The following is a 95,504-nucleotide window of genomic DNA, read 5'->3' as shown; positions in this document are numbered from 1 at the left end:
GCGTGATCCCGCACGGCGGCGGGCTCGTGGGTGACCTGAACTGCGACGGGCAGGTGGGCTTTGGCGACATCAATCCGTTCGTGCTGGCGCTCACCAACCCGGCTGCGTACGCGGGGCAGTTCCCGAGCTGCAACATCATGAACGGCGACATCAACGGCGACGGGTCGGTCGGCTTCAGCGACATCAACCCGTTCGTGAACCTGCTGACAGCACCGTAGCCGGAGTGCTGACCTGAAACGCACCGAGGCACGGGCAGGCAACGCTTGTCCGTGCCTCGTGCGTTTGTGCGGACGGGAAACGGCGCGTCACGTCAGCCGCAGGCGCACCTCACACCGGCCGGTTTCCGGCAACGGTTTGACCGTGAAGCCGAGGCGCGTGGTCAGATTCAGCATCGCCTGGTTGTCCGCGAGGACCTCACCGACGATCTCCTGCGTGCCGCGGCTCTTGCAGTAGCGGATCATTTTCTGCATAAGGGCGCTGCCGAGCCCGGAGCGCTTCAAGTCCGAGCGTACCATGACCGCGAAATCGGCCTTGGTGTTGTCGGGGTTGCCCACGGTGCGAACGACCGCCAGCGTCTCGTCCTCGCCGGACGCGTTCGGCGCAATGGCGATGAACGCCATCTCGCGGTCGTAGTCGATCTGGGTCAGCCGGGCCATCTCGCTCGGCGGCACATCGCGTGTCACGCCGAGGAAACGAAAGCGCAAGTCGTCCGGCGTAATGCGCGCGATGAACTCCCGGTGCGCCGGTGCGTCCTCGGGACGGATCGGGCGTACGAAGACCTCGCGTCCCGAAGGCAGCCGGATGGTCTCCTCCAGCTCGCGCGGATACGGGCGGATTGCGAGTCGTTTGGCGCCAGCCGCCCCGGCAGTTCCGGCGGGCGCGATGCGCACGCGGGCGTCCAGGGCGAGCACGCCTGCGCTGTCCGCGAAGAGCGGGTTAATGTCGAGTTCGACGATTTCGGGGCGGTCGACGATCAACTGCGAGATCTGGATGAGGGTCATGCAGATCGCGTCGAGGTCGGCGGGCTTGCGGTCGCGGTAGCCCTTGAGGAGACGGTAGACGCGGGTGCGCGCGATCATGTGCCGCGCGAGGCTCATGTTCATCGGCGGCAGGGCGGTGGCGCTGTCGGCGATCACTTCGACGGCGGTGCCGCCGCGTCCGAACAGGATGACAGGCCCAAAGATCGGATCGGTGCTCACGCCGATGATCAACTCCAGGGCGTGCGGCCGCTGCGCCATCTTCTGAACCGTGAAGCCGCTCAGCCGCGCGTCCGGGAAGCGCTTGTTGATACGCGTCTGCATGGTCACTGCGGCGGTCCACACGTCGTCGGACGCGTCGAGCGCCAGTGCGACGCCGCCCACATCCGATTTGTGGGTGATATCCGGCGAGAGGATCTTCAGCGCCACCGGGAAGCCCATCTGCTCGGCCATCTGCGCGGCCTCGAAGGGGGTCGCGGCCACGCGCGTCTCGACGACCGGAATGCCGTATGCCGCCAGTAGCTGTTTGGCCTCCGGCTCGGTGAGCAGGTCGCGGTCCTCGGCGAGCGCGGTCTCGATCACGGCGCGGGCGGCGCCGGGTGTGGGTGTGAAGTCGGTGGGCGCCGATGGGGGCGTCTGGGTCAGAATCTCCTGATTTCGCCGGTAGCGGACCATGTGCATGAAGGCCCGGACCGCGCTCTCGGGGGTGTCGTAGGTGGGGATGCCGGACTGCGCGAAGATCTGGCGGGCGCGGCCGGCGGCCTCGCCCCCCAGCCAACTGGTCAGAATGGGCAGCCGGGCATCGCGGACGATGTCGACGATTCCGCGGGCGGCGTCCTCGGGCGGGGCGACCGCGCTGGGGGCGTTCATCACGAGGATGGTGTCGATGCCCGGGTCATCGAGCAGAATGCGCAGCGACTGGGCGTAGACGCGCGCGTCGGCGTCGCCCACCATGTCCACGGGATTGCCCTGGGACCACGTGCCGGGCAGCAGGGCGTGCAATTTCCGCATGGTCTCGTCGGAGAATTCCGCGAGCTGCCCGCCATCGGCGATCAGGGCGTCCGTGGCGATGACGCCCGGGCCGCCGCCGTTGGTGAGAATCGCCAGGCGTTCGCCCCTGAGAGGGCGGGCGCGGGCGAGCGTTTCGACCGCGTCGAACAGCTCGTCGAGGGTGAACACACGCAGAATACCGGCACGCCGCAGCGCGGCATCGTAGACGTTGTCGGCGCCGGCCAGGGCGCCGGTGTGCGAGGCCGCGGCGCGGGCGCCTTCAGCGTAGCGGCCGGCCTTGATCGCCAGCACCGGCTTGTTGCGTGACGCGGCGCGGGCGGCCGACATGAACTTGCGGGCCTCGTCGGCGCCGATCGATTCCATGTAGAGCAGGATGGCAGTCGTCTCGGGAGTGCTGCCGAGGTAGTCGAGCACGTCGGAAAAGTCGACGTCGGCACTATTGCCGAGCGAAACGAAATGTGAGAAGCCGATGCCGCGTGCGCGGGCCCAGTCGAGCGTCGCCGTGCAAAACCCGCCGGACTGCGACACGAAGCCGATCGACCCCGTCTGGATTTCGGTGTGCGCGAACGTGGCGTTCAACCCCAGCTTGGGCACGAGCAGGCCCACGCAGTTGGGGCCGAGGATGCGCAGCAGGAAGGGCTGTGCGGCGGCGAGCATCGCGTCCTGCACCGTGCGACCGTCGGGCATCCGCACGTTGGAGAGGCCGGCGGTGATGACGATGGCGGCCCGCGTGCCGCGCTCGCCGAGTTCATGAATCAGACCGGGCACGGTGGCGGGTGGCGTGCAGATGACCCCCAGGTCGGGCGCGACCGGCAAATGGGCGACGTCCGGATACGTGAGCACGCCGGCCACCGCGGGGTACTTCGGATTCACCGGCATGATCGGGCCGTTGAAGCCGGCCTTCAGCAGGTTTCGCATCACGACGCCGCCGATGCTCAGCGGGCTGTTCGATGCCCCGATAACGGCGACGGAGGTCGGCTTGAACAACGAATCCAGGTTGCGGACGCTCATCGGTGCTCTCCGTTGCGAGCCCGGTAGTGTAGCGGGATGGCCCACAGATTCCACACGGCCCGGCGCGTGGAATCGCCTGGTCGCCGGCGCTGGGTTCCCCCGGGCGCTGGCAGCGGCCGGCGCTGGTCCGGCCGCGCTCTGCGCGTTTAAGCCCGCGCGAGGTGACGCAGGGGGAGTTCCGTGTTATCAGACGCGCCCGAGCGTCCAGAATGGTGTTCGGTGGCGGAAACGGGCAGCGAGTGCCGTTCGGCAATATCCGATGAATAGGGATGCCCGTCGCAGTGTTTGCGCTGGACCCGCGCACGCGCGGCGGGGTCGCGGCCGTGCCGTGCCGCGTCGTCTGGAAGTGCTGATGACGTTGCGCAAGAAGACGCTCGCGGCGATTGGCGTGACCCTGGTCGTCCTGGTTGCGCTCCTGGAAACGACTGCGCGACAGATCCTGCGGCGCAGTTTCGGGCACCTTGAGACCGAGAGCGTGCAGCGCGACGTGCAGCGCGCCGTCAACGCCCTTCAGAACGTTATCGCCGGACTGAACAGCAAGGCGGGTGACTGGTCCAACTGGGACGACACGTACGAGGCGGTTGAGACCGGCGATCCGGCCTACGAGGCGTCCAATCTCACGGCGACAGCGTTTGTCGACCTGCAAGTCCACCTGATTGTGATCGTCAACACGCGCGGGGAGCTCGTCTACGGCAAGTTCTACGACTTCCGCAGCGGCGCACCGCGCGCGCCGGCTGCCATTTTCCAGCAACAGGTTCCACCGGGCGACGAACTGCTCCAGCCGATGCACACGGGTGAGGGCATTGCGGGTATCCGCATGCTGCCCGAGGGTCCGCTGATGTTCGCGGCGCGGCCGATTCTGACCAGCGCGGGCACGGGCCCGCCGCGCGGGACTCTGATCATGGGCCGCTTTCTGGATGAAGCTGAGTGCACGCGGCTCTCCGCGATGACCGAGTTGACCTTGACGTTACAGGCGCCGGACGCGGCCGAGCTGCCCGCGGACATGCGGCGCGCGGCAGCGGCTCTGGGCCCGGGTCAGGCAGTCGTGGTGCAGCCGCTGAGTGACGAGGCGGTGGCCGGCTACACGCTGGTGCGAGATTTGCAGGGGCGACCGGCGCTCGTGCTGCGCGCCCAGACGAACCGCGGGATTCACCGGCATGGGCAGCTCAGCACGCGCGCCCTGCTCGGTGCCGTGGTCGTGGCGGGGCTGGTCTTCGGGGCGCTGACGCTCGTGCTGGTCGAGCGCCTGGTGCTGGCGCGCGTCGCAGGCCTGAGCGCCGCTGTGCAGGCGATCGCGGCGGTGGGGGACTTCTCGGCGCGCGTCGCCGCGCCGGGTGCCGACGAGCTGGCCAGCCTGGCGGGCACCGTTAATGGGCTGCTGGCCGCGGCGCAGGAATCCGAGCGGGCCTTGTGTGAAAGCCAGCGTCACATCACGACCCTGATGAGCAACCTGCCGGGCATGGCGTACCGTTGCCGCAACGCGCCCGACTGGCCGATGGAGTTCGTGAGTGAAGGCAGCCGTGAACTGACCGGCTATCACCCGGCCCAACTGACGGGGCAGGGCGGTAGGCCGTTCGGCGAGCTGATTCACCCGGACGATCGCGAGCACGTATGGCGGGAAGTGCAGGCGGCGCTCGCGCAGGGCCGGTCATTCCGGATCACCTACCGGATCATCGCGGGCAGCGGCGAGGAGAAGTGGGTTTGGGAACAGGGGCGGGGCGTGCACGCGCCGACGGGGGCGCTGCTGGCGCTCGAAGGTTTCATCGTCGACGTCACCGACACGAAACGGCTGGAGGAGGCGGTCCGCGCGGCGAACGAGTACAACCGCAGCCTCATCGAGGCCAGCCTCGACCCGCTGTTCATCATCAACCGCGATGGCAACATCACCGACATCAACGCCGCGGCACAGGCCGCGACCGGACGGCCGCGCGCGGAGCTCCTCGGGACGGCGTTCGCCCGGCTGGCCAGCGACGCGGCGCAGGCGCGGCGGGCCTACGAACAGGCGTTCGAGCGCGGGGCGGCCTGGGATTTTCCGCTCGAGCTGCGGCATGCGGACGGCGGCCTCACGCCCGTGCTGTGCAATGCCTCGGTCTACCGCGACTTCGCGGGCAACGTCGTCGGGGTGTGCCTCGCGGCCCGGGACATCACCGAGCGCCGCCGGGCGGAGTGCGAATGGGAGCGTGCGAACGCCGCGGCCGCGGCCGCGAACCGCGCGAAGAGCGAGTTCCTGGCCAACATGAGCCACGAGATTCGCACGCCGATGTCCGCCATCCTGGGGTACATCGAGCTCGTGGCGGACGGTTGCGAGAAGCGCTGCGACTTCGGGCGGTCCCCGCTGGGGCAGTACGTCGACACGATCAACCGCAACGCCCGCTATCTGCTCCAACTACTTAATGACATCCTCGATCTGTCCCGCATCGAGGCCGGCAAGATGCAGCTCGAGATCGTGCCCTGTGCGCTGCTCGAGCTGCTGGCCGACGTCGAGACGCTCATGCAGGTGCGGGCGACCGCCAAGAACCTGACGCTGCGGTTCACCGGCGACGGCCTGCTGCCTGAGGTCATCGCGACCGACCCGACGCGCCTCCGGCAGGTCCTGGTCAACCTCGTGGGAAACGCGATCAAGTTCACCGAGCGCGGTTCGGTCACGGTCGTGGCCCGCTTGGTCGAGGCGCCGCCGGACGGTTCCACAACCACCGCGGGCACCCCGCCGGCGCAGGGCTGTGCGGCTGGGCCGCGGCTCCACCTGGCGGTCCAGGATACGGGCATCGGCATCGGCCCCGAGCAATTGGCGCGGCTCTTTGAGCCGTTCTCACAGGCCGACAGCTCGATCAATCGCAAGTACGGCGGCAGTGGCCTGGGCCTCTCGATCAGTCGCCGGCTGACGGAAATGCTGGGCGGGGAACTGACGGTCGAGAGCCAGCCGGGCGTGGGCAGTACGTTCCACGTCACGATTCCCGTGGGGCCGCTGGAGAGCGTGTCGCTCGTGGAGTACCGGCGCGCGGCGCCGGCGGCAATACGTACCTCGCAGCCCGCCGTGCCGCGCCTGCGCGGGCGCGTGCTGCTGGTCGAGGACGGCCCCGACAACCAGCGCCTCCTCGCCACCCTGCTCACGCGCGCGGGCGCCGAGGTGACCACGGCCGAGAACGGCGCGCTGGCGATCGAGGCCGTCCAACGGGCCATTGCCAGCGGCCAACCGTTCGGCGTGATTCTCATGGACATGCAGATGCCGGTGCTGGATGGGTACCGGGCGACGCAGCGTTTGCGGCAGCAGGGCTACCGCGGGCCAATCGTGGCCCTGACAGCGCACGCGATGGCGTCGGATCGCGAGAAGTGCCTGGCGGCCGGGTGCGATGACTACATGACGAAGCCGATCGAGCGCGAACGGCTGTTGCTGCTCGTCGCGCGCTACCTGGGGACCGGGGAGCAGACCACCTCTGCCATGCCAACCGCGCCCGCCGCGAGCCCGGCGGTGACGCCTGATCCGCCGATTGATTCCGCCGCGCTGACGGCCCGCGTGCAGGGTTGCGTGGGCGAGTTGCGGACGGCGCTGCTGGCGCTGCAGTGCTGCCTCGCGGATGATGAGCAGCTCACGCTGGAGGCGCTGGCCCGGCACCTGGTGCACCCTGCGCCCAGAGTGGACGGTGGCCCCGGCGACCAGGACGACGCGGCGAGCGGTGGCACGTCGGACGCGCGCGTTGCGGTCGAGCGGGCGGAGCAGGCCCTGCGCGAACTGACGGCGCTGTGTGGCCGCGGCCGGTTCCCGATGCCGCCTTGACCGCGTGGGTCTGGTTCGGTTGTCACGGCCGGGCGGGAACGGTACCTTGCCGCGCATTCGCGTCCGTGACGTGACTTGGGCGGACGGCATGAACGACTACGCCGAACTGGAGCAGCTCGTACGGCTGGGGCACGTGTGCATCAGCATCCACACGTTTGAGGAGGACTACGCGCTCGGCGTGCTGCGCGAGCTCAGCCTGCAAATGAACCGGCCGCTGTGGCTGTGGTCGGTCAGCGGCGGCGTGCAGGACGGCTTGCTGAGCAGCAGCGTGCCGATTCCCGCGACGGAGACGCCGATCGCCGGATTGACCCACTTTGCGCATCTGGCGCCGCACCCCCTGTGTGTCACGCTCGATCTGGCCAGCCACCTGCGCGACGATCGGACGCTGCGCGTACTGCGGAACCTGCTGCACCGCCTGCGGAGCACCGGCGGTCAACTCGTGCTGATCGATTATCAGGAAGAGCTGCCGGCGGTGATTGCCAGCTACGCAACCCGTTACCACCTGTCGCTGCCGGACGAGCAGGAGCTGGAGCAGCTCGTCATCGACACTCTGCGGCAGGCGAATCGTGAGCGGCCGATCGAGATCGATATCGCGCGCAGCGGGCTGCGCACGATCATCCGCAACCTGCGCGGCCTGACGCGCCGGCAGGCGGCCCGCATCATCGCCGACACGATCGCGGACGATCGCCGGTTCGACGAGCACGACATCAACGCCGTCGTGGCGGCGAAACGGCGGGTGCTGCAGCAGGGCGGGCTGCTGGAGTACATCGAGACGCCGGTCAGCCTGGTGGAAATCGGCGGTTTGCGGAGGCTGAAGCGCTGGCTGGAACAGCGGCAGAATGCACTGACCGATCAGGCGGCGCGGTTCGGACTGACGCAGCCGCGCGGCGTGCTGATGCTCGGTGTCCAGGGGGCGGGCAAGAGCCTGTGCGCGAAGGCGATCGCAACGGCCTGGCAGCAGCCGTTGCTGCGGATGGACGTCGGCGCGTTGTACGATCGCTACGTCGGCGAATCCGAGCGCCGGCTGCGCGAGGCGCTGCAACAGGCCGAACGCATGGCGCCGCTGATCCTGTGGATCGACGAGATCGAAAAGGCCTTTGCCTCGGCGGCCAGCCGGAGTACGGATGGCGGCCTGTCGCAACGCATGTTCGGCAGCCTGCTGACCTGGATGCAGGAGCACCCGGCGCCGGTGTTCATCGTGGCGACGGCGAACGACATCGACGCGCTGCCGCCGGAGCTGCTGCGCAAGGGGCGGTTCGACGAGATCTTCTTCGTGGACCTGCCCGACCCGGAAGTGCGCCGCGAGATTCTGGCGATTCATCTGCGCAAGCGGCAGCGCGATCCGGCGGCGTTTGACCTGGATGCGCTGGCGGACGCGGCGGACGGCTTCAGCGGGGCCGAGCTGGAGCAGGCGGTCGTCGCCGCGCTGCACGACGCGTATGCTTCGAAGACCGACCTCGCGACCGTGCATCTGCGGCGGGCGCTGGCCGCATCGCCGCCGCTGTCGGTGACGATGGCCGAACGGGTCGCCGCGCTCCGCGCCTGGGCCCACGCGCGCTGTGTCCCCGCCGACTGAACCGGCAAGATGGTCTCAGGTCCTGACGCCTTTTCAGAGGTGTCACAGCAGCAGCAGGCTGATCGCCATCACGGCCATGCCCGCCATGACGCCGTAGATCACCTGGTGCGGCTTGCCGTACTCCCGGGCCGTGGGCAACAACTCGTCCAGCGAGATGAACACCATGATCCCGGCCACGCCCGCAAACAGGAACCCCATCATCTGCGGGCCCATGAAGGCGATCAGGAATACGTAGCCGAGCAGGGCCCCGGCCGGTTCCGCCAGGCCGGACAACAGCGAGTATCCGAGCGCCTTCCGCCGGCTGCCCGTGGCGTAGAAGATCGGCACGGAGACCGCGATGCCCTCCGGGATGTTATGAATCGCGACCGCCACCGTGATGGACAGGGCGATGCGCGGCTCCTGCAGCGCTGCCGCGAAGGTGGCCAGCCCCTCCGGGAAGTTGTGGATCATGATCGCCGCAGCCGACAGCAGCCCCATCCGCATCAGCTTCTGCCGCTTGACCTCCTGCGTCATCTCTTCGACGCGCCGGGGTTCATGCGGGTTCTCGAATGATGGAACCAGCCGGTCGATCGCCGCGATCACGAGCATGCCGGCGAAGAACCCGCCGACCGTCGCCCAACCGGAGGCGCTCTCGCCGAAATCGGTTGACAGAGCCGCGCGGGCCTTGGCGAGGATCTCGACAAACGACACGTAGACCATGACGCCGCCGGAGAACCCCAGCGACCACGACAGGAAGCTGGCGTGACTGCGGCGGGTGAAGAACGCGAGGGCGCTGCCCACGCCCGTGCACAGCCCCGCGAAGGTGGTCAGGCCGAAGGCACGCAACAGGTCGGCCGTCTCGTAGGCCATCGCGACCGCGTCTCCTGCATACGCCCTGGCGCGCCGCGCCGGCGCTGGGCGCCATGCTACTCTGAGTTGCTAATCAATGCGAAGGGGCACGGCAACGGGGGCGGACGGTCCCCAGCGAAGCGGTCGGCTGCCTTGCGGCCCTTCGAGCGTGGCGGGTTGAAGGAGGTTCCTGACACGGCCTCCCGTGTTCACGTCGCCAGCGCGAGCAGGAGCAGGCGCATCTGCCCAAGAATGCGTTCGTCCACGCAACGCAGCGTCCGCCAGGCGCCGGCCGGCGGCGCGGGAGCCCGCGCCTCGTGGCGGAACACCAGCAGCCCGTCCGGGGCCAGGCTCGGCGCCAGACGCTCCAGCAAATCCAGGATCGTCAGCGGGTCAGTCGCGTCCCGGTACGGCGGATCGACGAATACCAGCCCGAAGCCCCCTGCACACTGCGGCGGCCGCATCGTCCACGCATTATCGGTCAACACGGTGCACGCCCCGTCCGCGCCGAGCCGGGCGATGTTCTGTCGCAGATAGCGCAGCGCCCGGCGATCCTGCTCGACGAACGTGCACGCCGCCGCGCCGCGGGACAGCGCCTCCAGACCCAGGCTGCCGGTGCCCGCAAACACGTCCAGCACCACGAAGCCCGGTAAACAGCCCGGCAGCGCGAAGCGGTGCCCCAGCACGTTGAACAGCGTTTCCTTCGCCCGGTCGGTGATCGGACGCGTGCTCTGCCCCGGCGGTGCGTCCAGGGTACGTCCGCGAAATCGCCCCGCGATGACCCGCACGATGCATGTCTCCCGGTCGTTCGGCGCTTGCTCGACCGCATCGCGAACGGCGCGGCCCACGCTGATGGAGCCCCGCGGACCGGTCGATACGCCTACTACGATGATACGCGATCTCCGCACGATCCTCGACGGGTGGAACTTCGAGCCGGGCAAGATCTCGGTGCGCAAGATCATCGGGCGCGATGGCCGCGAGAAGATCCAGACTCGCATTGACCTCGGCGTCCTGCAGCTCGAGTGCACCGGGCGGCCGGATGGCCAGGAGCCTCACGGTTGCGAGTCACTGCTGGAGTACTTCGAGCAGCAGCGGCAGGAGCACATCGACGTATCCGGCGACGACCAGGACTTCGTGCTTTCGCCGGAGGACTGCCGGGCCCTGCGCCACGAAGCCTATCTCTACTACCAGCGCTACCTCTCGCTGTTCGTGCTGGAGGAGTTCGACGGCGTCGAGCGCGATACCGCCCGCAACCTGCAGGTCATGGACCTGTGCGAGCGGTATGCCGCCGCGGAGCGCGACCGCATCATGCTGCGGCCCCAGCGGGCGTACGTCCTGATGATGAACACGCGCGCCCGCGCGCAACTGGCCGCGGCCCGGGGGCGCCACGCCCTGGCGCTGCGGCTGGTCGATGAGGGTATCGCGGCCATCGGTCGCCTCTGCCGGCGCGACGAGGACGAGGAGTACTGCGCCCGCGAGATCGACACGCTGCGCGTCCTGCGCGGCGAGATCCTGAGCCAGATGCCCGCCGCCGCCCCGGCGCGTTTGCAGGCCGAACTCGAGCAGGCCCTGGCTGTCGAGGACTACGAGCGGGCCGCGGCGCTGCGCGATCAGCTTGCCTCGGCCATGCCCGACCCCGATTGAGCCACGCCCTTCACCGTCGCACCACGTCGCAGAAAGGCATCACCATTGACGCCGTACGCCCGCCGGGCTACGGTGACATGTTCAGCGGTCACCGGCCAGGGGCCGCGTGTGAGAGTTCCGCGAGTGACGACGATGATGGTAAGATTCGCAGTGATGCTCGGCATCGGTTGGGGTGCGGTGGGGCTGCTGTGCTCGTGCAGCGAATCGCAGGAACCTCCCATCGGACGGGAGCGCACGCTGGGCGGCGTGAAGGAGGGCGCCCCGCTGCCCAAGAGCGTGGCGGACCCCGGCATTCTCCAGGATCCGGCCAACTACCAGCCCGCGAAGGTGCCCGGTGCCCCGGTGGCCCCGGTCACGGCGGAGCGCGGGGCGACTGAGGATGCTGGGAGCGGGCCCGAGGACGAGGTGCGGGCGGTCGTGACCCGTGTCGCCGAGGCGTTCAGCAAGGGCGATATCGATGTTGTCCTGCGGGCGTTCGATGCGGAGCAACTCGGACCGCTCGCGGAGCGGAGCGAACTGCTGGCCGCGACGCTCGAGAAGATGGCGCTGCTCGAGCGACTGCTGGGCGAGAAACTGAAGGTCGAGGAGGGTGAGGCGCAGGCGGTGATCCAGGGGCTGACCGCGGGCATGCTGCCCGCGCTCCAGATTGACGTGCTCGACGCGGAGCATGTCAGCGTGACCCCGAACCTGACCGCCGTGTTGTTCGGCCACGTGAAGGCAACGCCGGCGCTGCAGATGGTCCGCGCGGACGGCGAGTGGAAAATCCAGCTCGATGCGCCGCTGACCGAAGAAGACGTCACGCAAATCGTGGCGTACCACGAGCAGTTGCAGACGTCGCTCGATCAGGTTGTCGACTGGGCGGAGAAGGCTGAGACGATCGACTTCGCCGAGCTCCAGACCATGCTGACCAGAGTCATGACCGGCCAGCCGCTCGACGAGAGCCGCGGCCCCGATGCCGAGGCCAAGACGGGAGAGCAGACCGAGGAGCCGCGGCCGAGTCCGCGCGGTCGCGGCCGGGGCCGGCGGACGCCCTGAACGCAACTCGTCGCCCATTTGGGGCCACAGGTGTGCTGTGTCGCAACTGGCTCGCGAGGAAATTGAGCGTCTGACCGCTGCGGTGCGCACGCATGATCACCTGCGGCGGATCGTGGACGAGATTGAGCGTCTGCACCGCGTGGTCTTTCACGACAACGCGCGGGCCGACTGGGGCTTGGTACGTCGCTCCGCCGAGCAGATCCTGATCGCCGAGCTGGTCGGCCGCTACCAGGGCCAACCCGACGGAGTCTTCTTCGCCTTGCGCGCCCTCGAAGACAGCGGCCGGACCTGGGATGCCGCGCTCGCGGAACTCGCGGCCGCCATGCATTCCTACTACACCACCCCGCTGGGCATGGTCCTGCGGCAGGACATGTTCGGCGACGACGCGGTGTTCATTACGCCGGACGCGTACGAGTGGGCGGCTGCATTGCGGTCCCAGCGCGGGAGCGGGAAGAAGAAGCCATGACAACCGCGAATACGCCAGCACGCCGGAAGGTGTCGGAACTACAGGCCGGCGAGCGCGTCGCGGACCAGGTCTTCCGCGTGGCGCAGAAGGACTTGCGCACGACGACCAACGGCAGCCTGTACATCCACGTCGTCATTGCGGACGGCAGTGGCCAGATGCCGGCGCGCATGTGGCAGGCTTCGCAGGAGATCTTCGATTCGATCCCCGAGGGCGGGTTGCTGCACTTTCGCGGCCGCGTGGAGAACTACCGGGGCAATCGCCAGTTTATCATCGATGGTCTGCGAGGCGTCGAGGCGGGCAGCTTCGATCCGGCCGAGTTCCTGCCGACCACGAAACACGACGTGGACGCGCTCTGGAACCAGGTCAAGGATCTGCTCCGCCAGGTGCAGAACCGCGACCTGCTTGCGCTCTTGGGCAAGTTCGTCAATGACACCGAGTTCGTGGCCGCGTTCAAGCGCTGCCCGGCGGCGGTCCAGATGCACCACGCCTACGTCGGCGGGTTGGTGGAGCACACACGCAACCTGCTGCGGCTGGCGGAGGCGATCTGCCCGCTGTATCCGCAGGTCAGCCGCGACCTGGTCCTGACGGCCATCTTCCTGCACGACGCGGGCAAGACGCGCGAGCTCGCTTACAGCACGAACTTCGAATACACGAACGAGGGGCAGCTCGTCGGGCACATCGTGCAGTGCGTGCTCTGGATTCACGACAAGTGCCGTGAACTCGAACGCGAAACCCAACGGCGATTCCCCGCTGCCGTGGAGATGGCGCTCAAGCACGTCATCCTGGCCCACCACGGCAAGTATGAGTTCGGCAGCCCGCGCCTGCCGGCAACCGCCGAAGCGCTCATGGTCCATTATCTCGACAATCTGGATGCGAAGCTGGCGATGGTGTCGGAGGCCATCGCGGGCGACACGGACGCCAGCAGCGACTGGACGACCTACGTGCGAGCGCTGGAATCGCGAGTCTTCAAGCCGAACGTGATGGCGACGCCGGAGACCGGTCGGGCCGAAAAGCCGTAACAGGGGAAGCTCGCGGCCCCGGTGGAGTCTGTAACCAATTGACATGAATCGAGTTGCGTCACCTGTCGAGACTTGTATGCACGCGCTTGCATCGTGATATTTTTATGATATCTTATACATAGCAAAGTGGTCGCGCTGCTTGAAAGGAGTTGCGGATGACTACGGAATTCGAGCGTCGGACAACGAGCGGCTGGGTGGTCCTGCCCATCTTGATCGCACTGCTCCTCGCGGTGATTGGGGCATTCATCCGGCTGGTGTACGTCGTCGCCCACACGCCACGGGGCGAGGTGCCGGTGGCGGAGATCTGTGGGATCGTCGCCTGCGGGCTGGCATTTGCGATCCTGATGGTGTTGATGGCCGGGTTCTTCACCCTGCAGCCGAACGAGGCCGCCGTGATCCTGCTGTTCGGTGCATATAAGGGCACGGTCCGAATGTCCGGTTTTCACTGGGCGAACCCGTTCTTCCGCAAGATCAAGCTGTCGCTGCGGACGCGGAACTTCAACACGGACACGCTGAAGGTGAACGACCAGCGCGGCAATCCGACCGAGATCGCGGCTGTCGTGGTGTGGCGCGTCCAGGAGACGGCCCAGGCGACCTTCGATGTCGACGACTACCGCGATTACGTGCACATCCAGAGCGAGTCGGCGCTGCGGCACCTGGCGAGCCGTTACCCGTACGACACGACGGCGGACCACGAATTGTCCCTGCGCGGCAGCATGGACGAAGTCTCGCACGGGTTGCAGCAGGAGCTGCAGGAGCGGCTGATCAAGGCGGGCGTGATCGTGGAGGAGGCACGGCTCAGCCATCTCGCCTACGCCCCGGAGATTGCGGGCGCGATGCTCCGCCGCCAGCAGGCCGAGGCGATCGTCGCCGCCCGGCTGCGGATTGTCGAAGGGGCGGTGGGCATGGTGGAGACGGCGCTCGAGCGGCTCCACGAAAAGAAGACAGTCGAGCTGGACGACGAGCGCAAGGCGGCGATGGTCAGCAACCTGCTGGTCGTGTTGTGTGGCGAGCAGGCGGCGCAACCGGTCGTGAACGCCGGGACCCTTTATTCCTGAACGGTGCGTCAGCGGCTGCCCGGAGATCGGCCGTGGCGCGGCTGGTCTCCGGCTGACGGCCGCCCCTGGCCGAATCGAACGTCATGGCGGACACGAAGAAGGCCATCCTGTTACGCATTCCCGCGGACTTGTCGGACGCGCTGCAGCGCTGGGCGCGCGACGAGCTGCGCAGTGTCAACGCCCAGATCGAGTATTTGCTGCGCGAGGCGGTGCGCAAGCGGGGTGTGGGGCGCAACAACGCGCCGCCGGCTGAAGTGCACGACGACCCCCGTCCTTAACGGCGGTGGTCGCATAACTCTCCCGCGGCTTCTCCCCGGGCGGGAGGTCGGTGTTGCGGCACGAATTTAGTCGTCTTTCTTGATCTGGGTCGACAGGTAGAACTGCAGGCTCAGCTGCTTGACCTGATCAAGCTGTTCTTCCAGCCAATCGATGTGGTCATCTTCGTCGCGGGCAATCTGCTCCAGCAGGTTGCGGGTCGGCGCGTCCTTCACCTGGTCGGCCAGCCTGATGGCTTCGTTGTACATCTCCAGCGCGCCGTGCTCAGCCATGAGGTCGTTCGCGAACTGCTTGGCCACGTCGGCTCCGATGCGAATCTTGTTTAGCTTGCTGACGACGGGCGTGCCTTCGAAGAAGAGGATCCGCTTGATCAGCATCTCAGCGTGCTTCATCTCCTGGATCGCGCGTTTCTCGATCTGGCGGTGCAGCCGCTCGTACCCCCAGCCATCGCACATCTCGGAGTGCACCATGTACTGGTTAATGGCGGTCAACTCGTCAGCCAGTAGATCATTCAGCTTCTTCAGCAGTTTCGCGTCGCCCTTCATTACGCACGTCCTCCAGATTCCACGGCATCACCGCCGGTTGGCCGGCGCAGTCCAATGCGCGGCAGCTGGCGGACGCACATTATGGGGGCGAGCGCGGGATTCAACAACAACCGTGCCTACCGGCCACGGGGGCTATGCCCGCCGCTGCGGCTCGTGCCGCGGACGGCGCTGTGGCCGCTGCTGCGACTCGGCCCGCTGCGGCTGCCCGAGCTGACCGAGTGACGCGGCGCGGACGGCGCTGGACGCACGTGGGCGCTCGGACGCTGACTGGCGGAGGGGCGTGGACTGACCGTCGACCGCTGGCTCGGCGTGCCGGCCGAACGCGACCCTGTGGCCTGCGGGGCGATCGCCGGATTGCTCCGCTGCGGTCGGGATCCCGAGCCGGGCAGGGACCTCACGCCCGGGACGGTCGGCGGCTTCCGGCCGGGGACGGTCGGCGGCTTGAAGTTCGGCGTAACGGCGGGCTTGTGACCCGGCGTACGTGCATCGCGTCCCAGGCGGTTGTCGGGCACGCCATAGCGCGGCGTGATGCCCGAGCGCGGCGCGGGGTGCCGGTCGTTCGAGTTGTCGCGCCAGCCGGGCCGCGAGTAATGGCGGTCGCGATCGTCGTGCCGGTCAATGCGCGGCGGGCACGGCCGGTATCCATACCGGTACGGGTAACGATAGCGCGGCCAGCAGTCATAGTGGCGACGCGGCAGGATGTAGAGACTGGTTCCGAACGAGTAACGGTACGTGTCGTACGTCGGTCCCCAGTACCAGCCCGTGTCGATGTACGTCTCCGGGTAGACGTTGTACGTGGGTGTCACGACCTCGTAGGCAGGTTCCTCGTAGACCACGCTCGGCGCCGGCGTCAGCGCGATGGGGCTGCTGCTTTCAGGCGGCACGGTGGGCGCGACTTGCGCCGGCTGGTCTGCCGGTGCGGCCTCGGGCCGCTCGAAGTACTCCTTGGCGGCGCGGTATTCCTGGGAGAATGCGTCTTCGTTGGCGAAGTCGCGGCGGAGGTTGCGCAGCGACTGGTGCACATCCGGGTCGAGGCGGCCCGGTTCGCCCTTTGTGTCGTACCATGCCATCAGTTGTCCGGCGATGCGCTGCACGAAGGGTTCGCGCGGCGCCAGGTGCGCGGCGGTCGCGATGTCCGCCAACGCGCCGTAGTAATCCTCGCTCCCGGCCCGACCGACGGCGCGCACACCCCACGCCAGTCCGTCACTGGGATCGCGCTGCACGACTTCATCGGCTTGGGCAGCGCAGAGGTCCGGAGCGCCGAGGGCGACCATGACATGCACGAAGGTCTGGGTCAGCTCAAAGCTGTCCGGCACCGCGGCCCGACCCCGGGCGTAGGCCTCGATGGCTGCGGAGGGCGACGTGGCCCGCACCAGCGCATCGAGATGCGGCGCGATCTCCGCCGGCGCCTCGTAGTCCTGGAGGACTGTCTCGTCCTCCAGTTGAGCCAGCTCCTGGCCGGCCGCCGGCCGGGGGGCGCCCAAGAACCAGGGGACCGCCGCCAGCAGGGCCAGCGGGGCAAGGCGTGCGGGTTTCATGATTCGATCTCCACAGAGCGACACGCCCGAGTAATGCATTATACCGTCTCCCAGTTGGACCAGTATTTCGGGCGCTGGTTGGCGCGGCGAGAGTAATATTCGGGTTCTGCGCACGGTGGCGCGTGCCGGCAGAGTGCGATAATCGAGTCTCAGTTATGCGTACGCGGGTGTGACGGTCGGCGCGGCAAGGCGCAGCGCGGGGCCATAACGCCATGCGATTGATGCAGTTACGGATTTGACCGTGGGCGCGTCAGGCCAAGGGCTGCGCGATCATCTGCTCGAGGTACGGGCGGTACGTCGGGCCGCCATTGATCGTGCAGAACGGGTACATCCCGTCCGGCGTGCTGTAGAGGATGACGCAGCGCTTGATCCGCTCGGTGTCGTAGTTGTACCGGTCCATGAAGTGCATGCCCGCGGCCATCAGCGTGCGGTAGGTCTTCCGGCCTGCTGCGCCGCGGCCCACGGCCTTGTTCGTCAGCCCGCGCAGCGCATGCATGAATGTGAACGGCGTGACGCGAAAGTCGCGCTCCGTCCAGCGGTAGCTGCCCAGGAACGTCAGGACGAGGTCCAGCTTGTCCTTCCAGTTCGCCAGGGCCGTCGGGCGCTGCTGCTCGATCCGCGCCGCCAGCTCGTTGAACCCGTGCATCAGCCGCGCCATGTCGAATAGCTTCGGCACGGGAATCGCCTGCCGGTCGGGCGTGACGAAGAAATACGTGCCGAACGCGCAATCGCTGTGGCAGCTTGGCCGGATCTTCGGCTTGCCGTCGAGCGTCTGCATGACCCGTGCGAGCGGCGTCATGAAGTTCAGCGGGAAGAAGTCGCGTGCCACATCGGCGCCGCTGCACGCCGCCAGGTCGTGCGCCAGGTCGCCCAGCGTATAGCGCTTCTGCGCGAGTTCGGCGTGGCTGATTCGCCCGGTGAACGCGACCGGCTGGTAGGAGATGGCGCTGACCACGTCCGCGTGCTCGACGGCGAACCGGAAGATCGGCGCCACCTGGTCGTCGTTGACCGTTTTGACGATCGTGGGTACGAGGCAGATTTTCATGCCCGTCTGGCGGCAGTTCTCGACCGCGCGAAGCTTCTTCTCCAGCAGCGGCGCCCCGCGTAACCGCGTGTACTGCTCGTCGTCCAGCCCGTCGAACTGCATGTAGAGCGTGTGCAGGCCGGCTTCGGCGGCGCGGGCCGCGAACTCGGGATCGGCGATGCGCAGTCCGTTCGTCGCGATCTGCACGTGCGAGAAGCCCATCTCGCACGCAGTCCGCACGATCCGGTGAAAGTCGGGGTGCAGCGTCGGCTCGCCGCCGGTGAATTGAATCGCGGTCGCCGGGTACGGATGCTGGTTGCGGAGCGCGCGCAGGTATTCGACGACCATCTCGTACGTCGGCTCGGCCAGGTAGCCCGCCTGATTGGCGCTGGCGAAGCACACCGGGCAGGTGAGGTTGCAGCGGTTGGTCAGGTCGATCTGGGCCAGGCACGAGGCGCTGTGATGCTGGTTGCACAGCCCGCAATCGGTCGGGCACGCGCTGGCGCCTTCGACTTGCGGTTCGTATACGCCGCGCTCATCCTGGTACCCCGCCCGCGTGCCCTTGAGGTACAGCGCGACGTCGCTGTTGACCTTGTCGCGGAAGTAGCCATGCTCCGGGCAGGTCTTCTCGATCCAGACTGCGTTGTCGTGGATGAAGTACCGCCCCAGGATCAGACACGCGCATTCCGGGCAGAGCGTCTCGACGGTCTTCGGCAGTTCCGTGATGATCGGGTGGATCGGCGCGCCGGAGTGCGTCCGCTGTGGCTGGCGGGCGTGCCGCGGACCGCGCGGATGTCGGACGAACAGCACATCGTGGTGTCGCTCACGACGCGGACCGCATTCCGCACAGGTGGTGGAGAGGTAGATCGAGTCGTCGCCGGCGTCGTACACCAGCTCACCCGGGACGGTCTGGCCGCACCCGCCACATTGCCACTGGCCGGCCCACGGCAGCCCGGCGCGACCCTTTTGCACGGGCGCGTACCGGCGCATCGCGACCTTGAAGCACTCCAGGGCCGTACGCGCGCCGTCGGCACGGACCGCCGTGCGGTGGATCGTATCGAACGGCCGGTGCAGTTGTCCGGAGCGTTGTGCGCTCCCGTCCGTGCGAGGCGCGTCGATGGGCGGCACACCCACGAATGGGCACAGCGTTCCGTCCTGCGGCGGTGCTTCGGGCGTCGCCGCGGTCGGAGTCGTGCCGGGGGTCGTGGTTGACGCGTTCAGCTCTGAGTGCCGCATCGTGGACTCCGTCTAACGTAGACACGCGGCCGCCGGGTCCGTTGGGCGCCGGCGACCGTGGTCACGCGAAGTACGCGGGGTAGACGCGCGGTCGCCGCTTGCGGCGTTGGTACGCGCGGGCCAGGTCGAGAAAGATCTCCAGGTCACGGTCGATGTGTCCGCCGACCTTGTCGAAATACAGTGAGCGGATCGGGATCTCGTCGTGCTCGGCGCTGACCGCCGGGTACACGGCTTCGCTGACGATGCCGTTCATACAGGTGAACGGGCTGATGTCGATGATGCCATCGGCGCCCTTGTTGTACAAGTAGACGGCCTTGCCGACGCTGAGGGTCATTTCGCCCAGGGCACCGGTGCCCGGCAGGTAGGGCTCCGAGCCGGCGAGGACCTCACGGATGTCGTGCGGCTCCTCGTAGCCTTTGAAGTCATCGTGGACCGGGGCGAGCAGCGTGTGCTCATACTGATGTTGCACGTGCGATTTCAACTTCAGCCGCAGGTATTCGGCGGTGAGCCGGCCGTGGTCGCGGGCGGAGTCGGTCTCGCGGGCCCAGTTCGTGTACCAGACCCATTCCGAGATGTCGGACAGCCAGCATTCGCCGCCCAGCTTTTCGATCCGGCGGACGGCGTCGTCGTTGCTGAACGTGTTCAGGCGGCAGTAGATCTCGCCCACGACGCCGACCAGCGGGCGACCTTTGACATAGCGCGCGGGGATGGCACGAAAGCGGTCGCGCACGCGCACCACGTTCTGGGTGAGCTCCGCCACGCGCTCGTTCGAGCTCAGCCCCGGCCGGGCGAGCGTGGCGCCGAATTCGTCGATCGAGCGCTCGAAAGCGGCGTCGGTCTCGCCGGCGTGGATTTCGTACGGGCGCGTCTTCAGCAGAAACCGCGTCGCCAGGTCGCCGAGCACGATCGCGAACCACGCGGTGCGCATCAGCTCGCCGGCGTGTTCGCCGATGCCGTCGTAGCCGTCCGCGCTGCTGGGCGAGACGACGAGCGCCGCGCCGAAGCCCTGCTCGGCGAGCACCTGCCGCAGGTAGGGGGCGTACTGCCCGAAGCGGCAGGGGCCCGGCGCCCGCGGCATGAAAAACGCCAGTCGAGCTGGATCGGCCCCCGGCTCACGGCAGAGCTTGAGAAAGTCGCCCAGGGTGATCTTGTGGGGCAGGCATTCCTCACCACTGCTGAACTGACCGCCCAGCTCGAGCGTTTCGCTGTCGGATTCGGGGGTGGCGTGGGCGTCGATGCCGACGGAGCGAAAGGCGGCCGCCATCAGCCGCGCACTGGCGTACGCCATCCGGGGGATGTAGAGGGTGCGCCCGGCAAGACCTGGTCGGCGGGTTTGCTCTGAGACGTTCGCCACCATCGGAGTATTCCCTTGCTGTCCAAGTACGCCTCGCAGCGCGTCATCATGCCGGCGTCATTGGAGTGACCGTCGAATTGCAGTGTCAGGAAAGGCTTGCCCTCCGCGGCCGGGCGGACGAAGCCCTTCAGGAACGAATCGGGCCCGCACTTGAAGTTCGTCACGTAGATCATGTGCAGGTTCGGATGGGCCGCGACGAGCTTGCCCGCGGCCAGGATGCGCCGGCCGTAGGACCAGTACATATTGTCGCAGATGTCGCGCGAGTCGATCTCCGCCACCGGCAGGGCATCGACCGGCAGGATGTTCACGCCATACTGGTCCCGCAGCTTGCGCGCCACGGAAAGGCTCACGCCGGCGTCGTGCATGTTGTAGGGCCGGCCGACGAGGACCATGCCGGCGTCGCCGGTGGCGGTCAGCGCCGCGAGGGCGTCGCGACCGGCCGCCAGGTACGCGTCGCGGAACTGTTGCTGGGCCTCCAGGCCCGCCTGCAGCGCCCGGCGCGCCACGCTGGCCCGGACGCCGAGCTCGCGCGCCGCGCGGATCAGCGCCCGGCGCACGGCGGACGGCCCATCCTGGAAACTCACGGTCGGGCACAGGATGCGACCGCGCCACGCCCGGAACCGCGGTGCCTGGCGGATCACGAACGGCAGCGTCTGCCCCCACGGGCACACGTAGCTCTCCAGCCCCGGCTGCCGCGGCTCCATGCTGATCAGGTTCGGCAGCCAAATGTAATCCACGCCGGTTTCGATCAGCTCGGCCACGTGCCCGTGGGCGACGATGATTGGAAAACAGGGCTCCGCGACCGCCGCGTCGAGGCCGTGCCGCACGATCTGGCGGTTCGTAGGGGACGAGATCTGCACCTTGAAGCCGCACGCGCGGAAGAAGCGTCGCCACAGCGGCAGCAGGTCCCAGGCGTACATGGCCATCGGGATGCCGATCGTCGTGGTCGCGCCCGCCGGATCGCCGGTGTCGTCCGCGCAGAGCAGCTCGTGGCGCAGCGCGACGAGGTCGGGGATGGTCGGCTTGCGCTCGGTCTTGACCTGTTTGCGGAAGCGGTCCGAGCACTTGTCGCCCCAGAACGTTTTCTCGCCCTCGACGTTGAATTCCTGGATGGAGCACTGGTTGCCGCAGCCGTGGCAGGTGAACTCGCGCAGCGTGTAGTCCACCTGCGTCATGTCGTAGCCGCGGAAACGCGTGCGGGTGCCGGTCGCCGCGATCTTGTCGCGCGCCAACAGCGCGGCGCCGATCGCCCCCAGTACGGCGTTGTGCGGCGGGACGATGATCTCGCGCTTGCAGATGATGCTGAACGCGGCGGCGACCGCGTCGTTGTACGCCGTCCCGCCCTGGAAGAAGATGCAGTCGCCGATCGGCCGCCCGCGCACCACGCGGTTGATGTAGTTGTGCGCGATCGAGTAGGCAAGCCCGGCGATGACGTCCGCGCGGTCCGCGCCGCGCTGCATGTACGTGTTCACGTCGCGTTCCATGAACACCGTGCAGCGCTCGCCGAGCTTGATCGGCCGGCGCGAACTGAGCGCCAGCGCCGAGAACTCGTTCTTGATCGAGACGCCGAGCTCCTCGGCCCGTTCCTCCAGGAAGCTCCCCGTGCCGGCGGCGCAGGCCTCGTTCATCGTGAAGTCGACGACGATCGACTCGGACTCGAGCGCCGGCCCGCGCGCGGGGTCGGCGGCCGCGGATTCCGGCTCCGCCTGCAGGCTGATGTACTTGCTGTCCTGTCCGCCGATCTCGAAAATCGTATCCGGACGCCGGCCGAGCAAGCGGTCGCCGACGAAGGTCGCACCGGTCTTGTGGCACGTGATTTCGTCAGTGATGCTGTCGGCGCCCACCAGCTCCCCGACCAGTTCCCGCCCGCTGCCGGTCGAGCCGACGCCGCAGACGCGCACACCCCAGCCGACGGCTTCTTCCATCTCGCGCAGGCAGCGCGTCACGACTTCGATTGGCCGCCCGTCGGTGCGCGTGAAGATCGAGTGAATCACGTCGCCGTGGCTGTCGATCAGCACGAGCTTCGTGCCCACGGAGCCGATGTCCAGGCCCAGGTAGGCATCCACCTGCGTGCCGCGCTCCGGAAAGCGGTAGGGCTTCACCTGGTCGCGCAGCAGGGTGACGCGCTCCAGCGTCAGCGGCGGCATGCGTGGAAATGCCTGGTCGTCGCGTTCCGCTGCCATGCTCAGCCGGGCGAGCTGGGCGCGTGCGTCGCGCTGTTCGCCGGCCATGTCCGTGCCCGCCAGCGCCGCCCCGATCGCCGGCAGCGATTCGGCCGCCGCCGGCACCAAGAGCTGCTCCTCGTTCAGCTCAAAGACCTCGCGTAGCGCCCGCACTACCGCGCTGTTGGCCGATACGCCGCCCAGCAAGGCCACGGGCGGCACCGGCGTGCGCCCCTTGACCACCGCCGCCTTGAAGTTGGTCGCCACCGCGTTGCACAGCCCCCGCAGCACCTCGGCCGGTGAGAAGCCCTTCTGCTGCGCGTGGATCATGTCGCTCTTGGCAAACACGCTGCAGCGGCCGGCAATTTGCGCCGCCCGTTCGGCCTGCGCCACGATCCGGCCGATGTCCTCGACCGCGTACTTGAGCCGCTTGGCCTGCTGGTCCAGGAAGGCCCCCGTGCCGGCCGCGCAGTCGCCGTTGGTGCTGTAGTCCAGAATCCCCAGTGCCCCGCTCGCGGGGTCGGGCTCGACCCGCAGATAGCGGCTCGACTCGCCGCCGATCTCGAAGACCGTCCGGATGTTCGGATGCAGCAGATTCATGGCACGGGCGCAGGCCTGGAACTCGTTGCACGTTCGCGCCTGGAGGGCCTCCGCGGCCAACGCGGCACCTGAGCCCGTCAGCGTCAGGCAGCTCACCTGCTCCGCCGGCACGCACCGCAGGATCGCCGCCAGCAGCTCCCGCGCGGCCTCCAGCGGCTGCCCGCGCGTCCGGCGGTGACCGGCCACCAGCACGGCGTGGTCGCTGGTGTCCGGGATCGGCAGGCTGCGCAGCAACGCCGCGGCTTCGGGGGCGTCCAGGATTTCGGCGCTGCGTCCCTTCGGCAGAACCAGCGCGGCCTTCACGCTGACCGCTCCCACGTCGATGCCGAGGTAAATGCTCATCTCCAGTCTTCCTGCCTGCCGCGCCGCGCGGCGACCCGATCACGTTCCACTGGTCTCAAACGGGGCGCGACCTGCGCAGCAGCCCCGATCGACCGTCCCCGCGTCCGGACGATCACCCCGTCGGCCCGCTGAAATAGGTAACCGTCCGAGCCCCCGCGCGTCAAGCTTTTCCCGGACGCTGCGACCACGCAGGTCCTCCGCCGCGTCGGAGCCTCGACCGCCCCGCCGGCCGCACCGTCCATCGGCCTTTGCCGTGCCAGCCCCGCTGATTCGGCTGCCAACCGATCCCCGTCGGGAGATCTGGCCCGCCGTGGCCTTATTTGCCGGACCCCACCCGAACGCGTCCGCTAAGGCGCCGCACGCGGCGGCGCATGGCTGATTCGAGTGGAAGCGGAGCCGGAATCATGGGTCAAGCCGTCCCCGGTTCCGGACGACTCCACTTTCGGGCGCGGTCCGGCGGTCAGGACCCGCGTGGGAAGGTTGGTAGCGTTCAATGGGTAAGCAATCTGTCGTTTGGGTCCTTGCTGGAGCCGCGGACCGTGCTGGTCCGCTGAACGCGCGGCTGCGCCAGCGCGGCCTGACGCCGGAGTGTCTCGACACCGCCGACGGGCGCATCGCCGGCGACACGCCCATCGCGGCGGACGTCGCGGTCGTGGTCCTGGGGCCGCAGATGCCGGCCGCGCAGGGCGCAGCGGTCGCGCAGGCTCTCCGGCGGCTCGTCGGCGGGCAGGTGCCGACGGTTGTCTGGGGGGCGGAGAAGGAGCTGCAGCGCGCGGGCGGTCCGCTGGTGGAGTGGGTCGCGCCTGAGGCCGGGCTGGATGAGATCGCCGGCAAGGTCGATACGCTGGCGCACTACGTTCCGTTGATGAAGGGCATGGAACGCGAGCTGGTCCACCTCCATCGCCTGGGCGAGCAGCTCAATCGTTACTTTGCCGAGATCGACCAGGAAATGCGGCTGGCCGGCCGTCTGCAGCGCGACCTCCTGCCGCGCGAGCTGCCGACCGTGTCGGTGATGGGCTTCGGGGCGTTCTTCCGGCCCGCGAGCTGGATCAGCGGCGACATGTACGACGCCTTCCGGATCGATGAGCACCACCTGGGGATGTTCGTGGCCGATGCGATGGGGCACGGCGTCGCCGCGGGACTGGTGACCATGTTCCTGCGGCAGGCGCTGATCTCCAAGCGGGTTCACGGCGACTCGTACACGATTGTCGAGCCGGCCGAGGCCCTGGACGCCCTGCACCAGTGCCTGCTCCGCCAGAAGCTGCCCAACTCGCAGTTCGTGACGGCCGCCTATGGCGTGGTGGACGCGGGGCGGAGTGCCTTGCATCTGGCGCGGGCCGGACACCCGTACCCGATTCACATCCGCGCCGACGGCTCGATCGGCGAAGTGCGTTCGGCGGGCACCCTGCTCGGTCTGGCGGATATTCCCGCCGAGTTCGAGCAAGTATGTGTGCCGCTCGCGCCCGGCGACAAGGTGGTCTTCTATTCCGACGGTCTCGAGGACGCCATCCTCGTCCCGGGTGGTCCGGACGACGAGCGGGCGGCGTTCACCGCCCAGTTTCGGCGCTGGGCGCGGCTCCGCGCGCCCGATTTCGTTGACGCCGTCGGGGAGTACCTCGACTGCCGCGAAGGCTCGCTGCATCCGGCGGACGACGCCACGCTGCTCGTGCTCGATGTGGGCGCGCCGGGCAGCTTACCCGCCTAACACGGCGTCGAGGATCCGGTCGCAGCCATCGCGCACCGGATCGGCCACCGGCAAGCCCAATTCACGTTCAAGCGCGGACACTCCGGCGCGGGCCGCCGCGTCCGTCTGCCCCACCGAGTTCACGGCCAGTGCGACGACGCGCGCGGGGTGCAGCAGTCCGGCGGTCTGCTCGTAGACGTCGATCAGGCGACGCATGGCCGGCAAGGGGCCATTGGGCGGGGCCTTGTAGTGCGTGCGGCCGAGCTGATGCACCAGCACAAGCGCGTCGGGGCAGGCACCGTGCAGCAGCGCCAACGTCACCGCCGAGTAGCCCGGATGCGCGACGCTGCCCTGGCCCTCGACGAAGCAGATGTCAGCATCGGCGGCGTCGAGCACAAGCTGCTCGACCGCGCCGGCGGTGAAGTCGGCGACACAGGCATCCACGGAGATGCCGCGGCCGGCGATCATGATGCCCGTCTGCCCGGTCGCCAAAAATCGGGCGTCGGCGCCGCGCCGCCGGGCGGCGGCGGTCAGCTCCAGCGCCGCGACCATCTTGCCTACGTTGCAGTCGGTCCCGACGGTGAGGACGCGCCGGCAGCGCGTGTGCAGCGCCTGCGCGCTTGCCACCACGCGGTCGGCCGGCGGCCGGCGCAGGTCCAGTAGCCGCGCGCCGCGCCGGGCCGCCAGGCTGACCAGCTCCGGGTCATCGCTCAGAAAGCCGTGCATGCCGCTGACGACGTCGATGCCCGCGTTCAGGGCCGCCACCACCGGCGCACGCATGTCGTCCGGCAGCGCGCCGCCGACCGGGGCCACGCCGACGAACAGCGCATCGGGCTGCAGCGGTGCCGTGGCGGCGATGTCCGGAACGATCGGCACGGGCGGCGCCCAGGGGATGAAGTCCGCAATGTTCCTCCCGGCGGCGGCCGAATCAACGACCCCCACGACGTCATTCCCGCGGTAGCGCAGGAGTGACGCGGCCGTCTTCGACGAAAACACGCCGAGCTGACCTTCAGTCAGAAGCAGAATGCGATGATAGACAGGCAGTATGTGCATGGGTCCAGCGCAGCAGTCCTTGTAGCCCAAAGAGGCTCAGCTCAGCGGTCGCACGATCGACTGCGCGCGCAGGTAATCCGACAGCGTGTCGGCCCCCAGCACGCCGCCGCCGCAGCCGGACAGGTTGCAGCCCGCGTAGGGCACGCCGTGCGGAAACAGGTTGTGGGCGTTGATCCAGCTATTGCCCGCGACCAGCGTCTCCGCGACGCGCTGCGCCCGGCCCAGGTCGCGCGACCACACGCTGTTCGCCAATCCGTACGGCGACCGATTCACCAGCTCGATGGCCTCCTGCTCCGTGCGGAACTTCAGCAGGTACGCCACGGGGCCGAAGATCTCCTCACGGGCGCAGATATTGTCCGGGCCGCCCGCCAGCAGGGCCGGCTTGACGTAGAAGCCGCGCGCGTGGCCGGGTACCTCGGCCGGACCGCCGGGCAGAACGGCGGCGGCGCCGGTCTGCGCACCCCGTTCGATGTAGCCGAGAATGCGGCGGCGCTGTTTTTCGCTGACCGCAGGCCCCATCTGCGTGTCGGCCGCGAGCCCGTGCCCGATGCGGATCTGCTCCATCTGCTGCCGAGCGGCAGCCACCAGCTCGTCGTAGATGCGCTCGTGCAGCACCCAGCGTGTCGCCGTGCAGCAGACCTGCCCGGTGTTCAGCGTCACCGCGCCGACCAGCGCTTCCGCCACCGCCTTGGGCGCCACGTCGTCGAACACGACCGCCGCACCCTTGCCGCCCAGCTCCAGCTTCACCGGAACGAGATTCTTGCCACACGCGGAGGCGATCAGCCGCCCGACTTCCGGCGAGCCGGTGAAGCCCATGCGGTTGATCCCGGGATGCTCCGCCAGCGCTTTGCCAGCGGTCTCGCCGTAGCCCGGCACGACATTGATGACGCCGGCCGGCAGGCCCGCCTGCTCGGCGAGCTGGCCGAAGTACAGCGTGCTCAGCGGCGTGTCCTCGGCCGGCTTGATGATCACCGTGTTGCCGGCGGCCAGGGCGGGCGAGATGTTCCAGCCGACCAGGAGCAGCGGGAAGTTCCACGGCAGCACGAATGCTGCCACGCCATACGGCACGCGAATCTGCTGCGCGTCGTAGCCGGAGACGGGGATGGGCTCACGACGGCGTGTGTGCACCGCCAGATCGGCGTACCAGCGCAGCGTCTGGGCGACGTTGGGCACATCAAAACCGTCGGCCTGCGGCAGCGGCTTGCCGACGTCGAGCGACTCGAGCTGCGCGAGGTCGGCCCGGTTTTGATCGACCAGGTCCGCCAGCCGGTGCAGCAGCACGCTGCGCTCCTGCACCGTCATGCTGGCCCAGCCGCTGCTGCGAAACGCCGTCCGGGCGGCATTCACCGCACGATCGATGTCGGTGGCCCGGCCCTCGGCGACGGTGGCCAGCACACTGCCGTCGCCGGGATCCACGGTCTGGAACGTCCCGCCTTCTGCCGCCGTGACCCACTGGCCCCCGATGAACATGCGGACCGGGTCCTGCGCAAGGAACTTCCGCACGGCTGGACGCAGTTGCTCCGGGTTTGCCATGTCGCTCTCTCCTTCGCGCGCCGCGCGCGGGGTTATGGCTGGCGGGCCAGCGGGGCCGGGAGGATCGGCGGCTTGTCGAAGTCGCGATCGATCTTCGCCAAATCCAGTTCTTCAAACAGCAGCGCCGGCGCGGCCACGGTCTGATAAGCGCCGCCGCTGGCTGAGTTCAGCACGAAGGGTGTGTCGCCGGCGGCAAGTATGCGCTTGAAGGCCTTGAGATCGATGCGGGCGATCTCCGCCCCGCGCACCAGCTCTTCGCGCCCGTCCGGATACACCTTGTAGATGGCCAGGGGCGTGATGCCGGCGCTGCGGCGGGCCATGAGTTCGGCCACGTCGACGCCGCGGCCGCGCATGCCGCGCGGGAGGGCCTCGTCCACGGCGCTGCTCAGTGAGGCGATGCGGATCCCGAATTCCAGGCCTTCCTCGGCACAGGCGTCGAGCAGTTCCTGCCGCAGGTCCGGCGCATCGGTGGGTGGCTGGGCCGAGACGACGAGGCAGCCGATGCCGGCCCGCGCACCGTACGTCCCGCGCCCGTGGCCGTTGGACTGCTTGAACTCCTTGGAGGGGTTGCGCGACATGAGCAGCGCCTTGAGCCGGCCGCCCTCCACCAGCGTGACGGCCTGGGCCTTCACCGCCTGGTCGTCATAGACATAGTGGCCCATCACCGGCATGCCGGCGAGTTGCTGCAGGGCTGGATTGTCCACCACGTGCAGAAACCGCGGCAAGATGCGCTTGTTCAGCATGTTCGCGAAGTCGTCGGGGTTCGTGCGGCTGCCGATGGGACGCTGTCCGCCGGCGAACGCGGCGCTGAACTGCCGCGCGAAGATGCTTGCGGCGGCCTCGGCGTCGAACAACACGGGGCCGGTGTAGGAGTCCAGCACCGGCGCGCTCCGCAGCGCGCTCAACTGCGTGGCCATCTGCCGGCAGCGGGCCAGCAGCTCCGCGCGCGGCGGCAACTCCCCCGCCGCGCGGCCGTAGACCGTGAACGCGTCCGCCAATTTCATGCCGTCGTCGGCTTGCACGGTCGCATTGACGGCGATCGAGAAGCGCTGCCCGGCCGTGCGCAACCGCGAGCCCTCCGTGTTCACCAGGTAGCGATTGCCGGCATAGGCGTTGATGCTGACGCCGCTGCTTTGCACCTCCGGGAATTCCCGGAACACGGCGGACAGCTCGGTGGCGAGGTCGGCGAAGCCAGCGGTCTCGAGGGCCAGGTCGATGCGGTCCTCGAAGTACACGGCCGGCGTCTCGCGCGTGAAATCGTCTGGCTTGTCCTCAATCAGCTTGCTTTCCATGAACGCCTGCTTCTGCACGAGCGTCTCGACCACGTCCTTGTAGTTGCGATCGGTGGCCCACCAGATCGCCTGCCGGATCGCTTGGTAGTCGTCTTCGAGCGGCAGGTCGGCGTCGGACATGCCGCGGCGGCCACCGTACCCGCCGCCCTGGAAGTTGCTGTTGTCCAGCTCATACGATCCCACGCGCACATCGGTCATCAGCACGCGGCTGCGGCTGTCGGCGCGGCTGGTGACCGCGCCCAGTTCCGCGACGACGGCGCAGCGGTTCGAATCCGTCAGTCCATATTCGATGAAGTACGGGCGTGCCAGGTCTTCGAGCGTCAGTTCCGCGTGGTTGCGCTCCAGCTCGTCGACGAGCGCGCGCAGCACCACGTCCGTCTTCATCTGCGCTTGAGCGGGCTCGTCGGCCCACACCGGGGCCGCTCCCCACACCATCGCCAGTAGCGCCAGGTTACCGAGTTGTCTCATGCGCGCTCTCCTGCGTGGACCGGCCGGCCAGCGCGGACGCCGGCGGCCGGATGGTCGCTTGCGTTGTTCGGGCGGCTCGGCATGTGCCCGTCACCTCAGCTCCGCCGCGATGGGGGAGGTCAGAATCGGCGGTCGGTCCTGGGCCTTCTGCTTCTTCTCGACCTCGATTTGTTCGACCAGGATGCTCGGCGATATAGCCGACACCGGCACCGAGCCCGACTCCGCCCCGCAATAGCCGTTGAAAATGTCCGCGTCATCCGCCGCGCACAGGATCTTCGAGAAGCACGTCAGTGGCGTGCCGACGATGTCCACGCCGCGCACCAGCTCATCGGGCCGCCCGTCGGTGTACACGCGGTACACGAGGATCGGCTCCACCTTGAACGCCTGCGGGGAATAGCGCCCCGTCGTTGTGAACCCTCCGGAGATGTCATCGAACAGCAGCCCGAATTCCTTGCCCTGTTTCCGGCATTCCTCGATCAGCATGGCCCTTAGCTGCGCGAACGGCACCTGCTTGCTGGACTCGATGATCAGGTTTCCCTGGCGCGCGACCACCTGCGCGCCAGGCTGCCGGCGCCCATGGCCGTTGGACCGGGTGAACCCGCGCGTCGGGCTGCGTGACAGCAGGAACGTCTTCAGCACGCCGTTTTCGACGATGCGCGCCGGCTGGCCGGGGACGCACTCGTCGTCGAACTCGTAGAACCCGTTCAGGTCGCGCCCGTTGAATTGGCGCTGCGTCGGATCGTCGACGACGCTCATGAACGCGGGCAGCACTTCGTGCCCGATCTTCTTGGCAAAGGTCTGCCCCTCCTCGACGTCCTTCTGCCGGTGCCCCTCGATCCGGTGGCCGAATATCTCGTGGAAGAACACGCCGCTCGCGCGGTTCATCAGGATCGCCGGCCCGATGTACGGGTCGACCACCGGCGCGCTGCGCAGCGCCAGCAGCTCCGCAATCACCTGGTCCACCGCCTGCTGTACGTCGGCATCGTCCGGCAGATGCTCCGGGGCGGCGGCGTCGAACGCCTTGAACTGCCGCAGTTCCATTCCGTCGTCCGCGATCGTCGACGCCGAGATGCCGATGCGCCACGCGCCGCGGCCAAACTGGAGTTTGCTGCCCTCGGAGTTCACCGCCAGCCGGTTCGTCGTGCCTCCCGCGAAGGTGACGCTCGAGCTGTAGATCAGCGGCTCCCGGCGAAAGCGCTCGGACAGGCGCTTGACGCGCTGGGCGACCTGCGCGCGGTCCACGCTCTGGCGGATCCACGGCGCGATGTGCACAGACGGCTGCTCCCGCGAAAAGTCATCGGACGGGTCTTCTTCCTCGACTTTTACCTTGACGTTTGCCTTCACCTGCGCGAGGCGCTTCACCGCGGCCTTGAACCGGTTGTCGGTCGTCAGCCAGATCGTCTGGCGCGTGGCCAGCGGGTCGCCGTTCAGTGGCAGGTTCGCCGCTCCGCGGGCACCCGCATCCAGGCCGCCGGCCGACCCGCCTCCGCGGATCTGGCGCGTGGAATCCAGGGCGTAGTCGCCGCAGCGCACATCGACGTCGAGCACCCGGCTGTGGTTGGCGAGGTCCTGCGTCAGGGACCCGAGCGTGGCGCTGACGCGCATTTGGTCCTCGTCGGTGACCCAGTACTGGAGAAAGTACGGCTTGACGTCCTCGGATCCGACGAGCTTCTGCATCGAGAGTTTCAGCTCGTCCTCCATCAGCCCGAGTAGCGCGTGCTCGTCGGCCGCTGCGCACAGGCCGGGCCACAACAGCAGCGCTGCGCCTGCCGCCGCGCACCGCCACCGGACCGCCAGACACCGTAAAGCCCTGGTCATGCTCGTCTCCTTGGGTCGCACCTGCGGACCTGGATCGATCGTGCCCGCATTCTAACCCGCCCGCCCGCGCGGTGGCAGCCTGGAACACAGCTCAAGAGGAGCGGCACGCAGGAAGCACTGCCCAAGCGCAGTGGCACACCGGACCCCTGAACTGAAAGCGGAGTGTAAACAGACGGTGGCAACAAGGCGCCGCCTCTCCGCCGCCCCCGTGTTGTGTGAAAGCCCGGTGCGCAGCCGGAGTTATCAACTGCGTCCTGCCGCTGCTTTCCGCCGGCCGCCGCCCGCGCGCCGCTTGGCCGTCCGCCGGGGAGCCGGCTCCGGCGTCTCGCGCGGCTCGACATCCAGCTCGGGATCGACGGGCACCAGTTCTTCGTAGGGGTGTCGGGCCCGCAACGCCATCTTGTGGGCCGTCACGTAGTAGCCGATCAGGTTGTTCCAGTCGAAGAACTGCCCGTGGCTTTCCGTGCGGTTCCGCAGTCCGATCCGCTCGCGCCGCGACATGCGCGTCAGGCCATACAGCCACTCGGCCACCTGTCCGACGGTCGCCTGGAAACTGGTCCCGCGCCGCCGGGCGACGAACATCCCGTTCGCGTCGTGGTCGGGGAAGTGCTCCATCACGTAATCGCCAAACCCCCCCAGGTCGCTCGACACCGCCGGGATCCCGCGCACGACGCATTCCATCGGCGTGTAGCCCCAGGGCTCATAGTACGAGGGGAACACGCCGACGTGGCAGCCGCGCACGAACTGGTCGTAGTCCATGCCCAGCAGCGGGCTCGTCACCGACATGAATTCCGGGTGGAACACGACCTTTACCCGGTCGTCCGGCAGGTTCCAGAGCTGGCGGTTACGGAGGTGGCACAGCACCGGGTCGTGCGCATCGTCCAGCAAGTCGTGCGTGACGATCGTTGGCAGTGCGCCGGTCTTCCAGGCGTGCATGATGCGCTTCAGCCGGATCGCCGCCGTCTCATCGAGCAGCTCCTCCAGCGTCGGCATCCGCCCGGTCGCGACGGTGTGGAACAGCCGCCGCCCCATGTCCTCCTCGATCCGCTCGCACGTGTCGCGCAGCTCGTTGAACATCGCCTGGCGGTTCAGCGTCTCGACGTTGATCGCCTTGTACGCCGCCCGCGTCACGATGAACGCGACCACCGTCGCCGTGGCCCCGTCCGCCTTCATCCGGCGATTCAGCTCGTAGAGGGCTTCGAGAAAGACGTCGAGCCCCTTGTTGCGGTATTCGTAGCGTCCGGCGGAGAACACGTAGAGCGTGCGGTCCAGGTCGAACGTGTAGCTGGGGAAGAAGTGTCCCATCACGAACTCGTGGATGAGCTGCTTGCTCGCGCGGTGCATGACCTGGAATTCGTGCGGGGCGGCGAAGCGCTCCACGTTCAGCCCGTTCGGCAGCAGCGCGTCGGGCCGCCGGCCCAGGAACTGCTGCGACTCCAGCCCTGTGATCGCGGACACGGTCGTGAACACGTCCGCCGCCGCGGCTGCCGCGCCTTCGAGCGCGTGCCGGTGGCCGAACCCGTGCGACGCCGCGAGCGCGCCGGCATCGATCTGCCCCAGGTGGTCGTAGATGTTCTGGTTCGCTGCGCACAAGCTCCGGCCGACCAGTGTCGCGTGCGTCGTGAACACGGTCGCGATGTGCGCCTGGCGGTGCCTGAGAATGGGGATCGCCGCCGCCCCCTGCCATTCGTGAAATTGCGCCAGGATCGCCCGGTCCGGCAGATGCCGCCGCAGGCCCGTCAGCAGCTCCGCGACCACGCTGCCGAAGCCGACGATCTCGTCGAACTCGTAATCGCCGGGCGGCGAGCTGATGCCGTTGTCCTTCCACAGGTAGTACTTGATCTCGGCGAGGCGCGGGCTTACGGAGCCGGCGTCGACGAGGATGACCTGCGGGTGCCCGCTGATCAGCCAGCGCCCGGTATGCAGGCGGATCCCCGTGGCGGCCAGCTCGTCGACGACCGCTTTCAACGCTCCACTGGGCGGCTGCGGCTCGAACTCGACGTTGGCGGAGGCCTCGCGGTAGGGGCCGATCAGGAAGTAGTCGTCGCCCCAGCGCCGGACCGTCGCGGCCGCCTTGCTGCGCAGGACGGTGTAGATGCCGCCGACCTGCGAGCACACCTCCCAGGAGACCTCGAACAGCAGCGCGGTGGGCGGCTGCGGCTCCGGCGCCGGCGTGGCAGGCAGGCTGGCTCCGTGATTGGCCCCCGGGTCGTACGAATTCGGTTGTTGGTTCATCGCCGTGACGTCCGGTATTGCCGTCGGGGGCGAAAAAGCTCGCCCCGCCAGACGCCCGCAATGTACCGGCCGTTTCGCGGCGCCGCCACTCGTAGCCGGCGGTGCGAGATGGCGGGTACGGGCATCTTGCCCGTCTGTGACTGCCGAGCCGCCGGCACCGCCCTCGTGACGGGCGGAACGCCCGTACCACCCTTGAGCGGTAGGGCGGGTCGCGTCGGTTTGCGACGTGCCGTCCATGTGTGTTCGCTGTGCGCGGGCCGTCTACAGCAGCCCCACTGGAATGGCTGTCACGGCGTCCGTCAGCGGCACGCGTTCGCGGCACAGACACACGACCCCGCCCGCAGCCGGTCGCGGCTGGAGCCGCGCCAGCGCCGCGAAGGCCTGGACCCACTCGCGGCGTGGGCTAGCCGACTTCTTGATCTCAACAGGGTGGAGCTTGCGGTCCTGCACGAGCAGCATGTCGATCTCCCTGCCGTCCTTGTCGCGGTAATAGTACGCGGGTGGCTGCCGGCCGTGGTTCCACCAACTCTTCAGGATCTCCGCGACGACATACGTTTCCAGGCTCGCGCCCCCCATTGCACCGGCCTCCAACGTCTCGGGCGTCGACCAGCCGGTCAGGTACGCGCAGAGCCCCGTGTCGAGGAAATACAGCTTCGGCGTCTTCACCAGGCGTTTGGTGACGTTCGTGTGATACGGCTGGAGCAGGTAGACCTGGCCGCTGGTCTGCAGGATGGAGAGCCAGTTTTTCGCCGTGTTGAGGGCGATGTCGACGTCGCGGGCCAGCTCGGTCAGATTGAGCATTTGGCCGGTGCGGGCGGCGCAGGCTTTCACGAAGCGCAAGAACGCGGCTTCGTTGCCGACCTGGGCAAGGTCTTTGACGTCACGCTGCAAGTAGGTTTGCAGGTACGAGCCGAAGAACAGGTCGCGATCGCGGACCGCCTTGGTCACGAGTGCTGGGAAGCCACCGAGCCAGATGTCGCCGTACGCGCGTTTGAGCGTGAGCGTCGGAGCGGCGCGTTCGCGCGCGCGCAGGCACGCCTCCGTCGGCAGGAAAGGTGGCAGATCCGCCGCGCGCCGGCGGCGCTCGCGGTTCGAGAAGCCGAGCAGGGACAGGACCGCGACGCGGCCCGCCAGGGTTTCGGAGATGCCTTTCATCAGGTGGAACTGCTGCGAGCCGGTCAGCCAGAACAGCCCCGGGTGGCGCCGCTCGTCGACCATCATCTTGATGAGCGGCAGGAGCTGCGGGGCATACTGGATTTCGTCGATGAGCACCGGTGGCTCGTAGCGCTGCAGAAACAGGGCCGGGTCGCTCTGCGCCAGCGCGCGCAGCGTGGGGTCGTCGAGTGTGACGTAGCGCCGCTGCTTGCCTGCCAGGCGCTGTAGGAGCGTGGTCTTGCCGACCTGCCGCGGGCCGGTGAGCAGCAGCACGGGGAACTGCTCGGCCGCGGCCAGACAGCTCGCACTCATGGCGCGGGGGTAATACATGGTCCGTCCAATCTGCAACGCGAATGCAGATTAGCCGGTGCCCTGCGGCGCGTCAATGGCGCTCGGGCCGCGTTCTGGCGGCCCGGGGATTCCCGCCACCCGGGTGGTACGGGCATCTTGCCCGTCTGTGACTGCCGAGCCGCCGGCACCGCCCTCGTGACGGGCGGGACGCCCGTACCACCCTTGTGCGCTAGGGCGAGTCGCGTCGGTTTGCGACCTGCCGTCCACCGGCCGCCGTCGGGTACGATACGCGCGACCCGGTGCCCCACGCGGAGCGGCCGGGATTCGACGGTGGACTGCATTGTGAAGATAAGCCCGCACACGCGCGCGGGGTTGGCGAGTGTCGCGGGCGCATTCTTCGCGCGGCCCGCGACCACGGGCGTTCGCGTCGCGGTTCTCCAGCTATTGTTCATCGTCACCTGGCATGCACTGATGCTCGGGGGCCTGGCCCTGGTCGCATTGGAGGAGCTCGGATGGCTTGATTCCTGGCTGTACCGCGGCGTGCCCCGGCTCGACGAGATCACGATCCCGTTCCTGGACGTCAGGCTCGCATCGAGCTTCACGTTCCTGTTCTCCGCACAGTTTGCCGCGATAGAAGCAGTGCTCGTCTGGGGCGTCTATTGGGTATTTGTCCCCCGCCGTTTGCGTACGTTCTTCGGCTTCGTACGTGCCTGGTGGCGGAACTGCCTGTGGGGCACGCTGGCGGTGCCCTTTGTTCCGGTCGTTGTGGAAGTACTGCCCGAGTCGGCGCGCGGCTGGGCCCTCTGCATTGTGCCGGTGGCGTATCTCGTGGTCGGACCGGGCTGGTGGGCCCGCCGGGAACTCGGTCTTCGGTTTGGTCGCTCGCGCTGGCGTCCGGAGTGCCCGGAGTGTGGGTACAGCCTTCGGCGTTTGACGACAGATCGCTGTCCTGAATGTGGCAATCAGCTTCCGACGCCCGTGCCGACGTATCGGCGCTGGGCGCGCCGCCGGCTGCGCTGGGATCGTCGTGACCGCGGGAACCTTGCCGTGGCCTACGTCAAGACGGTCCTTGCGATCGTGTGTTGCCCGTGCCGAGCGGCCCGGGGCACTATCATCCCCGACCGGTTCCCGCGTGCCATCCGCTGGGCGCTCGTACACGTCGCCCTGTACGCCCTCCTGCACGCGGCGCTGTCGCCGGATGTAATCCAGTCTGCCGCCGTGCAGGCAGTGCTCTTTCCGAGCATGCCCGCGTGGGTGCGGGTGGAAGCCGCCCAGAACACGCCGGCGGCGCGGATCTTGCTCTGGTCCGCGCAGTCCTTCACCGCATGGCTCATCGCACTTGCCACGTTTCCGGCCCTTGGCAGCACGCTCGGCGCCCTGGTTCCGGGTCGCCATCCCGCCGCCCGCCGCGGCATCATCAAGTGGAGCCTCTACGGCAGCGTCCTCGTCCCGGTCGTCGGCCTGCTTGGCACCGCGGTCCACTGGTCGCGATTCGTCTGGAACGAGTGGCCGATAAGCGGCCCCACCTGGGTATTCGCGTGTCAAGCACTCACTTCCGCGCCCGCGGTTCCGTTGGCTGTTCTCGCAATCACGTATGCGCTCTGGTGGGCCGCCGGTGTCGCCGTCAACCCGTACCTGCTTCAGCGCGGACGCGCCGCCTTCATGCTCAACGCAGTCGTCTTCCTCGTGGCATGCTATCTGCTGGGGCGAGTGGCGTTTCCGCACACCATGGTAGAACTGCTATGACAGGCCTCCTGGCCCGGCATCCGCGAAGATCAACGCGTGCCGATTGGCAGCGTTTGGTAGTCGGATTCGCGCTGGTACTAGCGATGTCGGTCGCGTGGCGCGCCCTGCGACCAGCCGTGATCCACACACTGGCCTGTAGCAGTGTGGGATCGCATCGGCTTGAGTTGCTGAGCGCCGCATTGCAGGCGCAGTTTCCCGGTTCGTATATGGGTGAATACGATCCGATGTACGCCGCCGCCGGACCAGGCGCACCATTCCTGACTTGGGGTTTAATTGGCTGGGAGCACGGACCAGTTTCTACTTGGTTCTTCGTGGATGGGAAGCTACGGCGAATTGGGATGATGCGGGCGTCTGATGTATGGATTACGCCGCCCGGCGATTGGGATCGGGACGGTCATCCTGAGTTGCTGGTGCTGGTCAGCTGGCCCCCGGTCAGACGCTCTTCCATCATCTTGGTTCGCGTCCGACCAGCGGCAAACGAAGTCGTGGCGATACTTGATGAAGACATAGCATTGCGGCCGGCTCGACCGCGAAGCTATCCAACTCCGACCTGCGTTGACGAGGACCGGGATGGTGTGTCGGAACTGGTCCTCCACAGCTGGTCCCGCGGTCCCGCAAGGTTCATTCAGATGCCCGACTGGCCGGACCAGCTTGTCGCCATCTTCGATTGGACCGCCCCCGGCGGAATCCTGACGCCGCGCTTGCTACCCGACGATGGAACCATTCGGCTCTGGCCGCTGCCGGACAACCAGCCCGTCGTCTTCGACCCCAACGAACTGCTCGAGACCGTCGTTGCCCGCCTCAGGCCTCCAGACACACAACCGGCGTCGCTGCCCGCCACGGCGCCTGGGCCGGGGCTATGAACGCGCCGTGACGTACCGCCGCGGGCCCATCGACGTGTAGCGGCACAGGATTTCGTGCGGCCGGCTGTCGAAGACTTTCGCCAGCGTCTCTTCGCTCAGCCCGTCGCCCAGCAGCACGACCTCATCGCCCACCGCGTCGCGCGGGTCGGCCGAGATGTATGACGTGTTCATGCCGCTTTCGAGGATTCGCTGCGGCCGGCCATTCACCAGCACCGGGCCCGGCCGGACGAAATTGCTGTAGCCCGCCAGGATGACGCCCACGCGCGGGTACTCGACGCCCGTGTAACCGATCGGCCCATTCGTGTCGCGCACCGAGCTCAGCCGCGCCGTCACACGCACCGCCCCCCGATACAGCGCCAGCCCCGGCCGCACCGCGTCCAGCCACGTCTCCGGCTGGTCCAGCAAATTCGTCGCGGCGGCGTGCATCGGACGCCCGCGACCCGTGCAGGCCGCCCGCAAGCGCGCTACCTCCTCCACGGTCGTCGTGTGCGCGAAGTAGTCCGCGACATCGCAACCGGCCACGAGGTCGTCGAGCTCCGCCGGCGGACAGCCGAACCGCTGCATCCCGGCATCGACCTTGATCGCGACACGCTGACCTTTGAACCGCGCGGCGGCCTCGGGCGTGTGGATCGCCGGTCGCACCCGCAGCGCGCGATACTCCTCCGGATCGCCGTCCGGCGGACCGAGCGTCAGCCCCGGCCGGCGCAGTTCGCGGGCCTCTTCGATGCGGAAATAGGCGAACTCATCGACGACGGACCCGAGCGCATCGCCGATGGCCGGCGCGCCCAGGCCGTACGCGTCGGCCTTGACCACCGCGATCAATCCGACACGCGTCTTGGCACGGATCGCCTCCGCCGATGCACGGACCTGATCGAGATTGATGGCTACGTCAATTTGGGGTGAACGCATAGAGTCTTCACTACTTCAGTGGACCTCCGTGTCTCCCGTATGCAGTATAACTACGCAAGTGGGTGCCGCCAATGCGGCGTGCGGGAGTTGGCCGCGTGTAATGACAGGTGCTTCTGCCGTGCGATTGTCGGAGCTGCAGTATGACCTTCCCTCTGAGCTGATTGCCCAGCGGCCGGTCGAGCCGCGTGACGCGTCGCGCCTGCTGGTGCTCGACCGGGCAAGCGGCCGCATTACCCATTGCGCGTTCCGCGACATCGGCACTCACCTCACCGCGCGCGACTGCCTCGTGCTGAACGACACACGCGTCATTCCGGCGCGCTTCTTCTGTCGGCGCGTGAGCGGCGGACGCATTGAAGGGCTCTTTCTCCACGTTGCGGCCGATGCCTGGCAAGTCATGCTCAAGCCGGCCGCGCGGCTGAGGGTCGGCGAGGCGCTGTTGTCGCCGGATAGTGACGTGCGGCTCGTGATCATGGCGCGTCTGGAGCGCGGTGAGTGGCTGGTGCGGCCGGATCCGGCGGTCGATCCGCTGGCCTGGCTGGCACAGGTCGGACAGACGCCGCTGCCGCCGTACATTCACCGCGGCGCCAACGGCCATGGGGCCCCGGACGCGGCAGACGCCGAGCGGTATCAGACGGTGTATGCAGCGCGGCCGGGTGCGGTGGCGGCGCCGACGGCAGGCCTGCATTTCACACCCGGGCTCCTCGCGGAGCTGGCGCGCCGTGGCGTGCAGCGCGCGAGCGTCACGCTGCACGTTGGCGCGGGGACGTTTGTGCCGATCGAAGCCGAGGACCTGGCGCAGCATCGCATGCACGCCGAGTGGTACGAGGTCACGCCGTCCGCGCTGACGACGCTGCGCGGCGCGCGGGTCGGTGGGCAGCGCCTCGTCGCGGTCGGTACTACGGCGGCCCGCGTACTGGAATCGCTGCCGGAAGGAGGGCTGGACGTCGCGGCAGACGCCATCGACCAGGCGCAGTCGGCGTGGACCGACATCTTCATCTATCCGCCATACCGATTTCGCCACGTCGACCACCTGATTACGAATTTCCATCTGCCGGGCAGCACGCTCCTGGCGCTCGTGATGGCGTTTGCGTCGCCGGAGTTGATAAGGGCGGCATACGCGGCGGCGATTGCGGAGCGCTACCGGTTTTACAGCTACGGCGACGCGATGTTGATTCTGTAGCGGTGGAGTGGCCGGGGCAGATGTGCCGACCGTTGTCCGGCAGCGCGGCCGCCGCGCAGGAAAAAGCGGGTGTCGGGTACTGGGGCGGCATTCCTGCGGGGCCGTAGTGCGCCATAGAATCGCGGCATGAAATTCCTCGGCTGGATGTACGATATTGCCCGCGAGCAGTCGCCGCGTCTGGATGTGCTGACGGAGATGCTGCAGCGCTCGCGCGCCGCGGGCTACAACGCGGTGGGGCTCTACCTGGAGCACCGCTTCGCGTACGCGTCGGCACCGTGGGCCGCTGGCCCAGGATGCCTGACGCCCGAGCTGCTGCGGCGGGTCCGCGCGAAGCTCGGCGGCGGTCTGCGCCTGGTCCCGTTCCTCAACACGCTTGGCCACATGGAAGGGTTCATGCGCGCAGAGGGCGGACAGTGGCTCAGCGAGGGGCCGACGGATGGCTGGGGCGCACAGATGTGCGCGACGCGGCCGGAGTGCACGGCGTTCGTTCGCGGGCTTATCGAGGACACCCTGGCCGCGTTTGATGACGAGTGGGTGCACCTCGGCGGCGACGAGACGCGCCAGCTCGGCCAATGCAAGCAATGTGCCGCGCGGGTGAAAGCGGTGGGGGCCGGCGGACTCTACGCGGAACACTTCGGGCCGCTATGCCAGATGGTGCTCGACCGTGGCCGGCGGCCGTGCCTGTGGGGCGACATGCTGCTGCAGCACCCGGAGGCCCTGCCGGCGATTCCACGCGCCACGGTCATCTTCGACTGGCAGTACACCCAGCGACCGGCCGAGAGCACTGCGCTGTTCCGCCGGCACGGCTTCGACGTGGTCTGCTGTCCGGCCCTCCAGACGTACTTTGCTGGTTGGTGCTTCCTGCGCGAGTCGCAAGCGAATGTTGACGAGCACGCCGCAGACGCCCGCGCCGCTGGGGCCTTGGGCGTGCTCGTGACCACGTGGATCGCCACGCATTTCTCGTCGTATGACACCGTGTTGCCCCTGATTTACGCGGCGGGCCAGCGACTGACGGCGGGCATGGACTGGTCCGTGGCGCTGGCCGCGGAGGGTGGCCCCGGCTATGCTCGCGCTGCGGAGCTGTTGGGCAACCGCATCCCCGGGATATCAGTGTTGCTGAAACCCGGAAGCGGGCGGCAATTCCGGGATGCCTTCGTTTTCCGCGCAAACCCGTTCTATTTGTGGCAGGCCTGGCGCGACGAGGCGTGCGGGCACCCGGGTGATGAGATTCTGCGCCTGTGCGACGAGGCCGACGCCGCGCTGCCGCCCGGTGACCCGCTGCATTTCGTGGCCGAATTGCACCGCGCGGCGGTGCTCTGGGTCCGGCTGGCAGAGAACGCGTACCGGGCGTACGCGGAAGGTCGGATCGCGGATGCCGCGGCGGCTCTCGACGATGGACCTGCGTTGCTGGGCCGGCTGCGGCCCGGCCTGGCGCGGGCGGCGGAGCGCGGCGGTTCAGCCGCAGACTTGTGCCGGCTGGAAAGATTGGTAGAACGTGTACAGCGCGTAAGCGTGGATTTGCGCGCCTTGCCAGCGGATTCGGCTTGCCGTCCGGCGTTCGAGACGCTGACGCACGCGGCGTATATACCTGGCGATCAGGCGGCATGGCGCACCGCGGTGCGCACATAAACACCTGCCGCTGCTGCGGTTAACAACGCTTGTCGCTGGAACTACAGGTCAACTCGCCCGGCGTATGATTCAGTTCCACATACGCCGACCGGCTCAGGAGTGGGCCGTATGATCTGCTGGCCGTCGCCAGACGTGATCAGCGCTGATCGATGACGAGATCGTCGATGTCGGTAATGACTTCAAGCATGGTCGCAGCGCTGGTCAGCAGGTGATGTTGTCGATGAATGACGCGAGATAATCGAGCACGAAGTTCATGAGGACTTGGACACAGGCGTACATCGCGGTTCTCCATGCCTGGGGTCTTGCGTCTGAAGACGCGCAACCCACTGATATGAAAACACATGCGCCGAAAGCCATCGGCGAAATAAACGCCAGCCGGCGCTCGACCGGGAACGCTCACAGGCCCGCATGCACATTAACCGCTGGTGCGCACACGGATTCAATTCATACCGGCAGAAACTGCTACTCGCTCGTAAGTGTAAAATATACCGATAATAAATGCATGTCAAGCACCTTGGCAGAATTCTTATCGCTCGCACGGCGTTCGCGAGCCCGCGCGCGCCCTGCCCCGCTCTGAGGCGCCCATGGATGTCGAGTCGACAGCCCGCCGGTGTGGGCACTGCGGCGAGCGCGACAGCGTCCAGCCGGTAACCGAGCGTCTGGAACGCTGCCGGGCGTGCGGGTTTCTGCGGCCGCAGCCCAGACAAGTCACGCGGGGACCGCTCATGGGCGCGCCGGCGCTGCTAGGGGCCATCGCGCCAGGTGGGGTGCTGCGCAACAAGTACCGCCTGATCGAGCGGCTGGGCGAGGGTGCGCACGGCATCAGCTATCTCGCGGAGCACGAGTACCTCGGCCACCCCTGCGTCGTGAAGATTCTCCCGCACCGCATCGGAGACGCCGCGGACAACGCAGTGCGCCGTCTGCGCACTGAGGCGCGCGCCGGATTCTCGGTGGATGATCCGAACGTGGTGCGTGTGCTCGACTGCGACGTGGTGCACGGGGTCTGGTACTTCGTGATGGAGTATGTCGATGGTGTGAACCTGGCGGAGATTCTCGCGGCCAAGCAACGTCTGAACTGGCTTCAGGCCGTGCGGGTCGGCACCGACGCGGCCGACGGACTGGCCGCCATTCATCGGGCTGGCATACTCCATCGCGACATCAAGCCCGGAAATCTCATCCTGGGCACTGACGGGCGCGTACGCGTGGCGGACCTCGGCGTGGCCACCCTGGCGCACGAACGCGTCGACGTTGCCGTGGGGGCGGGCTCGCCGGCCGGCACGCTGGGCTACGCCGCGCCCGAGGTGTTTCGCACGGATGTCCAGGTGGGGCCACCCGCAGACCTGTACTCCCTGGGCGCGGCGCTGTTCCATCTGCTCACCGGGCGTCTGCCGCATGCCGGCAGCCAGGTTTTTCAGCGGCTCATGGACCTGCAGTGCCAGCGGGTCGCGTGGCCGGAGGAGTTGACGGAAGAAGTTCCGCCCTGGCTGGTCGCCGTGCTCCTCCGGCTGCTGGCCATTGAACCCGGGGAGCGATTCGAGAGTGCGGCGGAGCTGACGACACGCTTGAAGCTGCCCGCGGATGAGTCCGTGCGGCGGCGGCCGGTGGTTCAACTGGACAAGTTGCAGCCGCGCGGCGTCGGGGTGCTGCCCTTTGCGAACGAGCGGGACACGCCCGACGATGATTGGCTTGGCTATGCGGTGGCGAACTATCTGTCACGGGCGCTGGCTGAGGCGCCGGACGTGTACGTTGCGGACCAGGACGGTCTCGTGGCCATGGTCCAGCGGATGGAGGCTGGCACCCTCGCCGGAGCCACCGAGCGGCTGCGCGAGGCGGGGCGGTTGGTCGGGGCGGCGACGATTGTGACCGGACGGTTTCAGCGCGCGGGGGAGCGTGTCATCCTGTGGATGGAAGCGCTGCGGAGCGGGCGCGGCACGCCGGAGCGCGTGGCGCGCGTCGAGGGGGAGCTGGTCGAGTTGCCGAAGCTGGAGCGCGCCTTGTTCGAGCGGCTGGCGCACGTGCTGGGGCTGGGGCGGCGGGAGGGTGAGCGTCCGCGGGCGGTCACGCTGGGGGCCCGCGAGAAGTTCGTGCTGGCGAAGCAGGCGTACCTGCGCGGGGAGTATGAGCATGCCATCGCGCTGGGCGAGGAAGCCGTGCGGTTGGCGCCGGAATTCGCCGAGGCGATCGGCTTCGTGGGCGTGTGTCTCGCGCGTATCGGGCGTTACGACGACGCGGAAGTGCATCATCGTCGGCAGGAGGCCCTGGCGCGGCAGTGGGGTGACGTGCGGCGGCAGGTCGAGGCGCTCGCAAACCTGGGTGCCATGAACTACTTCCGGGGCAACTACGAAGCTGCGGAGACGCAGTTCGTGCAGGCGGGGGCGATGGCGGAACAACTGGGTCTCGCGACCGAGCACGCGCAAATATCGAACAACCTGGGGTTCGTGCTTTTCCGCCGGGGACGGCTGGCGGACGCGGAAAAGGCGTTTTTACGGGCCATTGAAGCGCATCGCGCGTACGGTGGACTGACGCTGCTGGTGGGGCCATACAATGGGATGGGCAATGTCCTCGCCGAGCAACAGCGCTACGACGAAGCCAGGTCCTATTACCAGCGCGCGCTGGCGCTGGCCCGGGAAACCGAAGGTCGGACCAGCGTGGGCACCACGCACATGCACCTGGGGCGCTGCGCAGCGCAGCAAGGACATTTTGCAGACGCGAAGCATGAGTTTACAATGGCGTTGAACGCCCTGGAGGAAACCCGGTTTTGGAACGGACTCGGCCGGGCGTACGAGTACATCGCCGAGATGCACCTCCAGGCGGGCAATCACGATGAGGCACTGCGCTGCGCCGACAAGCGGATTGAGTTGGCGCGGCAACACTCGAACGTACGTATGGAGGCGGCGGCGTGGCTGCAGAAAGCGGAGGCGCTACGCCGCGCGGGATGTGAGGCGGAGGCGGTCGCGTGCGAACAGCGCGGCCGTGACCTGGGTGCCGTGCCGGCACCGGCCGGCTAGACGCCGGTCGCCGAGGCGCGCCAGGCATCAGAGCGGAATCCGCCGGCCGGTTTGGCCGGCGGCCAGGGAGCATCAGGATGGCGTGGGCGGCGCTGGCTCTGGGATTGCTGTCGCTCGTGCTCGCGGCGCTGTGGTGGCGGGCGCGGGCGGCGGTGGCCGCGGAGCGCGCGGCCGGGGTGGCCCAGACGCAGCGCATGCGTGAGCTGACGCGGCAGGCGGAGCGCAGTGCCGCCGTGCTCGAGAACGCGCTGGACGGGTTCTTTCTACTGGGTGAGGACTGCCGCTTCCTTGAAGTCAACCACGCGTTCTGCCGGATGCTGGGGTACGCGCCGGAGGAACTGCTCCGTCTGAAGATGACGGATCTCGAAGTGGCCAGCCCGCTGCGCGACGGGGGCGGCTATCTGCGCACCGGCCTGCACCACTTCGCGACGTCGCATCGTCACAAGGACGGGCACCTCGTGCAGCTCGAGACCTGCGTGATCGTGCTGCGCGACGGCGACGCGAAGTTCCTGGCGGGCTTTGCGCGTGACGTGACCGAGCGGGCGCGGGCCGAGCAGTCGCTGCTCAAGAGTGAGGCCCAGTACCGCAACCTGGTCGAGACGTCGCGTGATCTGATCTGGTCGGTCGACCTGGACGGGCGCTGGACCTTCGTGAACAACGCCGCCCGGGCGATTTATGGCTACGAGCCGGAGGAAATGCTCGGGCGCTCCATGCTCGATTTTGTGCCACCCGCCGTGCAGGAGCGCGCGCGGCAGGTCCTGGCCGAACTGCGGGCGGGCCGGCCGCGGCTGCGGTTTGACACGCAGCACGTTCGCAAGGACGGCGCGGTGGTGCACCTCAGCATCAACGCGATTCCGTTGCGCGACGACGCCGGCAACGTGGTGGGCTGTACCGGGACCGCGGTGGACCTGACCGACCGCAAGCTGGCCGAGGAGCGCGTGCAGGCGGCCAACGCGCGGTTCGAGTCGTTGGTGGCGCGCATGCCGCTGGGCTACGTGGTCTGGTCGGCGGATTTCCGCGTGCTCGAGTGGAACCCGGCGGCGACGACGATCTTCGGGTACCCGCCCGAAGAGGCGGCAGGGCGCTTGGCCACTGAGCTGATCGTGCCGGAGGAGAGCCGCGCGGCTTTCGCGCAGATGTGCGCGGCGCTGCTGAAGGGCGAGGCGTGCTCCGGGACTGTGCTGGTCAGCCGCAAGCGCGACGGTGAGAAGATCACCTGCGAATGGCACAACACGGTGCTGCCCGATGCGGCCGGCGGCGTGCAGGGCGTCGTGACGCTGGTGCGGGACGTGTCCGAACGCGAGCGACTGGAAGCGCAGTTGCGCCAGTCGCAGAAACTGGAGAGCCTGGGCGTGCTCGCGGGCGGCGTGGCGCACGACTTCAACAACCTGCTGGTGGGCATCCTGGGGAACGCGTCGCTGGCGCAGGAGCGGCTCCCGGCGGAATCGCCGCTGCAGCCGCTGCTGGAGCGCGTCGTGAACGCCGGCCGGCGGGCCACGGACCTGACCAAGCGCATGCTGGCCTATGCGGGCCGTGCGACGTGCGACGTGCAGATCATGGACCTGAACAACCTCGTCCAGGAGATGGCGGAGTTCGCGGTGGCCGCCGTCCCGAAGAACGTCGATCTGCACATCAACACCGCCGCGGGGTTGCCGCTCGTGCGGGCGGACAGCGGGCAGATCCAGCAGGTGATCATGAACCTGCTGATCAACGCGGCCGAGGCGATTGGCGAGCAGGGGGGCAAGGTTTCGGTCGCGACGTGGGCGGAGGAGCTCTCGGCAGAGCGGGTCGCGAGCGAGTTCGCGGACCAGCAGCCGGTGCCCGGGCTGTATGTCTGCTTGGAGGTGAGTGACACCGGTTGCGGCATGTCGAAAGAGACGCTGAGCCGCATCTTCGATCCGTTCTTCAGCACCAAGTTCGCCGGCCGCGGGCTCGGCCTGTCGGCGATCCTCGGCATCGTGCGGGCGCATCGTGGCGCCATCACGGTGAGGAGTGAGCCGGGCGTGGGCACGGTGTTTCGCGTGCTGCTGCCGGCGATCGCGGCCAAGGCGGAGCGGGCGATCGCGGAGCGACGGCGCGCGGGGCTGCCACGCGGCTCGACGGTGCTAGTCATCGATGACGAGGAGGAAATTCGCGACGTCGTCGACGCCGTGCTGAGCAGTCGGGGCCTCCGGGTCCTGACGGCGGAGGATGGCCAGCGCGGCCTGGAAGTGTTCCAGGCGCACGCCGACGAGATCGACGCGGTGCTGCTCGACATGAACATGCCGGGCATGCATGGGGAGGCGGTGTTCCGCGGCCTGCTGGCGATCCGGCCGGACGTGAAAGTGATCGTGTCGACCGGCTACAGCGAGCAGGAGGCGGCGTTGCACTTCGCCGATGCGCCGCTCGCGGGCTTCGTGCACAAGCCGTACACGGCGTCCGCGCTGGTGGACAAGATCGGGCTGGCGATCGGGGCGAAGTGACGCGGCCCGGTCAGGGACCGCGCGGCGTCAATCGTCGCCATGTTCGAAAGGCGGGCGGGCGATCAGCAGGGGGCGCCGCTGGGCGACATTCACCAGCAGGCCCAGCGCGAGGAAATTGGCCCACAAGCTGCTGCCCCCGGCACTGACGAACGGCAGCGTCATGCCGGTGATCGGAGCGAGCCCGATCGTCATGCAGATGTTCAGGAGGGCCTGCACGGCGATCATGACCACCACGCCGACGGCCAGCAGCCGTCCGAACGGGTCGTTGGTCACGGTGGCCACCTCGAGGCCGAAGACGATGATCAGCACGTAGGCGCCGATCGCCAGCAGGCCGCCGACCAGGCCCCACTGGTGGCCGATGATGGCGAAGATGAAGTCGTTCTGCTCCTCGGGCAGCAGGTCCTTGTACTGGACGAAAATACCAGCGCCGTAGCCGGTGCCCGTCAGGCCGCCCGTGCCCAGCGCGATCTTCGACTGCCGCAGTTGATAGCCCGCGTCCATGTGCCAGGCTTCGTCGGTCGTGTGCTGCCGGAACAGCACCTCGATGCGCTCGCGCTGATAGGGCTTCATGCCGAAGTAGTAGAACGCCGGCAGCGTCAGCGTGCCCAGCACGATGATCACGAGCAGGTGTCGCATCCGGGCGCCGGCCACGAAGAGCATCGCGAACAGCACCGGGAGCAGCATGAGCATCGTGCCCAGGTCAGGCTGCTTGAGGATCAGCACCATCGGCACGACGCTGAGCAGGAACGGCGGCGCCAGACCCCACCAGCGCCGGTACGAATTGCGGAAGCGGAGGTAGCGCGCGAGCACCAGGACCAGGGCCAGCTTCATGAATTCCGACGGCTGGAGCGTGAAGAACCCGTACTGGATCCAGCGCCGCGCGTTGTTCCGCACCGGGATCAGCGGCAAGTCCACGTACCGATCGACAAACAGCAGCAGTAGCAGCAGGATCGTGATGCCGTACACCGGGTAAGCGTACCGCCCGATCTTCTGGTAGCTCGGCACGAGGACGAGCAGCAGCAGGCCCGTGCCGGTGAGCAGGTACACGAGCTGGCGGACGGTCATCGGGCCCAGGGCGTCATAGGTCCGCAGCAGCCAGCCACGCTCCTCCCCCGCGTAGCGGGCGGCCGCCGCCGCTGCGCCCGGGGTCGGGTCGCGCTCCGTTGCGTGGATGCAGCTCAGCCCCACCGCCGCCAGGAAGACCACTGGGACCGCCAGGCTCCAGCCGAGTCGCGTCAGGTTCAGGACTTGTCGGTCGAGCATCGGGCCTACCCGCGCCTCACTGCAGGAGATATTCCGCGATCTGCTTCGCCACGGGACCGGCCTCGGCTCCGCCGCTGCCGCCGAATTCGAGCAGCACGCTGATGGCGTAGACCTTACCCGCGGGACGGGCGCCGCGCGGCGTGCGCGCGGGCTGCGTGAAGCCCATGAACCAGGCATGGGCGGGCAGGCGCTCCCCCTCTTCCAGGCTCGGGAAGCGCTCGGCGGCATGCCGGCCGACGCAACGCGGCTGCTCGTCGCCGCGCGCGGGCAGCACCGCGCGGGCGTCATCCTCCAGGTAGGCGATCGCTTCCTCGCGGTACCCGTCCAGCCATTCGAATGTATAGCGATATGTGATAGGGCGGGGCACGGTCTGGGCCGAGCCGGTCTTGCCGCACAGCTCATAGTCGCCGCGGTCCAGGGCGGCGTAGCGCGCGGCCGTCCCGCCTGGCTCGTTCACCACCCGCCACATGCCGCGCCGCAGCACGCTGATGTGGCCCTCGTCGAACGTGACCGGCGGTGTGACCGGTGCGCCGCAGGCATGCCCGCTGTCGTCGTAGGCCAGGCGCACCGGCAGCCAAGACCCGGCCGCGATCGTGGCGGCGACATTGGCGGCCTGCAGCGGCGTGATGGTCACCTCGCCCTGGCCGATCGCGAAGTTCCATGCGTCGGATGTCTGGGGTGCGCGGCCGGCGACGCGCTGCAGCCACTCGCCAGTGGGGACAATGCCCGTGCTCTCTTCGATCAGCCCGCTGCCGGTGGTCCGGCCCAGGCCGAAGCGCGCGAACCAGTCGCAGAGCCGGTCCGGGCCGAGGCGCTCGCCGACGCGGAAGAAGTAGATGTTGCATGAGTTGCGGACCGCGTCCTCGCTGTTCTGGCCTTCCGGCTCCTCAAAATCGTGGGTGATGCCGTACTGGCTGTAGATCCAGCAGCGGAAGCGATCGGGCTTGTCCGGGAGCAGATGGCCGGTGCAGTGGAAGCGCGTCGCCGGCGTGATCACTCCCTCGGTCAGTCCGCCGACCAGCGTGATGGCCTTGCAGATCGATCCGGGCGGGTACTGGGCCTGTACGGCGCGGAAGAGCAGCGGCAGGCGGCGGGCGTCGCGCTGCAGGGCCGCGTAATCGGCGTCGAAGTCGTCGTAGCGGTAGGACGGATAGCTCGCCAGCGCGCGCACCTCGCGTGTCGCCACGTCGATGACGACAGCCGCGGCACCCGCCCGGAGGCGCTCCGGCAGTTGCCCGACCGCCTCTTCCAGCCGTTCCACGACGTATTTCTGCAGGGGCAGATCGATCGTCAGGTGCACGTCGTGCCCCGCGATCGGCTCGCTGCGCTCGCGTTCCTGCCACTCGTAGTCCATCAGGATCCGACCGCGCTGGCCACGCAGCGAGGTCTCCGCCAGCCGCTCGATACCCGACACGCCGCAGCGGTCGCCGGCCCGCAGACCGCGCAACTCGTCGCCACGCAGCGGGTCAGCGGCAAGAAGTTCCGGGCTGGCGGCACCCGTGCGGCCGAGCACGTGGGCGACGGCGTCGGCGTCGCGGGCGACGCGCCGCGCGCTGGGCACGACGCGCAGCCACGGGTAGCGGCCCATCTTCAGACGCACATCCACGGCGACGGCGTTGCGAATCCCCTCGATGACCGGCAGAAGCTGGCGTTCTTCGCGGATGACGGGCTGGCCGCTGGCCGCGCGCCAGCGCTGCACCCGGGCGACAACCTGCCGGGCGCTGGCCCGCAACTCGGGCTGCGGGATGCCGGTCAGGCCGGATAGTTGCCACCACATCTCCTCGATCTCGACCGGCAGATGCGCGGCAATGTCGCTCAACCGCGCATCACTGGGATAGTCGCCGCGCCGCTTCAACGCGCGGGCCGCTTCCAGGAGGTAGTCCGCCTGCGGCGGCACCGTGAGCGCGCCGTAGTGGATGCAGATGTCGGCGGTGGGCTCGTCCACCAGCAGCACGTGTCCGCTGTGATCGAGGATCGCGCCGCGCGGGGCGGGGATGTAGTCCGGACGACGGGTCAGGATGCGGTCCGCCAGCCGCTGATACTCGCCCGCCTGCACGACCTGGATCTGACACAGGCGCGCCACGATCACCAGCGCAAGGCCGGTTAGCAGAACCCAGAACCAGGTCAGGCGTCGGCGGAACATGACATCCTTGTCGACGTGGCCCGCGCGGGCCGGCGGGCGCGGGATCCTCCGCGTCTCGCTGCGCGTACTATCGCGTCAGTGCGGGCGGGGAGCAAGCGGGGCCGGGCAGCGCCAACATGCGCTGCCCGGCCCGTGGCTTGGAGCCCGTGATAGACGCGGGTGCGCCTCACTTACCCGTCAGCAGCGCCACGAACGGGTTGATGTCACGGAAGTCCACCATGCCATTCCCGTTGCAGTCGGCCTGGAGCAGGCGGCACTGCGGCCACAGCTGCTCATACAGCGTTGGATTGCTGAGCGCGAGCACGAACGGGTTGATATCGGCGAAACTGACCACGCCGTCACAGGTCACATCGCCGGGCGGCGGGACGATCACATACGCACTCTGGCTGAGCTGCATGCCGCAATCGTCGGTCAGCCACACGTCGTAGTAGCCCTGGTCGCTGAGCGCCGCCGCCGCGACCGTCAACGTCTCGGTCTGGACGCCCGCGTAATGCCCGTCATCACTCAGGTCCGTCTGGTCCCGGCGCCACTGATACGTCAGTGTGCCCTGCGTCGTGTCCGCCGCAATGGAGAGCTGGAGTGGATCTCCGGCGAAGACAATGCCACCGACCGGCTGTTGGGTAATGGCGATGAAAGCGGATACGTGCGTCACCGTGCCGGATCCGCCTCCCTGCCAGCCGCTGCCACCTGTCACCACAATCTGCGCGGGATCCACTCGTTGATCGCAAGTGTAGATGGCGATGCGGCCGCCGCCACCGCCGCCCGACCGCGTGTCACCCGCATTCCCGCCGCGGGCCGCGATCGTGCCTGTGCCTGCCAGCGTGGCTGCCTCGATCCAGATGCTACCGCCGGAGCCGCCACCCGCCGACTCGCTGTAGCCGCTTTCACCGTTTCCGCCATTGGCGAGCAGTTGGCCATCCACGGTAAGGGTTCCGCCAACGGTAAGGCGTATGGCTCCGCCGCCCGCGCCGCCCAGCTCGTCAAAGCCGTCGTTGTCCCCGGCGCCGCCGCTGCCGAGTTCGGCGGGCTGAATGAATGAGCCGTAGACGCCGCCGCCGGCCTGTCCTCCGTTGCTGCTGCCGCCGTGGCCGCCGTAGCCCCCGCCGCCGCCGAAGCTCGGGCCGAGCGTGCCGGCCCCGGGCCCCGTGTGCGGACCGTATCCGCGGGCGCTGACATCGATGCGACTGTCCGCTGCGATAACCACATCACCGGCTGCATCGATCTGGAATTCGGCCTCTCCGGCACGATGGGTCACGATGCCGTTCGAGAGCACGTTCAGGTCTGTGACGCTCAACACAGTGGCGCCGGGGAAGTCGAGTATCGCCGCGCCGGCCACCGTCAGCACGTCAACGGTTGGGATTGGTACCGGCAGGTCCGTGATCGCGCCGGCTGTGCCGTCGTTGTCAAGGAGCAGGTCCCCGTGCGGTTGGGGCGCGGCCTTGCTGAAGCGCGAGCCGGCGCCGCCGTGAATGTAGCCCGTGCCGCCGCAGGCACTGATGGTGCCGCCAAACGTGAACGCGGTGTTGCTGCAGTAGATGGCGATGCGGCCGCCGCCACCGCCGCCGGACCGCGTGTCACCCGCGTTCCCGCCGCGCGCCGCGATCGTCCCTGTCCCCGTCAACCAGCCCATCTCGATCCAGATACTCCCACCTGATCCGCCACCCGCCGATTCGCTGTAGCCGCTTTCACCGTTTCCGCCATCGGCGAGCAGTTGGCCGTCCACGGTGAGGGTCCCGCCAACGATGAGGTGTACGGCTCCACCGCCCGCGCCACCCGGTTCGTTGTAGGAGTCGTTGTCCCCGGCGCCGCCGCTGCCGAGTTCGACCGGTTGAGTGAACGAGCCATATACACTGCCGCCGGCCTGTCCTCCGTTGCTGCTACCGCCATAGCCGCCGTGGCCGCCACCGCCGCCGAAACTCGGGCCAAGCGCGCCGGCCCCGGGGCCTGTGTGTGGGCCATATCCGCGGGCGCTCACATTCAGGCAACCGTCCTCAGCGATGTACACGTCGCCGGCGGCATCGATTAGGAATCCGGCTTCTCCGGCCCGGTGCGTCAGGACGCCGCCGGTCAGGACGCTCAGGTCTGTGATGGTCAGGGTCGTGGCGCCGGGGAGGTCGAGTATCGCCGCGCCGGCCACCGTCAGCCCGTCGATCGTCGAGATCGGCGCGGGCAGGTCAGTGATGGCACCGGCAGCACCCTCGTTGTCAATGCGCAGGTCCCCATAGAGCTGGACCGAGCTCTTGCTGAAGCGTGTCCCGGCGCCGCCGCGGACGTAGCCGGTACCGCCGCACGCACTGACGATGCCACCAAACGTGACGTTATCGGAGTAGACCGCGATGCGGCCGCCGCCGCCACCGCCGGACCGCGCGTCGCCCGCGTTGCCGCCGCGGGCTGCGATGGTCCCGGTCCCCGTCAATGCCCCCGCCTCGATCCAGAGGCTGCCGCCCGAACCGCCACCGGCGGACTCGCTGGTGCCGGCGGCGCCGTTTCCGCCGTCGGCGCGCAATTGACCATTCACGGTGAGGGTTCCACCCACCACGAGGTGTACCGCTCCGCCACCGGCGCCGCCCAGCTGGTTATAGCTGTCGTTGTCACCGGCGCCACCGCTGCCGAGTTCGGTCGGCTGCATGAACAGGCCGTACACGCCGCCGCCGGCCTGCCCCTCATGGGCACGCCCCCCATGACCACCGTAGCCCCCACCGCTGCCGAAGTTCACACCGAGCACACCGGCCCCGGGCCCCGTGTGCGGACCGAACCCGCGGGCCGTAGCCGTCAGCAGGCTGGCGACGAGCGCACCATCGGAGCCCTGGATCAGCACGTCACCGGCCACCGTGAGGTGCATGCCGTTGACCGTGCCGTTCGAGAAACCGGCGGCGTGTGTGATGGTGCCGGGTTGGTTGCTTGCGCTACGCTCGATCGTGACGGAGTTGAACGCATGGGCGCCGTTAATCGTCACCGTGCAGCCCTGCACGACAATGTCGTAGCCGTCCCAGGTCGTGTCGCCGTCGGCGATCAGCGTATCCGTCGTGAAAATGTGCACTTGGGCCAGAGTCGTGAATGGCAGACCACATACGACCAAGCCGGTCAGCAGAGCTCGGGCGCGCCCCGCGCGCGCAGCCAATTGTGTCACCGTGTACATCGCGAACCCTCCAGCAGCGCCAGTGGCGACCTGCGCGGGCGACCACCGGCCTACCCGTAATTGAGCTTTCCCACTCCTTCCGAACGCGGTCCCGTGCGATTCGCGTTCTGACCAATACTTCAAAATACCGATCGGCACCCTGGCGTTTCAATTAGAATTCCGCTGGCCAGCGGCGCGCGGCCGTGCTTTCGCGGCTTCCGCACGCTCGGCACTTGGGGCTCAGTTGGCGGATCGAAGTGTCACCCGTGGTTCTGAGCGCCAGTTGGCCAGGTCTCCAACTGTGCCTATCCCTCCGGGAGTGCGATTCTGACAGCGGCGGGCGGGAAATTCGGCGGAGTGGGCCAGTAAGCCGAATTCTGTTTCCGCTTGAGGCGGATGGCGACCATTCCTCTAGGCCCGCCGTTACCGACGGGCTCAAGCGCCCTACCCGGGGCTGGTAACGAGCCGGGCCGGCTCATCGCCCCCTATTTGGGCTTGCTGGCGGTGGGGTTTACCCTGCCACGGCCGTCACCGGCCGCGCGGTGCGCTCTTACCGCACCATTTCACCCTTACCGGCGGGGAGGTGATAAGGTAACAACGTGACAGAGTAACAGAGTGAGCCCGTCCGCAATCCGAGGACCATCCAACAAGCCGAGGGACGCACACATTGTCACCTTGTTACATTCGACCCTGTCACGGCGGTGGCGAAGCCACCGCCCCGCCGGCGGTATCTTTTCTGTGGCACTTTCCCTGGGCTCGCACCCGGTGGCTGTTAGCCATCACCGTGCCCTGTCCAGTTCGGACTTTCCTCTGCCGGGTCGCCCCGACAGCGGTCGCCTGGCCCACTCCGCCAATACGGATTGTACGCGAGAACGGCAGGCGCCGCGAGCAAAAGCACGCAGCGCCCGTCGCGGGAGCTACGGGCGCTGCGGCCGGCTGAGCTTCGTGACCTACTGCGAGAGCAGGCTCACGAAGGCGTTGATGTCGCGGAACGACGGGAACTCGCCGTCGCCGTTGATGTCGCCGTTTTCTGGCGGGCAGTCGGGATATTCGCTCTGCCAGGTGTCGAAGTTGGACAGGTACAGCACGAACGGGTTGATGTCGGCGAAGCTGACTTCGCCGTCGCAGTTCACGTCGCCCGCGATGTAGGCCACGGGCAGGGCGAGCAATTGCCCGCGCAGGGCTCCCTCCGGGTACTCCATCGTATAGAGGGAGATGTACATCTGCTCCGCGACAAACGCCGGATAGAACTCCATCGGGAAGGGTTCCTCCAGTACGACCTTGGCGAGCCCGTCCCCGTTCAGATTCTCCCACTCCAGGCCGCTCCCCAACCAGTAGATCCCCGGGCCGTTCTCCCCAACTGCCCCAATGTGAATCTCCGCCCCCAGCAAGTCCGCCGGCTCGATGTTCTGAGCGACGATCACCAGGGCGAACACGCCCAGGTGCGAGTCGACCGCGACCGCGCTAATGCACAGCCGAGGCAGCGTGTCCGGCGGCGGGTCCGGCACCGGCGGCACGACCTGGTCGCCCGTCAGCGTGCACCAGCGTGACTCGCAAATCGGGTCGTGGAACCCGATCGAGGCGTAGGCGTAGCCGCCGAGGATGCCCCAGCGGTAGGCCGCGCCGAGCACTTCCAGGAAATTGTCGGCGTGGTTGGGCGGCCCGGGATGGATGACGCTGCCGCGGGCACCCGCGAACGTTGTGCCCCAGTTGACCGCCGGCGGTGAGATCGGCGGCGGCGTCCACCACGGAGCCGGAGCGGTCTCACCCGGGCACACCGGGACGAGGTGCCGCGCCCGGTGTACGGCGGTGATCGTCTCCGGCGGCCCAAACCCGCCGATCAGGTACGTCGGGCTGGCCCAGCAACTGGCCGGCGGGCTCCCGATGAAGTGGGTATCCACGGGGCCGACGAGCTGCCGGTGGGCGGCGTACTGGCTGTACATCCGCGGCGACTCCTGCTTGCCCCAGTTGATGTTGCCGGCGCTGGCCTCCCAGGCGCTCGCCAGCAACGCGAGCGCGACGAGCCACAGCAAACTGCGTGCGAGTGGTTGTGAGGTGTGGGTCTGTGCGTGGTTCATGGTGATTCTCCTGCGTGGCCCGGATGACCTGGCGAGCGCGCGGTGTGTCCGGCTCGGCCACGGTAGTCGGAACTCGGTGAGTCGCGCTGCCCTTCACCCCATCCCCGGTCCCAACCGGGGGGCCGCTTCTGGTGGCGTGTTGCGCTTCGTTGCGGCCTTACGAGTACCTATAGACGTGCTGGTGGACGAATTGACGCGTGCCGGCCCGGCGCAACGCATCCATGTCGTCAGCGAATGTGGCGACACCGTTCTCCCGGTGCGTGCGAAATCTGTGCGCGCGGAACCCCGCCTGCTCAGAGCACGCGCTGCTCAATGCCGCGTGCCGGCACCACTCTCGGATACGTGCGGGTCAGGTTGCGCCGACTCTGGCCCCGCCCCCAGCCATTGCCGCAGCACTTGCTCCGCCGGCTTGCCCTTTGGCGTGTAGCCGAAATCGGTCGGCCCGCCTGCCGTCGCGTTCCATTCCCACCAGATCACGCCCATCAGCTCCGGCGTTCCGTTCCACGCGCGGATGAAGGCCTCGTACAACCGGCGTTGCTCCTCCATCGCCGCCGGCGTGGCCTTCTGATTCTGGTAGTAGTTCCACGGGGCGGTCGCGGCGCCTTCCTGGCTGCACCAGCCGACCTCGGTGAGCAGGATCGGCTTGCCCACCTGCCGCTGCCAATCCAGGATGTCCTTCCGGATCGGCTCCCACCGGGCGATGATCTCCTCGACCGTCGGGTTCTTCTTGTCCGCCAGCGTGAAGTAGCTCGTCATGCCGATGAAGTCGAGCTTGTTCCAGAACTGCACGGGGCGGAAGTGGTCCCAGTTGGCCGAGTACCCGAGCTTGCCGCCATAGAACCGCGGCCGCACGGCATCGATCAGCTTCTCCCACCGGTCCGTGTATTTCTCGGTGCTGACCAGCTCCGAGCCGACCATCAATGCGTCCGCCTGCCCCTCGCGCGCGATGTCGGCGAAGTACAGGACGAACTCGTTGTACTGCTCCCACCAGTCGTCCCAGTCCGGCGGCTCGATCACGCCGCGCCATTCGCTGCCGCGCGGATTGCGCAGCAGGACGATCGGCATGACGATGACCTTTAGCCCCAGCGCCCGCGCCTGGCGGATCACAGTCTTGAAGTCCTCCGGCGCCGGCACCTTGCGGGCATCGATGTAGATCGACTGCGCGGTGGCGTGTTCCATGTACCCGGCGACGCTCAGCAAAACGGAGTTCGCCCCCAGCGCGGCGATCTCGCGCAGCAGTGCCCCGTAGGTCTCGACCGGCTTGTAGCCCGACGCGACCTGGATTGCCAGGCCACGATAGTCGGCGGTCGAAGGCTTGATTTCGCCGGTGGCCGCGGCGGCGGCCTGCGGGCTGGCGGATTGCGGCGGCAGACTCCACCACAGGGCGGCCCCTGTGAAGATCATCACACCCAGCGCAGCGGCGGCTTTCATGATCAGTCTGCCCCGCGCCGTGGGCCGGACACTGCCGGAGCAGCTTTCATCAGCGAGACACCTTCCAGCCATGCGTAGTCTTCGGGCCTTCGCCCCAGCAGCGTCAGGATGGTCGGCACCAAGTCCACGGACCGCGCCACGGTGATCGTCCCGCCCGGCTCCACGCCGGGGCCGGCAATCATGAACGGAATCCGCAGCTCGTCCCGGTCCAGACCGCCGTGACCGCCGGCTTCGAATACGAAACTGTACCCGACCTCGGTGAACGCGACCACCTGCCCGGCGCGATGCACGTGCAGCAGCGGGATCAGGTGCGGAATGACGTCGGGGATGCGCTGGTTCGCCGTCGCTTCCAGCCAGGCGCGCGCCGGGTGGAAGCCGGCCGTCACGAAAGCGGCCACCCCCGGGTCGGCCATGTACTCTAGTACGTCATCCGAGCCGGGCAGGTACGCGAACTCCGGACCATCCGCGCCGGTCCGACGCCGCACTTGCGACACGCCCCGTGCCGAGCGCAACATGGCCTCGTCGTCACCGGTCAGATACGTGACCAGCGCGACACCGGGGATGTTCCAGAGCTGGTCCTCCGGCGGCGGCGCCGTCAGCACGGCTGCGACCTCGTCCGGGGCAGCGCGACGGCCGTCCCAGCCCTCAGGCCCCCGGAGGTAGAGGAACGCGCCGCGGCCGTTGTGGTAGGCGACGACGGTGTCGAAGTCGTCGAAGTACGCGCGCCGCCCGGCGTCGGGGCCGTCCTGGAGCGTGCGGTCGGTAGCGTGCCGCCCCCAGCGCTCACGCACGAGCTCGAGGAGGTCGATCCGCTGGTCGGGCTGCACATCGACCATGCCGTGATCGCTGACGAGGATCAGATACGTGGTCGGGAGCAGGTCCTGCGCATCGAGCCAGTCGCAGATGCGGCCGATCTGGTAGTCGACATGCGCCAACGCCGTGCGATAGGCGTCCGAGCCGGCGCCGTGTGCGTGGCCGACGGAGTCCGCGCCGGGGAAGTAACACGTCAGCAGGCTCGGCCAGGCGCGCTGCTCGTTCGCCCAGGCGGCCACGCGCTCGATCGTCGTGGCGGTCAGCTTATCGACCGCCGTGTGGTCGCCGAAGAACCACATGACCCCGGAGACCGCCCAGTTCGCGAAGTTCTGCGTGACGTCGCGGTGGTGGGCGGTTTGGATGTTGGCGGATGGCGCGGGCTGCATCAGCCTGTAGATGGTGGGCGAGACACAGTCGTGGTCGACATCGCGATAGTGCTCGATCGTGGCGTAGCTGCGGAAGAAGAACCTGTCGGGATCGAACCAGCAATTGCCGACGATGGTGTGTTGCCCCGGGCCCGTCCCGGTCAGGTGCGTGGCGATGGCCGCGTACGTGATCGCCGGGATGCACGTTGTGGCGCAGGCCACGTGCGTGCCGCCCTGCATGAAGCGCCGCTGGATGTTCGGCAACCAGCCCGCCCGGCAGCCGGTCTCCAGCATGTCCGCCCTGAAACCGTCGCACAGAAACAGCACCACGCCCGGCTCGGGGCGTTGCACATCCGCGTGCAGCCGTGCCCACAGCGGCCCGCCGTGGCCACAGCCGCCAACCAGCAGCGCGCCCGCCGCCAGCAGCGCAACAACCGCGCGCACGGTCAGCGAGGGTGTCGGGTGCTGGACCGTGTTGTCGATCGGACGGACGGATCGCATGCGCACTCCCGCGGTTCCGGTTGCCGGTCGCGGCATTATCCCGATGGCGTGCCGCGGATCAAGTTTGTGTGCTCGGCGCGCTTGTGCCCGCGCCACGGTGGGCGATATAGTGCCCGATACCCTAACGAATCCCTGGGCTGCCCAACTTGAACGGAGACGAATATGAGGAAGTGGAAATGGATCGCGTTGACGCTGGCCGGGGGTACGCTGCTGCAATTGAGCGCGTGTGCCTCGGACCTCGGGTACTACGTCCTCCAGCTGGTGGCCACGCAAATCGTCTCCGCCCTGGTGAATAGCGCGACAACCGGCGCATAGTCCTGCGCCCCGCGGCGCATGTGCTCCACCGCGGGTCGGACCCGGCGGGGCCCTCGGCGGACCGAACCTCAGGCGCGCGGCCCGCTGCGGTGCGCCTGGGCTTCGGTGTTGTTTTGTGTCGGTAGCACCCCACGCGGCCTCGGGGGCGGCAATCGGGCGTTCCGGCGGGGTCCGGCTCCTGCTACAATGGGACCGGAGGACTGGCGTTGGCCTGGAGGAACCGCACGATGTGTACTCGCGCAAGTGTCGCTCTCGTTGTCGCCGTGCTGTCCGGAATCCCGGGCCTGGCCCAGGTCATTTACTCCGGCACGCCCGACTGGATCTCCGCCGACACGCAGGTCAGCACCGGTGGCGCCCTCGTCGATCTCGACCTCGACGGCTGGCTGGACTTCGTCGTCTCGAACGGCAACGACATGGCCCAGCAGCACGTGGCCGTGTACTACAACCGCGGCGACGGCACCTTCCCCCCGACGCCCGACTGGCAATCGAGTGACTTTGTGTTCAACGGCCACCTCGACGTCGCCGACGTGAACGGCGACGGCTGGCCGGATGTCGCCGTGGCCACGCTCGGCGAATTCAACACCACCGGGCCGATCGCGCGTCTGTACCTCAACAATGAAGGCACGCTCTCGCCGACGCCGGACTGGTCGGCGAACGTCATCGGCAACGCATTCGGCGTGGCTTTCGGCGACATGAACAATGATGGCCGGCCGGACCTGGCCGTCGCGACCGGCTGGGCCTATTCCCCGCCGCACCATTACCCGAATTACGTTTACCTGAACATCGACGGCACGCTCGCGGCGACGCCGAGCTGGACGTCGAGCGACCAATATGACTATCAGGGGGCCTGCTGGGTGGATGCGGACGCCGACGGCTGGCTCGATCTCGCTTTCGCCGCTTCGGGTTCGGTCAGCCGTGTATATCGTAATTTGGGTGGCGTGCTGGGGACAACGGCGGCCTGGCAACTGACGGATCAGACCTCGCAGGACGCGATCATGGTGACGGCCGGCGACGTGACCGGCGACGGGCGCCCCGACCTGTTGATCGCCGACAACAACCAGATCTCAGGCGGCAGCGGGCGCTTCCGGCAGTACAACGGCCAGACGCTCGGGTTCTTCGGCCCCACCGCAGCCTGGACGTACGCCGACGGCTATTGCTCGGCGGTCGCGCTGGCGGACCTGGACAGCGACGGGCGCCTGGACCTGGCCACCGGGGCCTGGTGGGATTACACGCGTGTCTTCCTCAACAACGGCGCCGGCTTCGGCAACGCCCACACCTGGCGCTCCAACGTGACCAGCGTCGTGGAGAAAATCGCGTTCGGTGACATCGAGAAGAATGGACTACGGCCGGTGGAGACGGTCTTCACGCCGGCCACCGGCGGACAGCGCCTGTACCATCTGCCGCACCGGACGATCCAGGAAGTGACCGCGGTCCTCGTCGATGGTTCGCCGCTAGCGCCGTCGCAGTACCTGGTGAGCCGGGAGTGCGGCTGGCTGACGATCGGCGTGGATCCCGGCGCGGAGCTGCGCGTCGCGTACACGGTGTCCAGCAAGCTCGACATGGCGGTCACGAATTGGGACAGCGACCGCGGCAACTACGTGTACTACAACCGACTGTTTGTCCTGGGCGATGCCAACTGCGATGGCCGGCTCAGTTTCGCCGACATCAACCCGTTCGTCATGCTGCTTACCGGGGTGTACGACCAGTACTTCCCCGATTGCGACGGCCGCAATTTCTGCGACATGAACGGCGACGGCGAAGTCAACTTCGGGGACATCAATCCGTTTGTGAATGCCCTGGCTGGCTCCTAGGACGCGAACCCCCGACGCCATGCGGCGACGATTCACGGTACTACTGACTCTGTGCGCGGCGGCGGGGCTGGCCGCCATGGCGCGCGCGGCGGACTGGCCGCAATTCCGCGGCCCGCAGCGCGACAACATCGCCCGTGAGACGGGCCTGCTGCGGCAGTGGCCTGACGGTGGGCCGAAGGTGCTCTGGACGGTGGAGGCCTGCCAGGGCTATGCCGCCGCGGCGATCGTGGCCGGCCGCGTGTACTTCAACGACTACGACCGCGACGCGAAGGAGTGGAGCGTTCGGTGCCTGACGTTGACGGACGGTAAGGAACTCTGGCGCTTCAGGGAGAGCAAGACCATCCGGCCGAACCACGGGATCACGCGCACCACGCCGGCCGTGGCGGGGGGGCGCGTGTTCACGCTCGATCCGAAGTGCATCTTCCATTGCCTCGACGCCGAGACCGGCAAGGAACTGTGGCGCAAGGATCTCGTCGCCGATTACCAGGCGCAAATCCCGCCCTGGTACAACGGCCAGAACCCGCTGCTGGACGGCGACCGCGTGGTGCTGGGAGTCGGCGGGGCGGCGCTCATCGTCGCCTTCGACCAGGCCACCGGCCGCGAGCTGTGGCGCACGCCGAACCCGGAAAACTGGCCGCTCTCGCACGCGTCGGTGATGCCGGCCGAGCTCGGCGGCGTGAAGCAATACCTGTGGTGCACGTTGTTCGGCGTGCTGGGCGTGCGGGCGGACGACGGCACGCTGCTCTGGCATCACGCGCGCAAGTTCAACGTCGCGGTGGCGCCGTCGCCGCTGGCCATTCCGCCGGACCGCGTGTTCATGACCTCGGGCTACGACGCGGGCACGGTCATGATCCGCGTGAAAAACGACGGCGGGAAGTTCAGCACGGAGACCGTGTTCGAGCTGACCACGGAGGAGTGGAACTCGGAGGTCCACACGCCGATCCTCTACGAGGATCATCTCTTCGCCGTCGGCAAGAAGCAGCGGGGCCTGTTCACGTGCCTGGACCTCGACGGCAAGATCGTCTGGACCAGCGCGGGCCACGCGGATTTCGACTTGGGGAGCTTCCTGCTCGTGGATGGGCTGATCTTCGCGCTCGAAGGCAAGACCGGCCTGCTGCGGCTGCTGGAAGCGAACACGCAGGAGTACCGCGAGCTCGCCCACGCGCAGGTGCTCAATGGCGACAACGTCTGGGGGCCGATGGCGCTGTCCGACGGCAAGCTCGTCCTGCGCGACATGACGAAGATGGTCTGCATCGAAGTTGGTCAGCCCGCGGCGAAGAGCGCGTCCGTCGGTCGCGGGGCCGGACTCGGGCACGTGAATTGCCTGCTCCTGCTCGCGGCGCGTGATGAGCCGAAGGTGGCATACCGCCAGCTCCGCGTCATCGGCGGTCGTGGCGCCGGGCCGGGGCAGTTTGCTGACGAGCTGCGCGGCCTGGCGATCGATGCCCAGGACCGCATTTACGCCGTCGGCGACTCCAAACTGGCGATTCTGTTGCCCGAAGGGAAGTTTCTGCGGGGTTGGGACACGCAGAAGCCGGGCTATTGTGTCGCCGTTGCGGCCGATGGGCGCGTCTTCGTGGGTGAAGAACGGCAGATCGAGGTCTTCGACGAAACGGGCAGACTCCTCGACACCTGGGCCGATCCCGAGCGGCTGGGGCTGGTGACGGCGATCGGCTTCGTGCGCGGCGAGGTCGTGATTGCGGACACGCGGGACCGCTGTCTTCGCCGGTACGACCCGCGTGGCCGGTGGCGCGGCGATCTGGGCAACGACAATCGCATGCGCGGTTTCCTGGTACCCAACCGCCACCTCGATTTCGCCAGCGACGCGCAGGGGACGCTTCACGCCGCCAACGCGGGCATGCACCGTGTCCAGCGTTTCAATCTCGAGGGCGAATTGCTGGGGCAGTGGGGGCGCTTTGACGGCCAGGACCCGGCGGGCTTTCCGGGTTGCTGCAATCCGACGAACATCGCGCTGACTCGCGACGGCCACATCGTCGTGACGGAGAAGGCCGGCCCGCGCGTGAAAGTCTATAATCCAACCGGCGAGCTGCTGACAGTCGTCGCCACGGACGACTTCGAACCGAACTGCAAGAACATGGACATCGCCGTCGATTCACACGACCGGATCTATGTGGCCGATACCGTGCGGCTGGAAATTCGTGTGTATGAACCGGTGCCGTCGTCTCAGCCGACCAGTGCGCCGGCCGCGGCGGAGGTGCCGCAATGAAGGACCAGCCGACGCGGCGCGACGTGCTTGGACACGCCGTCCGTGGCGCTGCCCTGGTGGGCGTCGGCGGTATCGTCGCCTACCTGAGCCGCAAGGCCGTCGCGGAGGGCGCGTGGGGGCTCGATCCCGAGAAGTGCATCAACAGCCGGCTCGGCGCGGTCGGCGTGCCGGCGTGCGAACTCTGCTCCACGACGTGTGTCCTGCCGCTGTCGGCCGTCCGCGCCGTCAACGACCACGCGAAATGCGGCCGCTGCTACATCTGCCCCGCGTACTTCGAGATCAAGAGCGCCGTGAACACGCAGGGCCTGCCCAGTCAGAAGCTCTGCCCGCGCGACGCGATCAAGCGCGAGGCCATCGGCGACATTGATCCGACGGACCCGGCGAACAATTACTACGAATACGTGATCGATGAGCAGCTCTGCAACGGCTGTGGCAAGTGCGTGATGGGCTGCAAGGAACCGGCTGGCCTCAGCTCGATCCGCCTCGAAGTGCGCCACAACTTGTGTGTGGACTGCAACCGCTGCTCGATCGCCATCGCCTGCCCGGATGAAGCATACCAGCGCGTCCCGGTGAAGTCGTGAACGTGGGTTGGCGCTGCACCCTCCTGCTGCTTCTGTTGCTCGCGGCCACCGCGGCCGTGGCGCAGGAGTACCATCGCCCGGTTGACGCCGCACCAAGTGCCGAAGACATTGGCGCTGACTACGTGACGCCGGTCGTGCAGCGCGCGCTGCCTCGCGCCCTGTGGCGCGAGATCGTCGATGTGGTCGTCCTGGCAGCGGCGCTGGGGGCGGCGAGCTGGATCGTCCTCCAGCGCCGCAGCCGCACGGCGCTGGTCGCGCTCACTATCTTTTGCCTGGCATACTTCGGCTTCTACCGCGAGGGTTGCCTCTGCCCGATCGGCGCGATCCAGAACGTGACCGTCGCGCTGGTCGATTCAACGTACGCCCTCTCGCTGATTGCCATCGCGATCTTTTTCCTGCCGCTCGTGTTTGCGCTGTTGTTCGGCCGGGCGTTTTGCGGCGGCGTGTGCCCGCTCGGTGCGATTCAGGAACTCGTCGTCTTGCGGCCGGTGCACGTGCCACGCCGGCTCGACCAGGGGCTCGGCCTGCTGAAGTGGGCTTACCTGGGACTGGCGATCTGGTTCGCCGCGCTGCCTGCCGTGGATCGCGACTTCATCATCTGCCGCTTCGATCCGTTCGTCGGCTTCTTCCGCTTCACCGGGCCGCTGCACATGTTGCTGATCGGCGCCGGGCTGCTGATTCTTGGAATGTTCATCGGCCGGCCGTATTGCCGCTACCTCTGCCCGTATGGCGCGCTGCTGTCGCTGTTGTCGCGCCTCTCGTGGCGTGGCGTCACGGTCACGCCGGACAAGGAGCTGGATTGCGGCCTGTGTGCCGAGGCGTGCCCATACGGAGCGATCGAACAGCTGCGGGCGGTGCGCTCCGCGTGCCTGTTCTGCGCCCGCTGCTTCAACCGCTGTCCGCGCCATCGCGTGCGGACCTCCGGGCCACCGGTACCATGAGTTCCCCCGGGCGCCAACGCGTGCTGGCGGTCTTGGCCGTACTGGCCGGCGCGGGCGTGCTGTTTGCCGGTGGCTGGCTCACGCTTGACGCGGTCGTCGCGCTGCGCGCGCTGCCCGCGCACCAGGCCCGCGTGCAGGTGCTGCTCGAACGCGGGCGGTTGGAGGCGGGCGCTGCCGCGGAATTGCAGGCCGAGTACGACCGGCAGACCCAGGCGACGCTGGCGCGCGAAGCACGCACCGGCGTGCTGGCAAAGACGCTGTTGGCGGCGGCCGCGGTGTTTCTGGTCAGCGCCAAGTGGCTGCTCACGCTGCGCATCCCGGCGTGTCCGCCGCCGCGGCAAGTCGTCGAGCTGCACGTGCGCTCGTCCGCTGCCGCCACGTCGCCACCGGAGTCGGCCGCGCGGCCGCTGCCGGTCGTCGAGAGCGTGGATCTGCGTGCCATAGACGCGATCGTCGCGCGCCTGGGACGCCAGCCGCCCGCTGCCATCCCGATTCTCCAGGCGATTCAGGCCCACTATCGCTACCTGCCGCAGGCCGCACTGCACCGCGTGTGCGAACGGACCGAGATCACGCCGGCACAGTTGGCCGGCGTGGCCAGCTTCTACCCGAACTTTCGGCACACGCCGATCGGACGGCACGTGGTTACCGTCTGTCATGGAACCGCGTGCCACGTGGCCGGCGCCGGGCACATCACCGATGAACTGCGGCGGCAACTGCGTATCGCGCCCGGCGCGGATACCGACGCCCAGCACGAATTCACCGTGCAGGCTGTGCCGTGCCTCGGCTGCTGCACGCTCGCGCCGGTCATGCAGGTAAACGGCGTCACGCACGGACACGTGCAGGCCGACGGCGTGACCGATCTGGTGCACGCGGCGGCCAACTCACCCGCCACACCCACGCGCCACAGCGTCGCGCCGGTACCGCGCGCGCCTGGCGCCACCGAGATCCGCATCGGTCTCGGCTCGTGCTGCATCGCGAACGGCAGCGAGGCGGTGTACGCGGCGCTGCAAGACGCGCTCAGCGCCGCGGGCGCCCAAGCCGCCGTGAAGCGCGTCGGCTGCGTCGGCATGTGTCACCAGACGCCGTTCGTCGAGGTCCATCCCGCCCATGGTACGCCGGCGCGCTACACGCGCATCCGGCCCGAGCACGCCCGCGCCATCGTCCGGCGGCATTTCAAGCCTGCCGGTCTCGCGCGCCGGCTGACGAGTACGGTGGCGCACTGGCGCGACGGCGCGCAACGGGCCGCGGTTGCCCGGCGCGCCATCGAGCTGCGCGATCCGCCGGTCGCCGCCTTTCTCGGTCCGCAGCGGCACATCGCGACGGAGCACTGCGGCGACCTGGACCCGCTCGATCTGGACGAATACCTCGCGCACGACGGCTTCATGGCCCTGCGGCGCTGTCTCGGGGAACCGATCGCGCCCGATGTGCTGATCGAGCAGATTCGCCGCAGCGGCCTGCGCGGCCGTGGCGGCGCGGGCTATCCCACCTGGCAGAAGTGGTCCAAGGTGCGCGCCGCGCCCGGCGAGTTGAAGCACGTGATCTGCAACGGCGACGAAGGCGACCCCGGCGCGTTCATGGACCGTATGATCATGGAGTCGTACCCGTACCGCGTCATCGAGGGGCTCGCCATTGCGGCGTACGCGACCGGTGCGACCGACGGCATATTCTACATCCGCGCCGAGTACCCGCTGGCCGTCGAGCGCATCAGCGCGGCCGAGCAGCGCTGCGTGGAGCGCGGCCTGCTCGGTGACGACATCCTCAGGCGCGGCCTGCGGCTGCACCTGCGCGTCGTGCAGGGCGCTGGCGCGTTCGTCTGCGGCGAGGAAACCGCGCTCATCGCGACCTTGGAGGGGCAGCGCGGCACGCCGGCATTGCGTCCGCCGTACCCCGCCGAGCAGGGCTTGGGCGGGCGCCCGACGCTGGTCAACAACGTCGAGACCTACGCGCTCGTGCCGTGGATTGTGCGACACGGCCCGGAGGCGTTTGCCGCCCTCGGCACGCCGACCAGTAAGGGCACTAAGGTCTTCGCCCTGGCCGGCAAGGTTCGCCGTGGCGGGCTGATCGAAGTCCCGATGGGCATCACCATCCGCCAGATCGTGGAGGACATCGGCGGCGGCGTCCGCGACGAAGAGACGGCTGCCGGCCCGCGCCCGCGCGCGTTTAAGGCTGTGCAGATCGGCGGCCCCTCCGGCGGCTGCATCCCCGCCACGCTCGCGGACACGCCGGTGGACTATGAAGCGCTGGCCGGGCTCGGGGCGATCATGGGGTCGGGCGGGCTGGTCGTGCTCGACGAGACCGACTGCATGGTGGACATGGCCCGCTACTTTCTGGGCTTCACGCAGAATCAGTCGTGCGGGAAATGCACGCCGTGCCGCATCGGCACCCGCCGGATGCTGGAGATTCTCGAACGGCTGTGTGCGGGCCAGGCGCGACCGGACGATCTGGCGACACTGGCAGAGCTGGCCCGCGCAGTCCAGCAGAGCAGCCTCTGCGGCCTTGGCAAGACGGCCCCAAACCCGGTGTTGACGACGCTGCGTTACTTCCGGGCGGAGTATGAAGCCCATCTCGCGGGTCGCTGCCCGGCCGGCAAGTGCAAGGCCCTGGTTCGTTACACGGTCGGCGAGGCCTGCACCGGGTGTACGATTTGCGCACAGCATTGCCCGGCGGGCGCGATTGAGCTGCGCCCGTACGAGCGCCACGAAATCGATGCCGACAAGTGCACACGCTGCGACGTATGTAGAATTCGCTGTCCGGAGTCAGCGATCGTGATTCTATGAATAGCACCAAGACACAAAGGCACCAAGGGTGCTCTTTAAGTCGGTTGGCATCACCGATCGACGGTCCCCTCGCGCGCAGGCGCTCAAGTGCTGAACCCGCAGGCATTTCTTGGTGTCTTGGTGTCTTAGTGGTGAAAAGGCCCCCAGCATGCCGCGCGTGACGATCGACGGCCGTGAAGTCGAGGTGACGCCGGGGAGCAATCTGCTCGCCGCCGCCCGCAAGCTGGGGATCGACATCCCCGCGCTGTGCTACCACCCCGGCTGCACGCCGAACACGTCCTGCATGGCGTGCGTGGTGCGCGTGAAGGACCCGGACCGGATCGTACCCGCCTGTGCGACGCCCGCGACGGACGGGCTGTGCGTCGCGAGCGAAACGGACGACATCCGCGCGCTGCGCCGCACCGCGCTGGAGCTGCTGCTGAGCGATCACTGCGCCTCCCCGGCGGCCGGTCTGGATGGGCCCTGCGATTGCGCCAAACACGACTTGTGCCGGCTGCGCAAGTACGGGGCGTTGTATGGCGCGGACCCGGCCCGTTTTCGCGGCGTGCGGCGCGACGCGGAAGCCGCCGCCCGGTACGCGCACCCGGAAATCGCGTACGACCCTGGTAAATGCATCCTGTGCGGGATCTGTGTCCAGCTCGCCCAGCAGGCGGGCGAGCCGCTCGGGCTCACGCTGGTCGGCCGCGGCTTCGAGCTGCGCGTCGATGTACCCTTTGACGGCACGCTCGATCAGGCGCTGCGGACTGCCGCCCGGCGTTGTGCCGGCGCCTGTCCGACCGGGGCCTTGTCACTCCGCACGCCGCGGAACAAACCGCGGACCTGAGCCGCGCGCTATCCTTCCTCACCCTCCTCTTCGTCTTCCGTGGCCGCGGCGGTGATCGCCGTGGTTTCGAGGATCTGGTTCAGCCGCCGGCGGACGAACGGGAGGAACATCACATGCGGAATGCGACGTAGCTCTTTGGTGCCCGTCGAGTTGTAGACGATCAGCGTGCCGGCCAGCCCGAGGATCAGCTCGAACACGTCGGGGAAGTCCGTGCGGATTGTCTTGGCCCCGCGACCCAGCGAGTCGTTCATCTTGCCGAAGGTGTAGTGCTCGAACTCGTTGTGCGTGATGCGCCAGCGGTCGTTGAGCCGCGCCCACAGCAGCATGAGCACGTAGGGCACCCCCAGCAGTATACTCAGGGTCAGGCCGAGCTTGCGGTCGTACTGCACGTTCAGGTTGCCGAACCAGCGGTAGATGTCGCCGAAGAGCGTGAAGCCCTTCACGTCGTGCAGCCACAGGCCGAGGATGTAGACGGCCGCGACCAGCAGAATCCAGAACACGGCCATGTTCCGTTCGACGTCGACCCCCAGCGTGAGCAGCACCAGCACGACCGCCCAGATGTAGACCCAGCCGATGATCTCCAGCCGGCGCGACACCGGTGCCGTGGCCGGCGCGGTCGCGGCCGGCGCGGTCTGCGTGGTCACCACCGGTGCGCTCGCGGCGGCGACGGGCGTCTCGGGATAAGCGAGGGGGTACAGCGCGAACCCCAGCACGATGATCGGCCAACTGAACAGCAGCTTCGGATACGTGACGAACGTGATCTCGTGCAGCGCCTTGCGCGACCGCTTCGGCACGGTCGAGGCGGGTGTGCTTTCACCGGCCGGCGTCGTCGGCTGCTCGGCGTCCTGGGGCGTGTCGGCCACGATCGGCTCCTTGTGCAATCCGGCTACGAAGCCGCGGTTTCCACCCGGGCCCACGCGCGGGCGTCACGGGCGTATTCTACCGGCCTCGCCGACTATTGCCGCCCCCTCACCCGACATGCCATCAGTCCTCGAACACAGGCCTCAGCACGCTCCACATCGCTCGTTCCATCAGCTCGTGCCCCACATTGGACAGGTGCAGCCCGTCGATGGTGGCTCCGGCGGCAGACACCACTCCTGCCAGGTGCCGCTTCGGGATCAACGCGACCCCGGCGGCGCGCGCGACACGCCGTTGAGCCGCCCCGTATCCGTTGCTGAACGGCAGCAAGGGCAGCTCGACCATCACTACCAGCCGGTGTGGGCCCGTCAGCGCCGTCAGTAGTGCGGCGAGGTCCTGTTCAAAACGTGCGACTGCCGTTCCCCCGAGCAGGTCGTTGCCGCCGATCTCGACCAGCACCACCGCATTGGGGTCTGCCGCGCGCGCCGCCTGTGCCAGCGCGGACCGGGCCGTGGCTCCCGCGACGGCGAGATTCACAACATCAATCGCGCGCCGGTGTGCCAGGAGCGCTGGCCACGTGTGCTCACTGCTCCCGCCGATGCCGGCGCTGATGGAGTCGCCGATCACGTACAATGTCCGCGTGACCCGGCGTGTCAGCCGTGGATTCCGCGTATGCGGCCATTCGGTCAGGACTGCCGCGGTTGACAAGATCACGACCGCGCAACGCAGTCCGATGTCAACCCGGAGCGCAAACCGTCCCCCGCGCCTGGTCGTTGGCGTCGCACGATTGTGCGGCCGGGGAGTGGCCGGACGCGTTACGCAGCGCAGCGCCAGCCAGGCCACGGTCAGTCCGAACCACGGCAGGTAGAGGCCCACGGGGCTCGGAGTGGCGGACAGCAGGGCACCAACCATCCCTGTGACCGCCAGGACCGGGGTCGCGACCCCGCGCAGCAGACGCGAGCTCCGGCTGGGTAGGCAGGCGGCCAGGCCGATCAGCGCAGCCCCGGCAAAGTATGCCGCGCCGCTCGCGAAGAAGTACGCGATCCACACGCCTCACCTGAGCGTCACGGTCCGCGTGCCGACGAGGATCTTCTCGTACTCGCTGGTCCCCTCCGCGTCGGTCAGGGGACCGGTGGCCGCGCCACGCAGGAACTGGTGCAGCAGCCTGTCGGTGTCCGTCGGCAGCGTCTGCGGCTCGGCGTCGCGAAGCGCCTCGAACTCCCGCCGCGGGCCGATCTTCAGAATCCGCCCCTTCTCCAGCATGATCATCCGGTCGGCGATCCGGAACGCCGAGTCCATCTCGTGCGTCACCACCACGCTCGTCACGTGCAGCTTGTGAGCCAGGTCCATCATCAGCTCGTCGATTGCCGATGACGTGACCGGGTCAAGTCCCGCGCTCGGCTCGTCATAGAACAGCAGTTGCGGGTCCAGCGCCGTCGCCCGCGCCAGCCCCGCCCGCTTCTTCTGGCCGCCCGAAAGCTGCGCCGGGTACTTGTCCCGGTGCGGCAGCATGCGCACCTGTTGCAGCTTCATCGCCACGACGATGTCGATGATGTCCGGCTGAACGTGCGAATGCTCCTTCAGCGGCAACGCCACGTTCTCGGCCAGTGTCAGCGAGCTGAACAGCGCGCCGGATTGAAACAGAATGCCAAACCGCTTGCGCAGCGCGTTGCGCATGTTCTCATCCGCCGTCGCCAGGTCGATTTCCGGCAGGTCCGGCAGGTGATAGCAGATCGATCCGCCGTCCGGATCGATTTCCCCGATCAGGCAATTCAGCAGGGTGCTCTTGCCGCACCCGGACCCGCCCATGATCACGAGCGTTTCGCCGCGGCGCACGTCGAACGTGACGCCGTCGAGGACGGTCATCTCGGCGGCGTCGCCGGTGTCGAACCGGACCACAAGGTCGCGCACCGCAAGGACGATGTCGGGGCCGCAGGCGGTCATGCCCATATTAGAACGACCCGCCCGGTGCAAGCCAATGCGCTGGGCCGCTGTGGCGCGCTAGTCGCGGACGGCCGCCACAGCCACGATCAGCCGCACCTCGTCGCTGACCGGCCCCACGAGCTTGGTCATGCCGAAGTCAGTGCGCTTGATCTCAAACGTGGTTTCGAGCCCCAGGCGATACTCGCCCTTCATCCCCGGCCCGGCGCCCGTCTTCTCCAGCTTGACCGTCAGGGGCTTCGTCACCCCGTGCAGCGTCAGATCGCCGCTCACCTCGTACGCATCGTCACCGGCCTGCTTGAAGCTGCGGCTCTTGAACGTGACCAGTGGGTATGTCTCGGCCTCGAAGAAGTCCGCCGACTTCAGGTGCTTGTCGCGGTCCGCGTTGTTCGTGTCGATGCTCGCGACCTTCACCTGCATGTCAAGCGCGCACGCTGCGAGGTCGTCGCTCAGCGTGATCTTCCCTGCCACCTCGTTGAATCGCCCGTAGAAGTAGCTGACGTTCGAGTGCTTGACGCGGAACCAGATGCTCGAGTGCACCGCGTCCACTTGGTAGGTCTCGACCTTGCCGGCCGCCGGTGCCCCTGCCTGTTGGGCGTACCCACCAGCGCACACCACCGCCAGCGTGACCATGCCCACGATGCCGAACTGCCACGATTGTCTCACGGGCGTCTCCCTCGCTGTTGGCCGCGGTTGCGCGGCCACGGACCCCTGTTCCGAACTCGCCGTCGGTGCCGGGGACACTCTCACCCCGCCCGGCACGCCCTGATTGTAGCCCGCTCCCGCCCGCCGGTCATACGCCACCGGGCAAGCTGGGGTCCCCTCGCGCAAATCCGCGCACCGCCGTTGCGGGTTCGGGCGCGTTCTTGCGTAGTCCCGGTAGAAGGGCAGTGGAGCGGGCCGGCCGATCACGGCGGAGCTGCACACGCCCGCCGGACGGATGTATGGTAGTGCGCAAGCGCGCTGGCGGAGGTGTGCGGATGCCGTTATTCGACTACACCGGGCAGCTGGGCTCGGGCGCGAGTTTCCAGGGCACGCTGGAAGCCGAGAGCCAGACGCATGCGGAGGTCCTGCTCGGTCACATGGGCGTCCGCGTCCTGACCCTGCGGCCCAGCCGCCGGAACGTGCTGGTCGCGCCCCTGTCACTCGACGAGTTCACGTTCTTCAACGAGCAGCTCTCCGCCCTGACCAAGGCCAGCCTGCCCCTCGAGACCGGCCTGCGCCAGCTTGCCGCCGACGTGGGTTCGCGGCGTCTGAAACGGCTGTTGCTGGATCTGGCGAACGACCTGGCGACCGGCGTGCCGCTCGAGGAGGCGCTCCAGCGCCAGCGGCGCCGCTTCCCGCCCCAGTATCCGGAGGTCGTGTCGGCCGGGCTGCAGACCGGCGACCTCTCCGGCACCCTCTATGGCCTGACGACGCACCTGCGGCTGAAGGGCTCCCTGCGCCGCTCGTTGCTTGAACTGGCGATCTACCCGGCCCTCGTGCTGGTTCTGGCGTTCCTGGTCTCCAGCTTCATCATGCGGGTGGTCGTGCCGGAGTTGCGCGCGATCCTGGTCGAGCTCATCGGCGACATCGGTGCATTCGGCCTGCGCGCCACACTCGGCCGTGGCGGATTCCTCTTCTGGCTGTCGGACATCTGGCCTGGCGTGGAAATCGCCGTGGTGGTGCTGGCGGCCATGCTGATCTTCGGGACTGTTCTCACGAGTCTGCCGGGCGTCCACGGGCTGCGCGAGCGCGTCTTGCGCCGCATCCCGGGCTTTGCCCAGGTGTACTGGTCCAGCGTGATCGCGCGCTTCGCGCACACCTCGGCGCTGGCCGCCTTCGCAGGTCGTCCATTGCCCGAGCTGGTATCCGTGGCCGGAGCCGCATCGGGCAGCCCGGCACTGACGCAGGCCACCCAGCGCGTCGCGGACCGGCTGTCCCGGGGCGAACGGCTGGAGGACGTCGGGGCCGAGGAGCCCGCCGTGCCGCAACTATGGAGCTGTGCGGTGGCGGTGGCCGCGCCGCGCGGCGACCTGCCGGCCACGCTCGCCGAGCTCGCCCGCACCTATGAAACACGGGCGCAACATTGGGCCAACGCGTTGCGGGCCATCCTCGGTCCGCTGCTGCTGTTCATCCTGGCGCTCGGCCTCGGTGGCCTGATCGTCAGCGTCCTGGCGTTGATCTCGTCGATCCTCAGGGTGTTCATGAGCCTGACTTCGTTCTGATGCTGCCGACCATCATCTACATCCTGGTCGTGTGCTTCGTGGTCGCCGTCGGCCTGTTGGGTGCCTGGCTCCAGATTCGACGCATGCGCATCCGACCCGTCGTCCAGACGCTGGCCAGCATTGTCGCTCAGAACCTGCCGCTGCCCGCCGCGTTGCGGGCCGCCGCCCGCAGCGAACGCGGGTCGCTCGCCCGCATCTACACGCGTCTCGCGACGCGGCTGGATGTCGGCGACAGCCTCAGCGCCGCCCTGCGCAGTACATTGCTGACCTGCCCGGGCGAGATGATCGGCGCCGTGCAGGGCGCCGAGCGCGGCGGCACGTTGCCGAGCGTGCTCCAGACCCTGGCGGCCGAAGCCCGCCGCAAGGGCGGGCGCCCGACGTCTGGCCAGCACACCTTGTGGTATTTCCTGGTCCTCGCCGTCGTCGCGCCCGCCGTCGTGACGTTCGTCATGGTGGTAGTCGTGCCGAAGCTCCACGAGATCTTCCTCGACTTCGGGGCGCCGCTGCCGGCGGTGACACTGAGCCTGGTCGACCTGGCCCGCGCGGGGGCGGAGCGGTGGTACCTGCTGCTCGCGATCGCCGGGGCGGCGCTGTTGGCGCTCGTCCAGATGGCGATCGGGCGTTTCTTCATCGTCCGCGTTGCGGGGCGCGCGCAGGCACTGTACCTGCTTTGGGACACGCTGGTCTGGAGCCTGCCGTTCGCGCGCCAGGTGGTGCGCAGCCGGGCCCTCGCGCGTCAACTGCCGCTGCTCGCGGCCGGCGTTCGGGCGGGCCACGATCTGCCCGCCGCGGCGCGGCAGGCGACGTGCATCCCGGTGAACTGGCACGCCCGCCGCCGACTGGCATGCTGGGCCGAGGCGCTCGAGCAGGGCGCGGACCCCCTGGCCGCGGCCCGGCGGATCGGCTTCCCGGCCCCGGTCCTCCGCGTGCTGACCGCGGCCCAGCAGGGTACCGACCTGGTTGCCGGCCTCGACTACCTGGCCGTTTACTACCAGGCTCTCTGGCATCACTGGGAGCGCGTCGCGCTGTCGGGGCTCGGCCCATTGCTGGTGCTGTTCTGGGCGGCGTTCGTGCTCTACATCACGACCGCGCTATTGCTGCCGCTGCAGGCCCTGCTCGACTCCGTCATGGACACGATCTACTGAGGTGCGCGCGTGACTGTCGCTGGCCGGCAAAATCCGTCGCACGGTGCCGATGGGCGGCGGGCGTTCCTGACCCTCGAAGTCCTGGGGTCGCTCGGGTTCGTCATCGCGCTCGCCGCGTTGCTGTCGGTCGTCACTCTGCAGTACGCCGCTGCGCGCCGCGAGAACGACGCGCGGCGCATGCTCCGACAGGTCGCCGCCGGTGAGCTCGAGCGCATGCGGGCGGGCCTGGTCCCGGTGGTCGCGAGCGATCGCACACTGCCAGCCACCCAGCCGGCGGCGACGCGCCTTACGATCACCACCCGGCCCGGGGAAGGTTTATGGCGCGGCCTGACCGAAGTCCGCATCGTGGCCAGCCGCGCCATTACGGGCACACGCACCGTGCGCGTCGATCTGGCCGCTTACCTCGCCGCCCCGGAGACCGGGCCATGATGGCGCGCCGCCCCACTCGCCGGGCGTACATTCTGACCGAACTACTGGCCCTGCTGACGGTGGGGATGGTGCTGCTGACGCTGTTGGGCAAGCAGACCATCACGGTCCTCCGGGTCCAGCGCCTGGCCGCGGAGCACGCCAACCGCCTGGCGGTCATGGACAGCCTGACGCGCCAGTTGACCACCGACGCCCGCGGTGTCCTGACCTGGGAACTCGCCGGCGCCACACTTGCACTGCGCGTGCAGCGCGAAACCGGGCCGGCCGAGGTGCGCTATACGCTCGCGACCGGCCGGGTGCAGCGCAGCGGCGCAGCGGACGACGATCGTGCCTGGCAGGCCGACCGGCTGACCTTTGGCTGGCGCGTCGAGCACGGACCGCGGGGCAGCGTCCTCTGGCTCGATTTCACCGAACAGCCGCCGCCGCATTCGTTGGGGCTGCCGCAGCGCACGTACTCAGTGGCCACGGGCTTGCCCCGCGTCGCGCCGAACATTGCGTCCAGGCCGGAGGAATCGCCATGAGTCCGCCGCGGCCGTGCTGCCGGCGTCGTGGCGTCACGCTGGTCGTCGTGCTCCTGACGATGGGCATCATCGTGCTCGGTGCCGTCGGACTGGCCCGCCTCGCCGTGCTGGAATTCAGTCGCGAGCGCCACGCCGCGCTGCGCATGTGCGCCGACCAGGTCATTGCCAGTGCACACGAATGGGCGCGCGTGCACGGGGCGGAACTAACCGCGCCGCGCTCGCTGCCGCTCGAAAACGTGCTGCCGCCTGACGTCACTGGGACGGTCAGCGTGCGGCCGGAACGTGGGCCGGAGGGCGTGCGCGTGGTTTGCGCTGTCACGCTCGAACGGGCCGGGCGACGACTGCGGGAGGAGGTAGCCTGGCCCCTGGCGGCGTCAGCGCGGCCCGCAACGCCCAGCCCTTGAGCAGCTCGCGATCGGCCGCGAGTGCCTCCGCCGTCTCCAATTCCCGCCACAGCCGAATCGTCGCGATCGGCAGCAGGATCGGAATCGCCAGCAGGAAAGCAAGCCCGGCGACCCGCGCATCGGCTGCCGGCCCTGCGGAGAGCGGCAGCCCCAACTCGGCAAGCGTCCCCAACGCCAGCAGGCTGGTCCCCGCGACCCAGACCAGCGTCAGCAATCCGGTGATGCTCAGACGACGCGGCGTGGTACGGCGCAGGGCCAGACGCCGGACCGCCAGCGTTGCGACTGCCAGGAATACGGCGACGATGCCGATCGCGAGTGGCAGGGTCAGCATCCAGACGCCGGCCAGCGGCAGGTCGATGACAATGATGATCATCATGACCACGACCGCCACGAGGACAACTAACACGATGCGTGCGCTGACGATCAACCCTTCACCCCGTTCGCGTCCGCTTGGATCCGGCGCCGTCAGGTACCAACACGCGACCCACGCCACCGGCCACGCCACCGGCAGCCAGAGCCACGGCAGCGCCAACGTAAACGTCGCCATGCCCCAGCGCTGTTGTGCCAGCCAGCGGGGATCGGCGGCGCCCAGCGGCGTTCCGGCGAGCGAGTATTCCACGGGCAGCCCGCATTCGCCGCAGGCCCCCGTCGGCAGCAGACCACGCAGATTGTGCGCGCAACGCACGCAGGTAAGATCGCAGCCCAGTCGTCCGGTGGGGTCGAGGCTGACACGCGGGACCAGAAACACGCCGACACCGCTCAGGCCTGTGTGCGTTTGCTAGCCGGCGGCCAGCTCACGCAGCACTTGGTCCCGGCATTTCTTCAGAGTCACGCCCAGCCCGGTGAGGGTGCGCTGGGCGGTGCTCTCCTTGTCGTGGTAGAGGGCGAGCAGCAGATGGGCGCTGCCGATCGACTGCGATTCGAGCTGTTCGGCGACTTCCATCGCCCGTTCGATGACGTTGCGGTAGTGCGGGCTGCCCGGCAGCCGGCCGAAGACCCACGTGTCTTCCTTGGCGCGCTGGACGATATCGTCGATGGCGGCGCGGACCTTGTCCTCGTCGACGCCCAGCTTGTGCAGCGCCCGCGCCCCCACGTTGTCATCGTGCCGCAGAATCGCGAGCAGAATGTGCTCGGTGCCCACGTACTCCATCTCGTACTCGTGGGCGATGTCATTCGCCAGATTGACTACCGCGCGGGCATCCGCGTCCAAACGTCGCAGGGGCATTGAAACGACCTCTTCCCTGGGTCCAGCATGCCGGAAAGCACTTATACCGCCGGTCGGCGGGCCGGTCGAGGGTCCCGGGCGGGCGTTTTTGCCTACCCGGCACGCGGGTCGCTGGTCGGCAGGCCCGCAAACAACGCCGACCCCACCCGCACGCACGTCGCCCCCTCCTCGACCGCCACCACGTAATCCTGGCTCATGCCCATCGACAGGTGGACACAGTCCGGGCCCGCCACCCCGGTGGCCTGCAGCTCGTCGCGCAGCATCCGCAGCCGCGCGAAGTGTGGACGGGCCCGCTCAGGATCGGGGTCAAACGGCGCCATCGTCATCAGCCCCCGCAGCCGCAAATGCGGACACCGCGCCAACCCCGCGATCAGCCCCGGCACCTCTGTCGGCGTCACGCCTTCTTTGGTGGCCTCCCCGGCGATGTTCACCTCGATAAACACGCTGACCTCCGCCCCAATGGCCGCGGCGTGCTGCTCCAGGGTGTCCGCCAGCCGCTGCGAATCCAGCGAGTGGATGATCCTTGCGTGCGGCAACAGAGCCTTGACCTTGTTCCGCTGCACGTGACCGATCATGTGCCAGCGCGGCACGCCCCGGTGCTCGCCCGCCCAGTCGAACTGCTGCGGGCCGCATTCGCGCGCCCGCGCCGTGAGCTGCTGTACCTGGCTCTCGCCGAGGTCGTCCACCCCCGCCGCCACGACGGCGCGCAGCACGGATACCGGCACGTATTTGGTCACGGCGATCAGGCGCACAGCCGTCGGCGCGCGCCCGCTGCGTTGGCAGGCGTCCGCGATCGCGCCGCGGACTTGGGCGAGATTGTCGCGCAGCCGGTCGGTCCAGGCGGATTCGGTCATATCCCTCGGCTCGGGGTGGGTCCCGCTTCAGCGGCACGCCCAGTGGAGCGGACCCGGGCGACATTCTATACTGTCCGCCCATGAGCGACATGCTGCGCAGCCTGTACTACCGCCTGAACAGCGGCGCCTACGACCTGCCCGCCGTGCTGGTCGAGGTGCTGCTGATCGGCCTGTGCGTGAACTGGTGCGCGGGCGTGCTCCAGGGCACGCGCGGCACGCGCCCGCTGCGCGGCGTGCTCATCATCCTCGTCGGCACCACGCTCGTCGTCCGTATCCTCACCGCCCAGTTCGAGTGGGTCCGGCTGGACCTACTGTACAGCTACATTCTGTACGGCCTCGCGTTCATCGCACTGGTGGTGTTTCAGCCCGAACTGCGCCGCGCGGTGATTCGCGTCGGCGACGTGCGCCTGCGCCGCAGCGGCGCCCCGCAGTCGCACGTGATCGCCGCTCTGGTCAAGTCGGCCGGCTACCTGTCCCGCAATCGCTATGGTGCCGTGATCGCGATCCAGCGCAGCGTCGATCTCACCGGCTGGGCCGAGAACGGCACGCTCATCCGCGCCGAGGTCTCCGCCAACCTGCTTAACACGATCTTCTACCCCGGCTCCCCCTTGCACGACCTGGGCGTCATCATCCGCGACACCCGCGTTGTCGCGGCGAACTGCCAGTTCCCGTCCGCCGAGAGCGACGAGGTCGACGTCGCGCTCGGCAGCCGCCATCTCGCCGCGATTGGCATGAGCTACGAGACTGATGCGCTCGTGCTGGTCGTGTCGGAGGAGACCGGCGTGATCTCGCTGGCGGACAACGGCAAGCTGACGCGCTACCTGTCGCTGGATGACCTTTCCGAGGAACTCCACAACCGGCTGGCCGGCCGCACGGGCGCGTCCGTCATCCCGCGCACCCGCACTTGGACCTCCGATGCATGGCGCGTGGCCCGCCGCCTGCTGGTCGTGGTGCCGCTCACCGCGGTCATCTGGTACGTCGCCGATCAGGCTACCTTTGCCTCCGACACGTGCCAGGTCGAGCTCCGCGTGCGCAGTGAGGACCCCGCCACCGAGGTCGAGGTGAACGGTCCGCCGACGATCTTCGACGCCACGTTCACCGGCCCGGGCCGGGCCATCGACCGTTTGCGCATCGCAACGCTGAAGCAGCCGCTCGGCGTGACCTACGTGCTGCCGAAGGCCTACCAGCCGCGCCCCGCCCCGTACACGGTCAACACCCGCGAGGACATCCGCACGATCGTCGAGAGTTCGCGCCAGGTCCGCGAACGTGGGCTGGCCGTCACGAACGTGGGGTTGTCGACGCTGACGTTCAGCGTCCACGCGCGCGCCTCCCTGTCGCTGCCGGTCGACGTGAAGGTCGAAGGCAGCGCCGTCCGCGTGGCCCTCGAACGCGCCACGCCGCCACGCGTCGACGTCGATGTGCGCCGCGATGATCTCAAGACACTGGAGGGCCAGGGCGCCGTGTACGCGGTTCTCGGTCGCCAGCTCGAGGGCCTTGCGCCCGGCGACGTGCGCACCTTTAGCGGCGTGTCGCTCGTGCCGCCGGTCGGCCTCAAAGGCGTCGCGGTGTTCACGCCGGACAAGGTGGACGTCACGATCCGTGTCGTCGCGCAGCCCAAGCTGGTGCGCAACGTCGTCGTCGGCCTCTTTGTGAGCCCGGACGTCGCGGAGCACTACGACGTTCTCAAGACGGACCTGAACGAATGGCGCACCGACGTCGAGGTCCAGGGCGACGAGGCGGTCTTCCAGTCGCTCGGCACACTCACCATCCGGGCCATCGTGCTGGTCACGGCCGACCTGTTGCCGCCGCCCAGCGAGACGCCTGAACAGCAGTTTCGCACGCTGCCCGTCGTTTTCCTGACGCCCAAAGGCGTGTCCGTCGTCAGCAGCCGCTCGGTACAGGTGACGCTCGTCCCGCGGATCGGACGGGGGCCTTGATGTCGGCGCGCCCGCCCACCCGCGCTCTGACCTTGCTCCATGTCGACCACGAATTAGTCGCCATCGACAAGCCGCCGCGCATGCTGGCCGCTCCGGGTCGCGGCCCCGAGCCGTGCGCGGTCGACGTGCTCCGGGCCCGGCCCGAACTGCAGGACAATCCCGCCGTGCGCATCGTGCACCGCCTCGACCAGGACGCCAGCGGCGTGCTCCTCTACGCGCGCACCCTCGAGGCCCAGCGCCACCTGGTGCGGCAGTTTGTCGAGCGCCGCGTGCACAAGGCCTACCTCGCGCTCGTCGGCGGCGTCGTTCCCGCTGACGGCGAAATCGATCTGCCGCTCGCCTTCGACCGCCGGCGCAACCGCGTGCGCGTCTCGAGCGGCGCCGGCAAGCACGCCTTGACGCGCTATCGCGTCGTCCAGCGCCTGGCCGGGCACACGCTGCTCGAATGCCAGCCGGTCACGGGCCGCCTGCATCAGATCCGCGCGCATCTCGCGGCCATCGGGCACCCCCTGGCCGTCGATCCGCTCTACGGCGGTGGCCAGTCCCTCCTGCTGTCGCACTACAAGATAGACTATCGGCCCAACCGGCGCCGCCCGGAGCACCCGTTGATCGCCCGGCTGACCCTGCACGCTGCCCGCATCACCTTTGAGCACCCGGCGACCGGACAACCGCTGACACTGGCGGCGCCTTGGCCGAAAGACCTGCGCGCGGCCGTCACGCAGCTCAGTCGCTTGCTCTGAACCGGCGGGGGCGCAGTGCCTGCGGCCCGAAAATCCTAATACTGTGGCCGCGCGCGCTCGGCAGCCGTTATTACAATAGGGGCCCGGCACCGCTGTGCGCGGTTCCGGCATACGGTGCTCCCACCGGGGGGCGCTGGCGCGTTTGAGTGCATTGATGGCAAACCCGCCCCCAGATTCGTCCGACACCCGTCGCGCGACCCCCGCTGCGCCTGCGCCACAGGTGCCGCCCACCGCGCCCACCCCGGCCGGCGACGGTATCAACAGCATCATCCGCGACATCCGCGAGGGGTTGGCGCAGATCTCCACCCGCGAGCTGGAGCTGCGCCGCCGCGAGCAGGATTTCGGCCGGCAATATCGCGAGCTGAAGCAGGCGGCGCATCGGGCGGCGGCCGCCGAGTTTGAGCAGACGCAACACCGTGTGGCCGAGCAGATCGCCGAGCTGAACGCCAAGGCCGTCGAACTGGCCGCCAAGCGGGCGCGGCTCAACGAGATCGCCGACCAACTCCGGGCGCGACAACTCGAGCTGGAGCAACAGCGCAGCGACCTGGTCTTCCGCAGCGAGCGTTCCCGCCAGCAGGCTGAGCACCTACGGGCCTGGCAACGCCGCCAGCACCAGGTCCTCAAGCGCCGCATCGCGGTCATCCGCCAGCACGAGCGCACGCTGCGGCAGCAGCGCGACCAGGTGGACGCAGTGGTGGCCCGGCAACGCGATGAGCTGGAGAGTCGGGCCGTTGAGCTCGACGCGCGGACCGCGCAGCTCGCCGCGGCCGAGCAGGCCCTGCTGCGGGAACGCACGGCGCTGGAGCAACGTCTGCGCGCCGGCGAGTCCGCGGCCGACACGCTGGCGCAACAGCGGCGGGAGCTGGCGGAAGAAACGACGCGCCTCGCGCAGACGCACGCCGACCTGGCGCGCCGGGCTGCCGAGCTCGACGCGCGGGCCGCGCAGCTTGCGACGGTCGAGCAGAGTCTGGATGGGGAACGCGCGGCGCTGGCACGACGGCTCCAGGCCGGCGAGTCCGCCGCCGCGGCGCTGGAACAACAGCGGGAAGCGCTGGCCGACCAGACCGCGAGCCTGGCGCGCGTCAGAGACGACCTGACGCGCCGGGCCGCCGAACTTGACACGCGTGCGGCCCAGCTCGACGCGGCCGCGCGGGGCCTGGACGAGGAGCGTGCCGCGCTCGAACGGCGACGGTGCGCGGAGGAGTCCGCGGCCGCGGAAGTGGAGCGCCGGCGCGGCGAGCTGGCGGATGATGCCACCCGCCTGGCGCAGGCGCGCAGCGCGCTCGCGGCCCGCGCCGCGGAACTCGAACGGCAGCGCGACGAGCTCGCCGCCGCGTCCGCCCGCTTCGAGGCCGAACGCGGCGCGCGAACCGACCACTCCGCGCGCCTGCAACAGGAGCGGGACGAGTTGGCCCGCGCGCTCGCGAGCGTGAACGAGGAGCGCGCCGCGCTGACGGCCCGGGCCGGTGAACTGGACCGGCACCAGGCGGAGTTGGGCCGCGCAGCGGAAGCGCTCGCCGCAGACCGCGCTGACCTCGCGCGGCAACGCGAGCGCCTGCAGCAGGCCGAGCAGGCTCTCGCCGCCCAGTACGCCCGCCTCGACGACGAACGCAGTCGCAGCGCGGCCGCCACCGCGGAACTGGAGACGGAACGCGCCCGCGTGGCCGGTGAGTGGCAGCAACTGGAGGTGGCCACGCAGGCGCTGGAAGACGACCGCGCGCGACTGGCCGACGAGCGCCGGGAGCTGGAAGCCGCGCAGCGCGACCTGGAAACCGCTCGAGCGGCGCTGGCGACGCCCGTCGAGGCCGGGCCGGCGGTCGCGCACCACGCGGCCCCGCGCCTGTCGCTGGCACGGCGTACCGTCGTGGCGGCCGGTGTTGCGGCGCTGTGCGCGCTGGCGTGGTTCAGCACCCATCCGGCCCAGTCACACGCGACCGTTCGATTGCGGATCGACAGTGCCGCCGCGTCCGTTGACGTGACCGCGCGTCACGCGCGGCAGTTGTGCGATCCACGTTTGCTGGACGGGGCCGCGGCAGCCCCCGAGCTGGCCGCGGCGTGGCGCACCGCCTGCGCCGCCGCGCGCGTCGTGGTGACAGCCGCGCCGGACGAGCCAGTGCTCTGGCTCAGCGTGACCGCCGCCCGCGCGGACGAAGCGGAGCAACTGCTGCGGGCCGCGGTCGCCGCGCACACCGTGTGGGTCACCAGCGGCGCTGGCGACGGCCCGCTCCCGGCCGAATACCAGGCGTTGCTCCGGCGACATGCTCAGCTCGAAAGCGCCCTGCAGGAACTGCACGCCCAGGAGTCGGCCGCGCAGGCCGCGACCACCACGGCGCCGGCGCTGACCTCGCGCACGCCGCTCATCACCGCCGCCGATGACCTGGAGACCGAGCTCGGGGCGCTGACCACCGCGCTGGACGAGCAGCGGGCTGCGCTGGCCGTGCTGGTCGCTACCGAGGTGCCGCGCGGCGAAGTGCAGCCGACGGCGGTCGAGCGGGCCCTGGCCGACGACACCATCCACCGTGAGGACCGCGCGGAATTCCAGGCGGTGGCGCTGGAGTATCGCAGGGAACTCGGCGTCGCGATGCTGCTGTTGACCGATCCCGCCAAGGTGTTGCAGAAGACGCTGGCTGACTTCGCGGCCACGCTCGCGGAACAACGCAGCCTGGATCCGCCGCCGCAGATCGCCGCGGTGCTCGAAGCGTGCGCGACGGCCGTCGACGAGGCCCAGGCGAACCTCGCGCCATTCGTCGGGCAGTGGCAGAACTGGACCGACACGGTCCAGGGGCTGGATGTCAGCGCGGACGTTGTGCAGCTCGTGAGCCAGCAAAACCTTGTCGCCGACGCGGCTCGCCAGGCGGCGGAGACCGCCGGCACGCTCCTGCAGCGGATCGGCGCGCAGATCGAGACTGTCGATCAGTCGCAGGGCGGCACGCGCGAAGTCGTGGTCGCGGCCGTGCTGCGCGACGAGCAGTCCGGACTGAAATCCGCCGTGGACGCGTTCACCGCCGCCGCGGCGAAGATCGCGGTAAGCGGCAACTTCGAGCTGGACGCGCGTGACCGCAAGCTGCGCGGTCTGCGCGCCCGCTTGTCCAGCCGGCGCGACACCTTGCAGCAGCAGCTCCAGATGGAGGCGGACCGCGCCGCGGGCGAGACGCATGCGGCCCGCGTGCAGGCGGCGCGCGAGGCCGTGCGCCAGTTGGAGCGCCGGCGCGAAGAGGTTGTGGCCAGCCTCGTCATCACGCTGCGGCAACTGCGCAACCTGGATGACGCCACGCGGGCGCGCATCGACGCGGAAGCCGTGGCCCAGCGCCGCGCGTCGGAAATCGAGTGGCACGCCGCGCGTCTCCGCGAGCTTGAGCAGGAACTCGTGGACGCGCAGCCGCAGGGTACCGGGCCGGAGCTCGTCACCAGCGATGAGCCGGTCATCGCGACCCGTGCGCCCGGTCGCGTGCGCAACAGCGCCCTCGCCGCTGGCGCCGGGTTCGGCGCGACGTGGTTGCTCGGCGCCCTCCTGACGGCGAGAATGCCCGGACGGCGGCGCCGAGACGCCGCCGGCATGTAGCCCGGCCTTGTCGCGAGGGACGAACATGAAATACGGCGCGCGGAATCAACTCGTCGGGGAAGTCGTCGAGATCAGGAAGGGGGGCGTCATGTGCCAGGTCAAGCTCAAGGTGCGCGGACCCGCCACGATGTGCTCGGTCATGACCACCGAGTCGCTCAAAGAGCTCGGCCTGAAGAAGGGCGACACGGTCAACATCATTGCCAAGGCGGTGAACGTCCTGCTTACGAAGGGCAGGTAGCCGCGCTGCTGGCAACATCCCGCGGACGGGTACTACGGTTCCGCCGGCTTCTCCCGCTGCCGCCGCAGCGCCTCCAGCGCCTGCCGGGCCGGCGTGAAATCCGGCTTGAGTTCCAGCACGCGCTGCAGCGCCGCGGCGGCCGGCTCATGCTGACCCTGGGCCGCCAGTGCCGCAGCCAGGTTGAAGTACGGCTCGAAGCGGTTCGGAGCGATCGCCTGGGCCTGGCGGTACTCCGCGATGGCGGCCGTGTACTGCCCCTGTGCGGCCAGCAGAATCCCCAGGTTCACGTGGGCCTCGACGTGTTGCGGATTGTGCGCGATGGCCGCGCGATAAGCCTGCGCGGCTTCGTCCGCCGCGCCCCGCGCCACCAGGGCCAGCCCGAGGTTGTAGTGTGCGTCTGCGTCGTTGGGATCGATGGAGAGCGCCGCGCGGAACGCGGCGATGGCCTCATCCAGACGCCCCTGTTGATGCAGTGCCGTGCCCAGATGCGCATGGGCGCTGCTGAAGTCCGGGCGCAGCGCCAGCGCCGTCCGCAGCGCAGCCTCGGCCTCGCCCGGCTGCTGCAGCTCGAGCCGCAGACGCCCGATTTCGTGATGCACGCCGGCCTCTTGCGGCGTGTATGTGAGCAGTGCTTCATACTGAGCCAGCGCCTCCGCGGCGCGACCTTGCCGCCCGAGAGCCGTTGCCAGCGTCTTGCGGGCCTCCAGGTATTCCGGTTTCAGCTCGATCGCCCGTGCGTACTCGGCGGCGGCCGCCGCGAAGTCGTTGCTCCGCGCATAGGCATCGCCGCGGGCCATGTGCCAACCGGCGAGTTGCGGCGTGTAGGCGGCCACGCGCACCTGCGCGAGTCCGAACAGCACGACGCCGGCCAATCCCCATCCGCACAATGGCCGCCACTCACGCGCTTGCGCCCAACGCGCCAACTGCACGAGCGCATGGCTGCCGATCAGCGCCAGGAGCGGTGCCAGCGTGACCCGGAAACGCTCGGCCACCAGGAACGGCAGGAATGACGCGAAGTACGCGCCGCCCACGGCCGCGATGAGGACGATCGACTCGTACTGCGGCCCGTTTGCCGGTCCAACCCCTGCGCGCCGCCGGGCAACGTAGAGCGCCAGGCTCAGCGCCGCGGCCGCCAGTGCCAGCGGCCAGCCCGGCAGCCAGCGCAGCACGTTCGAGTGCGACCGGTCGAAATGCACCTCCTTGTTGTTGGCCACTTCCATCGGTCCCCCAAATAGCAGCGCGCGGCGTGCGGTGAGCTGCAGCGCGTGCCAGGGATGCTCACGGATATATGACGCGGCCCGACCGCGGAAATATGCCGCGACTTCCGCAGGACGCAGCGTTCGGCCCACCCGGGCCTCGACGCCGCGCACGATCTGCGGATACAGGAACCAGCTCCAGGCGTTCTCGCCGCTCAATTCGTACAGGTCCGGGATGCGGGCCGTGTAGCCGTCGCTGCGCTCGTTGTAGCCGATGTACAGGTTGATGGGCCCGTTGCTGGAGACGAGCACGAGGTCGCGTGCCACCACGTAGTTGCGGATCGTGGCCGGCGCGATCGTCAGCCCCGCGCCGAGCAGCAGCGCGACCACGGCCGGCACACCGCTTCGTGCGCCGCGTCGTCGCCAGGCCACCCAGATCATCCACGCGGCGACGACCGGCACGCACAGGAGGATGTTCGGGCGCAATAGCGCAAAGACGCCCAGCAGAACGCCCGCCACCAGGGCGCGCCAAGCCGACGGCTGCCGCGCCCACGCGTGCAGCACCCACACGGCCCCCAGCAGCAGCAGCACGAGCAGACACGGCTCCTGCAACTCACCCTCGTAGTAGATGCAAGCCCAGTGGGTCGCCACAAACAGCGCGACCAGTAGGCCGGCGCCCCGCCCGAACAACGCCCGTCCCAGCCCCCACGCCAGCACGCACGTCACCAGCCCCAGTCCCATCTGCACAAGCCGGGCGGCCATGTAGCTCTGCGGCCCCGCGACCCAATACACCGCCGCCAGGAAGTACGGATACCCCGGCGGCCGCAGATATGCCGTCGTCCGGATCGCCGGGTCGGGGTTGCCCGGCGGCGGCGTCCAGTCCCCCGTCACCAGCGCGCTCGCCCAGTAATCATGAAACGCCGGATCGGCCAGGGGCGCGGCGAAGTCCGGCGTGTGCCGCAACTCGACCAGATAGGCGCTCCGCAGCCCGAGCCCAACCAGCAGTATCCCCGCGAGCGCCAGCCACACGCGCCCGCCGGACGGCGGACGAACGGCCGGCGGCTGCTCGCGCGTGGTCCTCTTCACGGCCAGATGCGACCCGTGGCCTGCGTTACAAAGCTCGCGAACCGGTCGCGCGTCGGCAGCAATAATGCTAGCACGACCAGACCGACTCCCGGCACAACCAGAGCCGTCCACTGCCCCGTCAGCATCACGACGATCCCCCCAAGCAGGCTCGGTCCTTCAGCCAGCGCCGCCCCGATGATCGTGATGGCCGCGTAGCGCGGTGCCAGTTCGGTCGCGGTGTCATCCGGCGTGCTCTGCTCCTCGTAGATCTGTCGCAGGCCGGCGATCATCCGGTTGCGCACGAGCGTGTACGCCACCGCCGCCACGACGACAAACACACCGAGTGCGAGCCCCAGCGGTCCGGCCAGCTCCGGCTTGAGCGACACACTCCCGCCTGCCGCGAGCACGCTGGCGACAACGGCGAGGGTGACAATCCCGACGGCCATCGCGGCGACGACGAGTCGCAGCGGTTGCAGGCGGCGATCCAGGTCCGGGTCGTGCACGGTGCCAGCCTCCTCGAAGGACCGGATTCCTGGCCGCGCCCCGCGCGCATCGCACGAAAGTTCAGACCCGGCCGGAGTTTACGCATTATAATATAGATAGCTGCCAGGAGGATCAGCCATGCACGTGGAACTGACTCCGGCGGAGTGCGATCTGTTGCTGCAGCTCGTCGATTCGGCACTTCGCGAAATTGGCCCTGAAATCCACCACACGATGACGAGCAGTTACAAGGATGACCTGCGTGAGCAGCGCCGCGAACTGCGGCACCTGCAGGCCGTCCTCACCGCCGCGTCCGCTGGAATGCCCTTGCCGACGCCCGCGTCCGCGGACTCGTCCGACGCCGTGGGCTTGGCGTAGCGGTGTAACGTGCGTCACGGAGGCCGGCGGTGCGCCCGTGCCCACCGCCCTTCGGCGCCGCACGGGGGGCGAGGGGACCATTCAGCGCGAAACCCGCCGCTACAGGATGCCGCGATATTGTTCGAGTGCGTCCGGGTTCGCGAGTGCGTCACGGTTCGGTACGTCCTGGCCGTGGATCATCCGCCGCACCGCCATCTCGACCTTTTTGCCGCTGATCGTGTAGGGGATCGCGCTCACCTGGCGAATGTGCTTGGGCACGTGCCGCTTCGTCGCTCCCTCGGCAATGGCCGCGCGCAGGCGCTTTTCCAGTGCCTCGTCCAGCTGCACGCCCGCTTTCAACACCAGGAACAGCACGATCTCCACGTCGTCGTCCGCCGTGTCGCGCCCCACGACCACGCTGTCGGCAATCTCGGGGAAGTTCTCGACCACGCGGTAGATCTCGGCGGTGCCAATGCGCACGCCGCCCGGGTTCAATGTCGCGTCCGAACGGCCATACACGATGACCCCGCCCGTGTCGGTGATCTCGACGAAATCGCCGTGCCGCCAGACGGGGGGCTTCGTGAAGTGCTCGAAATACGCTCCGCGGTACTTGGCTCCGTCCGGATCATTCCAGAAGCTCACCGGCTGGCAGGGGAACGGCCGGCAGCATACGAGCTCAGCCTTCTGTCCCGTCACCGGCCGGCCGTCGTTGCTCCACGCCTGCACATCCATGCCCAGCCCGCGGCACTGGATTTCGCCGGCGTACACCGGCAGGATCGGGTTGCCGAGCATGAAGCACGAGATGATGTCCGTGCCGCCGGAGATCGACGCCAGTTGCAGGTCGCGTTTCACCTCGTCGTACACCCACTCGAACAGCTCGACGCTCAGCGGCGAACCGGTCGAGCAAATGCACCGCAGCGCGCTCAGGTCGTGCTCGCGGCCCGGATGCAGCCCCGCCTTCTGGCAGGACGCGATGTACTTCGCGCTCGTGCCAAACACGTGCAGTTGCGTTTCCTCGGCCATCTGCCACAGCCGGTCCATCGTTGGGTAGCCCGGGTTGCCCTCGAACAGCACGAGCGCCGCCCCAGCGCCCAGCCCGCTGACGAGCCAGTTCCACATCATCCAGCCGCACGTCGTAAAGTAGAAAATCCGCTCGCCGGCCCGCAGGTCCGTGTGCAGCATCAGCTCCTTCATGTGCTGGAGCAGCGTGCCGCCGTGGCCGTGGACGATGCACTTCGGCACGCCGGTCGTCCCGGACGAGTACATGATGAATAGCGGGTGATCGAAGGGCACCTCGGTGAAGGTCAGCGGCGGCGCCGGCTGATCCACCGGCCCCAGGAACCCGCGCCACAGCACCGCTTTTGGCACGCGCGCCACGTTCGGCTCGGCGTCGAGAAACGGCACGATTACCACGCGCTGCACGGACGGCAACTGCGGCAGCATTTCCGCCACGCGCCCCAGCGTTTCGAAGCGTTTGCCGTTGTACGTGTACCCGTCAGTCGCGATCAGCACGCTCGGCTCGATCTGCCCGAAGCGGTCCAGCACACCGCGCACGCCGAAATCCGGCGAGCACGACGACCAGATCGCGCCCAGGCTCGCGGCGGCGAGCATGGCGATAATCGTCTCCGGGATGTTCGGCATGAACCCGCCGACGCGCTGCCCCGCCGTTACGCCCGCGGCGCGCAGGGCCGCGGCGCAGCGCGCTACCTCCGCGCGCAGCTCGCGCCGTGTCATGCGCCCGCGCTGCCCGAGCTCGTTTTCGTGGAACAGGGCCACGCGATCGTCGTCGAAACGCAGCAGATGCCGCGCGTAATTCAGCTTCATCCCGGTAAACCACTTCGTGCCCAGCATCCCGCTCCCGCTCATCACGCTCGTCGCCGGCGCAGAGGGCTCGATCCCAACGAATCCGAGCAACTCCGGCCAGAACGCCTCCGGTTTGTCGATCGACCAGCGTCGCAGGGCCTCCCACTCGGGCGCGATCCCGTGCCGCGCTGCCACACGCGTCATGAACTCATGCATCTGCGTCGCCCGGATCCGTTCCGCCGTCGGCTTCCAAAGCAGCTTCGACATGGCCATTGAGCCGCGTCCTCCACAAGGTGACCTGGCACCTTCGCATTCTGGTCCGCCAGCCAAAGCCGGTCAACGCCATCCGCTGGCCCGCTGCGGCGGAACCTGCGATCATGCCGCCCATGCTGCCAGCTTCGACCCGCCCAGCCTGGGATTCCGACGCCCTGCGCGATCCGCATGCTCAGCCCGACAAGGCCGTGCGCGTCGAGGCCATGTTCGATGCCATCGCGCCGACATACGAGCGTGTCAACACGGTTGCCACGTTCGGGCGCGACACCGCCTGGCGCCGGCGCACCGTGGCCGCCGCCGATGTGCGGCCTACCGACGTCGTCCTCGATATCTGCTGCGGCACCGGCGACATGCTGCGCGCGTTCGCCGTCCACACGCCGCGGCCACGCCTGCTGCTCGGCGTCGATTTCTCCGCCGGCATGCTGGCGGCCGCGCACTTCGACGGCACGCCCGTCCCCATCCGCCTTATCCGCGCCGATGCCGTGCGCCTGCCGCTGGCGGACGCGTCCGTGGACGTCATCACCTGCGCTTTCGGCGTGCGCAACTTTGGCGATCTGGCGGAAGGGCTGCGCGAAATGCACCGCGTCGCCCGGCCCGGGGCACGCGTGCTGATCCTGGAATTCGCGATGCCCGAGAACGCCCTGCTGTGCTGGGCGTATCAGCTATACTGTGACCGCGTGGTACCGGCGCTGGCGGCGATCATCAGTCGCGACCGCACGGGTGCGTATCGCTACCTGCCGCGTTCGATCCGCACGTTCGCGAACACGCGCGTCATGGCCGGGCGCATCGCGGACGTGGGTTTCCAAACCGTCGCCGTGCAGCGGATGAACTTCGGCGGTGTGGCGTTGTATCGGGGCGTGAAGCCGGGACCAGTGAACATGGTGGATGAAAGGGCAGACCGATGACACGCAGCGCAAGCTTGGGCACGCTGGGATTGGGGCTGCTGGTCGCCGTGGCGTGTGAGCGTTCGGCACCGCCTGGCGGACCGCCCGCGGGCAGCACGTCGCAGCCCGCGACGGCGCCCATCGTCGCCGAAGAGCGCACGACGCTGGAGGAACTTAAGCGGCTGGGCGCGGAAGCGGAACGCCGGGCGAGCGAGGGGGCCGCGGCGGCGAAGGCGCTGCTCCGCCAGGCGCGCGAGCTGTATCAGCGCGAGGTCGAGCGCGAGTCGGAGCGCATGAACGAGCGCGTCAACGAGCTGCGCAAGAGGCTCGAGTCCGCCGCCGAAGACGTCCGCCCGGCGCTGCAGAAGCAGCTCGACGAGTGGACCGCCCGCGCCGAAGCCGCGCGGCAAACACTCGAGCGGCTGAAGGGCGCCAGCGACGAAGCCTGGCGCGAGATGCGCAAGGGCGTCGATAATGCCCTGCAGGAATACCAGGAAGCGCTGGAACAACCGCCCCCGGACGCAGCGCCGACCACGGCCCCGGGAAAGTGACGGCGACCGTCAGCGAAGCAGCCCGAACACGGGGCCCAGCCCCAGCCGTTCGAGCAACTGATCCTCGCGCGCGTGCATGCGCTCGAAATCGCGCGCCGTGTGATCGTCGTAGCCGGCCAGGTGCAAAATGCCGTGCACAACGTACAGCGCCAGCTCTGCCCGCGCCGCCGCGAGCGTGCCCCCACGCCGGGCCGCGCGCTGCTGCGCGACATCCGCACAAACATACACCTCGGCGTCCAGGCGCCCCGGCCCCGCCTCCGCGCCATAGTCAAACGTCAGCACGTCCGTCGTCCCGCCCGCGCCGGCGAAGCGCCGGTGCAGCGCGGCCATCGTCCGTGACCCGACCACGACGATGGTCAATTGCCCGGAACGAAACCCCTCCGCCGTGACGGCATAGTGCGCGACGCGCCGCAGCAGCGGCCCGGCGCCCCACGCCCGCCGCGGTCGCCAGACCACTTCGATGCCCACGCCGCGCGCCGCGGGGCCTGTGCCGCGCGCGGCCGACAGGGTGGAACTCCGACGCGTCGGACGTTTACGAGGCACTGCGCGGCTCCGGACTCTGCTCGGTGCTCGGATACGCGATGCGGCCGTGATAGATGCTGCTCAGGCTCTTCACCAGGCTGTTGCGGATCGTCTCCAGTTCGCGGAACGTCAGATCGCAGTCGTCGAACTGGCCGTCCATCATGCGCTTCTCGATGATCTTCGCGACCGTGTCCTCGATCCGGTTCGGCGTCGGCTCGGTCATGGCCCGCACCGCGCCCTCGACGCCGTCGCACAGCATGACGATCGCCGTCTCGCGCGACTGCGGCTTTGGCCCCGGATACCGGAACTGCTCATCGGAGATCTCCGGGTCCCCCGGCTTGCGCGCCCTGCTCGCGGCGTGATAGAAGTACTCGACGACGCACGTCCCGTGGTGCTCGGGGATGAAGCTGTGCAGGCTGGCCGGCAGTCCATACTCGCGCGCCATCTCGATGCCGTCTTTCACGTGTCCGATGATGATCAGGTGGCTCATCGCCGGCGAGAGCCGCTCGTGCCGGTTGCCGACCCCCATCGCCTGGTTCTCAACAAAATATTCCGGCTTGTTCACCTTGCCGATGTCATGGTAATACGCCCCGGTGCGGGCCAGCAAGCCGTCGGCCCCAATCGCCTCCGCCGCCGCGTCCGCCAGTGTCCCCACCAACAGGCTGTGGTTGTACGTCCCCGGCGACTCGGCCGCGAGCATGCGCAACAGCGGCTTGTTCGGATCGCACCACTCCAGCAGCGTCATGCTGGTCGTCACGCCGAACACCCGCTCGATCGCCGGCAGAATGCCTTCGACCAGGAACGCGGCCGCCAGCGTGGACAGCGCCGCCCACATGGCCTGGTGCCAGAACACGAACCGGAAGTACTGCCCCTCGATGAGCCCCGCCAGTTGCGTGAACGCCAGCGCGACCAGCGCCGCCAGCGCGCCCACGCCGATGATGTGGCCGCGATGCCGCACGTCGCGCAGCCCCAGAAACAGCACCATGGTCACCGCCATCAGCACGATCAGCAGGCTCACGCTCTGGCGCGTCGCCAGCGTGACCATCAACGCGAGCACGCCCCCGGCGGCGTACACCGGGCCGCCCCGCGACGTGATCGCCAGCAGCGCGATCGCGAACGCTTGCAGGCCCACCGCCAGATGCACGGGTAGCCCCTGCACGTACGTCGCCCGCGCCAGCCCCAGCACCACCAGCATGGTCAGCGCCGACGCCGTCCGCCGTTGCGCCCCGCCCGGCAGGTTTCCGTAAATGAGCATTACCCCGCCGCCGACCCCGATGACCAGCAGGAAGGCCGCGAACCCGCGCGCCCAGCGCTCCCGCACCAGCATCTGCGGCACGCCGCGCAGCAGCTCCGCGGTCTGCGCGTCCTGCATGCCCCAGTCCGGGTCGAGATAGCGGGCCTGCTCCTCCTTGAGCAGCTCGTACGTGGATTCGGTCAGCGTGCCCAGCGGCGCCAGGCGCGTACCGGCCGTGAAGACGTTATACTGCGTCTCCACCCGGTTCTCGGCGTCCTGCGCGGCCTTGTTCGAACGCCGCGTGTCGTAGCGATACAGCGGCTTGTGCGTGTTCGTCGCCGGGTCGCGCAGCATCTCCCGCAGCGAGGCCCGCATCGTGTCCCGCAGCGGCACCGCGAAGTCCGCCGCCGCCACGACCGTGTCCACCACCTTGAGCACGTGCTCCGGGTTGTTGGCGAACAGCAGCTCGCTGTTGGGCACGGGCCGCTCGAGTGCTTGCTCGACGTCCACCAGGATCGCGTTCAGCCCGGTCCGTCGGCGCGCGAGGTCGCTCGCCTCGGCCAGCGGCTGACCGCGCAGCACCCGCACGGCCCGATCGACCGCGTGCTGGTATTCGGAGGCGTCCGGCAGGGCGGCCAGCCGCAGGATTTCCGCCAGGCCCGCGTCGTCAAACAGAACCTTGATTTCCTCGGCCTTCTCCTTGAGCTTCTGCGGCTCCGCCGCCTGCTCACGCGCAATCCGCAGCGCGTTCGTCAACCGCCCCCGAATGTCCTGTAGCAGTGACGCGTCGAGCTCGTAATGGTCCTCGGCGTTGTCGCGCGCCCGCGACCGCATGCGGTCCGTGGCCGCCTCGTCCACAATCCGGAATGTCACCCGCGACGTGATGTCTCGCGGGAGCTTCTGCCCGACCGTCAGCCCCAGCCCGTCCGTGCCGGCGTTCACCAGCAAAGCCGTCGTGACCGCGCAGAAGACCAGGAAAACCGCTGGCCCCATGTGCACCTGGCCACCCAGGCGCTGGTACCACGCCTGACGCCGCTCGGCCCGCGAGCGCCGAATTTCCTTCTGTCGCGCTGTCTGTCGGCCAAAGAAGCGCATGGTACTATGCGTCGTCGCTTTCGCCGCCGACCTTCAGGCCGGACTCCGGCAACCCCGGCTGATCCGGGGCATCGCCCGCGGCGGGGGCGTTAATCTCGGACGTGCGCACTTCCGGCCGTCGCGGGGCCGCGCCGTTGGCGTAACGGTTCACGATCGCCTGCACCAGCCGGTGCCGCACGATGTCCACGTCCGCCAGACGAATGATAGCCACCCCTGGGCAACCGCGCAAGCGCTGCACCGCGTCGATCAGGCCCGACGGCTGGTTCGGCTCCAGGTCCACCTGGCTGTCGTCGCCGGTCACGATCATCTTGCTGTGATTGCCCAGCCGCGTCAGGAACATGAGCATCTGCGACGGCGTCGAGTTTTGGGCCTCGTCCAGGATGATGATCGCGTTGTTCAGCGTTCGCCCGCGCATGTACGCCAGCGGCACGACCTCGATCACGTCGTTGACCATGAACCGCTTGAGCTGGTCGAACGTCATCATGTCGTGCATCGCGTCGAACAGCGGGCGCAGGTAGGGGTTCACCTTCTGTTGCAGATCGCCCGGCAGGAAGCCCAGCTTCTCGCCTGCCTCGACCGCCGGCCGCACCAGCACGATCCGCTTCACGTCGCCGTTCTTGAGCTGGTGCACGGCTAACGCGACCGCCAGGTAGGTCTTCCCGGTGCCGGCCGGCCCCAGGCACAGGACCAGATCATTCCGCAGCATGGCGGCTACGTAGTGCCGCTGCCCCTCGGTCTTCGGCGTGATCACCGTCTCGCGCGAGAACACCGTGATGGCGTCCGGGTTACGCGCTCCCTCGCGTTCGCCGAGTTCGACGATCGCCAGCCGGACCGAGTGCTCGTCCAGGTCCGCCTTCTGCCGCAGCATCTCCTGTAAGCGCTCCAGCACGGCGGCCGCCCTGGCCACGTCCGGCGATGCTCCGAGGATGCGCACGGTCGTGTTGCGGGCCTGAATCTGGACGCCGAGCAACTCGCGTATCTGCCGCAGGTTGCGGTCGCCCGGCCCGAAAAGCTCGGCCCGGCGATGCGGCTGCTGGAGGGTAACGGTCAGTTCCATATGGAATAGGGTAGTCCCGCAGCCACGCCGTTGGCAACCGGGTGAGGCGCCGTGTGGAGACTGGGCGCGGAACGGCCGTGCGATGGGGCCGCGATGGGCTGTTTTGAGCTCATCACCGGCTTCAGCCAGTCCGTCGGCACCGCGCATACGCGATGCTTCCCGGCAGCGGTTGACTGCGGCGCGCTCGATGCAACTGGCAAAGGCTCTTCGGGGCGTGTCACGGGCTGGCGCGGGGGCGCCGAGGCGCGTTACAGGTGTGATGCGTGGGCTCAGGAGCGGGGACGCTCGGCTCAGCAAGATCGAGGAGTCGCGCGGATGCAACCGGCCGCCACGCGCCCGCAGTGGATTTCGAGGAGCTCCGGGGTTATCGATGTCACAGTCCCACGATGGAGAGAAACAGCGGATGAAGTCGCGCAGACGGGCGCGCCCGCGGCATGTCCCGTGCGTGCAGCTACTCGTGCATTACAGACGGGCCGGCGGGCCGCGTGGTGCGACAATCCCCGTCGACCGGAGCCGGTTGCGTTGTAACGATCTCGACGCTTCGGGGGCGGGAGGCCGGAGGCTGACCAGCCTGGAGGGAGCGGACGGCGCCCGTTTTTGAGGGGGTGGGGGCGGACTCGGCCGGAGTTTGGCGCAGTTGTGCGCAGCCGCGTAGCGCGTCCCCGACCGGGCGTGCTCCAAAGGGTTCGGCGGTTGGTTACGCCGGGGCCCGCGCCTGCAGCGCCTGGGCGATGGCCGAGAGCCGCAACTGGCCCAGCGGACCGTCCCGCCGCGGAGTGCTCGCCAGCAGCGTCGCGAGCCCGGCATGCACGACCAGCACGGTGCTCAGGAAGGCGTGGAAGCGGCGCGGGCCGACGATGTTGCCGTCGTCCGCACCCCAAAACACCTTCAGCCGGGCGTTGACCCGTTCCACCGCCGTCCGGCCCTTGTACAAGCGCT

At 68.5% G+C, this 95,504-nt stretch carries 71 protein-coding genes and 1 other RNA gene; 35 read left to right on the top strand and 37 right to left on the bottom strand.

The genetic code is table 11. The features are described 5' to 3' along the window. On the top strand, positions 1 to 218 hold a 218-nt coding region (locus KA383_18960), incomplete at its 5' end, for a hypothetical protein (GenBank protein ID MBP7748199.1). 87 nt (positions 219 to 305) lie between these two features. Here the strand turns inward: KA383_18960 and KA383_18955 are convergent. Further along, positions 306 to 2,999, bottom strand: coding sequence for a bifunctional acetate--CoA ligase family protein/GNAT family N-acetyltransferase (locus KA383_18955; GenBank protein MBP7748198.1), 2,694 nt, complete (start codon positions 2,997 to 2,999; stop codon positions 306 to 308). Between the two features lie 352 nt (positions 3,000 to 3,351). Between KA383_18955 and KA383_18950 the strand changes: the two genes are divergently transcribed. Both KA383_18950 and KA383_18945 read left to right on the top strand, forming a co-directional pair. Next, positions 3,352 to 6,774, top strand: a complete 3,423-nt coding sequence (locus KA383_18950; GenBank protein MBP7748197.1) for a response regulator — start codon at positions 3,352 to 3,354, stop codon at positions 6,772 to 6,774. 46 nt (positions 6,775 to 6,820) lie between these two features. Then, complete coding sequence (locus tag KA383_18945) at positions 6,821 to 8,350, top strand: AAA family ATPase (GenBank protein ID MBP7748196.1); 1,530 nt, start codon at positions 6,821 to 6,823, stop codon at positions 8,348 to 8,350. 42 nt (positions 8,351 to 8,392) lie between these two features. On the opposite strand, the gene zupT is transcribed toward KA383_18945, so the two are convergent. Both zupT and rsmD read right to left on the bottom strand, forming a co-directional pair. After that, the gene (gene zupT, locus KA383_18940; protein ID MBP7748195.1) at positions 8,393 to 9,199 is read right to left on the bottom strand and encodes a zinc transporter ZupT; all 807 of its coding nucleotides are present in this window, start codon (positions 9,197 to 9,199) and stop codon (positions 8,393 to 8,395) included. Positions 9,200 to 9,387: 188 nt separating this feature from the next. Beyond that, positions 9,388 to 10,140 (bottom strand): 16S rRNA (guanine(966)-N(2))-methyltransferase RsmD, encoded by a 753-nt coding sequence (gene rsmD / locus KA383_18935; protein MBP7748194.1) that lies wholly within the window; start codon positions 10,138 to 10,140, stop codon positions 9,388 to 9,390. Here rsmD and KA383_18930 point away from each other — a divergent pair. From KA383_18930 to KA383_18905, 6 genes are all read left to right on the top strand, one after another. Continuing rightward, the gene (locus KA383_18930; protein ID MBP7748193.1) at positions 10,127 to 10,822 is read left to right on the top strand and encodes a UvrB/UvrC motif-containing protein; all 696 of its coding nucleotides are present in this window, start codon (positions 10,127 to 10,129) and stop codon (positions 10,820 to 10,822) included. The genes rsmD and KA383_18930 overlap by 14 nt on opposite strands. A 132-nt stretch (positions 10,823 to 10,954) precedes the next feature. Further along, the gene (locus tag KA383_18925; GenBank protein MBP7748192.1) at positions 10,955 to 11,857 is read left to right on the top strand and encodes a hypothetical protein; all 903 of its coding nucleotides are present in this window, start codon (positions 10,955 to 10,957) and stop codon (positions 11,855 to 11,857) included. A gap of 37 nt (positions 11,858 to 11,894) precedes the next feature. Continuing rightward, positions 11,895 to 12,323, top strand: a complete 429-nt coding sequence (locus KA383_18920; protein MBP7748191.1) for a hypothetical protein — start codon at positions 11,895 to 11,897, stop codon at positions 12,321 to 12,323. After that, positions 12,320 to 13,342: an HD domain-containing protein gene (locus KA383_18915; protein MBP7748190.1), complete on the top strand. Its 1,023-nt coding sequence runs from the start codon at positions 12,320 to 12,322 to the stop codon at positions 13,340 to 13,342. Before KA383_18920 ends, KA383_18915 begins: the two co-directional genes overlap by 4 nt. A gap of 155 nt (positions 13,343 to 13,497) precedes the next feature. Beyond that, entirely contained in the window at positions 13,498 to 14,400 is a 903-nt protein-coding gene (locus tag KA383_18910) for an SPFH domain-containing protein (GenBank protein MBP7748189.1), read from the top strand. An 83-nt stretch (positions 14,401 to 14,483) separates the two neighbouring features. Continuing rightward, on the top strand, positions 14,484 to 14,678 hold the full coding sequence (locus KA383_18905) for an Arc family DNA binding domain-containing protein (protein MBP7748188.1): 195 nt from the start codon (positions 14,484 to 14,486) through the stop codon (positions 14,676 to 14,678). Between the two features lie 66 nt (positions 14,679 to 14,744). Here the strand turns inward: KA383_18905 and bfr are convergent, their stop codons facing one another. The 5 genes from bfr to KA383_18880 all read right to left on the bottom strand — a co-directional run bounded on the left by bfr (position 14,745) and on the right by KA383_18880 (position 23,477). Continuing rightward, on the bottom strand, positions 14,745 to 15,221 hold the full coding sequence (bfr, locus tag KA383_18900) for a bacterioferritin (protein MBP7748187.1): 477 nt from the start codon (positions 15,219 to 15,221) through the stop codon (positions 14,745 to 14,747). Positions 15,222 to 15,337: 116 nt separating this feature from the next. Beyond that, a complete protein-coding gene (locus KA383_18895) occupies positions 15,338 to 16,759 on the bottom strand; it encodes a hypothetical protein (protein ID MBP7748186.1) in 1,422 nt (473 codons plus the stop codon). Positions 16,760 to 17,009: 250 nt separating this feature from the next. Beyond that, complete coding sequence (locus tag KA383_18890) at positions 17,010 to 19,019, bottom strand: radical SAM protein (protein ID MBP7748185.1); 2,010 nt, start codon at positions 19,017 to 19,019, stop codon at positions 17,010 to 17,012. Between the two features lie 61 nt (positions 19,020 to 19,080). Continuing rightward, a complete protein-coding gene (locus KA383_18885; GenBank protein ID MBP7748184.1) occupies positions 19,081 to 20,307 on the bottom strand; it encodes a hypothetical protein in 1,227 nt (408 codons plus the stop codon). Continuing rightward, on the bottom strand, positions 20,283 to 23,477 hold the full coding sequence (locus tag KA383_18880) for a hypothetical protein (GenBank protein MBP7748183.1): 3,195 nt from the start codon (positions 23,475 to 23,477) through the stop codon (positions 20,283 to 20,285). The genes KA383_18885 and KA383_18880 overlap by 25 nt, the downstream gene beginning before the upstream one ends. A 493-nt stretch (positions 23,478 to 23,970) precedes the next feature. Between KA383_18880 and KA383_18875 the strand changes: the two genes are divergently transcribed. Then, positions 23,971 to 25,182 (top strand): SpoIIE family protein phosphatase, encoded by a 1,212-nt coding sequence (locus KA383_18875; protein MBP7748182.1) that lies wholly within the window; start codon positions 23,971 to 23,973, stop codon positions 25,180 to 25,182. On the opposite strand, the gene KA383_18870 is transcribed toward KA383_18875, so the two are convergent. The 6 genes from KA383_18870 to KA383_18845 all read right to left on the bottom strand — a co-directional run bounded on the left by KA383_18870 (position 25,171) and on the right by KA383_18845 (position 35,045). Further along, positions 25,171 to 26,214, bottom strand: coding sequence for a DUF1611 domain-containing protein (locus KA383_18870; GenBank protein MBP7748181.1), 1,044 nt, complete (start codon positions 26,212 to 26,214; stop codon positions 25,171 to 25,173). The genes KA383_18875 and KA383_18870 overlap by 12 nt on opposite strands. Before the next feature lie 36 nt (positions 26,215 to 26,250). Next, entirely contained in the window at positions 26,251 to 27,747 is a 1,497-nt protein-coding gene (locus tag KA383_18865; protein ID MBP7748180.1) for an aldehyde dehydrogenase, read from the bottom strand. 32 nt (positions 27,748 to 27,779) lie between these two features. Then, a complete protein-coding gene (locus tag KA383_18860) occupies positions 27,780 to 29,507 on the bottom strand; it encodes a hypothetical protein (GenBank protein MBP7748179.1) in 1,728 nt (575 codons plus the stop codon). A 90-nt stretch (positions 29,508 to 29,597) separates the two neighbouring features. After that, a complete protein-coding gene (locus tag KA383_18855; protein MBP7748178.1) occupies positions 29,598 to 31,325 on the bottom strand; it encodes a hypothetical protein in 1,728 nt (575 codons plus the stop codon). 243 nt (positions 31,326 to 31,568) lie between these two features. After that, a complete protein-coding gene (locus KA383_18850) occupies positions 31,569 to 33,560 on the bottom strand; it encodes a glycosyltransferase (GenBank protein MBP7748177.1) in 1,992 nt (663 codons plus the stop codon). A 261-nt stretch (positions 33,561 to 33,821) separates the two neighbouring features. After that, a complete protein-coding gene (locus KA383_18845) occupies positions 33,822 to 35,045 on the bottom strand; it encodes an ATP-binding protein (protein ID MBP7748176.1) in 1,224 nt (407 codons plus the stop codon). A gap of 291 nt (positions 35,046 to 35,336) precedes the next feature. On the opposite strand from KA383_18845, the gene KA383_18840 reads away from it, so the two are divergent. Beyond that, a complete protein-coding gene (locus KA383_18840) occupies positions 35,337 to 36,752 on the top strand; it encodes a hypothetical protein (GenBank protein MBP7748175.1) in 1,416 nt (471 codons plus the stop codon). Positions 36,753 to 37,381: 629 nt separating this feature from the next. Further along, positions 37,382 to 37,615 carry a hypothetical protein gene (locus KA383_18835; protein ID MBP7748174.1) on the top strand — a complete coding sequence of 78 codons (234 nt, stop codon included), beginning with the start codon at positions 37,382 to 37,384 and terminating at the stop codon, positions 37,613 to 37,615. Here the strand turns inward: KA383_18835 and KA383_18830 are convergent. After that, positions 37,610 to 38,524: an alanine racemase gene (locus KA383_18830; protein MBP7748173.1), complete on the bottom strand. Its 915-nt coding sequence runs from the start codon at positions 38,522 to 38,524 to the stop codon at positions 37,610 to 37,612. The two genes, KA383_18835 and KA383_18830, sit on opposite strands and share 6 nt — an antisense overlap. 118 nt (positions 38,525 to 38,642) lie before the next feature. On the opposite strand from KA383_18830, the gene queA reads away from it, so the two are divergent. Then, positions 38,643 to 39,704: a tRNA preQ1(34) S-adenosylmethionine ribosyltransferase-isomerase QueA gene (gene queA / locus KA383_18825; GenBank protein ID MBP7748172.1), complete on the top strand. Its 1,062-nt coding sequence runs from the start codon at positions 38,643 to 38,645 to the stop codon at positions 39,702 to 39,704. A 126-nt stretch (positions 39,705 to 39,830) separates the two neighbouring features. Beyond that, entirely contained in the window at positions 39,831 to 41,333 is a 1,503-nt protein-coding gene (locus tag KA383_18820; GenBank protein MBP7748171.1) for a family 20 glycosylhydrolase, read from the top strand. Positions 41,334 to 41,469: 136 nt separating this feature from the next. Here the strand turns inward: KA383_18820 and KA383_18815 are convergent, their stop codons facing one another. Further along, positions 41,470 to 41,733, bottom strand: coding sequence for a hypothetical protein (locus KA383_18815; protein MBP7748170.1), 264 nt, complete (start codon positions 41,731 to 41,733; stop codon positions 41,470 to 41,472). Positions 41,734 to 41,917: 184 nt separating this feature from the next. Between KA383_18815 and KA383_18810 the strand changes: the two genes are divergently transcribed. Together KA383_18810 and KA383_18805 are read left to right on the top strand one after the other, a co-directional pair. Next, entirely contained in the window at positions 41,918 to 44,341 is a 2,424-nt protein-coding gene (locus tag KA383_18810; protein ID MBP7748169.1) for a tetratricopeptide repeat protein, read from the top strand. Positions 44,342 to 44,418: 77 nt separating this feature from the next. Further along, positions 44,419 to 46,803 (top strand): PAS domain S-box protein, encoded by a 2,385-nt coding sequence (locus KA383_18805; protein ID MBP7748168.1) that lies wholly within the window; start codon positions 44,419 to 44,421, stop codon positions 46,801 to 46,803. A 27-nt stretch (positions 46,804 to 46,830) separates the two neighbouring features. Here KA383_18805 and KA383_18800 read toward each other — a convergent pair whose 3' ends face one another. The 7 genes from KA383_18800 to KA383_18770 all read right to left on the bottom strand — a co-directional run bounded on the left by KA383_18800 (position 46,831) and on the right by KA383_18770 (position 58,515). Continuing rightward, the gene (locus tag KA383_18800) at positions 46,831 to 48,066 is read right to left on the bottom strand and encodes a rod shape-determining protein RodA (protein MBP7748167.1); all 1,236 of its coding nucleotides are present in this window, start codon (positions 48,064 to 48,066) and stop codon (positions 46,831 to 46,833) included. 16 nt (positions 48,067 to 48,082) lie between these two features. Then, positions 48,083 to 50,209 carry a hypothetical protein gene (locus KA383_18795; GenBank protein MBP7748166.1) on the bottom strand — a complete coding sequence of 709 codons (2,127 nt, stop codon included), beginning with the start codon at positions 50,207 to 50,209 and terminating at the stop codon, positions 48,083 to 48,085. 166 nt (positions 50,210 to 50,375) lie between these two features. Next, complete coding sequence (locus KA383_18790) at positions 50,376 to 53,348, bottom strand: hypothetical protein (protein ID MBP7748165.1); 2,973 nt, start codon at positions 53,346 to 53,348, stop codon at positions 50,376 to 50,378. A 329-nt stretch (positions 53,349 to 53,677) separates the two neighbouring features. Further along, positions 53,678 to 54,176: RNase P RNA component class A (rnpB, locus tag KA383_18785), an RNA gene on the bottom strand. Positions 54,177 to 54,277: 101 nt separating this feature from the next. Beyond that, positions 54,278 to 55,405, bottom strand: coding sequence for a CHRD domain-containing protein (locus KA383_18780; protein MBP7748164.1), 1,128 nt, complete (start codon positions 55,403 to 55,405; stop codon positions 54,278 to 54,280). Between the two features lie 309 nt (positions 55,406 to 55,714). After that, positions 55,715 to 56,836 (bottom strand): hypothetical protein, encoded by a 1,122-nt coding sequence (locus tag KA383_18775; protein ID MBP7748163.1) that lies wholly within the window; start codon positions 56,834 to 56,836, stop codon positions 55,715 to 55,717. Between the two features lie 2 nt (positions 56,837 to 56,838). Then, on the bottom strand, positions 56,839 to 58,515 hold the full coding sequence (locus tag KA383_18770) for an alkaline phosphatase family protein (GenBank protein ID MBP7748162.1): 1,677 nt from the start codon (positions 58,513 to 58,515) through the stop codon (positions 56,839 to 56,841). 162 nt (positions 58,516 to 58,677) lie between these two features. Between KA383_18770 and KA383_18765 the strand changes: the two genes are divergently transcribed. The 7 genes from KA383_18765 to KA383_18735 all read left to right on the top strand — a co-directional run bounded on the left by KA383_18765 (position 58,678) and on the right by KA383_18735 (position 67,990). Then, a complete protein-coding gene (locus KA383_18765; protein MBP7748161.1) occupies positions 58,678 to 58,830 on the top strand; it encodes a hypothetical protein in 153 nt (50 codons plus the stop codon). Positions 58,831 to 59,057: 227 nt separating this feature from the next. Continuing rightward, positions 59,058 to 60,641 carry a VCBS repeat-containing protein gene (locus KA383_18760; protein MBP7748160.1) on the top strand — a complete coding sequence of 528 codons (1,584 nt, stop codon included), beginning with the start codon at positions 59,058 to 59,060 and terminating at the stop codon, positions 60,639 to 60,641. A gap of 19 nt (positions 60,642 to 60,660) precedes the next feature. After that, positions 60,661 to 62,868, top strand: a complete 2,208-nt coding sequence (locus tag KA383_18755; protein MBP7748159.1) for a PQQ-binding-like beta-propeller repeat protein — start codon at positions 60,661 to 60,663, stop codon at positions 62,866 to 62,868. Continuing rightward, positions 62,865 to 63,449, top strand: coding sequence for a twin-arginine translocation signal domain-containing protein (locus KA383_18750; GenBank protein ID MBP7748158.1), 585 nt, complete (start codon positions 62,865 to 62,867; stop codon positions 63,447 to 63,449). Before KA383_18755 ends, KA383_18750 begins: the two co-directional genes overlap by 4 nt. Next, complete coding sequence (locus KA383_18745) at positions 63,446 to 64,390, top strand: 4Fe-4S binding protein (protein MBP7748157.1); 945 nt, start codon at positions 63,446 to 63,448, stop codon at positions 64,388 to 64,390. The genes KA383_18750 and KA383_18745 overlap by 4 nt, the downstream gene beginning before the upstream one ends. Continuing rightward, positions 64,387 to 67,167 (top strand): NAD(P)H-dependent oxidoreductase subunit E, encoded by a 2,781-nt coding sequence (locus tag KA383_18740; protein MBP7748156.1) that lies wholly within the window; start codon positions 64,387 to 64,389, stop codon positions 67,165 to 67,167. Before KA383_18745 ends, KA383_18740 begins: the two co-directional genes overlap by 4 nt. Positions 67,168 to 67,315: 148 nt before the next feature. Beyond that, positions 67,316 to 67,990 (top strand): (2Fe-2S)-binding protein, encoded by a 675-nt coding sequence (locus KA383_18735; GenBank protein ID MBP7748155.1) that lies wholly within the window; start codon positions 67,316 to 67,318, stop codon positions 67,988 to 67,990. An 8-nt stretch (positions 67,991 to 67,998) separates the two neighbouring features. Here the strand turns inward: KA383_18735 and KA383_18730 are convergent, their stop codons facing one another. From KA383_18730 to KA383_18715, 4 genes are all read right to left on the bottom strand, one after another. Further along, entirely contained in the window at positions 67,999 to 68,853 is an 855-nt protein-coding gene (locus KA383_18730) for a hypothetical protein (protein MBP7748154.1), read from the bottom strand. Positions 68,854 to 68,974: 121 nt separating this feature from the next. Beyond that, on the bottom strand, positions 68,975 to 69,475 hold the full coding sequence (locus tag KA383_18725; GenBank protein ID MBP7748153.1) for an SGNH/GDSL hydrolase family protein: 501 nt from the start codon (positions 69,473 to 69,475) through the stop codon (positions 68,975 to 68,977). 426 nt (positions 69,476 to 69,901) lie between these two features. After that, a complete protein-coding gene (locus KA383_18720) occupies positions 69,902 to 70,792 on the bottom strand; it encodes an ATP-binding cassette domain-containing protein (GenBank protein MBP7748152.1) in 891 nt (296 codons plus the stop codon). Positions 70,793 to 70,849: 57 nt separating this feature from the next. Continuing rightward, positions 70,850 to 71,455, bottom strand: coding sequence for a YceI family protein (locus KA383_18715; protein ID MBP7748151.1), 606 nt, complete (start codon positions 71,453 to 71,455; stop codon positions 70,850 to 70,852). Positions 71,456 to 71,769: 314 nt separating this feature from the next. Here KA383_18715 and KA383_18710 point away from each other — a divergent pair, with 314 nt between their 5' ends. From KA383_18710 to KA383_18690, 5 genes are read left to right on the top strand one after another with little or no spacing between them, the layout of a single operon-like run. Beyond that, entirely contained in the window at positions 71,770 to 72,996 is a 1,227-nt protein-coding gene (locus KA383_18710) for a type II secretion system F family protein (protein MBP7748150.1), read from the top strand. After that, entirely contained in the window at positions 72,996 to 74,141 is a 1,146-nt protein-coding gene (locus tag KA383_18705; GenBank protein MBP7748149.1) for a type II secretion system F family protein, read from the top strand. The genes KA383_18710 and KA383_18705 overlap by 1 nt, the downstream gene beginning before the upstream one ends. A 9-nt stretch (positions 74,142 to 74,150) precedes the next feature. Next, complete coding sequence (locus KA383_18700) at positions 74,151 to 74,570, top strand: hypothetical protein (protein MBP7748148.1); 420 nt, start codon at positions 74,151 to 74,153, stop codon at positions 74,568 to 74,570. After that, positions 74,567 to 75,088 (top strand): hypothetical protein, encoded by a 522-nt coding sequence (locus tag KA383_18695; GenBank protein ID MBP7748147.1) that lies wholly within the window; start codon positions 74,567 to 74,569, stop codon positions 75,086 to 75,088. The genes KA383_18700 and KA383_18695 overlap by 4 nt, the downstream gene beginning before the upstream one ends. Next, the gene (locus tag KA383_18690) at positions 75,085 to 75,492 is read left to right on the top strand and encodes a hypothetical protein (GenBank protein MBP7748146.1); all 408 of its coding nucleotides are present in this window, start codon (positions 75,085 to 75,087) and stop codon (positions 75,490 to 75,492) included. Before KA383_18695 ends, KA383_18690 begins: the two co-directional genes overlap by 4 nt. On the opposite strand, the gene KA383_18685 is transcribed toward KA383_18690, so the two are convergent. The 3 genes from KA383_18685 to KA383_18675 form a co-directional block, all read right to left on the bottom strand. After that, the gene (locus tag KA383_18685) at positions 75,404 to 76,240 is read right to left on the bottom strand and encodes a hypothetical protein (GenBank protein MBP7748145.1); all 837 of its coding nucleotides are present in this window, start codon (positions 76,238 to 76,240) and stop codon (positions 75,404 to 75,406) included. The genes KA383_18690 and KA383_18685 overlap by 89 nt on opposite strands. 30 nt (positions 76,241 to 76,270) lie before the next feature. Further along, complete coding sequence (locus KA383_18680) at positions 76,271 to 76,717, bottom strand: ATP-dependent Clp protease ATP-binding subunit (GenBank protein ID MBP7748144.1); 447 nt, start codon at positions 76,715 to 76,717, stop codon at positions 76,271 to 76,273. Between the two features lie 92 nt (positions 76,718 to 76,809). Next, the gene (locus tag KA383_18675; GenBank protein MBP7748143.1) at positions 76,810 to 77,571 is read right to left on the bottom strand and encodes a YggS family pyridoxal phosphate-dependent enzyme; all 762 of its coding nucleotides are present in this window, start codon (positions 77,569 to 77,571) and stop codon (positions 76,810 to 76,812) included. An 80-nt stretch (positions 77,572 to 77,651) separates the two neighbouring features. Here KA383_18675 and KA383_18670 point away from each other — a divergent pair, with 80 nt between their 5' ends. The 4 genes from KA383_18670 to KA383_18655 all read left to right on the top strand — a co-directional run bounded on the left by KA383_18670 (position 77,652) and on the right by KA383_18655 (position 84,048). Next, positions 77,652 to 79,508 carry a diadenylate cyclase gene (locus tag KA383_18670; GenBank protein ID MBP7748142.1) on the top strand — a complete coding sequence of 619 codons (1,857 nt, stop codon included), beginning with the start codon at positions 77,652 to 77,654 and terminating at the stop codon, positions 79,506 to 79,508. Continuing rightward, positions 79,508 to 80,248: an RluA family pseudouridine synthase gene (locus tag KA383_18665; protein MBP7748141.1), complete on the top strand. Its 741-nt coding sequence runs from the start codon at positions 79,508 to 79,510 to the stop codon at positions 80,246 to 80,248. The genes KA383_18670 and KA383_18665 overlap by 1 nt, the downstream gene beginning before the upstream one ends. Before the next feature lie 154 nt (positions 80,249 to 80,402). Further along, the gene (locus tag KA383_18660; GenBank protein ID MBP7748140.1) at positions 80,403 to 83,810 is read left to right on the top strand and encodes a hypothetical protein; all 3,408 of its coding nucleotides are present in this window, start codon (positions 80,403 to 80,405) and stop codon (positions 83,808 to 83,810) included. Between the two features lie 25 nt (positions 83,811 to 83,835). Next, positions 83,836 to 84,048 (top strand): TOBE domain-containing protein, encoded by a 213-nt coding sequence (locus KA383_18655; GenBank protein ID MBP7748139.1) that lies wholly within the window; start codon positions 83,836 to 83,838, stop codon positions 84,046 to 84,048. A 32-nt stretch (positions 84,049 to 84,080) separates the two neighbouring features. Here the strand turns inward: KA383_18655 and KA383_18650 are convergent, their stop codons facing one another. Further along, entirely contained in the window at positions 84,081 to 86,330 is a 2,250-nt protein-coding gene (locus tag KA383_18650) for a tetratricopeptide repeat protein (GenBank protein MBP7748138.1), read from the bottom strand. Further along, the gene (locus KA383_18645) at positions 86,327 to 86,812 is read right to left on the bottom strand and encodes a hypothetical protein (protein ID MBP7748137.1); all 486 of its coding nucleotides are present in this window, start codon (positions 86,810 to 86,812) and stop codon (positions 86,327 to 86,329) included. The genes KA383_18650 and KA383_18645 overlap by 4 nt, the downstream gene beginning before the upstream one ends. A gap of 118 nt (positions 86,813 to 86,930) precedes the next feature. Here KA383_18645 and KA383_18640 point away from each other — a divergent pair, with 118 nt between their 5' ends. Next, positions 86,931 to 87,167, top strand: coding sequence for a hypothetical protein (locus KA383_18640; GenBank protein ID MBP7748136.1), 237 nt, complete (start codon positions 86,931 to 86,933; stop codon positions 87,165 to 87,167). Between the two features lie 99 nt (positions 87,168 to 87,266). Here KA383_18640 and KA383_18635 read toward each other — a convergent pair whose 3' ends face one another. Continuing rightward, positions 87,267 to 89,216 (bottom strand): acetoacetate--CoA ligase, encoded by a 1,950-nt coding sequence (locus KA383_18635; protein MBP7748135.1) that lies wholly within the window; start codon positions 89,214 to 89,216, stop codon positions 87,267 to 87,269. A gap of 110 nt (positions 89,217 to 89,326) precedes the next feature. Here KA383_18635 and KA383_18630 point away from each other — a divergent pair, with 110 nt between their 5' ends. Together KA383_18630 and KA383_18625 are read left to right on the top strand one after the other, a co-directional pair. Further along, positions 89,327 to 90,127: a ubiquinone/menaquinone biosynthesis methyltransferase gene (locus KA383_18630; protein MBP7748134.1), complete on the top strand. Its 801-nt coding sequence runs from the start codon at positions 89,327 to 89,329 to the stop codon at positions 90,125 to 90,127. Next, entirely contained in the window at positions 90,124 to 90,657 is a 534-nt protein-coding gene (locus KA383_18625; GenBank protein MBP7748133.1) for a hypothetical protein, read from the top strand. Before KA383_18630 ends, KA383_18625 begins: the two co-directional genes overlap by 4 nt. Before the next feature lie 9 nt (positions 90,658 to 90,666). Here the strand turns inward: KA383_18625 and ybeY are convergent, their stop codons facing one another. From ybeY to KA383_18605, 4 genes are all read right to left on the bottom strand, one after another. Further along, positions 90,667 to 91,200, bottom strand: a complete 534-nt coding sequence (gene ybeY, locus KA383_18620; GenBank protein ID MBP7748132.1) for an rRNA maturation RNase YbeY — start codon at positions 91,198 to 91,200, stop codon at positions 90,667 to 90,669. Further along, entirely contained in the window at positions 91,190 to 93,508 is a 2,319-nt protein-coding gene (locus tag KA383_18615; protein ID MBP7748131.1) for an HDIG domain-containing protein, read from the bottom strand. The genes ybeY and KA383_18615 overlap by 11 nt, the downstream gene beginning before the upstream one ends. 4 nt (positions 93,509 to 93,512) lie before the next feature. Further along, positions 93,513 to 94,565, bottom strand: coding sequence for a PhoH family protein (locus KA383_18610; GenBank protein ID MBP7748130.1), 1,053 nt, complete (start codon positions 94,563 to 94,565; stop codon positions 93,513 to 93,515). A gap of 697 nt (positions 94,566 to 95,262) precedes the next feature. Beyond that, a partial coding sequence (locus KA383_18605; GenBank protein ID MBP7748129.1) for a hypothetical protein occupies positions 95,263 to 95,504 on the bottom strand: 242 nt, incomplete at its 5' end.

The sequence above is a fragment of the Phycisphaerae bacterium genome (assembly GCA_017999985.1).
In the GTDB taxonomy this organism is placed as follows: domain Bacteria; phylum Planctomycetota; class Phycisphaerae; order UBA1845; family Fen-1342; genus JAGNKU01.
The sequence above is the reverse complement of the archived record's forward strand: the minus strand, read 5'-3'. Positions and strand labels throughout refer to the sequence as shown.

What these genes read in the sequence shown, in the direction of transcription:
- KA383_18955 (MBP7748198.1), bottom strand. Translation starts at nt 2,999, where the DNA reads ATGAGCGTCCGCAACCTGGATTCGTTGTTCAAGCCGACCTCCGTCGCC.
- KA383_18950 (MBP7748197.1), top strand. Translation starts at nt 3,352, where the DNA reads ATGACGTTGCGCAAGAAGACGCTCGCGGCGATTGGCGTGACCCTGGTC.
- zupT (MBP7748195.1), bottom strand. Translation starts at nt 9,199, where the DNA reads ATGGCCTACGAGACGGCCGACCTGTTGCGTGCCTTCGGCCTGACCACC.
- rsmD (MBP7748194.1), bottom strand. Translation starts at nt 10,140, where the DNA reads ATGATCTTGCGCACCGAGATCTTGCCCGGCTCGAAGTTCCACCCGTCG.
- KA383_18925 (MBP7748192.1), top strand. Translation starts at nt 10,955, where the DNA reads ATGATGGTAAGATTCGCAGTGATGCTCGGCATCGGTTGGGGTGCGGTG.
- KA383_18915 (MBP7748190.1), top strand. Translation starts at nt 12,320, where the DNA reads ATGACAACCGCGAATACGCCAGCACGCCGGAAGGTGTCGGAACTACAG.
- KA383_18910 (MBP7748189.1), top strand. Translation starts at nt 13,498, where the DNA reads ATGACTACGGAATTCGAGCGTCGGACAACGAGCGGCTGGGTGGTCCTG.
- KA383_18905 (MBP7748188.1), top strand. Translation starts at nt 14,484, where the DNA reads ATGGCGGACACGAAGAAGGCCATCCTGTTACGCATTCCCGCGGACTTG.
- bfr (MBP7748187.1), bottom strand. Translation starts at nt 15,221, where the DNA reads ATGAAGGGCGACGCGAAACTGCTGAAGAAGCTGAATGATCTACTGGCT.
- KA383_18895 (MBP7748186.1), bottom strand. Translation starts at nt 16,759, where the DNA reads ATGAAACCCGCACGCCTTGCCCCGCTGGCCCTGCTGGCGGCGGTCCCC.
- KA383_18890 (MBP7748185.1), bottom strand. Translation starts at nt 19,019, where the DNA reads ATGCGGCACTCAGAGCTGAACGCGTCAACCACGACCCCCGGCACGACT.
- KA383_18885 (MBP7748184.1), bottom strand. Translation starts at nt 20,307, where the DNA reads ATGGCGTACGCCAGTGCGCGGCTGATGGCGGCCGCCTTTCGCTCCGTC.
- KA383_18880 (MBP7748183.1), bottom strand. Translation starts at nt 23,477, where the DNA reads ATGAGCATTTACCTCGGCATCGACGTGGGAGCGGTCAGCGTGAAGGCC.
- KA383_18875 (MBP7748182.1), top strand. Translation starts at nt 23,971, where the DNA reads ATGGGTAAGCAATCTGTCGTTTGGGTCCTTGCTGGAGCCGCGGACCGT.
- KA383_18870 (MBP7748181.1), bottom strand. Translation starts at nt 26,214, where the DNA reads ATGCACATACTGCCTGTCTATCATCGCATTCTGCTTCTGACTGAAGGT.
- KA383_18865 (MBP7748180.1), bottom strand. Translation starts at nt 27,747, where the DNA reads ATGGCAAACCCGGAGCAACTGCGTCCAGCCGTGCGGAAGTTCCTTGCG.
- KA383_18860 (MBP7748179.1), bottom strand. Translation starts at nt 29,507, where the DNA reads ATGAGACAACTCGGTAACCTGGCGCTACTGGCGATGGTGTGGGGAGCG.
- KA383_18855 (MBP7748178.1), bottom strand. Translation starts at nt 31,325, where the DNA reads ATGACCAGGGCTTTACGGTGTCTGGCGGTCCGGTGGCGGTGCGCGGCG.
- KA383_18850 (MBP7748177.1), bottom strand. Translation starts at nt 33,560, where the DNA reads ATGAACCAACAACCGAATTCGTACGACCCGGGGGCCAATCACGGAGCC.
- KA383_18845 (MBP7748176.1), bottom strand. Translation starts at nt 35,045, where the DNA reads ATGTATTACCCCCGCGCCATGAGTGCGAGCTGTCTGGCCGCGGCCGAG.
- KA383_18835 (MBP7748174.1), top strand. Translation starts at nt 37,382, where the DNA reads ATGCCCGACTGGCCGGACCAGCTTGTCGCCATCTTCGATTGGACCGCC.
- KA383_18830 (MBP7748173.1), bottom strand. Translation starts at nt 38,524, where the DNA reads ATGCGTTCACCCCAAATTGACGTAGCCATCAATCTCGATCAGGTCCGT.
- KA383_18820 (MBP7748171.1), top strand. Translation starts at nt 39,831, where the DNA reads ATGAAATTCCTCGGCTGGATGTACGATATTGCCCGCGAGCAGTCGCCG.
- KA383_18810 (MBP7748169.1), top strand. Translation starts at nt 41,918, where the DNA reads ATGGATGTCGAGTCGACAGCCCGCCGGTGTGGGCACTGCGGCGAGCGC.
- KA383_18805 (MBP7748168.1), top strand. Translation starts at nt 44,419, where the DNA reads ATGGCGTGGGCGGCGCTGGCTCTGGGATTGCTGTCGCTCGTGCTCGCG.
- KA383_18800 (MBP7748167.1), bottom strand. Translation starts at nt 48,066, where the DNA reads ATGCTCGACCGACAAGTCCTGAACCTGACGCGACTCGGCTGGAGCCTG.
- KA383_18795 (MBP7748166.1), bottom strand. Translation starts at nt 50,209, where the DNA reads ATGTTCCGCCGACGCCTGACCTGGTTCTGGGTTCTGCTAACCGGCCTT.
- KA383_18790 (MBP7748165.1), bottom strand. Translation starts at nt 53,348, where the DNA reads ATGTACACGGTGACACAATTGGCTGCGCGCGCGGGGCGCGCCCGAGCT.
- KA383_18780 (MBP7748164.1), bottom strand. Translation starts at nt 55,405, where the DNA reads ATGAACCACGCACAGACCCACACCTCACAACCACTCGCACGCAGTTTG.
- KA383_18775 (MBP7748163.1), bottom strand. Translation starts at nt 56,836, where the DNA reads ATGAAAGCCGCCGCTGCGCTGGGTGTGATGATCTTCACAGGGGCCGCC.
- KA383_18770 (MBP7748162.1), bottom strand. Translation starts at nt 58,515, where the DNA reads ATGCGATCCGTCCGTCCGATCGACAACACGGTCCAGCACCCGACACCC.
- KA383_18765 (MBP7748161.1), top strand. Translation starts at nt 58,678, where the DNA reads ATGAGGAAGTGGAAATGGATCGCGTTGACGCTGGCCGGGGGTACGCTG.
- KA383_18760 (MBP7748160.1), top strand. Translation starts at nt 59,058, where the DNA reads ATGTGTACTCGCGCAAGTGTCGCTCTCGTTGTCGCCGTGCTGTCCGGA.
- KA383_18755 (MBP7748159.1), top strand. Translation starts at nt 60,661, where the DNA reads ATGCGGCGACGATTCACGGTACTACTGACTCTGTGCGCGGCGGCGGGG.
- KA383_18750 (MBP7748158.1), top strand. Translation starts at nt 62,865, where the DNA reads ATGAAGGACCAGCCGACGCGGCGCGACGTGCTTGGACACGCCGTCCGT.
- KA383_18740 (MBP7748156.1), top strand. Translation starts at nt 64,387, where the DNA reads ATGAGTTCCCCCGGGCGCCAACGCGTGCTGGCGGTCTTGGCCGTACTG.
- KA383_18735 (MBP7748155.1), top strand. Translation starts at nt 67,316, where the DNA reads ATGCCGCGCGTGACGATCGACGGCCGTGAAGTCGAGGTGACGCCGGGG.
- KA383_18720 (MBP7748152.1), bottom strand. Translation starts at nt 70,792, where the DNA reads ATGACCGCCTGCGGCCCCGACATCGTCCTTGCGGTGCGCGACCTTGTG.
- KA383_18710 (MBP7748150.1), top strand. Translation starts at nt 71,770, where the DNA reads ATGCCGTTATTCGACTACACCGGGCAGCTGGGCTCGGGCGCGAGTTTC.
- KA383_18705 (MBP7748149.1), top strand. Translation starts at nt 72,996, where the DNA reads ATGCTGCCGACCATCATCTACATCCTGGTCGTGTGCTTCGTGGTCGCC.
- KA383_18695 (MBP7748147.1), top strand. Translation starts at nt 74,567, where the DNA reads ATGATGGCGCGCCGCCCCACTCGCCGGGCGTACATTCTGACCGAACTA.
- KA383_18690 (MBP7748146.1), top strand. Translation starts at nt 75,085, where the DNA reads ATGAGTCCGCCGCGGCCGTGCTGCCGGCGTCGTGGCGTCACGCTGGTC.
- KA383_18680 (MBP7748144.1), bottom strand. Translation starts at nt 76,717, where the DNA reads ATGCCCCTGCGACGTTTGGACGCGGATGCCCGCGCGGTAGTCAATCTG.
- KA383_18675 (MBP7748143.1), bottom strand. Translation starts at nt 77,571, where the DNA reads ATGACCGAATCCGCCTGGACCGACCGGCTGCGCGACAATCTCGCCCAA.
- KA383_18670 (MBP7748142.1), top strand. Translation starts at nt 77,652, where the DNA reads ATGAGCGACATGCTGCGCAGCCTGTACTACCGCCTGAACAGCGGCGCC.
- KA383_18665 (MBP7748141.1), top strand. Translation starts at nt 79,508, where the DNA reads ATGTCGGCGCGCCCGCCCACCCGCGCTCTGACCTTGCTCCATGTCGAC.
- KA383_18660 (MBP7748140.1), top strand. Translation starts at nt 80,403, where the DNA reads ATGGCAAACCCGCCCCCAGATTCGTCCGACACCCGTCGCGCGACCCCC.
- KA383_18655 (MBP7748139.1), top strand. Translation starts at nt 83,836, where the DNA reads ATGAAATACGGCGCGCGGAATCAACTCGTCGGGGAAGTCGTCGAGATC.
- KA383_18640 (MBP7748136.1), top strand. Translation starts at nt 86,931, where the DNA reads ATGCACGTGGAACTGACTCCGGCGGAGTGCGATCTGTTGCTGCAGCTC.
- KA383_18635 (MBP7748135.1), bottom strand. Translation starts at nt 89,216, where the DNA reads ATGTCGAAGCTGCTTTGGAAGCCGACGGCGGAACGGATCCGGGCGACG.
- KA383_18630 (MBP7748134.1), top strand. Translation starts at nt 89,327, where the DNA reads ATGCCGCCCATGCTGCCAGCTTCGACCCGCCCAGCCTGGGATTCCGAC.
- KA383_18625 (MBP7748133.1), top strand. Translation starts at nt 90,124, where the DNA reads ATGACACGCAGCGCAAGCTTGGGCACGCTGGGATTGGGGCTGCTGGTC.
- KA383_18615 (MBP7748131.1), bottom strand. Translation starts at nt 93,508, where the DNA reads ATGCGCTTCTTTGGCCGACAGACAGCGCGACAGAAGGAAATTCGGCGC.
- KA383_18610 (MBP7748130.1), bottom strand. Translation starts at nt 94,565, where the DNA reads ATGGAACTGACCGTTACCCTCCAGCAGCCGCATCGCCGGGCCGAGCTT.